This window comes from uncultured Shewanella sp., assembly GCF_947501665.1.
In the GTDB taxonomy this organism is placed as follows: Bacteria; Pseudomonadota; Gammaproteobacteria; order Enterobacterales; family Shewanellaceae; genus Shewanella.
On the sequence record NZ_CANMWS010000016.1, the window covers coordinates 57,672 to 142,456 of the forward strand.

An 84,785-nucleotide genomic window follows, 5' to 3' on the forward strand; every position below is an offset into this window, starting at 1 on the left:
ATGCTGCCGTGTTTGCTCGCCATCACTGACTATATCAATACCGGCGTGTTGTTGATCTTGCAGTGCTAAACGTAACGCATCATGTTTACCGGCCACTAATTCTTCATTTTGCAATTTCCAAGGTGACCAAAGTGTCTCAGGTTGTGCCAGCCAAGTGGGTTTCGGTAAGCTGCCTGCCGTTGATGTCGGTAATAGTGTTTTCATAATAGATAATGCCGTTTATTTGGATTGATGATTGAACGTGACGATTAAGCTTGGTTAGCTGACCATTGCTCAAGAACAGTTTGGTAAGGCTTGATGAAGTGCTCCTGGGCAAACTTCCCTTGTTCATTGGCTAATCGGCTGCGCTCTTCTCGGTCATACACTATTTGTGTTAATGAATGATCCAGATTCTTCAAATTGGGTTGGTAGGATGTGCCTGCAACCGCATTGGCATTATAAATCTCAGGTCGATAGATTTTTTGAAACGTTTCCATGGTGCTGATGGTTCCGATAAGCTCAAGGCTGGTGTAATCATTGAGCAAATCACCAAAGAAATAGAACGCCAAGGGAGCAACACTGTTTTGAGGCATAAAATAACGCACCTGTAAGCCCATTTTTTTAAAATATTGCTCAGTCAGTGAGGTGTCATTGGGCTGGTATTCAATGCCTAATACAGGGTGGTGATTGTCAGTACGCTGATAGATTTTGTTATCCGATACACTCAGACAGATCACCGGTGGCTTAGTAAAGTTTTGTTGGTAACTATCTGAATTTACAAAGTGCTGAAACAGTTTACCGTGCAGCTCGCCAAAGTTATTTGGAATACTAAATTGAGGCTTATCTTTATTGTGCTCCGACAGTAATACACTAAAATCGTAATCTCGTACATACGAGGAAAAATTATTACCGACAATGCCTTCAATACGCTGGTTTGTTTTATGATCGACAATATGGGTTTTCAATACTTCAATGGATGGAAAGGGCGCTGCGTCGCCTCCGACTTTCATATCAATGGAAATAATGTCAAGTTCGACAGAATAGCGATCGCCTTTGGGGTTATCCCAATGGGCTAATGCATTAAAGCGATTATCAATCATGGTTAACGCGTTGCGTAAGTTAGCTTGGCGGTAGTCCCCTCTCGCTAAATTGGCAAAGTTGGTCGTGATCCGCGTATTATCAGCTGGGTGATAGTTTTCATCGAGAGAAATGCGTTTAATGGTAAAGGTAAAATCTGTATTCATGGTGATCCGGTATCCTATTTCTGAGGTAAAGAACCTGAGATAAAACGCAATGTCTGGCTTGCTCTCTTGGCCTGTTTAATTTGCTGATGACTCTCAACCCATCCATCAGCTGTACAGCCCTAGTGTTAATGGCTTAGTGAGTTTTATACTGGGTTCGCGTCAAGATGAAAAGCGCATTTATTTCACCTTCAACATGAGAAATATTCATCAGCTATTTATTTGAATGTTAGCGCGGGTGTCAGCTATATTGATTGGCGTTTATTAACCCTCGATGAAATAAGAAGTGAGCTGAATGAGTGAATTAGTGTTATTGATAATATTTTGCGCGTTATTGGGCAGTGGCGTTGGTTTTTTAGCGGGCCTGTTAGGCATTGGCGGCGGATTAATTATTGTACCCGTGCTGAGCAGTATTTTACTTCACTTTGATGTTTTACCCTCTGAGCAGGTGGTTATCGTTGCCATTGCAACGTCATTGGCGTCAATATTATTCACATCCACTTCTTCGGCCATTGCCCATCATAAAAAGGGCAATGTGCCTTGGGAGCTTGCGCCTTGGATCATGACTGGCGTGGCGCTGGGTGCGCTGATCAGCGGCTTTATGGCTGCACTCTTACCCGAACAAACGGTTCGTTTAGTGTTTGTTATCAGTGTGGTACTCATCGCGTGCAAAATGCTGTATAGCAGCACCAAAAGTGACACGGCGACTGAGCGACAAATGCCGAATAAAGGACTGTTAACCTTTTTTACCACCATCACGGGTGGTTTATCTGCCATGATAGGCATCGGCGGTGGTGCTCTATTAGTGCCTTTGCTGACGTTTTTCTCACTGGACATGAAAAAAGCCATTGGGTGTGCATCTGCTTGCGGGATTGTTATCGCTTTATTTGGTTCAATCGGTTACATCAGCTCAGGCAGTGCGCATTTTGCGTTAGCAGATGGGTTTGCTGGATTCGTTTATTTACCGGCTTTATTGGGGATTGTGTGCACGTCTTGGTTTACCGCGCCTTTAGGCGCTAAAGCGACACATTACTTACCAGTATCAACCATTAAGAAAATCTTTGCCGTGTTATTGTTGGTGATGGCCGCCAACATGATGATGCATTAATGCCACTAAGATTTGAATTTGATATTGCGTTAATTTACAGATTTTATTGACTATTTATGTTGCATCATTTACTTAATGATGCAACATACGAAATGAATTTCCATGGAGTGGCAAGAGTGATGATAGAAAAACTGGAACATAAAAATGAAGCAGTATCGAGGCAGATTTTTAGGGTTTTTCAGCGTGCCTATCAACAAGAAGCGCAATTGATTGGTGTGGCTGATTTCCCGCCTTTACGGCGCTGGGTGAAAGATATTGAGCGGACGAACAGTGAGTTTTATGGGATAAAACGCCATGAAGTGCTTGCGGCGGTGATTGAAATTGAAGTGACCAAGCAGCAACTGGATATTCACAGCTTAACGGTTGACCCTGAATACGTTAGAAGGGGGCTTGCTGATCAGTTAATTCGTTATGTATTGGCCCAAATGGATTGCTCACAAGCCATTGTTGAAACGGCAGTAGCGAATAGTCCTGCCATTAATTTATATAAAAAGCATGGTTTTGTGGAATATAAAAGATGGGTGCCATCCCATGGTATTCCTAAACTAGCCTTGTCAGTCAAATGGGCTGTTGACACTGTTAATTGATAAGTTATTTTTTGCTATTGCTCAACGAGCGGCTTCACTGTGGCTTCTTTGGAGGGGATGAATAAAATAAAAAATGCGGCCTTGAAAAAGGTCGCATTTTTCATTGATATAACGGCATGACTGTTAAGTATTGAACACTTACATTTTGAACATGGGGCGATGAGGTGTATTTACATTTTTCATTAGGGCTGGAATGATGAATATGACTAAAGCAATGCAGTAGGCACTGAAAATGCCTATCATCCATTGACTCATAGACAACCCGCCAAAAATCCAGGGCGTGTCTGTACACATGCCTGATGGCATGAAAACACTGGGGAACCATTCATGTAAGGGCATCCAGCTTGGGAATTCGGGTAAAAACGCACAAGTGGCAAAAGGGGAAGGGTTGGTTTGTAGATTGACCAAGTCGATGGCAAATTTAAGCCCCCAAATACTGCTTACTCCCCAAAGGATTATGGCCAAAAAGCGGATGAAGCGAGAGCGATAACCCAATGTGCCGATAATACCCGCCACAATCAAGCCGACCACAGCAAGTCGCTGGTAGATACACATTACACAAGGGCTAAGATAGAGGCCATATTGAAAAAACAGGGCGATGATAAGCAGTAAGGCTGACCCCATTGTCAGCGTTAACCAAGCTAGGCGGGATTGTGCAAAATGAATCAAAGTGTTCAAAAGAGTTCTCCTAAATAAAACGCACTGTGAGAAGTGCGTTTCAATTAAAGCCTAAATTCTACCTAAGTGTATCATTCTTAGTGATTAGATGTTGCTTTGTTTACGATGCCCGAGGCTTCAGAAATCAGTTGATTATCATAGAGCATTTGGGTGAAATGCTCTAGCGTGCCTAGCTGGATCATCAAGATACCAATAATCGATAACACAATAGTGTAAGGCAGTGCCATCCAGACCATACGACCATAAGATAAGCGGACGAGGGGGGCGATAGCCGAAGTCAGTAAGAATAAGAATGCCGCTTGACCATTGGGGGTGGCGACAGAAGGTAAATTGGTTCCTGTATTAATGGCAACAGCTAATAAATCAAATTGATCGCGGCTAATTCGGCCATCCAGTAGGGCGGTTTTAACTTCGTTAATATAAACCGTGCCGACGAAGACATTGTCACTCACCATTGATAATAAGCCATTGGCGATATAAAAAATCACTAATTGCGTGTTACCTTCAAAACTCAGCGCCCATTGGATCACCGGAGCAAAAAGTTGTTGGTCGATAATCACTGCAACAATAGCAAAAAAGACGGCCAAAAGAGCAGTAAAAGGCAAGGCTTCTTCAAAGGCTTTACCCAGAGAGTGCTCATTGGTGATGCCATTAAATGCAGTGGCTAAAATAATAACCGATAAACCAATTAAACCGACAGAGGCTAAATGAAGCGCAAGGCCTGCGATAAGCCAAACGCCGACAAGGGCTTGAATAATCAGTTTCATTTTATCATGGGGGGTACGGTGCGCGTCTTCATAAGCCGCAAATTCGGATAAAATTTTATGCACGGCATCAGGTAATTGCTGACCGTAACCAAATATTTTGAATTTCTCAACGAAAAAGCAAGTGATCACACCCGCCACCAGGACAGGCATAGTAATGGGGGCCATACGTAAGAAAAACTCCCCAAAACTCCAATTAGCTTGTGCGGCGATAATCAGGTTTTGAGGTTCACCCACCATAGTGGCGACGCCGCCTAAAGCCGTACCAACCCCCGCATGCATCAATAAATTACGTAAGAAACCTCTGAAAGACTCTAATTCTTCTTCGCACAATTGTTCGTGGCTGTCACTGGTATGGTCATGATTATCAGTAAAATTTTTACCTGAAGCCACCTTGTGATAGACGCTATAAAATCCGACCGCAACAGTAATAATGACGGCAATGACAGTCAGTGCATCAAGAAAAGCTGATAAAAATGCTGAAGCAATACAAAACATTAAAGAGACAGCTATTTTTGAGCGAATTTGCGTAATGATTTTGGTGAAAATAAACAGCAATAGCTGTTTCATGAAATAAATCCCTGCCACCATGAAAATAAGTAGCAGTAATACTTCTAAGTTAGCTTCAATTTCATAGAGCACTTGGCTAGGGGAGGTCATGCCAATTGCAATGGCTTCAATGGCCAATAAGCCGCCGGGTTGAAGTGGATAGCATTTGAGGGCCATGGCGAGTGTAAAAATAAATTCGATGACTAACAACCAGCCAGCAGTAAAGGGATCGATATAAAAAATAATGGGGTTGATGATGAGGAAAGTTAAGATTGTCAGCTTAAACCATTTAGGCGATTGGCCTAAGAAGTTATGAATAAAGGCTTGACTCATAGTCGTCGTCATAAATTTTTCTCAGATAATAATTACTTTGATTTACATTGGAGAACATTTTAACAACATTTTTAACGTTGAAATAGCTAAAATCAAAGTAAGGGCCCAATAAATTTGTTGGTTGTAAAATACAGGGAAGTTTTAGATTAAGGAATCTTAATTGGTGAATTTTTCAAAAAAACATGACTTTTTGTCAAATACGTTCATTTAAACGTCAATATGTTGATTTGGGTGAGAGAAATGTGAGAGATAAGGTTTCCATTTTTTATGGCTCTGGTATGATCAGTAGACAAGTTAATGCTAATAATGGGATGACAAGGGCTGATGATAATCAATGCCAAAGGTCCTGCAAGCTTTGCAGAAAAGTATATTGTACGGTCCATTTGGGACAATAAGTTCCCCCCAGGTTCCATTTTACCCGCCGAAAGAGAGTTGTCTGAGTTAATTGGCGTCACACGAACGACCTTACGGGAAGTGCTTCAGCGTCTTGCACGTGATGGATGGTTGACGATTCAGCATGGTAAACCCACTCGAGTTAATAATTTTTGGGAAACGTCGGGGCTGAATATTTTAGAGACCATCGCAGAATTAAATCCAGATGGTTTTCCTGAACTCGTGGATCAATTGCTGTCAGCAAGAAGCAATGTCAGCGCGATTTATTTTAAAGGCGCTATTCGCAATAATCCTGATAAAGCCGTGGATATTTTGGCGCAAATCCACACTTTAGAAGATACAGCGCAAGCTTATGCTGATTTTGATTATCAATTACAGCACACCTTGGCTTTTTCTTCAGGTAATCCTTTATATGTGCTTATTTTAAATGGATTTAAAGGTCTTTATAGCCGTGTCGGTCGTTATTATTTTTCCAGCAGTGATGCCAGAGCGTTAGCACTGGATTTTTATAAACAGCTCGAAGTGTTAGCACAAAGTGGTCATTATCATGAAGTGACTTCATTAATGCGTAATTATGGCATTAATAGTGGTGTGATGTGGCAAAGTTTGCGCGATGATATGCCTGTTGAGCTTGGGCAAAGTAACACTTAAATAGTGTGATGGAAAGTCACTTATGTTTTGTGATTAAGCCGCCTTTAACGGGGGGCTTTTTTGTTATGCACTATGGTTGTTAGTAACGTATTAGATACATAACGCACTCATCGGATGATTAATATTTGTTGATAACGAATTACTTTCAGTCTTTGGTCTGTGTTAACATTACGCCTTGCTGTGTGGAAAGAAAGGCGATTCAATAGCGTTTGGCTGAAATACCTGCGCGGATCACTGGGGCTGGGTAAGCCACGTTATCGAATATCCTTTATTGAGTTGAATCGGTATTCACTCCAATATTTTGATTTTAACTTATTGATAGTATTTTTATTTTAAAAAAGAGAGCATCCTTGCTATTTTGATGCTTTTGTTTGAAATAAACAATGCTGTTTTTTTCATGTGTTATCACTCTGGAGTTGAAGATCCATTTTAGCATAACCGTGTGTTATGTGGAGCGTAATGGTTCATTCTGAGAGGTTAAAATGATCAAGTCGAGCATCAATGCTCCTGTGTTTTTTTCATCTGTATTACTTATTTTTTTACTGGTATCAATTGGGGCATTTTGGCCCGAACAATCTCAAGTTATCTTTAAATCATTACAACAATGGCTGGAAGCTAAAACTGGATGGTTGTATATTCTTGGTGTTGCCGTTTTTCTTATTTTCATTATTTTTCTTATGGTCAGTCGGTTTGGAGACATCAAACTGGGCCCTGATCATGCTGAGCCGGACTATAGCTACAAAAGCTGGATTGCGATGCTTTTTTCTGCGGGAATGGGCATTGGCTTGATGTTTTTTGGTGTGGCTGAGCCTGTTATGCATTTCTTAGCGCCACCTGATGCGACGCCAGAAACCATTGCGGCGGCAAAAGAGGCCATGAAAATCACCTTTTTCCATTGGGGGATCCATGCATGGGCTATTTATGCTGTTGTTGCCCTCAGCTTAGCCTATTTTTCTTATCGTCATAAATTACCGCTATTACCTCGCAGTGCCCTGTATCCTCTCATTGGCGAGCGTATCTATGGACCAATCGGTCATGCTGTGGATACTTTCGCGGTATTGGGCACCATGTTTGGTGTGGCGACGTCTTTAGGCTTTGGCGTATTACAGCTAAATTCTGGGCTGAATTATTTATTAGATGTGCCGATTTCGACGACTGTGCAAGTGGTCTTAATTATTGCCATTACTCTGATTGCGACTTTATCTGTTTTTTCTGGATTGGATAAAGGTGTTAAACGACTCAGTGAGCTTAATTTAGGGCTGGCCTTTTTATTATTGGTGTTTGTCCTGTTGTTTGGGCCAACCGTGGATTTATTGCGCGCTTTTGTTCAAAATACGGGCGGCTACTTAAGTGATCTGGTGGGTAAAACGTTTAACTTATATGCTTATGAGCAAAAAAATGACTGGCTAGGAGGCTGGACACTCCTTTACTGGGGCTGGTGGATTTCTTGGTCACCTTTTGTGGGCACTTTCATTGCACGTATTTCACGGGGCCGTACGATTAGAGAGTTTCTTGTCGGGGTATTGTTTGTACCCACAGCGTTTACTTTTTTGTGGATGACCGTGTTTGGAAATACGGCGATTGATGCCATTAGTCATCATGGGGCTTTATACCTGAAAGAAGCGGTATCATCGGATGTATCGGTAGCATTATTTAAGTTTTTCGAATACTTACCTATGCCCACATTATTATCAAGTATTGGCTTGTGTCTCGTGGTGACCTTTTTTGTGACATCATCGGATTCAGGCTCTTTAGTGATTGATAATTTGACCTCAGGTGGGGACACTGAAGCGCCAGTTTGGCAGCGAATTTTTTGGGCATTGTTACAAGGTGTCGTGGCATCGGTACTCTTGCTTGCGGGTGGATTACAAGCACTACAAACGATAACGATTGCCAGCGCATTACCTTTTTTATTGGTGATGCTACTCATGTGTTTAGGTCTGTTTAAAGCCCTTAAAGATGATTGGCTTAAGCTTAATAGCGTACAATCTCATAATACCAGTGTGCAATACGCAGAAACTAATATGAGTTGGGAAGAGCGCATTGATGTACTTGTGTGCCATCCTAGCCATGAAGAGGCGCAAACTTTTTTAAAAGACATTGCTGCCCCAGCCATTTCTAAAGCGTGCCGTAGTTTTGTCAAACGTAACATTCAAGCTGAAATGCGTTATATTGGCGATCGCGTGCGCTTTGTGATTAAAGAAGATGAACAACATGATTTCGTTTACGGTTTACGTATTCGTGAGCATACCATTCCTAACCCCATTGAAAGTGAAATTAAAGAAGGTGAGGAAAGCTATTATCGTGTTGAAGTATTCTTGGAGCATGGTGGTCAACATTATGATGTCATGGGTTATACCCAAGAGCAGTTGCTGGCTGATGTGGTGACGCAATATGAGCGTTATTTACATTATTTACATCTGTCTAGCTCTGAGTATTTAGGCGAAGAAGCTTAATTTCTTTTTCGCGCTTTAATTATAATAATGCCCTGATTCTCAGGGCATTTATTCTTATTCTTCGTTTTCCAGAGTGTGTCTCTTGCTGTCTTATCTTGATTTAGCGATCGCTATACATGGGATTAACGGCGCACATTAAAATTGGGAAAACAGCCTAATTCATTAATAGTTTGGTTGATTTGATGGGTTAGTGCATTACGTTTTTCGACTAACGCATTGATGTTGTTGGCTTGTTTATTCACTTCTTCAGTTATTTCAGTTGCCTGACGGTATTGGCTTTCAGTTAAACTTTTATTGTTGTAATACTGGTATTGCTGATAATAATCATTATAACGTATTTTTTCTTGGCTAATATCTAAATCCAGCGAGTCCATGTCTGCTTTCAAGCTTGCCTCTTGACTGAGCAGGTCTTCTTGTCCGAGATACAGTGCGTTTAATTGGCTGGGGATGGTATAGCCTTTTCGGTTAAAACGCCCATCAGGTTTACTATCAGCTAGGGGAGAGTACATCAAATGATTGGAGTCAGTATGGTGGCCGAGTCCTAAAGCATGTCCTATTTCATGCATAATAATGTTGATCACCATATTTTCATCACTTTGCACAAATTGTCCTTGGCAATTACGGGCACCTAAAGAAATGTCTAACACGCAATGTTTAGGCTTGTTTTCACCGGTAGAGAGGCAAGTGGCTAGCCCTAAGTGTGTACTTGAAGCATATTTTTGCCACTTTATTTCAATACTGGGATCCTTTGAGGGTAAAAAAGTGAGATTAGGGTTGGACTGTTGCCAGTAAGATATGGCTTTAGATAAGGCTTTTACTGGGAGTTGTGGGGCTGGAAGATTAGCGACATTGTTGATATCTTCAACGGAATAATAAACATACTGTTTTTGATTTTCCTTACCTTGTACTGGAAATAAGTAAAATAAGGCAAGTAGGCCACTCAGTTGCAAATATGTGAGATATGCCATTAGGTTGATACTCCCGTTCTTGTGACGTTTGAGCTCATTTCTGCTTATCTACTTCTCGAGTATATTGATTTAGCTATATTATAAGTTAAAATTGTAATATAAGTCGAGAGACTGTTCCAACGCGCCCGATACGGTTTCGAGATAAAGCTGAGACAGTAAATAATAGCGAACCGTCATCTCATACCCAGTATCAAAAACACCCATGCCATATTTCACCATGAGTTTGTCGCCAATATAGCCACTGATCGCGACTTTTCCATCATCATTGGTATCGAGTTGGACATTAGAAAAGCCCAGCTTTTCAATCAAGCCTGTCGCGGTGTTCGTTAAATTGCTGATGGTGCCTGTGCCAACACCGGCCTGCTGACTTAAGGTAAAAGCGGCGGTGAGCATCAGGGAGTCGTTACCGTCTTCAAGGCCTGTTCCTTTGAGAATATAAGAGAGAATTTCTGCTTGTTCCATTGCGGGAGAAGAGAACAGGGTAACAATGGGTTTTTTAGGGGTGCCAGTTATGCGTACACCTGCGGTAATATCATCGGTTTTAATTTCTCGAACGGCTTCAATATTCAAACTAGGTTCATCCATGGGGCCTATAAATTGCAATTCTCCGGTATTAATGATCAACGTTTGTCCCATAAATTTGTAAGTGCCATCAATGATTTTTATTTCGCCGAATAGCTGAGTTTGGTTTTGCTCGGTTTGCTTTAAATTTAATTTTCCCGTTAACCGACCTGTTAATCCCATTCCTTCTATGCTTAATTGTTCCCCGACTTTCATTGTTAAATTCGCTGTCATGATCATAGGGTTGGCAGCTTTTTCTTGAGTTGCGATACTATCTTGAAAGATCACATCTTTTGAAACGGCGACGCCTCCCTCGGGTAACTCAACGATGGTTATTTCACCACTTGGTGCATCGAGCTCCCCGGTGACATTCATTGTATTGTCAGCGATATCAATAACAAGATCCGGGGCTAATTTTAAAATAGCTAGAGGAGGTTGAATAATGGATAATTGACTCCCTTTTAGTGTGAATCGGGCTTTGGGACGGTTTTGAGACCAGTCAATTTCCCCTTGAGAACTTGCGGTGCCATCCCCCATTTTCCACTGACCGTTAATATTTGCTTTTTGCCCTGCTAATGTGACTTTGAGGTTTAAATCATCAATTAAAGTTGGGTTAGCTGCTGTTAATATACTGGCTTCTTTTAAGGTGACATGACCTGATAATGTAGGCGAGCTGAGTGTACCCGCAATGGTAAAGTCACTGGTGAGATCACCTGTGAGGGTATCTAATTGAGGGAAAAAATTGGCAATGAGACTGAGCTTGACTTGGTTGAGTTTGACATAACCTGATAACTGTCTATCATCAGGGGCAATATTGATACTCAGTCGGCTATTAATACTGGCGATATTATCTGACGTTAGCGTTAAAGTGGTCTGTATTTTTTTAGGATCCAATAAGGCATCAAAATTGGCTGACTCATATTTTATTTCCACAGGGGTATGTTGTCTATTATTTAATTGTGTAAGAGTTAAACTGCCAGGCGATAGCGATAATGATAAGCGGCCTATTGGTGAAGTATCTTTAGTCCATTTAAGTTGCGTTGTCAGTTGAGCTAAGCCATCCCATGATACTTGATTAGGCAATAAGGGGGTGATTAAAGTCCCTAAATTTCCTTGATAATTCATTGCAAACTGCCCTTGAATGCCGAAAGCCGCTTTGTCTGTGACACAGAGTTTTCCCTGCGCATCTTGTAAACAAAAAGGGGTGACAGTACCTTGCTGCTGTGTGCCATCCCAAGAGATGGCAATGGGAGTAATGAGTTTGGTTTCAGAGAGTATAGAATTGAGAGATAACTGATTGATATTAGCATTAAATTGTTTTTTTTCTAGATTCGAATCACTGCTGATTTGACTCTTAAGTGCGAGATCCCCTAAAGTTGTGATTTTGGTTTCTTGATGTTGAGAGTTACCTTTAACCTGAACATTGGCCGTTGTTAAAGATAGGGCATTGAGATCGATATTATCGGCTGATAGCTTGAGGTCAAAGGCATGGTTGTCAAATAAGTTAATGGTGCCAGATAAGTTTGCTTTATCAAGAGTGTAATCTAAATAGCTGATATTATTTATAGCAAATTCGGTATTTGCTTGTGGTTGAGATGCTTCCCCTGTAATCCTTATATTGGCGTTAATGGCGCCAGCGGCATTTGGATCCCAAAGCTGTAACTCAGGTATCGATAACTTACCGTTAAGTGACCAATTGTTGGTCACATCTCCATTGAGGGTTAATTGACTTTGCAATGCGGTTAAATTGAGCTTATTTGCACTGAGTTGAAAATCATTATTGATAGAGAGATCCCCTGTCAGTGTCAAAGGGTAGCTATCGATAGTGCCGTGTAAGTCGGTATTATTGATTGAGACTTGCCATGTTTTATGATTAAGGTTGACTTTGCCTGCAGTGGAAAATGACCCTGTTATTTGGCTCATGGGAATAAGATAATTTGTATCTTTATCTTTATCTTTATCTGTATCTAAAGATGCTAATTCTATTTGACTGGCATCGAGCTTTTCTGTCGTGACATTGGCTTGCCATTGAATATCATCAGCATAGGATAAAAAACCATTGAGTGTGATGTTACCCATAGGACTTTTGGCATCAAACGTTTTAATGGTTAAGGTATTATCTTTATGGCTAATATCAGATTCAATGAAGGCCTCGGGTTGAAAAGGGGTGATGATATTGCCCGTGAGGCTTGCCGTTTGTTGAGTCAGAGTGCCTTCACTTTTAAAATGAAGATCATGAGCTTGATAAAGTGCAGTATCTAATGGCCAGATAATGCTCAGTGCTTTGAGATCAACTTGATAATCGAGTGTGGGTTGAGTGAGGTTAATTTGTCCTTTTAAGCTTAAATTGGTTTGTCCTTTGGCGGTTAAATCGACCTGCAGATCACTAAAGTCCTGAGAAGCATTGATATTAAATGATTGATTATTCAGTGCTGGAATGGCTTTGAATTGGTTTATCTCACCCTTTGCTTGAATATCGATAGGGTAATTTTCTCTTAATTGTATATCGCCTTTTAGGTTGATTTTACCGTCTGTATGTTGTGCAAAAAACGAATCGATATGGATCAGATAACTCTGGTAACTTCCCGTTAATGTAACTTTTTTAAAATCATCTTGGCGTTCACCTAATATTAAACTGCCTTGATTGAGGCTCAGGTTCTCAACAAATACAGGAATGGGCATAAAGACTTGAGGCAGGTGAGCCATAGCCCACTCATTGGCCGTTGTATGAGTTGAGCTCGATTGGGTGTTTTTAGTTTGAGTATGATCCAATGCACTTGTTGATACTTTATTGGTTAAAGGGCGTGCACTTGATGGACTGGGGGAGGGATTCCCTAGCGGTATATTCACTTTCCAGTCTGTTGCGTTAATGTCGTTGACGCGAATACCTGTTGTTGTCCACTGTGCTTGAGTCTTGAGGCGTTTAATATCAAAAGCCATATCATTGACTGTGACCTGTATATTCCGCAGATCAGATTGGGCTAATTGAATCGCCAATGGCAATGTGATGATTGCCTCATCATTTGTATTGTGTGTTTTATTATCGAGAGTGTCGGGTGAATTGGGGAGCTTAGCAGTATCAATATTGACACTGACTTTTTGGCTGCTTAGTTGTTTTACACACAGTTGATTTTGTAATAAGCATAAGGGTTGCCAATCGATCTTTAGTTTGATGATGTCGACTTTGATCCCTGGCATTTTCCAATGGACGGAAGATAAGCTTAATCCTTTATTGATAGTGCCATTGCCATAAACCATGTTGAGATCAGGGATCAGCTTGTTGGCCATATAAACAGCGAAACGACTGCCCAGTTGAGTGCCAACAATGGTGGCACAACATAATAAAATAAACAGGGGAACATAAATGGCACTACGAGTAAAAAATTTGAAAGCGCGCCAACACCCGCGTTTTATTCGGCTAAATAAAGAGAGGGACTGGGCAGACTTATCAGAGGCTGAAGTGTCTTTTTTTTCTGTGGACTTGTTCATCATAGTTCCGATCCCATCATGATGTGGATCCGCCAAGGGCGATTTAAGGTATCGTTTTTTTGTAAGCCTATGCCTAAATCCAGTCGAATGGGTCCGATAGGAGAAATCCAAGCAATACCAGGGCCGACGGAGACAACAGGATCAAATTGGCCAGTATCATACGCATTACCCGCATCGATAAAAGCGGCTGCTCGCCATGAGGGAGTGAAGTAATATTGGTATTCCAAACTACCAACAATCAGGTAACGCCCCCCAACAACTTCTCGAATTTGATTACCGTCTGAGTCGGTATAATCAATATATGGACCCAGTTCATTATAGCTGTAGCCTCGAATACTCTGATCGCCGCCTGCAAAATAACGCAGTGAGGGAGAAATTTCGGCTAAATTGTTGTCATCGGTAACATTGATCCCTAAGTCTAATCGAGACACAAATCGATGTTTGGTAAAAAAAGTTTCAATCCATTTGAATTTAGCTTCCATTTTTAGCAGTCGAATGGTTGAACCCAGATCGGGATCGCCATAAGCAATAGAGTACGCTTGCATTGTGCCAGATTTAGGATCCAGAGTGTTATCTCCACGTACTGTTTTTGATAGGCTAGCGCCAAATAAGAGAAACTGGGGATCATAATTCACATCGGATTGATTGTATTTTTCCTTCAAGGCTTCAACAGAATAAGAAAATACCCATTTATCTTTTAATCGGTGTTGGCGGGCCACACCCACTAGATATTGTGTCGAGTCGAGCTGACCGGTATTGTAATATTTTTCACTGCTGGTGCTGTATTCTTGCGTGAGTCCATAATAATCACGAATAATGCCAAACCGAATTTTGAGTAAATCATTCAGTGGATCGGTTAACGGAATGCTGTAAGTGGTAAGCAGTCTAGGCCGATTTAAAGACCATAGGGCTGTGGTTGTTTGTGAATGCCCGTAGCGATTAATTTGTGGCGTTTGCCAAGTCACACTGACTCTGGGCTCAATGTTATTATCTGTGGTGTTACCAATATCAGCGCCAAGGCCTAATTTAATGGAATGATCCGGTCGAGGAGAGAGATTCACATTAATGGGGATCACATCATTCTTGGCTTGATCCATTAAAGGTAATACTTGAATATTAGAGAAGTATCCCGTATTCAGTAATTTTTGGTTAAATTGATTAAGATCGCTACTGCTATATGGGGCACCTGTTTTGAATGGAATGAGCTTGTTGAGTAGGTAAGGCTCTAAGGTTGAGCCTTCAAAAGTAACATCGCCCAAGCGGTATCGGTCGCCAGATTGATAATACAAATTAATTTTGGCTAAGTTTAAGTCTCGGTTAACAATAATTTGTGATTGGGTATATTGACCATCAAAATAACCTCGAGCCAGTGCCATAGAGATCAATTGAGATTTCATTTGCTCGTATATGCCTTGGTTTAGTATGTCACCAGGCCGTATTTTTAACTGATTAAGCCACTGATTAAAAACCGGATCATCTAATAACTCTCCTTGTATACGAATATCTATCCATTGTAATCGTGTTGGTTTACCTAAGGTGATATCAATGGTGAAGGCCCATGCAGCGTTTTTATGTGGAGTGGTTTCTTGCTTGATAATGCTATGGTAGTACCCCATAGATTGTAATGCAGCATTGATATTATCTTTTGCATTAAAAAGGAAAGCACGGCGTTGTACGCTTGATTTAGGCAACTTGCCAAGATGAGCCAAAATATTTTTTTCTAATGTTTTATTGACCCCACTAATATTGACTTTAAGCCAGTCATTAGCTTGAACGGGCAAAGCCATTAACAGACAGCTTAAAAATAACAGGCGAGCGAGAATATTTTTATGAAAAAGTGTGAACAAAAAAGATCCTTTTATCACATTAAGAGTCAATAATGGTTTAAGATTGGCATCAATACCCACAATGAGCATTTTTCTTGTTTAATGTATATAGAACGTTATGGGCCAGACACGCTTTAAGGCTAAAATGCGGTCAACTTCGCTGTTTGAGTCACAGTAACCAATGCCGTATTTTTGATTAAGGGTAATGCCCATTTTCCTTGTTTATCTATAGCATACACTATCTTTATCATTTTATAAGTCCAAGACGCTTAATGGTCGTGTTTAATTAATAATAATATAAACTTATAAGATTTAAAAATCGACTCACCTCATTCGTGCAGGGCTCTTTTTCCTCCATTTGTCAGTGCTGATTCAGATTTTTAGCTTACCTTTGATTGATTAGCGGTAAATCCATCCGCTTAAGTGAAAATCTTAACTAGACTTAGAGAGAGTCTGAATTTAAGGGGAAGTAATATGGATTCAATTAAAGTGAAAGATTATATGGATAGGCGGCCTGTGCTATTAAGGCCTGAAATGAACTTGGCGACAGCGGTTGATCAGTTACTGGATAATCATAAGCTGGGGGCGGCAGTCGTTAATGAAAATGAACATATTATTGGTTTCTTAACACAACAAGATTGTTTAGATGTCATGCTAAAAAGCAGTTATCATTGCGATCTTACAGCGACAGTCGCTGATTGTATGCTCACTGATGTGGTTATTATGACGCCAGAAACCAGTATTTTAGAAGTGGCAGGTCAAATGACAGGAATGAAACCTAAGGTGTATCCAGTTGTTGATAATAACTGTGTGCTTGGCACTATTAATCGAACCCATGTGTTAAAGGCCATTAATCTATACATGCAACAGAGCTATTTGGCTCCTGTTTAGGTTATATCAAGTGTTAAAACCAATGGGGAATGTTAACTAAGCCTTGATGCAAGAGACTTAAGTTTCAGGTTAGGGTTTAGTCTTTGGTGTTAATTTAACTAAAGTTTGAATAAGCAAAGTGGCGTAATTCCCCAGTTTTGCCCCTATCTAAGTTGTGCTTTTTACTCATTAGGTATCGGGGTTGTGAATACCGTGATAGATAGCTATCTTGCTTGAATCCCATAAAATAGCACTTACATACCGTTAAAATACCGAGATGTTATCAAGGCACAATATATTGTTGTGCATTATAGGCTTTTATCTAAACGGATTTGGATTAAAGATAAGATTTCGGTGAATTTTTTTCATCAATTTTATTCTTTAGAATATTGAATAGATATTACTTTTAACGATAAATTACACTAATTAATTGACTTGTAAGTTTAAATTGTATACTAATTATAAGTGAAATATATTGATTAAATAATTTAAAATAGCCTGAAACGAGACTGTTATGAGAGAACCCCACACCGATACGACATTGGCGATCAACATTAGACAATATTGTGTTGCAGATGCAATCCATACTTGGGCATTATTTTTCCATACTATCCGTCATGTGAATATTCGGGATTATTCACATGAGCAAGTGATGGCTTGGGCGCCTGATGATTTTGATTTGAGCGTTTGGCAGCAAAAAATGGACAAAATCGCTCCTTTTATTGCAGAAATAAATGGAGTAATAGTCGGTTATGCTGATTTACAAGCGGATGGTTATATTGATCATTTTTTCTGTCATCATCAATATCAGGGAGTCGGTGTGGGAAAAGCTTTAATGCAGCATATTTTTATGCAAGGTCAGCTTGCTGGGATTATGCGTTTTTATTCTGATGTTAGTCTCACTGCTAAGCATTTTTATCAACATTTTGGCTTTGAAGTGGATAAGCAACAAGAAGTGCTTATTCATGATGAAAAATTAATTAATTTTAGAATGATTAAAGTGGTTTAGTTCATTCTATTTTTAAGTCAGTTAGGGTTTGTTGAAGGTATCGCGATATCAAAAGATCATTTGGATACATCAGTAAATTAAGGTTAATAAGGAGCGTTAATCATGACAATACAAAAGTGGGGAGGCTTAGCAGCGTTAACAGAGGCATGTATTTATCTATTCGGTTTTGTTTTGTTTTTTTCTATTTTAGATCCGAGTAATGTTGAAATGACTTCTTGCGCGGCAGCGCCGTGTATTGAGGATGTGGCAGTCGATAAATCACAACGTAATGTTGAGTTTATGCTGGACAATCAAGATAGTTATTTTTTAGGCTATTTTGTATGTGGCATCGTGTTTAGTTTTGTTTTACTTATTTTAGTTCAGGCTATATACCGGCGCTTCAAACCACTCGCACCTGAGTTGATGTGTTTTGCTACCACGGTAGGCTACTTATGGGCTGCCATTGTGCTGGCGAGTAGCCTCATTTTTTTGACCAGTTTAGATGTGCTGACCAATGATAATCATCATAGTATTGAACAAACGATGATGATTTATCAAAGTGTATCGATAGTGATTGATGCTTTGGGCGGGGGCATTGAACTGGTGGGCGCAATATGGGTACTCATTGTCAGTTATGTGGGGTTAAAAAAGTCAATTTTTCATCCTTGGGTTCATTTTTGGGGGATAGTGGTTGGCATATCAGGAGTGTTAACCCTTTTTTCTGGATTATCATTTTTATCGACATTATTTTTATTTGAAATGATGACTGCTATTTTTGGTCTGGGGCAAATTGTGTGGTTTATTGGTTTGGGATTTGGCATGTTGAGGGAGAATAACCCCATTTAATTCTCAATGGATGTTGTTTAATTTGGCTAAATACCGCGATTAAACGGCGCTGCTTATCCCGAGTTTAGGTTATTTATTGTAATTTATAGAACAGGTGCTGACAGACAATAGGCATTAATGAGTGAGATTGGGAGCCTTCTGTCATGGAGATATTCCAAAGCGCTTAGATGAATGCATAGTATGGAGAGAGAAAATGAAGTTAGCAGTTCAATTTGTTGATGCGTTTACCGATAAGGCTTTTCAAGGTAATACCGCTGCAGTTGTGATCACAACATCTTGGTTGCCTGATAGGGTAATGCAATCGATTGCAACTGAAAATAATTTATCAGAAACAGCATTTGTGGTTAAAAATAAGCGAGATCATTATCATATTCGATGGTTTTCTCCGATAAAGGAAATTGACTTTTGTGGACATGCGACATTGGCCACCGCTTTTGTTATTTTTAACCGTTCGATGAATGAAGGTTCACCTCTAACAAGAATAAGTTTCATTGCTGATGCCGTAGGTGAAATGACGGTGGACTATACTGCCTCAGGAGAAATTCAAATGAGCTTTCCTGAGCAGCCCCCTCAAAAAATAGAAGCGTATCCCGAGGCCTTATTAAGAGGATTATCGATTCCGCCACAAGAGGTATATGTTAATCAGCAGGCTTATTTTGTTATTTTTGAAAATGAAAAAGATGTGATAGAGGTGAAACAAAAGAAAGAGCATTTGATGCAGTTGGCGCCATTAGATGTGGTGGTAACCGCAAAATCGAAACAATATGATTTTATATCACGTTATTTTTGGCCTGCTAATGGTGGCGATGAAGATCCTGTCACCGGTTCTATTCATGCTGGCTTAGCCCCTTTATGGGCTGAAAGATTCAAACAAAGTGGCGTGGAGCAGTCGGTCTTTAATGCTTATCAAGCATCAAAGAGAGGAGGCAAGTTAACTTGTCATATTAAGGCAGGCCGAGTTCTTGTTTCAGGTCGGGCGGTATTATATTTAGAAGGCATGATTCATTTACCCAATGAAGTGATTGAAGGCTGAATTAAGGTGAGCCTGAACGTTGTTAGCGGATAAAGGCAGCGCTATTTTTTGTCAAAAGGTGACATTGACTAGATCATAAAAGATCGTTAACAACCTCGAGGCAAATTTCATCATATTGGAGTAAGTCTTGATTACTTTTTTTGATCTGCTGCATGTGTTCAATTGCCCTGCAAATGTCTACGGGTAAAGTGTCACTGGGTGACTCAGTGCCCGGCCAAGCCTTATCCCGAGTGGCTTTATTAGGCCCGCGGGAATAGGCGACCCACAAATCATCTTCCCCTTTATGGAGACTGGAACCAATGGCGCAGCACTGTTCAATAAAATAATGTGCGACTTTTGCCCAACATTCTTGGTAAATGGCTTCTTGTTCGGGTCGTAAACTAAAACGATAAATAACAGCAAACATGTATTTTCCTATTTGAACTGCTGATAATGAATGGTGAAGTCTGCATATTGAGATAGTTTATTTGGCATAAAAGTTAGAATAGCATTTTATTGAGTATTTTGTTTTGATTGATATATTGATGTTTTACCACTGCTAAGATATGAATAATAACCATAAAAAATAATAGATAACATGAAAATCGGTGTAATAAGAAAAAGAGTTCACAGATATTGTTATGTTCGATAAACGGGTTAGTATATTGAATTTTTGCAAATAAAGTAACGGGTTTAGTTAACATAAAAAAGCCTGTGATATAGACAAAGAACATTAAAAAGTACATTAGGGAATGGACCATATTAGCCACACTTTTTTGTATTGTGGGTAGGCTAACTTGTTGAGGTTCTGTTCGAAAAAAGCTCCAAATCCATCTTGGAATAAAAATAAGCGAGGATACAAAAGCTAATGATATATTCAACTGTGAAATGAAGTGCCACAGCGGCGTGTCTTCTTTAATAATATGTAAGCTAAAACCTGCTAACATAGTGTAAATAATAATGCAGGCCATTAACCAATGAAATAACTTTGTCCAAAAATCATATTGTTGTGGTTTACAGGTATGTTTTAGCATGAATGACTCCCTTAGTGATTGAAAACAGTTTTACCTGTTTAGGTGATATCTTGTTTTATTTGTATAGGGAGATTTAACATATTGAGCTTGTATGAGAGCTTGCTTGCTATAAGAATGATCCAGTAATAGGCTAAAAGTGTGGTTTAACACCTTATTGTTTAGGCAAGGTTAAGTTTTCTGTTGGAAAAATATCACGCCATGAAGGAGTGATTGTTTTTACGAGCGACGTAATAATAAGAGAGAGAACCTATGGATGTTTCGCAGACATTGAATGAACTACTTCAGCGAGCAGGTCAGTACCACCCCATTTATCGAGGAGGATTAGCCACACACTTACCTATGGTATTAATGGCATTACAAGGTTTACAGGCGTCGAAAGCAACTTTAATGCATACTTTTCAAACGAGCACTGATGAATTAGCGTTAATTGGCAGTTTGGAGTCCATTAATGCTGTTGAAGATGTCATGTTTCACTTAGGAGATCGAAGTCAATTTAAGCCTTATTTGAAGTATTTCAAACATCAACTGGCGATGGATGGCGCTGATGCTGTATTAAAAAGAGTGTTACCGTTATTAATGCCTGGACTTGCCGCGTCAGCCTTTCATGCATTAATTCGTTTGGCATATGCGATTGAGGCAAGTCATGACAATGAAATCGCTATTGCTTTGGCTTATTGGTGTAGTGAGTTTCAATCATTTACATTAATCGAACAGCCTACTAATGAGTCATTAGACGGTATCTTTGAAAGGTTAGCACCATTGGGAGAAAAGTATGTTTTCTCGCCAGGGATCATTGTAGACCGTATGAGTGAAATGGCGGTAGTGTTAAACAAAGGTGGGCATCGATGGCAGCCTGAAACGCTGACGTTTTCAGGTGTGAGGCAGTTTTGTGCTGAAACCTTTCATAACCAAAATAATTTTACACTATTGCATACTGTCACGGGATGCCATGCTTTTTCGGTGATCGTGCCTTATTTAAAGGATGTTGAACATGCCGTGAAAATGCTTTGGCAAGCGATTGTTATAGCATACTTAAGTACAGGACTTGGTTATTCTGCGGGAATAAAGTTTATGCCAAAGGGTGGCGAAGAAAACATAAAGGCTAATTTTGAGACCGTCATCGCGGCGGCAAGATTATCTCGTGAACCGCATGTCATTAAATTGGTTTATACCTGTTTGCAAGAATATAACCGATATCATGAACCGCTTTACTTGCAGCTTGCTCAAAGGGCTATTTTAGGTGGCTATGATTAGCTCCTTATATTGGTTTAGTTTAACTGTAGTCAAGGTTGTTAATACCTCCTGCTTTAACAGACATTCCCACCATCTGATGTTTACGGATGAACAAATGTCATTCATATATAGGTGAATGAATGATCATGAAATCGGTTATTGAAAACATCTAACCTACCATAAAATATGTTGAAAATCGGGTTGGGTGAGCCTTTGGGCTCCCCACTTCAGTGTTGCATTCATTGTAAAGGGAGTCTCCATTCATCAATCAATGTGTCTTGAATTGAAAAACCTGAAAGGCTCTGAATTGATCATCGACATAATGGAATGGGTATTACTCATCGTTTATTGGCTCTTTTGCTACTTTTGTTTGAATTTCCCGCCATAATTAAGTGACGTTAAGCAATAACAGCAACGGAAATAATCATTGATGGGATCTGACAGCTATATGTATGAAGTTGGTGAACTGGGGCAAAGCCGACTGGCGTTACTACATCAGCTTTATGCACCTTATAGTTGTGCATTTATTAAAACGCATATCCAATTTAAAAATATTAATCGTATTGTTGATATAGGGTGTGGGGCGGGTTACATGTCGTTTTGGCTTGCGCGTCAGATGGCTGGAATGGGCACAGTCACAGGGGTTGATATCAGCTCTGAGCAAGTTACAACATCAAGAGAGGGGAGCGTAGTGCGCGGATTGCAGAACATTCATTACTTACAGGAAGATGCCCATACTATAGCGAAAACAAGTGCACAATACGATTTTACTTATACGCGTTTTATGATGGAGCATTTAAGGGAGCCCTTGGCTTTTTTAAAACAAATAAAGGCAAGTAAACCAGCCCAAGATAAAGGCAAGAAGTATTTGATTATTGATGAGGCGATGCATCAAAGCTGGGATAGTTCCAATCACAGAGACACCTTGGGTGTTTTTCGCCAGTCTTTATTGGCTTTAGGGGATAAGCTGGGTGTTGATTTTAATATTGGCTTGAACTTATATCATTTATTGCATGATGCGGGCTTTAAAAATATCAAAGTGAATTGTGCTCAACCCGTATTAAGTGGTGCGAATAATACGCAGATGATCCTTGCTGTGCTAGAAGAGTCTAGAGGCAAATTCATCTCGCATCAAATTGTTTCAAATGAGCAATTAAATGCATTAATTAATCAAATTACTCAGATCCCCAGTCATACGCTCATTTTTTTGGCGAGCATAGTGCAATATTACTGTGAATATTAATGCTGACATGCTTAAGTTGTGTTTAAGAATAAGGAATTAAAAATGCAGCAGATGATTAAGTCGACCCTATGGGTGTTTTTTGTGTTATTTCCTTGCGTGACCTTCGGATTTCATCCTGATAAACATGAGCAACATACTCAAGCGGCATTTGAAATGTATTCAGTTTGTCAGCAATATTTTCCCCATGTATTGCCGTTACAATTTGATAGCCAAGCCATTGATCAAGTGGTAAAGGCTAATACTGATCTTGATGCTCCTTCTTTTTCACGGGCATGGAATTGGCACTTTTATGATGCTGCTTATGATTACCAACAAAATCAACCGGGTTATATTGAGAATAATGTATGGGGAATGAAGCGTTCACTGCATCCTTATTTTATCAAGCAAGTTGTAAAGCTTGAAAATGGGCAGAGTAACAAAACACGTTATATCGCTTTAGGGGAATTGATGCATCTGATACAAGATATGGTGGTACCAGCCCATGTTGCCCCTATTTATCATGTAGCATGGCAACCGGATCCTTTTGACGATTATGAGCCTTCATTGCCCACAGTGCTGAGTATGAGTAGAATAAAGTGTGGAGAATTGCTAAAGCATAATGCTTCACCTGTTTTCTTACTCACTCAATTAGCCAACAGAACACGCAAAGCAATATTAAGCCCAAATGAACAGGGTAGAACCTGGCGTGATTATTGGCTTATTTATCCCGATCAAGTGGCTCCATTGCAGTCAGGTTTTACTCAATATGGCATGTGCGGTAGAGCAGGTTTTGGATTAGAAAGTGACGCTGTAAGCATTCAGCACTGCCAACAGACAAAGAGCCAGTATGATGCTTTTTATCATGCAAGAGTCACTGACAGTATAGAAACATCGTTAATGTTATTGTTTTTTATTAATCTGTATCCATGAGTGAATGATGCTATTGAGTATCAAAAGGGGGAGCTCTATGTTAAAGGTGTATTAAGACTGGCAAAAGCTTGCTTATCTTACTCGTTTTATCAGTTATTGTGTTTTCCAGTGTTTTCAAAAAATCCAGAGTTTATGCTAATCATTTTAGAGTAATAGGTTGATTCTATATATAATATAGCATTTGTTATAACTGCAAATGCATTAATAAATAGGATGCAACATAGTAAATTAGTATTACATGTAGAGTTAATTCAATCCATTAGATCAGTGATATTTCCTACTTACGACCCATGAAAGCTGCTTATTAAGTTGTTAATATTTTGTTGCCAGTTGCCAGTTGCCAGTTGCCAGTTGCCAGTTGCCAGTTGCCAGTTAATAACTCAATTGATAGCTATATATTTATTAACCATTTGATTTTATATGGAAATCGATCTGGAGTTGAATATGCGTAATATTAAAATCGCTAAATCACATACAAGCCTTTCTTCTTATTTTTCTTTTAATACTACAGCATTATTGCTGGTACTTATTTTAGTGGGGTGTGGAGGAGATGATAGTGGCTCTTCTACGTCATCAAATACGGCCTCTGATACAACCACCACAAGTGCCTCTGACGATGCTAGCAGTGATAACACATCAACAGCGAGTGATGATACATCATCAAGTGATTCAAGTACGAGTAACGATAGTGAGGTGAGTGACACATTATTATCGCCAAGTGTATTTACAGTACAGCAAGGGGATACTATCTCCATTGACTTAGACGGCCTTTTTGAGAGTGACTATGTCATCAGCATTGCAGCAAATGAGGCTGTAAAGGGTACCATTGCAAATGTCTCAGATACGTCACTTGATTATACCGCTAAGACCCTTGGTGTAGAGGTAATTCCATACACACTGACAACAGATGAAATGAGTTATCAATCTCATCTGGTACTCTCAGTTGTTGCTGCGGGCAGTATTAATAATGCCCCTGTCGCTCACAATATTACGTTAGAAACTGCCAGTGATAAAGCAATCAATATTTCACTCGTGGATTATATAACCGATCTTGACGGGGATGAGTTATTGCTGAGTCAATTAGTGCCAGCATCCGACCGCTTTATGGTTAATGGGGCGTTAGGGGTGAGCTTTAGTCCTAATGGTTTTGTTGGCGTGGATCAAGCCGTTTATGTTGTCGAAGATGGCCATGGCGGCCAAAGCTTAGCTTATATTGTAGTCAATTCTACCGACGCTAATCCAGCGATGGAAAATATGTCTCCCACTGCCAAAGACTATAGTTTTGTCCTAGATTTAGATTTTAACAAAGAGCTGAATATTGATTTGAATCAATTGAATTTAATTGATGATGTTGATGGTGACACTTTAAAATTAACGGAAATTTATACTATTAATAACCGTGCAGTAATCCTTGATGATGTCAATGTTCGTTATACACCAGATACTGTCGGAGTGGATCACTTTAGTTATATGGTGTCTGATGAAAATGGAGGTTATGCCATTGGCACTGTGACTGTTGTCATAAACGATAGTCGTGCTGATAATACCGCGCCAACAGCGAAGTATGTTCGAGTGGATATGTTTGATAATTCTCCTGTGCAGACATTTTCAATTGAAAATTATGTTGATGATATCGATGGCGATGCACTTTATTTGGTGAGCTTGTCAAGCGGCTCTGGGCGTGCATCATTAAATCGTGATGACCCCTTAACGATCAATTATGATGCTAATGGCTTTATTGGTACTGAGAGTCTGATATATACAGTAACAGATAATAATGGTGGTTATCAGATGGCGACATTTGAAGTGACGGTTCTTGACAGTAATCCACATGCACCAGTGACGCTAATCGCTGAGCTGAATACAACATCAGGGACGGATTTAACGGTTAATTTAGCCGATTATATTGCAGATGTTGATTCTCTTCAGGCAGATTTAGTGATTTCTAAAGTCAGTGGTGTAACATCACCTGCTCAGGTTTCATTATCTGGACAACAACTGATTTACTCTTCCAATGCGTTTAAGGGCGTTGATGTGGTCAGTTACCAGGTGAGTGATGGTAGGCATGTGTCTACTGGGTATGTGGTCATTACCGTTAATTCAGACACTACTGTAGTGACAGCCAATAATGTGGAGTTAGAAACTTTAGCCGAAACCCCTATTACGGTCGATATGAATGATTTTATTACCGTGACCGATCCCACTATTAGCGTTGATATTATTGGTATCGTTGGTGCTCAGTTAGGTCAAGTCAAGATAGTAGGAAACACTGTGACCTATATGCCTTATGAGGGGGTTTATGGTACTGAGACATTGGTTTATTCAGTGAAGAACAGTCGAGATGCGGCTTATTTTCATGAAGGCCTGATTGAGATTAGTATTATACCGCCAGCATCACCTGTGATTACCGCACTTGACTTTGAGCGTACACTCGCAGGTGAATTAATTGCAAGTGTAGGATGTGAGTCCTGTGTTGAACAAGCTTATGAATATCAGTGGACAGTAAATGATGTTGTTCAAGCTGACGCTAAAGTGTTTAAGCCTGAATTCAATGGGGCCAAACAAACTGTACGCTTAACGGTATCGGGTAAAGATAAATTTGGACAAACAGCCTTAGCACAACATGTGATTTATGATATTGATAATTATGTTGTTGATATTGTTTCACATCCAGATGGAACGGCTTTTGCGGCCCTGATGAGTGATAAAACCGTGAGGACTTGGGGAGATCCTGCTAAGGGAGGAGACTCATCAGCTGTGGCAGATGAATTGATTAATGTGAAAGCCATTTATGCTACCTCCGGTGCTTTTGCGGCAGTCACTGAGGATAAAAAGGTTGTTGCATGGGGAGAGGCTTGGAGCGGAGGTGATCCTTATGCGTTTGCACCTGGGTTTTATAATGGAATTGATGGTATTTTAGGTGAGCTAACGGATGTCGAGCATATTTATAGCACTGTTGGGGCATTTTTAGCCCAAAAAAGTGATGGCAGCTTGGTTGCATGGGGGGTAAATACTTATGGGGGGGATCCTCAAAATATTATTGCTGAGGTTGGCCAAGATGCCGCGGTAATAGTAGCATCGCAATCTGAGTTTGTTGTAGCGACGGATGACGGTCGTGTTTATCTATGGGGAATATTTTCTCCTAGGCAATTATCGAATCGCATACTGGATATTGATAATATTTATACTACTGAACAGTATGGATTTGCTGTTGTCAAAATGGATGGCACAGTGGAAACATTGCGAGGAGGACTTAACCGAACAGAAGAAGTTAAATTATTAAAAGATATAGATAGAGTATTCTCTAATAAATACATGTTTGCAGGGATCACTTATGATGGCGCCGTTGAATATTGGGGGGCAGATTTCATTGTCGAGAGGTATTTTAATCCCGTAGCGGATAGATTGACGCAAGGGGTTGAAGTAATAGTGGGTACGGGTGAAGCATTCGCTGCATTAAAAAACAACGGAGAGGTAGTTGTTTGGGGCGTCCCGTCATTTGGCGGTGATGCCAGCGCTGTGCAAGATGAGTTAAATGACATCGCTAACGTGTATGCGAATGATAGCGCCTTTGTCGCGGTGAAGCAGGATCCCACCGAGCCTGTTATTGCTTGGGGAAATGATAATTTTGGGGCTGATGTAAGCGCTATTTCTGCTTCGTTGACTCATGTAAAACATGTCTATACAACACCTAATGCATTCGCAGCATTGAAAACATCAGGTGAGGTGATGTGTTGGGGGAACATTAATAAAGGAGGAGATTGTACTCAGGTGTCAGATGAGTTGGTGCATATTGATCGTATTTATTCAAATGGGTATGCTTTTGCCGCGGTGAGGGACGATGGTAAAATTATTCTCTGGGGAGACGTGAATGCTGGTGGTGATAATGCGAATCTTAATGCGGCATTGGCACCTTCTTTCGTGTTTGTATCATCATCATTTGAGAATGACGCGGATGCAATAGTGACACCAATACCGCCAGTGAGACCGAACTTATGATAAAGGCGCTTTAAGGAGGAGTTGACACTAGACTTAGCTTGAAGACAATCCTCAAGTTGTTGAAGTTATGGCTAGTGTCGAAGTAGTGGATAAAGTTATAGGATTAGGTTTGCCTGGTTTTTATAACATTGAATCATCACCTCTTTGAGTTAGGATTATTGTGTTTCAAGCTATTATCTGTATGAGTTTTGACTTGATCTTTCATCAATAATGATATTAGTAATTTTTATAATAATGAACGGCCACTCTTATCCTTTAACGTGCTGTTTAATGATTTATCCCATTTTCTATATTACCTACTATTGTCTTTAGTAACCTGATTTGAAAACTGAACCCTTTAGATAAGCCAAAGTCAGTGATTGAATATCAACTGGATGATTTTTGGTCATTTTCAAGTGTCATAATGACGATATTATTATTGTTAGCTCGTTTTTTATAGTGGTTGCTAGTATATTAAAGAGGTAGATTTTTCAATGTATCAATTAATAGGCGATTATGAAAAAAATATCGATGTTAGTGGTTTTGTTTTTACTGAGTGGCTGTTTAGGCATGCCAAAAAATATGACCCCAGTGAAAGATTTTGATGTTAATCGATATGTTGGCACATGGTATGAAATTGCAAGGTTAGATCATTCATTTGAGCGAGGATTAACCCAAGTCACGGCGCAGTATATTTTGCGTGATGATGGTGGTGTGAATGTGATTAATTGCGGTTTCTCGCCTAAAAATGATGAATGGAAAGAAGCGCAGGGGAAGGCTTATTTTGTACAAGAAAGAGATAAAGGCTATTTAAAAGTCTCTTTCTTTGGCCCTTTTTATGGCTCTTACGTGATTTTTAATTTATTTCCCGAAAAAGTGAGTCAGCAAAATTATCAGTATGCTTTTGTATCAGGGCCAGATCTTTCCTATTTATGGTTACTTTCTCGCACGCCAACTGTGCCTTCAAAGGTGTTAACGGATTTTATTGCTCAATCAAAGGCCTTGGGTTTTGATACGGATGCACTTATTCTTGTTGAGCAAGCCAAACGATAAATATTGAGAGGGTGTTTTTGATTGTGCTGAACAATACAAACTCAATGATATCATATAGTCAATTATTTTAAGTAAGGCTAACGTTATATTATTAAGGTTTTAAAAAAATCATTTTACTCATTTGAAGCTAATATTAAACCTTATCAATATTAGAATATGATTTTATTCTATTTTATGTTTAGAGTGTTTTTTTATATTTATATTCTAGTATATTAAATATAATCTTTATAAGGTGTTGAGCAATGAGATGTATTAAATTTGGTGATGGTTATCTGTTTTTTTTCTGAATGAAAAATTAAAATAAGTTCATTTATTTTACCTTTGTTTATAATAAGAATCGATTTTAATCTTTATTTAAGGTCAATAAAATGAGAATACTAATGAATATTGTAAGGGTATTGATATTTTCAATGCCCTTAGTCGTGTGGGCCGATGATTCAGATTTAACCTGTGAGGCCAATACTACAGAGAGCATATATTATGTAAGTTGCCATTTAGGTATCAACAGTACGCCAAGTAAACTGACGATTCAATCGATTCTTGATGGGGCAAACAGTGTCAATGAAGGCAGTACTATTGCATTGACAACGCTATCTTATTGGCAAGCTTGGGGAGCAAAAGGAGGTCGAAGTAAAGGTGATGGTAAGGGGAATAATGAAAAAGGTGGACATCGTGGTTACAGTGAATTTTTTTCAAGTTTAGAAAGTTTAGGTAGTAAAGGCTCTGCGTTAGCAGTAAAACAGGAAGTTAATATGTTGTGGGGAAAAAATGGAAGAAAAACGGAGTCATGCGGCTTATGTACGGTGGGTCGTGGTACAGGAGGTTCTTCGACATTGTTTTGGGTCGATAATACTCAATATAATGATGATGGGAGCGTTAAAGATGACTCGCCTCGAAAACAAGATATTATATTGATTGCAGGTGGAGGCGGGGGAGCAGGTAAAAGTGACAAAGGTTACGCAGGTGGCCAAGTGTGCCAAATTTTATTATCAGATAAGGATGATACTTTTTGTGGGAAAAAGGAAATTCTCGCAAAAAATACTGATAGTACATATGTGATAGGTGTGTATGGAAAAGGAAAGGGGGATGGAGGTGGTGGTGGAGCATTAGCTGAAGGGGGAAGTCTAAGTGGTAATAAAGGAGAAGATGGTATGGGAGGAAAGGGAGGTCAGTCTGGAGGGGCAAGCAGCACAACTTGGTATGGTGCAGATAACTTTGAATTTACTGATGACTATAAAGAAGGTAAAGGAGGCCATTCTCGTGCTGGGGGGGGAGGTGGCTTTGGAGGAGGAGCAAATAGCGGAAATGGTGGGGGCGGTGGCGGTAGCTTTGCGATTAAAAGTGTGGAAGTGAGTGAAGATCTTCAAGCTATTATACCCTATTTAAGAGAAAAAAATCACACTCATGGGCGTTCAGGATCTGAAGCGGCAATGACATTTTTTCCTGAGTATGTCACTCAAGAAGTGTCACTTTTAGTTGTGGAACAGGATAAATAGAGAGGAACTGAGTTAATAAAGCAGCTGTGAAGCACAGCTACTTTATTATTTATCATCGGCTTAGCTTCTCTGCTGAGAAAGGGTGTTTAGAAATTAGCCGATTTTGCTGCGCGAGGGAAAGGGATCACGTCGCGAATATTCGCGACACCTGTGACATATGACACAAGACGCTCAAACCCTAAACCAAAGCCTGCGTGAGGTACTGTGCCATAACGGCGAAGATCTCGGTACCACCAATAATCTTCTTGATCCAGCTCCATTTCAGCAAGGCGAGCATCCAGTACGTCTAAACGCTCTTCACGTTGCGCGCCGCCGATGATTTCACCAATGCCGGGAGCGAGAACATCCATCGCGGCAACGGTTTTACCATCATCATTTAAGCGCATATAAAATGCTTTGATGTCTTTCGGGTAGTTTTTAACCACAACGGGCGCTTTAAAGTGCTCTTCGGCTAAGTAACGTTCATGCTCTGATTGCAGATCGATACCCCACTCAACATCAAACTCAAACTTTTTACCGCAGTTTTTCAAGATCTCTACCGCATCGGTATAATCCACTTGAGCAAAATCACTGCTGACAAATGACTCGAGACGCTCAAGTACGGTTTTGTCGACACGTTGGGTAAAGAATTCAAGATCGTCACGGCGCTCTTCTAATACAGCCTTAAAGCAATATTTCAACATGGCTTCAGCAAGGGCGGCGGCATCTTCCAGATCGGCAAAGGCCACTTCAGGTTCCACCATCCAAAATTCAGCTAAGTGACGGCTCGTATTTGAGTTTTCAGCGCGGAAAGTGGGACCAAAAGTATAAATTTTAGACAAAGCACTGGCATAGGTTTCACCATTGAGTTGGCCAGATACGGTCAAGAAAGATTCTTTACCGAAAAAGTCTTCACTATAGTCCACTTTACCTTGTTCATCACGAGGCAAGTTTTCAAAGTCTAAGGTAGAGACTTTAAACATTTCACCAGCGCCTTCGCAATCGGATGCGGTGATAAGTGGGGTGGAGACCCAAATAAAGCCTTGTTCATTGTAAAAACGGTGAATGGCTTGTGATAAACAGTTACGCACGCGTGCGACGGCGCCAATGATATTGGTTCTTGGGCGCAGGTGAGCCAGCTCACGCAGATGTTCTATCGAGTGACGTTTGGCGGCCATGGGGTAAGTGTCTGGATCGTCAACCCAACCAGCGACTTCTACTTTTGTGACTTGTAATTCAAAAGACTGCCCTTTACCTGGAGAGTCAACCACTTCACCCGTCATAACAACAGAGCAACCAGCCGTTAATTTTAAAATTTCGTCATTATAATTGTCTAAATTATTAGGCACTACACCCTGAATAGGGTCAAAGCAGGAACCGTCATAAACGGCTAAAAACGAAATTCCAGCTTTAGAATCACGACGGGTTCTTACCCATCCGCGTACCGTGATTTGCGATCCAATCGCAAAGTCACCCTTAAATACAGAAGCGACAGATGTAATGCTCATTGTTGCTTAGCTCTCCAACGAAATGTGTTAATCAAAATGTGATTGTCCATCTTACCCTGATGACGGCTTTTCTCAAGTGTAAACTGAGGTAAGTTGCAATAAGAGGACAGATATTATGTTTATAGCGGTGATCTAATGAAAAAACTGCAGTGAAAGGGGATAAATATTATATTTTTAGCATTCATTACCTTTCATTTGCTGTTTTGGCTTATTGAGAAGTAAACCAGAATACAATAAATATAAAGAGTGATTCGATTAATGAGTATCTACATGCTGGCAGAGTAATTCAATAATCGCTGCTGTCGCGCCCCAAATGAGGTGATGTCGATAAGGAATAAAGTAGATTGGGTAGGTTTGACCTTTTCGAGAAAACGGCTGAACTTGCCTGTGGGCTTTATTGAGTAAATACGATAACGGAACAGTAAAATACTCTGCCACTTCTGCTGCATCGAGTTTAGGTGTAAAAGGGGCTTTGACAACCCCTAATATTGGCGTGATTTCAAAACCTGTGAGTGTTTTTTGAGCGGGGAATTGACCAAATACCTCAATATTCGTCGAGCAAAGGCCTATTTCTTCCTCGGCTTCTCGAAGCGCGGTGGCAATAAGATTGGCATCACCTTGTTCCACTTTTCCGCCAGGAAAGCTAATTTGCCCTGGGTGGGCTCTTAAATGCGTGGGCCTGCGTGTTAAAATGAGATGTAATTCATTATTAATGGATTGAAGTGCCAGTAACACGGCTGCAGGAATTAATGGCTTTGTTACCATTAAAGGTGGATGCAAGGGGAGTTGATGAACATGATAACGGAGCTTAAATTCATTTAACGTCATTATAATCCTATTAGTGGGCTTTTTTAATCGATGGGTTAACGTTAAATCGGCAATGTTAATAAACAGCATAACATTCGTTTTATACCGTGGGTAGCTTTCAGCCACCCAGAATGATGTTAATCACAGATTAAGAGGAGCATGGGAGAGTACGGGTAAGATTTGACTGACTTTATCATAACTTTCTTGGTATTCTGCCGCGGCAATAGAATCCGCCACAATACCGCCGCCAGCCCAGCAATATAATGTATTATTTTCTGCAACTAAAGTGCGGATTGTAATGCTGGTGTCCATTTTACCATCTTGGCTGAGATAACCCATTGAGCCACAATAAAGGCTACGTCTTGAAGGTTCTAATTCTTCAATGATTTCCATGGCCCTAATTTTAGGGGCCCCAGTGATGGAGCCGCCGGGAAAAGCGGCGCGTAGTAATTGTGCTGAACTGGCATTATCATCGAGCTTTGCGGTGACGGTACTGACTAAATGGTGCACGGCAGGAAAGCTTTCTATATCGAATAATGTCGGCACATGAACGCTGCCCGCTTGCGCCACTTTACCTAAGTCGTTACGTAATAAATCAACAATCATAACATTTTCGGCCCTGTCTTTTGTGGATTGACGTAAGGTGTTTGCCGATTGTGCATCTTTAAGGGGATCGTTAAAACGAGGCATTGTACCTTTAATGGGCTTAGTTTGAATATGCTGATCACGAAGTTGAATAAATCGCTCTGGTGAAATGGATAATATGGCTTGTTCGGGTAAACGCATAAAAGCTGAGAATGGCGCAGCATTGGTTGTGCGTAGCTTTTTATAGGCGAGATATTCATCTCCCTGATAGCAGGCATTAAAGCGTTGAGTTAAATTGATTTGATAGCAATCGCCACTGTGCAAATACGCTTGTACTTGGTTAAACTTTTCTTTGTACTCTTTGGCTGTGATCTGACTTTGCCAAGCCGAAGTTAAGTTAAATGTCGTCGCTTTTTTAGCTGGAAAAGCCAAGCGTGTTTGTAATTGATCATATAACGTATTGGCTGCTTGCTCGCCATCATAATGCAATAAATACCAAGCTTTTTCTTGATAATTGAACATCAGTGCCCAAGCATAAAAGCCCACATTCATCTCAGGTAAGGCGATATCCTGTGCGGCAATTTGTGGGATCTGTTCAATATGACGTCCTAAATCATAGCTAAAACTGCCCATGGCTCCACCGCAAAAAGGGAAGGGGGCGGTTTTTTGTATAGGGAACAGTTCGGCTAACGTTTTTTCCAGCAATGTAAAAGGATCGTCTTGTGAATGTTGTACCCTTTTAGGGGTTCGGTTATCGCTTTGAAGCTGATTAAGGGGATTTGATTCAAAATACGTTAACTTACTGATCTGATCTTTTGTTGTTAGTGTCGCAATAGGGGCGGCGCAAATGATATCGACATGGGCATCACAATGCTTGGCATTGGCTGAATCGAGTAAGATTGCCCAAGGTAAGTCTGAAAAATAATCAAAAAGGGCTTCTGTGCTTAAATTACAATCAATACGTTGAAAGAATAGGGCATTGTTTGCCGTTTCGCTCATCGATTAGTCCTATCTAAAAAGTGATGTTTAACTCAAAGTCGCGAAAGAGTATCATAATGTCTATAAATAAAATACGTATGCCAATCTGGATACGAGAACGCGCCCCTATGAATGTGAACGAGGAAGTGTCTGTGAGTAAAGAAACACCTGTCATTAAACAAAGTGACTTAATTGAAAGCGTTGCGGATGCCTTGCAATATATTTCGTATTATCACCCAAAAGATTTTGTCGACGCGATGGCAGACGCCTATGAGCGTGAGCAAAGTACTGCAGCAAAAGATGCGATTGCTCAAATATTGATTAATTCACGTATGTCTGCAGAAGGAAAACGTCCTTTATGTCAAGATACCGGCATTGTGACGACATTTGTCAAAATCGGTATGGGCGTGCAATGGGATAAATCGGATTTAACCGTGCAAGAAATGGTCGATGAAGGGGTGCGCCGAGCGTATACCAATCCTGATAATCCACTTCGTGCATCGATTGTGGCCGATCCGGCTGGCGCACGTAAGAATACGCGTGATAATACACCGTCAGTTGTGCATGTTGAAATGGTACCTGGGGCTCAAGTTGAGGTGATGATTGCTGCCAAAGGCGGCGGATCGGAAAATAAAGCCAAAATGGCCATGCTCAACCCCAGTGATGATATAGCCGCTTGGGTTGAGAAAGTATTACCCACCATGGGCGCTGGCTGGTGTCCACCGGGCATGTTAGGAATAGGCATTGGGGGCACAGCAGAAAAAGCGGCTGTGATGGCGAAAGAAGCATTAATGGAGTCCATTGATATTCAAGAATTACAAGCTCGAGGTGCTGAGACAACTGATGAAAAACTCAGGCTGGAGATTTTTGATAGAGCGAATAAATTAGGGATTGGGGCACAAGGCTTAGGCGGTGTGACGACAGTATTGGATGTGAAAATTAAATCTGCTGCGACCCACGCTGCGTCAAAACCTGTCGTGATGATCCCAAATTGTGCGGCAACCCGTCATGTACATTTTCATCTCGATGGTACGGGACCTGCGGATCTTGAGCCGCCTTCATTGAGTGATTGGCCTGAAATCACTTGGGAAGTGGGCGAGAGTGTGCGTCGTGTGGATTTAAATACGGTTACACAAGCAGAAATGCAAGAGTGGAAGAGCGGCGAAACAGTCCTATTGAGTGGAAAAATGCTAACCGGGCGTGATGCAGCCCATAAGCGTATTCAAAGCTTAATTGAAAGCGGCGAAGGTTTACCTGAAGGGGTCGATTTTAAAGGTAAATTTATTTATTACGTGGGGCCAGTCGATCCCGTTGGGGATGAAGTGGTGGGGCCAGCTGGGCCAACCACGGCGACGCGTATGGATAAATTTACTGACTTGATGCTCGATAAAACAGGCCTAATGGGCATGATCGGCAAGGCAGAGCGCGGTCCGGCGACGGTTGAGTCCATTAAGCAGCATAAGTCAGTTTATTTGATGGCAGTGGGCGGCGCGGCTTATTTGGTTTCAAAAGCCATTAAAAAGTCACGCGTGGTTGCTTTTGAAGACTTAGGCATGGAAGCTATTTATGAATTCGATGTGAAAGATATGCCTGTGACTGTTGCGGTTGATTCACAAGGCGTCAATGCCCATGAAACCGGTCCCGCTATTTGGAAAGTGAAGCTAAACGATTAAAATAATTAGGTTTTTTGAATGTAAAAAAGCGAACAATTTCATTGTGATATTGTTCGCTTTTTTATGAGTAATATTTTCATCAATAACGAGAATGGATATTATTGACGATACTTTATTCTAAAAGTATGTAATGCCAGTTGAGAGAGAATGAATAAACCAAAAGTGAGCATTAAGCCGCGGAGCATAATAGGGTCGTACTGTTCATTAAAAAGGGATATGACTCTCGCTGAACCATTGAAAAGAAAATACAGAGACGCTGGTAGCAGTAGAATCCAGTCTTTGCGGAGCAGAGCAAGAGAAGTCACAACGGCCAAACTGAGTAAGGGGGCGCCTAAGGTACGAATATTGGTGAGTCCATAGTCTGAGATAGGGTTAAACCCACTTGCTTGACCAATCGTTTCAGGGAAAAACAAGCTCGCGGAGGCGGCAATAAGAAAAATAAGGGTAAAACAGAGAGACAATAATTGTGCAATACGGATCATAATATTTCCTTTTGTAACGTGAATTGATGATTGACAGTGAGAATAAGCAGGATTAACTTTTGACATTCTTTAATGCATATTGCTGGAGATCTCTCAATATTGCGGCAAAATTTTTTGACAACCCACGTTTAATCAAAGGAAAAATAAGCAGCCCAAAAGAAGTCAATGTGACGTTTGCATTCCAAGTGATTTGAGCACTGTTTTTGCCTACAGGACTCACGATCATTGTGACAATATTTTTTCTGACAGGAAAAATTAATGGGGTATTGAGTGGAACGACATCGAATATTATTTCCATTCTATCCTTTGAATAAGACAGGATTTCTTCTTTGGCTTTTAGTCCATCAGCTTTATCCGTAAATTCACAAACCCGGCCAAACATGGGAGCATTGGTTATTGGGGCGGAGTCTTTTAATTGATAAGAGTGGGTCACGAACCCCATCCATTTATGGGCTTGATCAAACTCTTCAGCAACAATTTTCCACATAATTTCAGGATTGCGTTCAATGATAATTTGCTGGGTAATATTCATTTTACTGCTCGATTTAGTTGATATTTGTCAATTAAACTATTTTGATTGATAAATGTCAACTATATTTTAATGATAAGTGCATGTTATACTTGGATCAAGCATAGGAAATAAAAATAAGTGTATGTTATATGAAGAATAACCGAACAGTTCACGAAGTTGCTTTTCGATTGAATTATGATTTGATCACGCAAATGGAGCCACAACTTAAGCAGCTTGATCGTAAATTAGCGCCATTACAGTTACGCGCGATGAGACAAATATGGTTCAATACTGAGACCACACTGTTAGATATTGTAATGACCTTAAAACGAGATAAAGGACAAGTGACTCGATTGGTTGATGAGTTATGTACTTTGGAGATGGTTAAAAAAATAAAAAATCCAAACGATGGACGCAGTAAACTATTAAAGTTAACCCAACAAGGTAGGGCATTTTTCGAATCAATAGAAAAAATTGAACTCTCTTTTTCTGATCAATTAAAGAAAGGCATATCCGAAAAAGAATTGAACATGTTTTTTTCTGTATCGGATAAATTGTCTGAAAATATTCGAAATATGGCAGTACTGACAGAGTGACGCCATTACAGATCTTTTGTGAAAGTGGCGATTAAACATAATCAATCAGTTAGGTTAAAAGTGACATGCTTCTTTTGAATTATACTGAATACATCTTTTGTTATAACCGATGAGGAAATCGATTAATGAGAAGTGCTATTATCACATTAGATCTAATCAATGAAATTTGTCATAAAAAGGGTAAATTAGCTCAGTATGCTGATCGTATAGAAAATAAAGCCATTCTCAATAAAGTCAATCAGCTAACTGCATGGGGGCGAGCCAGAGATATGCTCATTTGCCATGTAAGAGTCGGCTTTAGTGCAGATCACAAAGAAGTCTCATCGGCATCTCCATTGTTTAGCGGAGCAAAGGTAAATAATGCACTGGTATTAAACAGCTGGGGAGGCGCATTTTGTGAGGCACTTAATCGAGAAATGGGAGATGTCGAAATTGTAAAGCACAGAGTGAGTGCTTTTTATGGAACAGATTTGGATTTGATTTTACGGGCAAACCATATCGAACAGCTGATATTAACGGGCGTATCGACTAATAATGCCGTCGAATTGACCGCGCGCGAAGCTCATGACAGAGATTACCGAGTGACAGTGGCGACTGATCTTTGTGAAGCCCTGACTGATGAAGAACAAGAAGCCAGTTTAACATTTTTATCTCGTATCACTAAATTGGTTGCGTTAAAGGAGATAATGGAATGACAACCCAGCGTATTTCAAATCATGACTTTTTAATCAGTGTTGTTTTGATGTTATTTGCCGCTTTTTCTTTGTCAATAGTAGCATTGTTAGGTAAAGAGTTAACAACTTTAATTGATTTTCCTGTTTTGATTTTTTTGCGTTTTTTTATTCCTTTTCTCATTTTGCTGTGGATAGCGATTATATTAATTGGGGATAAATGGGACTTGAGTCAGTGGCGACTGCTTTTGTTTCGCGCATTACTGACTGTGTCTTCTCAATATTGTTTATTTTATTATTTATTACATGGTTCGTTATTAAATGCCACCTTACTTTTTACAACGTCAGGGCTCTTTTTACCTTTTATCAGCTTTTTGTGCTTTAGAGCTGAAATAAAAATAAAAACCTTAGTGGCAACAATAATCAGTTTTATTGGAGTGAGTCTCATTTTACAGGCTTCAGGAGAGATGGATGGGTTGATGCTGATAGGGTTATTATCAGGTTTTTTAAATGCATGTTCACAAGTGACTATGCATTATTCATCAAAAAGGGGATCGGCTTTTGATGTGACTTTAATGATGTTTGCTTTTTCAAGTTTTTATACCTTTATTCTCGTCCTTGTTTTTGGTCATTTCACTTCATTATCGCATATTCTAGTTGTGTCTCAGTTTGAGTCACAATGGCTGATTTTGCTTGGGCTTGCTGTGTTTACGATTAGTAACCAATCTTTACGGACTAAGGCTTACAGTTACGTTAATAAACCTGCAAGCCTAACGCCATTTTATTATATTGCGATTGTATTTTCGGCTTTGTTAGACTGGTTTTATTATGGCAGAACGCTGCAATTACATACGTATGCCGGTTTTCTATTGATTTTCATGGCGGCTGTGGCTTTATCATGGCGTGGAAAAAATCCAGAGTTAAAATCTTAATTGATGGATTAACTGACTGACCCCCTTCATTTTGATGAAGTGAACAAGCGAAAGCATATAAAAGCTATTGTTTTATATGGTTCTTATTTGGTATAACTGTGTTTCCATCAGATGTTTAACAAGGATGTGTCAATGCTTGCACTCATGATTGTGATTGCACTGATCTTGGTTGGATTTTATGTTTATTTTGCTGAGTGGATGCAAAGACGTGTATTCGCTGCTATTGGACTAATAACATTATATTTCGTCATGTATTGGTTATTTGCACCTGATGATAGGGCGACTCAGCGATTAATGCCCTTATTGGGTATGATCCCAATGTTTTCTTTTGCCGCAATTTTATTTCCACAGCTTAATCAACATCATCTAGAAGAAGTGACAGAAGGATTAGGTTGGTTTGGCTTGATTTCAGTGTCTCTTATTTTATTGTTTTTTACGATTTATGTATGGTAAAAAAATAAATTCTGAAGCACTAAGGGTAGAGAGTAAAAACGGCTTACTTCATAAGCCGTTTTATGCTTAATTTTGAGCTGATAATGACTAGCTTTGTGGGTTTAATGCTTCTTCCATTGCGCGATCGGCGGTGGCTTCGAGCCATGCAAGATCAATATTTTTATGGGCTTCACAAATAAACCAAGGTTCACGAGAATCGGGCTCTAACATGACACCATACTTGATTAAGTTATGGGCGAACTGGGTGTATAAATCACTGTTGGTTTTTTTCCAGTCTCGGTAATTTTGTGGCACTTCTTTACCAAAATGAACACCAAACATTGCATTGGGGCCAGCAAATTTATGTGCGATACCATGTTTGGTAAAGACGCGTGATAGTAATGCTTGTATATTACTACCAGCTTGATCAATATGAGTATATGCATCGGTTTCATTGAGTAAAGTTAACGTGGCTTTTGCTGCACTTAAGGCAATCATATTCGCCGTATAGGTACCGCCATGGGTCACGCCTTTTTGACTGAAGCTGATGACATCCATGACATCGGCGCGCCCACCGAAAGCAGCGACAGGGTAACCATTTCCCATGGCTTTAGCATAAGTGGTGAGATCGGCATGAATGCCATAGAGTGATTGTGCGCCGCCTTTGGCCACGCGAAAGCCGGTTTTGACTTCGTCCATGATTAACAAACTGCCATGGGTATCACACATGTCACGTAGCTTTTGCATGTAAGCTTGCGATGAAGCGATACTGCCACAGTTGCCTAATATTGGTTCAATGACAATGGCGGCAATATCATCACCGACCCGTTGAAATACCGCATCAATGGCGTCAAAATTGTTTAAAGGAACTGTTTCTAGATGTTCTCGGCTAGCCTCTGGGATCCCACTACCAAATGAAGCGATTTCTGGCGCTGCTTGGTTTTCTACATCCCAATTATCAACATCTGATTTCCACATCATCTCATCATAGAGACCGTGGAACCCGCCTTCAACGACAACAATTTTATTACGATTGGTAAAACCTCGCGCAGTACGAACGGCACCGATCACCGCTTCAGTGCCTGAATTGGCAAAACGCATTTTTTCGATATTGGGGCACATTTGTTTAATTAAAGCGATAACTTCTGAGTCTAATTTCGTTGAGAAACCTGAGATGGTGCCACACTCAGTAATGGTTTTAATCACCGCTTCATCCACTCGAGTGTCGCGATAACCTAAAATAATGGGACCATAAGCTAAGCGAAAATCAACAAATTCTTGCCCATCTTCATCGGTAATAGTACAGCCTTGGGTGTGTTTGACAAAAACAGTATTGTTTTCTCCCCAATAGCGGTAACTATCAGCCACACCTAACGGCATGTGGTTTTGTGCATGTTCTAATAAAGCGTTACCTAATGGTTTAGTTGATTGACTCATAACATCTTTGTCTTCGTGATTCATTTGAGGGCGCATAATACAGGGCTAGTAGGCAATTGACTATAATATTGCATCGTTTTTTTAGGGTTTTTTATGGAATAAAGTAAAGCGTTTTATTTGTTTTCACTATGCTATTTATCCATCAAAGGTACCAACCAAGGTAAAATATTTTGTCTTGATTAGAAGCAAAATGCTGTTTATTCTGGTTTTAAAAGGGTTTATTATTTTTTGGGAGAACGACATATGGAATTTGGCCTGACTGCTTATCCAACAGTATCTGCAGCTGCAGTCTTGGATTTGTACGATGTATTGTCTTGTCATGAAGTAATAACACCAAAGAATGCCTGCCAACTGAATTTTAAACGTCAAGATCTCATGGGGGTTGAAAAGCGTGTTCCCCTCGCGTTTGAAAGGCAGTTGTGGGCTTTGGGAAGCAAATCACCCCGTTTGAGCAATATTGGTTTTGCTGTTGGTACGCAAATAAACCGAAATGCTCAAGGAGTATTATCTCATTTATTGTCGGTAGCCGATGACTTAAGAGAAGCGCTTTATTTATATAAGAAATATATTGTATTGATGAATCAATGCGAAAAAATTGATGTGGTCGAATATGGTTGGGGAATACGGATCCTTTACCTTACCGATTATGATTATGAATTTACACAGGTTTCCACTGAGCGGAGTTTGAGTGCAATGGTGACTTGGGCTAAGTATTTAACGCAAAATAAGTTAACATTACGAAAAGCCAGTTTTAAACACAATAATGTCGCTAATTTACCTGATTATTTAACAATATTTGGTGATAAAGTGTGTTTTAATCAAAAGGAGACATTCCTTGATATTTCCAACAGTGTGGCCAGTTTAAAAATTAAATCGGCAAATGCTTATATTAAGAATATGCTGGTTAAACGTATAGAACAAGAAATGAAAGTACTCTATATTGATGCTTCCTTAAGAGATAAAGTGATATTAATTATTCGGCAATATTTACACTCTCAAACTTGTTCCTCGGATTTTGTCGCACATAAATTAAATATGAGTCGACAAACGTTACATCGAAAACTGACAAAGGAAGGCTTGAATTTTAAGATTATTTTAAGTGAAGTCAGGCAAGAAAAAGTCATTGGGTATTTATTAAATAAAAGTCATAGTGTTGAAAGTATTGGGAGTATGTTAGGGTTTAAAGATGCCAGTTCCTTTTATCGAGCGTTTAAATCATGGTTTAACATGACGCCAAAAATGTATCGTCTGGCATTGTTGTCATCAGAAGAGCCTGAAATGATCACAACTTCAGCCCCGCTTGCACAAGAGCAAGGTTAATCATTTCACGCCTGCGCAGAGATAATATTTCTACGCAGGCCCTTGTGTTACTTTTTATCAATAACGGTATTTCCCCTCGATAATACGATGCTGCAGTTTAGCGCATAAGGGTTGATAGGTATCTGTGTTGGGGAGTAATACAAAAATAGGGTTATCTGAGTTCTCAATATTAAACCCCAATTCTTTCAGTCTATGTTTTTTATATTTGAAGGTGCCGGTCATATCCATCCCTTTACTTAAACTGATGAAAATGGGAATAGCGTATTGAGGAAGAGTTTGTTTTAACTTTCGATAAAATGTCGAAAAATTAAAATCGGCGATATCACAATTGAGTTTGAGCTGGGCCATGCCCGCTTTACCATTCGTATTAGGAATGGTCACACCATAAACGACGGACTCACTAATATCATCAATTTCATCAATGAGCATTTCAACTTCAGTCGTAGAGACATTTTCACCTTTCCAACGGAATGTATCTCCTACGCGATCAACAAATTGGGTATGTTTAAAGCCAATATCTCGCATCAAATCACCGGTATTAAACCAAGCGTCGCCTGTTTCAAAAACATTTCTTAATACAGTGTGCTGTGTCTTTTTAATATCGGTGTAGCCATGAAAGGGGGATTTAGGGCTGATTTCACCAAGTAATAGTCCTGTTTGTCCTTTGGAGACTTTGTTGAAAAAGCCTTGCTTATTTCTAATGGGGCGGTCATTTTCTTTATCATATTCTATTAGTGCATATTTAGCCGGAGAAAAGCCAACAGTATGATCAAAGTTAAAGATATTACTAAAGCCAATATTGCCTTCGCTGGAAGCATAAAATTCATAGATACGCTCAATATTGAATCGTTGTTTAAACGTTTGCCAAATCGAAGGACGTAGACCATTACCTAAAATCATTCTTATTTGATGTTGGTTATCATGTTCTGTTGGCGCTTGATCGATTAAATAGCGGCATAATTCACCAATATAACCAAATGCCGTTGCGTTATAGTAACGAATATCAGACCAAAAACGAGAAATACTGAATTTTCTGGTCATGATCAAAGTGGCATTACCAGCCAGAATGGATCCCCAACAGATAGCCATAGCAGTTGAATGATAAAAGGGCAGAGGAACATACATAGCATCGCTTGCTTTTAAGTGCACTGTTGCATGACCAAAAGACCCATAAGCTTTCATGAAACGACCGTGATTAAAGATCACCGCTTTGGGTAAACCCGTTGTGCCTGAAGTGTATACATAGAAGCATGGATCTTCTCCAGTAATATGCTTGACTTGAGGCAGCGATTTTCCTGATTGTGCTCGAATAATGAGTGCTAAATTTTGCCAGTGAACAGGGGCATGTCCCATTTTGGTGAGTGTATCAGTATCGGCTAAATAAAAGTGATGGGTACAGGGAATATGAACATCATCGCGAATGGCTTCGTAAGCTTCGTAGCATTCCTCACCAACAACAATGAGTTTTGGTTGGACGATACTGAGGCTATGGGTAAGTACCTTTCCCTGTTGGCTGGTATTGATCATTGCGCTAATGACACCGATCTTAGCACATGCTGTGACTACTGCTAAGAGCTCTGGTCTATTTTCAACCATAATGGCAACACAATCACCTTTTTTGAGTCCATAATTGAGCAAAGTACGAGCAATTTTATTACTCCACTCATTGAATACTTGATAAGTAATATTGCGTTCTTGATAACGAATGGCCAACCCTAGAGGATTTTTCTTCGCCGCTTTTTCAACACAGAGCCCGAGGCCGACAGCTTTTGTTTTATTTCTCGCGTCGGCAATTTTGAGGCCTTTAATAATGCGGGGTAATTTAAAGAGTATTTCTGGTACTTTGAGTACCATTTTTTTTGCTGTGATGATTTCATTGTGTTTCATTCTATCAACTCTAGCGGTAATGATAATATTATTTAAATATTATTTAAGAAATGAATGGAATAAAACGACAATTTGAATCAAGTTATTAGCAATTTGTCTCATTGGAGCCATCTTTTATATTGAGTGACAGTTTTTTTGCCCAAGTGAGTGTTTTTTTATTAATGATATAATTGAATGGGTTAATATACCGCGTGAACATATTAATTAAAAAATAAAGTGTATCGCACCGATACCTTGGAATAAGGTGTAAGTGTACATGAGGAATATGTTGGTAAGCACTGGGACCATCATTAATTAAAAAATGCACATCCTTAATGCTATGATCCATTCTTTTCATTGCTAAAGTGATATTTGAGGCAACGTTGATAAGCTGTGAACGTTCTTTATCAGTTAATTGAGTAATAGATTGCTTATGCCTTTTACTGAGTATTAAAAGGTGACCTCTGCTCAATTTGAATTTATCTAATATGACATGACAATCATTACTTTCATAAATACTAATACAAGGAAGAACACCATTGTTTATTTTGCAAAAGATGCATGTCATAAGAATACCAGTTGTTTATATTTTATTTTAATAATTTACATTATTAGATTTATAACGCAATTTAAAATAATAAATTTACAATTTATTTTAATTAAATTTAATTAACCAAAGTTAAACGATTAAGTGTTCTAGTATTTTATAATAAAAATAAGGGAGACATGATGGTTAGGCTTGTCTCTTCGTTGTTGATTATATGTTTAACATTGATTTTATAGTGTTTTTTGTTATTTTTGTCCTGTGTTATATGATTAGCGCTAGAGTGTAAAATGTGACAAATAGCCATATGGATAAGACAAAATGCAATTGTATTATGTCAAATACTTAGTTAACTTTTCTGTGGTATTGATATTTAATCAATCAGGAAATAAGTATGAGTATAGCCGTAAAAAAAGTAAATGATGATAAGGTTAATGATGAATTCAATTTGAATTTAATTAACCCGAATGTTGACCGTTTATATCGATATACAGATAATCTGACTCAAAAAATAATAGGAAGGAAAGACTTAATTATTCGTCAAGTAACAAATGGTAGTGATTTATATTTATTGTCTGAAGCAAGAAAAAAAATCTATGCAAAGCATGCCAGTTATTTTAGTCAATTTTATAACAATGATTTTTTTATTGATGATAAAGATTATTCCTCTTATTTATTTGCTTGTTTTTTTAAAGGAGAGATAGTAGGGACTCAACGTATTGCCACTTATCCATTTGAAGTGTGTCAATATATTAATAATAAAGCATTAAGTGCGTTTTTAGGCTGTGACTTTCAAAATAATTATATTGAATTTTCAAGATTGGCTGTTAATCAAGATTATGGTCTGGGACATGGACTTGCTCATGCATTAAATGTGGTTGCCGGTATTTTAGTCACAATGAGTATCAAAAAAAGTCAATATATTACATATTCAAAACCCAAGTTAAAACGAAAAGCGGCTAATTTTGATGATGATGTGATTGCTTTTACTATATCAGAGCGTGAAAACGAGAAATATGAATTATATAAAGCGAATACTTTGATTAGCATGTCCCAGTTATTAGGGATTGCCAAACAGCCGGGCTTATCGCTTTATGAGAGTATCAATAATGTCATGATGGACGAGAAGCGGGGGTAAATACTATGCTCGAAGTGGTAAAAGAAAAAGCGCAGATTGACAATGAATATGCGACTGAGGAGGGAGCAGGACTAAAGACAGTTAAGCATGGCGAATCGATTTCACAAAAAAATATAGACATAGTATTGGCTTTTTATGATGGTGTTTTTAGCCAAAGAAAGGTCGAATGTTGTCACGATTTAATGAAGGCTGATTATATTAATCATAGTCAATTTGTTGAAAATGGTAGAGAAAACTTTAAAGCTTACTTTAATACTTTCTATCAAAAATTTAAGCATTCAGGCACAAAAGTCGAACTTGTTTTTGCGGATAAAGACTGGGTTTGCTTACATGCAACGCATTGGGCATCGAATCGACTTTTTACCGTTAAATTAAAATGTGTCGATATTTATCGATTAGAGCAAGGGCAATTAGCAGAGCACTGGGACTCAGTTGAAGGGTTGACTGTTTTTTCTCGTTTAGTTTTCTTTCTGAAATCTTTTTTAAGACTGTAATAATATAGCGGATATTTAAGGATAAAACATGTCATTTATTAATGAATTAGCAGTAATTTGCGACAAAGAATGGGAAAAAATAAAGTCGGGGACTTTTTTTCGCTTAGCCACTGAAGCGATCACCAAAGAACTGTATATCGATGCGATGGTGCAAGTGTTCCATTATACCAAGAATAATGCGATTAATCAGGCTGCGGCCACGTTTCCCGAAGATCATAAAAAATTAGGTTTACTGCGGTTTGCTATGCGTCACGCCCTAGAAGAGCTTGGGCATGAAAACATGGTCGTGAGAGATTTGGAGTCCATGGGCGTTGATTCAAGTGTGTTTGATACACCGCCTTTACCAGCTACCGAAGCATTGAATGGTTATTTACACAGTGTGGCCATTCGAGGCGGGGTGATCCCAAGGCTAGGGTACAGCTATTGGGCTGAAGACAGTTATGAGCATTTAGGAGGGTTACTGGATGCGTGTCGTCATGTGTTAAAATTAACGGATAAACAATTGAGCTTTTTTATCGCTCATGCAGTGATTGATGTTAAGCATGCGCAAGATGTCAATGATGCCATTGAAGAGTGGGTTGTGACGGAAGAAGAACAGCAAGCTGTGATCCAAGTGGCGAAAACCACATTATTTTTAACTGGACAAATTTTGGAATCAGTGGCTCAAGCTTATCTTGCTAAACAAGAGAAGCTAGCGCTAACCGCATAAAAACGAATGCAAAAATAGCAGGAAAAATGCCTGCTATTTTTGAATTAATTAGCCAATGAAGACTTAGTGCTTCGTTTAGCCTTTGGCGTCTAGATAACGCTCAGCATCCAGTGCAGCCATACAACCTGTTCCTGCAGAGGTGATAGCTTGACGATAATGCTGATCCATTACGTCTCCAGCGGCAAATACGCCTTCAATACTGGTTTGCGTCGCATTGCCTTGTAATCCGCTTTGTACTTTCAAATAGCCATGGCTCATATCTAATTGGCCCTCAAACATTTGAGTGTTAGGGCTATGGCCGATAGCAACAAATACACCAGCAACAGCTAAATCAGTAATACTGTCATCTTTAGTGCTTTTCATCTTAAGGCCGGTTACACCCATATCATCACCCACCACTTCATTGAGTGTTTGATCCAGATGCAAAATAATGTTGCCATTAGCGACTTTATCCATTAATCGATCAATGAGGATCTTTTCTGATCGAAAGGTGTCACGACGATGAATTAAGTGCACTTCAGAAGCGATATTGCTTAAATATAATGCTTCTTCTACCGCAGTATTGCCTCCGCCTATAACAGCGACTTTTTGGTTTCGATAAAAGAATCCATCACAGGTAGCACAGGCGGATACACCGCGGCCTTTGAAGGCTTCTTCAGAAGGTAAGCCTAAATATTTTGCTGATGCACCCGTGGTGATAATCAATGCATCACAAGTGAACTCACCATTATCACCTTTCAGTCTGAAAGGACGCACATTTAAATCAACTTCATTGATGTGATCGAAAATAATTTCGGTATCAAATTTTTCGGCATGAGCTTGCATACGTTCCATTAATGCAGGGCCCGTTAAATCATTAGCGTCACCAGGCCAATTTTCCACTTCAGTGGTGGTGGTCAGTTGCCCACCTTGTTGCATGCCTGTGATCATAACAGGCTTTAGGTTTGCACGTGCTGCGTATACAGCAGCTGTGTAGCCTGCGGGGCCTGAACCCAATATCAGTAAATTGCAGTGTCTAGCTTGGGTCATTGCTCTCTCCATTCCTTAACGCGTGGGGGGATTGTAGGGAATTTGGCTCTCAGGGTAAAGCCATGAAAGCAGATTATTCTAGATTGCTTTAATCGAAAAACTCAATGATCGATAAAAAAGGAAACCTTAAGTTTCCTTTTTATGCTGCCAATGGGTTTATCATTGAACAAAAAGAGAGTTAAGCAAGCAATAACATAGGATCGACATAAGCTAAATCAAGGGCTTCAGCGACTTCAACACAGGTAATTTTACCGTGCATTACATTTAGGCCATTACGCAAATGTTTATCTTGTTGCAATGCTTTCTTATAGCCTAAATCAGCCAATTTAATGATGTAAGGTAAGGTGGCATTATTTAAGGCAAAAGTTGAAGTCCGTGCGACGGCGCCAGGCATATTGGCGACGCAATAATGTACAATATCATCAACGATGTAAGTGGGGTCTTCATGGGTTGTCGCATGAGAGGTTTCAATACAGCCGCCCTGATCGATAGCAACATCAACAATAGCTGAACCGGTTTTCATGCGTTTAATGTGATCTCTCGTGACCAATTTGGGGGCGGCGGCACCTGGTACCAGTACGCCACCAATCACAAGATCGGCCTCTAGTACATATTTTTCAATGGCACTTGCTGTCGAATAAATGGCTTTAATTTTATTATCAAACTGCACATTTAAACGACGTAGCGTATCGATATTTCGATCCAGTACCACGACATCCGCGCCCAGTCCAACCGCCATTTGTGCGGCATTTGTACCCACCATACCGCCGCCAATAATGACAACTTTAGCAGGTTCAACACCAGGGACGCCACCTAACAACATGCCACGTCCACCACGAGATTTCTCAAGTGCCATTGCTCCAGCTTGTATCGACATACGTCCAGCAACTTCTGACATTGGGGCGAGTAAGGGAAGGGTGCCGCGATCGTCGGTGACGGTCTCATAAGCAATACAAACAGCTTGGCTGTCAATTAAGTCCTTGGTTTGAGGTAAGTCAGGGGCAAGGTGGAGATAAGTAAACAGTAATTGATCGGGTTTTAACATGGCCCGCTCAATTGCCTGAGGCTCTTTCACTTTAACTATCATGTCTGCTGTGTCAAAAATTTCTTTTGCAGTGCTGAGAATGATTGCACCCACATCTAGATAATCTTGATCGGAAAAACCGACGCCAACACCCGCATTTGTTTCGATAAATACATCATGTCCTTTTAGTTTTAGTTCATGGACACTGGATGGAACCATACCAACACGGTATTCATGGTTTTTGATTTCTTTAGGAACACCAATTATCATCATTAAGCCTCAAATTGCATAAACACCCATTTACATCGGGCGTGATAGTGATTGAAGGGAAGTCTGAATTGTTATATTTTCAGTAAAGTAAGTATATTACTCCTTTGGAAGTTTATGCTACTAAAGATGGGCCATTTGCAGTGTGTTGTATCGTTTTACTGCTAATTTAAGGTTAATAATATGGTAAATAATAAAAAAAGTCCGATAAAAGACTTAGATAGAATCGATAGAAATATACTCAATGAACTACAAATTGATGGACGTATTTCTAATGTGGAGCTTTCAAAACGAGTGGGTTTAAGTCCAACTCCTTGTCTTGAAAGAGTAAAAAGGCTAGAAAAACAAGGCTATATTAACGGTTATACAGCGCTAATCAATCCGCATTATATTGGTGCATCTCTATTGGTTTTTGTTGAAATTACACTAAACAGAGATACTTCAGAGGTCTTTGATAAGTTTAATCGTGCGGTACAACTCCTTGATGATATTCAAGAATGTCATTTAGTGTCAGGAGATTTTGATTACTTATTGAAAACCCGTGTGTCTGATATGTCTGCGTATAGACGGCTACTCGGAGAAACATTGCTACACCTTCCTTCGGTTTCGGATACTCGAACCTATGTTGTGATGGAAGAAGTGAAGCAAACAAATCGTGTGGCTATTAATACGGTCAGTGGAAGCTAACGCTAAAATATGCTGCAAAAAGAGCCGAAAGGCTCTTTTTTTGTGCATAAAACAAAATGATACAAAGTGTTACTAATTTTTTGTTAAAAATGACTGATTAGTCAAAAAAACAGAATGATTAAAAAGCGAAACCTGACACTGCACATTCAGCTTATTTCTGGTATTGTTAGTATTATTATGGTTTGAATTTTTAGCAAAGGTTTTAGTTTGTTTAAGGAAAAAAGTGTTAAAACGCTCTCTGGTGTACAACGACTTCTAGAAGGGAGTCTGATCCTTTGTTGCATGGTTGCCACTTTTGTATTGCTGGCGCTGAGCAGTTTTCATTCATCTGATCCTGGCTGGAGCCAATCAAATTTTAATGGTGAGATTGAAAATGTTACCGGTGCTGTTGGCGCGTGGGTGGCAGATGTCTTGCTGTATTTTTTTGGCTATAGCGCCTATGTTATTCCGATTATTATTGCAGCTACAGGGTGGCTGCTTTTTAAACGTACCCATAAATTACTGGAAATAGATTATTTTTCAGTAGGATTAAGGTTAGTGGGCTTTTTATTAGTTGTACTCAGTTTGGGGGCGCTTGAAAGTATGAATGCCACCAATATTTATGATTATTCTGCTGGCGGTGTGATTGGTGATGTGATTGCCGCAGCCATGTTGCCTTATTTTAATCAATTGGGCACAACCTTGCTCTTATTGTGTTTTGTTTGTGCAGGTTTAACTTTACTGACTGGCATTAGCTGGCTGAACTTGATTGATATACTCGGGTCATTCACGATCCGTTTTTGTGTTTATCTGTTTCGTTTACCCACCAGACTGAAAGAGAATCGCTTGCAAACTGGAATCGTTGGCGGGAGCAAAGATACGGCCGATACCCAAGGTTTTATGTCTTTGGTTGAAAAATTTAAAGAAAAGCGACAACTCGACCGCGAAGATAAGCTAAGTTGTAGACAAGAAGAAAATGAATCTGAGCAGCCAAATGAGGCTGTTGAAACGGCAGATGGTCGAATAGAGCCTCAGTTGTCAACTTATACCAATGTCAGGGATTTTCAATCCACATCAGTCGCTGATGTCGAGCATTTTGAAGATGATATTATTGATTTTGACACTAAAATGTCAGAAGGTGCAGTGACAGCTAGTGCAAGACGAGTCAACGAGAAAGTGACGGCTAAAGCTAAGCCTGTTAAGAAAAACACGTCTGATAAGGCGAAAATTGTTGATGGTGTGGTGATTTTACCTGGACAGAGTGAAACCGCTGAAGTTGTCGACATGGCGCCGCTACCTTGTATTAGTTTGTTGGATATTCCTAATCGAAAAGCGAATTCCATTAGCCAAGAAGAACTTGACCAAGTCGGTAAGCTTGTTGAGCTAAAGTTGGCGGATTTCAACATCGCAGCTAAAGTTGTTGGCGTGTACCCAGGACCGGTGATCACCCGTTTTGAGTTGGATTTAGCGCCTGGCGTTAAAGCCTCTAAAATCACTAATTTGTCCACTGATCTTGCGCGCTCTTTACTTGCAGAAAGTGTACGTGTAGTGGAAGTTATTCCCGGTAAAGCGTTTGTTGGGCTTGAATTGCCAAATAAATACCGTGAAACCGTGTTTATGCGGGATGTACTCGATTGCCATGCCTTTAGAGATAATGACTCTCATCTGAGTATGGTGCTTGGTCAAGATATTGCCGGTGAGCCGGTCGTTGTTGATTTAGGTAAAATGCCGCATTTATTAGTGGCGGGTACCACGGGTTCAGGTAAATCTGTTGGGGTCAATGTGATGATCACCAGTTTATTGTATAAATCAGGCCCTGATGATGTTCGCTTTATCATGATTGATCCTAAAATGCTTGAGTTATCGGTTTATGAAGGTATTCCTCATTTACTGTGTGAAGTGGTGACTGACATGAAAGAAGCCGCCAACTCTTTGCGTTGGTGTGTGGGGGAAATGGAGCGCCGTTATAAATTGATGTCAGCGTTAGGGGTGAGAAATTTAAAGGGCTATAACGCCAAAATTAAACAAGCGGAAGAAAAAGGAGAGGCTATAGTCGATCCTTTATGGAAGTCTTCCGATAGCATGGAGCCTGAAGCGCCAGAATTAGATAAATTACCGTCTATTGTGGTTGTCGTGGATGAATTTGCTGACATGATGATGATTGTCGGTAAAAAAGTGGAGGAGTTAATTGCTCGGATTGCGCAAAAAGCAAGGGCGGCGGGGATACATTTAATTTTAGCCACTCAGCGTCCATCAGTGGATGTCATCACCGGGTTAATTAAAGCCAATATTCCCACTCGAATGGCTTTCCAGGTGTCTTCAAGAATCGATTCAAGAACAATTTTAGATCAGCAAGGCGCTGAAACCTTATTGGGCATGGGAGACATGCTTTATCTTCCGCCAGGCACTAGCGTACCTATTCGTGTTCATGGTGCTTTTATTGACGATCATGAAGTGCATAAAGTGGTGGCTGATTGGCATGCAAGAGGTAAACCTCAGTATATTGATGCCATTATTCAAGGAGGCGGAGAGGGCGAGTCGGTGTTATTACCGGGAGAAACACCTGAAAATGCTGATGATACTGATGCCCTTTATGATGAAGCGGTGGCATTTGTTACCCAGTCAAGACGGGGTTCCATTTCCAGTGTTCAGAGAAAATTTAAGATAGGTTACAATCGCGCCGCACGTATTATTGAGCAAATGGAAGCACAAGGCGTGGTGAGCGCACAAGGGCATAATGGTAATCGAGAAGTGCTGGCGCCGCCACCACCCAGTGACTTTTAATAGACAATGAAAGTCAGTGATAAGTGCAGTGTGTAGGCAAGTCGCCAAATGCGGTTCAGTGAGCGCTAAAGGGTAATGGCAAGTAAAAGTAAAAGGGGGAGCATGTGAGCTAACGCATTATCCGTCAGGACTCTGTTCAAGGGCTCTTGAACAAAGAGAGTGATAACGCATTCACATGACTGCCGTTCAATGGTTTTTAATGTATTGCGTGATAGAGACACGTATTTTGTTAGGGATGGTTATGAGAAAGACAGTTTTAATCTCGGGAGTGCTGCTGCTCTCCAGTATGGCAGCACAAGCCGATGATGCAAGCACACTGAAAAATAAATTAACACAAATCAATAATGTTAAAGCTGATTTTAGTCAAACTGTCACCGATTTGAATCAAAAAGTGATCCAAACGGGCAAAGGGGTAATGGCGTTGGCCTTTCCCAATCGTTTTTATTGGCATTTAACGGAGCCTGATGAGTCATTAATCGTGGCTGATGGCACTGATGTGTGGATTTATAATCCTTTTGCAGAAGAAGTAACGGTGATGGATGTGGATCAAGCCATAAAAGCGTCCCCGATAGCATTATTAGTCCATCGTGATGAAAAAACATGGGCACAATATCAAGTTAAACAAGAGGGGGATTGCTTTCGCATTAAACCGCTGAATATCGATGCGGCCATGAGTGCAGTGGAAGTGTGCTTTAAAGGAAAGCTGTTAACTGAAATGGTGTTAAACGATAAACAAGGTAATGTCAGTCAGTTCCGTTTATCGAATCAACAAACGTTAACCAAAGCTGAGTCCCGTTTGTTTACTTTTATGTTGCCTGAAGGCGTGGACGTGGACGATCAACGTTTACATGCTTCGGAGTAAGCTGTCATTGTGTCAAATTTAGATCTTGATTTTTCACCTGACTTTAGGCCATTAGCGGCAAAAATGCGCCCACAAACCCTTGCTCAGTATGTTGGCCAAGCTCACTTGCTCGGTGAGGGTAAGCCATTACGTTTGGCGTTGGAAGCGGGGCGGGCACATTCTATGTTGTTTTGGGGGCCGCCGGGCACGGGTAAAACAACCTTAGCAGAGTTAGTGGCTCAGTATGCCAATGCCCATGTAGAGCGTATTTCTGCTGTCACATCGGGCGTGAAAGACATTCGAAATGCCATTGAACTGGCGAAAAATGTGGCTCAGTCTCGTGGTCAGCGTACTTTGTTGTTTGTTGATGAAGTGCATCGTTTCAACAAAAGTCAGCAAGATGCTTTTTTGCCTTTCATTGAAGATGGTACGGTGATTTTTGTGGGCGCGACCACAGAAAACCCGTCATTTGAAATTAATAACGCCTTACTTTCTCGTGCGCGTGTGTATGTGATAAAACCGCTGACACAGAGCGAAATCATCAGCATTATCACTCAAGCCCTTCACGATCCAGAAAAAGGTTTAGGCAAACGTCAATTAGTCATGCCAAATGATGTGATGGAAAAATTGGCCAATGTCAGTGATGGCGACGCGCGTAAAGCATTGAACCTGATTGAACTGATGAGCGATATGCTCAGTGATGGCCAGTCATTTACAACCGAGATGGTCGTGCAAGTGGCTGGGCAGCAGTTGGCGGGGTTTGATAAAAATGGTGATAAATTTTATGACTTGATTTCTGCGGTGCATAAATCCATTCGTGGCTCGTCTCCCGATGCGGCCCTTTATTGGTATTGCCGCATGTTGGAAGGCGGCTGCAATCCACTTTATGTGGCCCGTCGTTTGTTGGCGATTGCCTCTGAAGATGTGGGTAATGCCGATCCTATGGCCATGTCTGTGGCGGTTAATGCTTGGGAATGCTTTCATCGAGTGGGACCTGCCGAAGGAGAGCGTGCTATTGCTCAGGCGGTGATTTATCTTGCTTGCGCGCCTAAAAGTAATGCCGTTTATACCGCGTTTAGCGCCGCAAGAGCATTAGCAAAAACATCAGGCCATGAACCTGTGCCTGATCATTTACGTAATGCGCCAACCCATTTAATGAAAGACTTAGGCTTTGGGGCTGAATACCGTTACGCCCATAATGAACCCAATGCTTATGCGAGTGGAGAATGCTATTTTCCTGAATCGTTAGCAAACAGTCAGTTTTATTATCCCACATCCCGTGGGTTTGAAAAACGCATTCAAGATAAATTAGCCTCTTTGGCAGAGCTGGATAAACACAGTCAGGTAAAGCGCTATGAATAATTTGTTACTCGTGGCTTTAGGCGGCTCTATTGGAGCGGTTTTACGCTATAGTTTGTCATTATTTATGCTTCAGCTATTTGGTAGTGCTTTTCCTTTTGGTACACTACTGGTCAATATCATAGGCTCATTTGCCATGGGCGTGGTGTATGCCTTAGGACAAGTGGCCCATGTGAGTCCAGAAATGAAGGCCTTGGTCGGAGTGGGGTTGCTGGGCGCACTGACCACGTTTTCAACATTTTCTAACGAAACCTTATTGTTATTACAAGAAGGGTTAGTGATCAAAGCCATTTTAAATGTGATTTTGAATATCGGTCTTTGTTTATTTGTTGTATATTTAGGGCAACAATTTGTTTTTTCTCGTTTTTAACTAATAAGATAATAACACATGCTAGATCCAAAATTTTTGCGAAATGAATTAGAAGTTACCGCTGAGCGTTTAGCGACTCGCGGATTTATTTTAGATGTTGATCGCTTAAGCAAGCTTGAAGAAAAGCGTAAAGTACTGCAAGTGGCCACCGAAGAGTTACAAGCTTCCCGTAATGCAATGTCAAAATCCATTGGCCAAGCAAAGGCCAAAGGCGAAGATGTCGCCCCTATTATGGCAAAAGTGGGCAGCTTAGGTGATGAGCTTGATGCTAAAAAGCATGAGTTAGCGGCGTTATTAGAAGAGCTGCACGCCATTGCGATGAGTGTGCCTAATTTACCCGATGAGTCTGTGCCTGTGGGCGCGGATGAAAATGAAAACGTGGAAGTACGTCGCTGGGGAACCCCACGTGAATTTGATTTTGACATTAAAGATCATGTGGATTTAGGTGAAGCAGCAGGTGGGCTTGATTTTAAGAGCGCAGTGAAAATCAGTGGTTCGCGTTTTATTATCATGCAAGGGCAAATTGCCCGTATGAATCGTGCATTGGCGCAATTTATGCTGGACTTGCACACCACTGAGCACGGTTATACTGAAACCTATGTGCCTTTATTGGTTAACAGTGATAGTTTACATGGAACGGGTCAGTTGCCTAAATTTGGTGAAGACTTGTTCCACACTCAGCCTGCCACCGAAGAAGGTCAAGGCCTGAGCTTAATTCCTACCGCCGAAGTGCCGTTAACCAACTTAGCTCGCGATACCATTATTGATGAAGCGGACTTGCCAGTGAAGCTTACCGCACACACACCGTGTTTTAGAAGTGAAGCGGGATCCTATGGCCGTGATACACGGGGTCTTATTCGCCAGCATCAATTTGATAAAGTGGAATTAGTGCAGTTAGTTAAACCTGAAGAGTCAATGCAAGCCCTTGAAGGCTTGACTCGCGATGCGGAAACCGTGCTGGAAAAACTAGGTCTACCTTATCGCACGGTTGTGCTGTGCACTGGTGACATGGGCTTTACCGCCAGCAAAACGTTTGATATCGAAGTGTGGTTACCGGCGCAAAATACTTACCGTGAGATTTCATCTTGCAGTAATACTCAAGACTTCCAAGCCAGACGCATGCAAGCGCGTTTCAAAGCCAAAGGGGCGAAGAAACCGTCATTATTGCATACGTTAAATGGCTCTGCCTTAGCGGTAGGCAGAACCTTAGTGGCGATTTTAGAAAACTACCAAAATGCCGACGGCAGCATTACTGTACCAGACGTGTTGCGCCCTTATATGGGTGGGCTGGAGAAAATCGGTTAATGGGTTAACCGATTTACAGTAAGGTTTCACACATAAAAAACCGTGCAAAGCAGCACGGTTTTTTATGGTTGTGTTAGCCATAATGTTAATTGGGTTTGAGTCCTTCTTGTAATAAAGAGTGGGATTAGGAGGACTGCTCGTCCTTAACGAGATCCATATCTAAAGGCCAGCTCGATAAAATATGTCCGTATAAAAAAGCCAGTTCAGCATCAATATAAACGGATTTATGAATGCCGTGCCCCTTATTGGTAAAAGAAGAGGGATGCTATGGAACGGCCATGCTTCTCGTTTATGTACTTATGGCATTGCCATATACACCCTATTTCTCGCTCAAAGCGGTCATTGTTATGACCTTCGCCCTCTAATGAACACCATAACGCCCAACGGAGTGTTTCTAGATTTCACCTGCGGTGAGGCTTAAAGTCGTGAGTTCCCACTCACACTGGGGCAAGAAGGACTGCTCGTCCTTATCCTCCTTGCATTCTCCATAACGCCCCGACGAAGTTAAGCTCCTTATTCTTTTATTAAAAGTCATCGTTATCGCCTCAGATTCATCATCCCTGATTCAACTAAGGCTATCTCGGCATCCGTGCCTCGTTCACGCGATGACTGATAAAATATCTTCGGCAACTTCAATGGGTTCATTAACATCAAAAGCGCAAAAGAAGTGGCTTTCTTCAAATGGGATGTCGAATCGTGTGCCATAGTCTATATCACTACCTACATTCTAATGTTGTTTAAGTCTAAACAAAGATAAAAGCGTCATTCAATCAGTTGTGAGGCAGTTCATGGATTGACGCATTTTTTTCCGTTTCTTTCATTAGTTTAAAGCAATTTGTTTACAAAAGTAACGTTTGAGGGTATTTTGCTGACTGGAGTGTGGAATCGTTAGTAGTGAAGTTATTGGTTTCCATACTTAATAGAGTCAATGGTGCAATATCATATGTTAGTAGTATGCCGAATGTTTGATCAAGATTGCGGATGTTTGATCAAGATTGCGGATGTTTGATCAAGAGTTCTGGTCTGCTTCTGACTGAGAAGATGTGATAAACGTGAATGCGCAGTATGCAAAGGTGAGCTTTAAAAAGTGAGTCAATTCAACATCGTATTTTTCGGTCTATACGCAACACTTTTTGCTACTCCCATAGTTGCTTATGTGTTGCGGGAAAGGTTGGAACCAAATAGCCGTTTTTTGTTTGCATTTGCTTGCATAACTCTCATTGTGGTTTGTGTAGTTACCTGGTTAGGAATTTCGTTTTCAGGAATAGCCTCAGATTTCGTTGTTTTGTATACAGTCTATCTACTGCTTGGCCTTTGTGTGCTTCAATTGTTCATGCTAAAAAACTACGCCTTTAAAGTTATAGGGGCATTATGCACAGTGCCTTTTATAATTTTTCCTTTGCTATCGGTGCCAGCCGTATTAGGAGTGGCATTGGTCGTTGGAGATTATGAGCCCCGGTATTCAGTGGCTGAAGGCAGCCGCTTATGTCGAGTTACCTCCTATGGCAATACAACCACATCAATTGGTGGTTATGAGGCAACTGTTTATAAATTATTCGGTTTTATTGAGTACGAGATTGATTTTGTTACTGTTGATAATACACGGAAGCTAGAAGTAACACCTGAGAGAATTTGCAATGTAGCATTATCCGAATTCAAAAGTTAATAAGATGCTGTTGTCGGTCAAATTTTCCGTAGAGCGCGGCGTTAGCAAGAAAGGAAAGCTATGAGAAACAATTATAAAATAATCGACTATCGAGAAATTGGTATTCCTAGTGTTGAAGTTTCTGGTGCTGCATTCCACTATCAAGATCTCTATGAAATAGTTGGCAAAAGCCAATTTATGACGACCTTTGAGCTGCGAGTAGGGAGTCTGTCACATGGCGAGTTTGGACACTCATTATTGGGTGTTGTCTTTTATGATAGGGGAGCCTTAGATTCTCTTGTGGCCTCTTTTCATACAGGGCAAGAGGTTTCGAAGAAAAGAATACGGGTTGATAGTCCAAATCGAGAGCTAAGTGATGCAAAGAGAGGCGATCTAAAATACCGGGGAATTAATGTCGAAGATATTGAATCCATATCATTTTTGCCATATAGGGAAGAGTCGAAAAAGTATGATACGGGTGAGAAAAAAGTCCCTAATGTTATTGAAGTTAAAGTGGACTGTAGTGATCTGGATACTGATATACTAAATCAAAATTACCTAGTCTCAAAACATAATTCAGGGGTCAAACTTGTCTGTTATGAGAAAGAACAATTGATTGGTATAACTTTGGCCTTTAATAATGGAAGTATTGATTCTAGAATTATTTCAGAGTTTGGCGTTACTGAAGAAGATCTCAAAACTAATCTAAATATCTGGTTAAGCTTTTATAAGGTCAAGGAAAGACGCGGTTCATTAACTGAACTCGATAAAACTAATTTTTCTGAAATTAAAAGTATTTTGGCAATGGATAGATTCAATAAGATCGTAAAAGAATTGAATCATGTTGGAATAACAAATGATATTGAAGATTCAGATAAACCAGTCTTTAAAAGTATATTTGAGGCTGTTGAGAAATTTTCGCCGTCAATAATTTTGCATGGTAAAAAGCAAGTATATTGGGATGTTGATTCCTATATTCACCTAGCGCTACGCCATTTAAAAGACTATCAGCTTGGTAATTTTAAGCAAAAAACACCATTTCCTTATAAGTCGACTGATTTAAAGTCACTAATAGAGAAAGTTTTATATAGGATTAAGCCTGAAATCGAAGTATACCTTGCGTCAAACCCAACTGCTGATTTTACAAGGCATGGAAAAATGGCGGTTGTATATAATAAAGACCACTATCATCTAAGAATAAACCCAGAGGGTAGATTGGTTCAACTTCATACGGTAGAGCCTGCATTTAACAAATCAATACAGTCGACCGCTAACGCGTCGGCTGATTCAGGCGTTAATTCGGACACCCAGAATTAAGGTGATGATTCTTAAAAAGAGAGCGTTGGAACTCGTAAGCACTGCTGCATGTTTTTCCTTGGTTACTTGTTAGTAAAGGGGTTGTTTGTTGTTGAAGAGAGTTGATTGATAATGATTGTACAACAATGGGTTAGCAGTATATCCTAGCTTCATTATTTGTTTTAAAAAATTGGCAGTCTGGAAGATTATCCTGCAGCTGAATAAGTTGTTATGTTTGAGGCGTAGAAAATGAATTTCAATCCATATAATGATTTTGTATTCTTTGATTCATGCGCCTTTGATGGTGGAAGAACTGATGACCAGGAGGCCTCTAAAAGGGCTAGAGAGATCTTAGAGAAGAACAAAAAGAAAGTTATGTTAATGCACTCCATAGTTAGTGAGATTCGTAACCCCAATACACCGGATTGGATTCAGGAGATAGAGCCAAAATCACGTCAAACGGTACGATTGAATCTCACAGATGAGGAGAAAGGGACTCTCAGAGAAATTGAAACAATTATCGCTGGTAATGGCGGTCTAATAAAGCGAGAAGCAGACTGTTTCCATGTGTTCGAGGCTCAGAAATATGGCGGCTACTTTGTAACGTCAGATATTGGAATATATAAGCATTCGCGGATAATAAAGCAAAAGTTCGGTCTAAATATAGTTAAGCCAACTGCCTTCTTAGAATTGGTAGTCAAACACAGTGAAGAAACATAATAAGGCGTTGTTGTTCGCTGCGGCTAAGCCTCTGCCGGGCTGTAAGTACTGCGCAAAACTTGACGTTAAATTTCATAGGGCATAAATGACGATCCCCATAACTTTAATCATAATACCTTCAATTATTGCCTTACTACCTGCCTTGATAATTGTCATTAAATGCAAACGGTCAATATGTAAAGCTAAAAAGGGAATGGCTGTAATTTTATTAAGCATCCTTTTACTGTTAATTTCTTATTACAATATTTGGAGTTTAATATATGGCCCTATGTCGCTAGAGGATTGGGGGCCTGGAATTGTATATGCTGGAGCTATAATTATATTTCAAATTCTCCCGCTAATTATTACTATTCCAGCCGCATACTGGGCGGTAAGATGTACAAAAATATAACAAAGCCAGCGAGTATCGCCAGTAAGGAGGCTGGATTTGTTTCACTAGCCTCTGCTGGCAGGTTTTAGTAGTGATTAAGTATTGATTAATGAAAATTACTGAAATATTGGAAGAGTTAAAGCAAGTTGATATAACCCTTCCAATGAAATGTCACATCACTACTGACAACATAGACTCAAATATATATGTTGTTTTCCTGGTTAGACCATCTTTTTCCAGGGTGACTCTGGGGGATAGAGAGCAATAATCGAGACACCCAAAGTTACCCTATAAAATAAGTTATTAAAAAATAAAATAAAATAAAAAAACAGTATTGTAGGTTGATAGTATATTGAAAGTAAAGGGAGTGGCAAAATGGAGGGTATAGAGGCTGAGTACAATAATCCCTTACTGTTGAGAAGCTGACTATTATTTATTTTTTTATTTCAGTATGAGCTGAGTATTTAGTGGGTGTTTCGCGTGTTTTGTTAATTTAATGTATATTATTTATTTACAATAATGAATATGAAATGTATCCTATATTCATAAAGTTAATCATATTTGGGATATTCTGCTGCTGTTGAATAAGTTGTTAGGTTTTAGTCAGCCTTTTGAGCGACATAAATTTATTATTTCGATTTGGATATAAAATGAAAAAAATAATCTCACTTCTTTTGTGTATTTCTCTTTGTTCTTGCGCATACAATTATAGAGTTGGTGTTCCGCTTTCAGCGTCTAATGAAGAGGTCTCTGTTTTAGAAGCATCTTTCAATTTTGATATTGAGTGGATAGATGAAATACCTTTTAAAGAAAAATTAAATATATCTGCAATAGGAACAAATACAATAGTCCTATCACCAGGGGAACACACTATTTTATTTAAATACTGCCAATGCAGTATGAATCAGTCTTTATATCTTGAAGAACCTGTATTAATGAAATTTACAGCTGAAGCGGGGAAAAAATACGAGCTTAAAGAAACAAAGGAGTCTACAGGTTTCTTTTCAGCGCCTAAGATTTCATTTGAGATTTCTGAAGTATCTAATACCTAATTAAGCTTCAAAATATAAGTTTCTCTGAGATTAATTAATGAGCTTAATAATCACTATATTGCGGCGTTATGGAGTCAAAGGATTATAGATGATCAAACGAATCATATTTTTATTTGCAGTGCTCACTTGTATAGGAGGCTGTGCCGTTAGCAATACGAAGAGTAATGAGACAGAAGGCGTTGGAGAGATTTTTATTGTTCCTGAAATGGGTACGTATGCTGTTATTACGAGTGTTGATGCTGGGATAAACAGTGTTGTGCAAGCCTCAGAAGGTAAAAAGGGAATATCTTTCAATCTATCAACAATGGGCGAAACGGGAATGATGCTATCCGTGAAAAGCTCCCTGCAATTTGCAGTAAAATATGACATTGAAATGATAGATAGAAATGGTAAAAGGTATTATACAAGTAGTTGTCCACTAATGCCTGAAAGTGGTGTGTTTGAAAGTTGGGGGCACTTCATTTCAAAGCTAAGGATTTTCAATTTCCGAGAAATAGACATCACAGATACTATGGCTTGCGAGTAAATGTATAACAAGTTTATGTTGTCGCCACTGCGTGGCTGGGATGCCTTACGCTATGCTTTAGCGCCCCCCAAATAAAGGCGTTAAGTTTATGGGTGATTTTAATGATTATTAGGGAAATGGAAGAGAAGGATCTTGATGCTGTAAGTGCAATCTGTATGCATTCATTTTTGGCATCTGTTGCAGACACATTGTCTGATGAAGGGGTGTTAACTTTCACTAATATTGCTACAAGTAATGCTTTTTTTGACAGGATGAAAGGGGACAACTTGATGCTTGTTGCTGAAAAAGGTGAAAAAATTGAAGGCGTAATTGAACTCAAAGAAGGTCGTCATATTGCAATGCTTTTTATTAGTCCTAAGCATCAGAAGGAAGGTATTGGTAGGAAACTGCTTTCATCAGTAATGCATTATGCGAAGGTAAAAACAGTCACTGTCAGTGCATCCCTGTCTTCAGTTCCCGTTTATGAGAAATACGGATTTCAGTGCAAAGGCGATGCCAGTGAGTCTGCAGGCCTCGCTTATCAACCTATGGAAATGAAACTTAAGCAAGGGACAAACTTGTGATTGCGCCATGAGTTGTTAAGTGAATACTGCTGCATATGGAAGGATTATAATGATGGTGTTAATCATCCTGCTGACAAAACCTAACTAACATATTCAATGATATTGCCCTTGAGCCAAGACATTGGTTTCTCAGCTAAGGTATTTTGTCTTGGTAAGTTGATGGTCAACTTACTTGATTTTGGCCTCTTTGTTTGATGCTAACTGACACACTTTTTAAATGGCAATGTGTTAGTTAATAGTGTGATACAACAATATCGACAAAAAATAATAGCATCACATTCATCCATGTTTAAACAGTAGCCCTAAAACCTGCAGGGGTTCTTAGTATAGCGTTAAGTGTATTGCTAAGAAGATCATCAGTGTCCATGTACTGCTGGCTACTTGTTTTTGAAATCATTCCCGGTTGATGAGAGGCGATATAATCTACCCTTATCTGCTGTGTTTTCTCTATGATGCTTCTAACATGAACTCGGCCTGCGACATCTTCTTTGGTATAGGAATAACCTAACCACTCTAGATTAATGATTAACAAGGTAAGAGTATCAATGACCATGGCTATCGGCTGTCTTGAAGGAGTCAGTTTATGTCATTGAGGCGTTGTTGAAGAGGCTTTATTCTCTATAGAATGTCATGTTACTATTTGAAAATAATTATAATAATGAAAAAAGAATAAGGATATCAAGATGCAATGCCCAAGAACTCATACAGAGCTGAGTCAAGTTAATGTTGGTGGAATTAATATTGACTACTCAACGCACTGTGGTGGTGTGTTTTTTGATCATAATGAATAACAGCATTTTGATGAGGCCCATGAACGTCGAGGTGAAGTGCTGGTGGCGCACTTACAGGCTTTTTATAACTCGAATATTGATGTAACCCCGCGTATTAGCTGTCCAAAATGTGCCGATATTGTCATGGCTCGACATTTCTATAGCCCTAAAAATCAAATAGAAATTGATAGTTGCCCCGGCTGCGGGGGGATTTGGCTCGATTATGGTGAGCTGCAAAAGATCAGACAACTTTTTCCCACTCAGGCCCATAGAGCTCAAGCCGCTCAAGATTTTAATCAGGCTTTTTCTCAACGTCCTGAATACCGTGCTCACATCGGTCAAATTGACCATAAACAGGCCATCGGTGGGCGGTTAAGGCAGTTTAATGAATGTCAGTCATTATTAGATTTTCTGGTTTAGGTAAGGTCATTAATTATTCTTGCACCAATAGCCTCTTCATCATTGTTGAGCCAATGGCGTTGATTATTTCACTATGCTAACGTGATATTTTATTACGTTACATAACGGTGTTTCCCTTTTTTGATAGGTGTGAGCAAAAGAGAGCCTGTAATAAGGCTCACTTTAGTGTCGCCTCATCTTATAAGGTATTATCTTTATTTATCATTTTCTCTTCCTATCCTTTATTTACTTCTATACTTGGTAGCGATGGTTATTAATCAACCTATTGGGAAGGCATGCCTATGGATTGGATGGAAATACTCTCGCGTACTCAATTTGCTTTCACTGTTAGTTTTCACATACTTTTTCCTGCTTTTAGTATTGGGTTGTCGACTTTCTTGATGATCTTTGAAGCGACTTGGTTGATCACAAAAAATGATAAATACCTTGCTATAGTCAAATTTTGGACAAAAGTGTTTGCGTTAACGTTTGGTATGGGAGTGGTGTCTGGCATCGTCATGGAGTTTCAATTTGGTACGAATTGGTCAGGGTTTGCTGAGCAAGTTGGACCTGTGCTGGGGGCATTATTCACATATGAAGTGTTAACGGCATTCTTTATTGAAGCAGGAGCCCTAGGCATTATGATCTTTGGCTGGGGGAGAGTCAGTAAATCATTGCATTTTTTTTCTAACCTCGTCATTTTCTTAGGGGTCACGATATCCGCTTTTTGGATTTTATCGGCTAATTCATGGATGCAAATCCCACATGGCGTGATTTACAGTGAGGGGAAATTTATTATTACCAGTTGGTTTGACGTTATTTTTAACCCTTCTGTTATTCCTAGGTATATTCACATGTTAATTGCAGCGTACTTAAGTACGTCATTTGTAATACTAGGCGTGAGTGCCTATTACTTGATTAACAACAAAAACCATGATTTTTCTATTCCTTGTATTCGGTTTTCTGTGGTGAGTATTTTACTGCTCAGTACTGCACAGTTTTTTGTGGGGGATGACGTGGGCATTAAAGTGCATGAGCATCAACCTATTAAAACTGCGGCGATTGAAGCGGTTTGGAATACACAAAAAGGTGCCCCTTTGGTGTTATTTGCTTATCCAGATGAAGAGGCTGAAGAAAATCGCTTTGCGATTGAAATACCTAAATTAGCCTCATTAATCAATACCCATGAATGGGAGGGTGAGCTGATTGGATTAAAGAGTGTTGACAAAAAAGACAGGCCTTTAGTCGCGGTTGTTTTTTATAGTTTTAGGGTGATGGTAGGAATAGGCTTATTAATGCTGTTAATGGGGATCATTGGTACGTTTTTACTTGTTAGCAATCGACTTCATGTTGCAAAAACCTTTTTACGAGTTGGCGTACTTTGTTCGCCTATTGGCTTTATTGCCATAATCGCCGGCTGGTTTACGGCTGAATTCGGGCGTCAGCCTTGGGTTGTATACAATCTTATTCGCACAGAGAATGTGGTGAGTGATTTGACTGTGCTTCAGGTGAGTATTTCATTGGCATTGATTATTGTGATTTATTTTATTGTTTTTGGCTTTTTTTACTTTCGATATTTTAGCCGAATTATACAGCAGGGTCCGTTTACTGCCGGAACCGAAAGAATGCCTTATGCGTATTTTCAATCTGTTGAAGAAAATATTTCTAAAAAGGATGAATGATATGGATTATCTGGGTTTAAGTTGGCTATTGATTATTGGTTTTGGATTATTGATGTACGTTATTCTTGATGGGTTTACGTTAGGAGTCGGAGTGTTATTTCCTTTTTTTAATCCAGAACAAAAAGATATTGCAATTAGTGTCTTGTTACCCACATGGGACGGTAATCAAACCTGGTTGGTGTTTTCGTTAGCGGCATTTTATGGCATGTTTCCTATTGGTTTTGCATTTCTTTTTCCTAAAATTTACCTTCCCGCGATTATTTTGGCTTTAATGTTGTTATTTAGAGGGATTTGCTTTGAATTTAGGCTTAAATCTCAGCAGGGTGTTCGTAATTGGGACCGTCTCTTTTTTATGTCTTCATTAATGATAGCGTTAATACATGGTTATTTAGTGGGGCAATTGGTGGTGGGGTATGCCAATGCGCATTATTTGGATGGATTAGTATTCAAGGCTACAACGGCCATCACTCTCGCAATAGGCTATATGTTGTTAGGTGCTTGTCGATTAATTTTAAAAACCGAAGGGGAGTTATTGAAAAAATCTCAAGATCTGGCCATGATATTTGCCGTCATGTTATTAGTCATGATGCTAGTATTAGGTTTGCAAACAGAGCTTCATAAAAGTGTGGCATTATTATCAGTCAAAATGATCTTACTGATCCTATTGCTATCATTGACACTGGTTAATTTTATTATCTTGTTTTTTATTATTAAAGGGCCTCGGCATTATTTACCTTATTTATTCAGCGTCATTATCTTTATACTGACTTATATCAGTATGTTTATTTATATTTTCCCGTATATTGTGCCTTACGAGTTGACTTACGAACAAGCCAAGGCATCAGATATGACCTTGTCTTTCACCCTTATTCCTGCTGCATTCATGATCCCCTTATTGCTCATTTATACGAGTTATGCCTATTATATTTTTAGAGGAAAAACAAAAGAAAAATTAAAGTATTAAATCTATATGTCTGATACTTGAAGATACAGAACTCACCGGAATGAAAAGATATTGGAGGCTATATGGAACAACAAAAACCCTATTGCGCTATTGCTAATCGTTTGTATGATGCTTTTTTGGCCGGAGATATTGAAGGTATTTTTATCCTGTTACATCCTGATATTGTTTGGGAGTTGGTGGGCTCTGATGAGGTGCCGCACTTTGGTCGATATCAAGGTGTTGAAGCAGTCAGAGCGTTTTTTGACACTATAGGCCGAATTAATCGTGTTAAGGCATTTGAGGTGTTGAGTTTAACGGAGACTGAAAAGGGGGCGTATGCTGAGTGTCGAGAACAAGGTCATTTTCAAGATCACCCTAAAGAATTTGATTTACGATCTTGTCAAATTTTAGAAATACAGGCGGGCTTAATTACACGCTTTACGATTTACCAAGATACATCACAAATGGTCGATGCTTGGCGTTCTTAATGGATGAGAATGAAAAGTGTGTGCCTAATAGGCTAATGCCGCCTCAGTGATAATGAAGCGGCCACATGTTATTCGGTTTTCTTTTTCTTTTTCTTTTTCTTTTTAAGGCCTAACCCTAACTCTCTTCCTCGCATTCTTGCGTAAAAAGGGAAGCCGATTAATAGGGCACTGATGAGTAAGACTTCACCTAATGCAAAGATGAATTGATCTTGTGTGACGTAGACTAGTGTGAGTCCGTGCAGCATATACAGGCATAAAATAAAGCTGCCCCAAGCGTACGTATAAGGATTGCCCGTTAAAACGCCTTTAAGGGGGAAGAGTAGGGGGATAATCCACAATAAACTGAACAGTAGAGAGTACTCGCCACTGATCCCTTGATGAATAAACTGCGCACTTAAAAGCACTAATAGCAAACAATAGCCTGCGCGGCACAGTATAAAAAGGGTTTGGGTATTCATTATTACTTATCCTGATCCAGCAAGGTTAAGACATTTTCGGGAGGGCGGCCAATGGCGGCATGCTGATTGGTTAGCACAATAGGGCGTTCAATCAGTTTTGGGTTGGCCACCATTGCCTGAATAAGTTCAGCTGTGCTGAGTGTGTCGTCTTGTAAATTAAGTGCTTTATATTCAGTTTCTTTTTTACGCATTAATTCCCTTGGCGTTAGCTTTAATAAATCAAGAATATGGCGTAAAGTCTGCTCGCTGGGGGGCGTTTTTAAATACTCGATAATGGTAATTTGACAGTCATTTTCTTCTAATAATGCTAAGGTTTGTCTGCTTTTTGAGCATCTTGGGTTATGGTATATGCTAACTTGTGTCATAACAAGGTTAATCCTATGGGTAATATTCGGCTTATGATACTGTAATTGGCCATATTGGCCAATTAAACTTAGTGCCTTTTTTATTTAAACGCTGAGATTATTTCAAGCTTTCGAGGGTTTTCTCTGCTTGTTTAAATTGCTGTATTCGAGCATTGATTCGAGCAAGTTGCAACGGCTGGCCTTTGGAATAACGATACGCATAATTGAGTTGATCGATAGCATTTTTATAATCAGCCATCAGTGCCAGAGATTCGGCTTTTACAAAATATGCCATGCCTTTATTATTGAGTTTTTGGTAAGCGGTTTCTAATAAACTGTAGGCAATTTGATCGTCTTTATTGAGAAAGAGTAAATCTTCTAATAACGGAATGGCTTTTGCGGGTTCCCCTGCTTCAATGTAGGCATTGGCCAAATTAGTATTAATCACAGTGGAGGTTGGTTTGAGTTGCTGGCGCTCTTTGAGCATTGTGATGGCTTTTTTATATTGCTGCTTTTCAAGTAACAAATCCGTTTCTGTGTCTATATAAAACACATTATATTTATCTTTGGCTAGTAATTTGTCGATAATAGCTTTAGATTCATCATACTTTTTTAAGCGAAATAAGGCGAGGGCTTTGCCATAGAGAGCGGCGCTCCTAAAGGTATAGCTTTTTTCTTTTAACTGTTGATTAAATAAGCTCAATGCTGCTTCTGGGCTATAGCTGGAAAAGCGAACTTGTATACGGGCTTTGGCCAACTGGAAATTTAAATTATCTGGTACATATCGATTTGGATATTGTAATGCTCTGTTGCGAGCATCGGTGATCCGCGATTCTGGTAAGGGGTGAGTGAGCAGCATTTGTGGTGGGGTTGTGGTGTAGCGATAGCGGGCTGCCAATTTGGCGAAAAAGTCAGCAGTGGCTTTAGGGTCAAATCCTGCATCCACCATGACTTGTGTGCCAATTCTATCGGCTTCTTTTTCATTGGAGCGGGTATAGTTAATTTTAGCTTGGGTTGACAGTGCTTGTGTGGTGGCAAGTGCGGCCATGCCTGCTTGAGGCGCAGCTATGGTGAGTAAAATAGCGCCAAGCATACTGGCCATGGTTGCCGTCGATGTTTTCTCCTGGGCTTCTAAAGAACGGGCTAAATGGCGTTGAGTCACATGGGTAATTTCATGACTGAGCACTGAAGCTAATTGACTTTCATTATCGGCATTTAAAAAGAGCCCTGTATGCACACCGACGTGACCACCGAAAAAAGCAAAAGCATTGATTTCATCATTTCGAATGAGAAAAAAGTAAAAAGGGGTTTTAACATCATGAGCATGGGCGACTAATTTATTCCCCAGCTCTGTGATGTATTGATTTAATACAGGATCATTTAGCACTGGGCTGGATGAGCGGATCACCCGCATATAGGCGTCACCGTAGATAGCTTCTTTTTCTAAACTAAATGTATTGACAGCAGCCGTCCCTAAATCAGGTAATTCAGTGCTGTTCTTACCTATTGCTGGGCTTAAGGATAAGAATAGTGATACTGCACTGGCCAAGATTTTTTTGGAAAAGGTATAGTTACTCAAGTGGATCCTTATTAACATCTACAAGTTACAGCGACATCTCTACAAGCGACTTAATCTTGCTGCGGCTCATTTGCGCCATTGGCCGCCTAACATCGTTTTAAACAGGCCCGAAATGACAGGCTTGTGATCTTCGTTACTTACTAGGATAATAGGCAAAGTTTGTTTATAGCAAGTTGATTATGAATATTATTGATTTAACAAATGATGTTTGTCCGTTAGCACTGGTAAAATTTAAGCTGGCATTAAAACAACAACAAAATGGAAATTTATGTGTGTTATTGTCTGACACTGGATCTAAGCAAGATGTTCCTGCATTTTTAAAAAAAAAGGGCTATTGTTACGAAAGCGTATCGATTAAAGGGGTTTTACGGTTGACGATATTCCTTTAACGCTATGTTTTGTCAAAAATGAACGGATCTTTTTTTCGTTCTGTCATCACGAATTTTTCAAAATGAGAACGTCAATTATTTTAGCGCATAATGGCGTCGGTTTGCTGTATTTTCACCTATTATTTGAGTGTAAATTCTTTTAGGAAGTAACATGTTTTCTATTCTTCGTCATTGGTATACCACGCGATTTAGCGATCCTCAAGCGGTCACATTAGTACTGATTTTACTGGGCGGGGCTTGTCTTTTGTACTTTGCCGCCGATATATTAGCCCCCTTGCTGGTTGCGCTTGTCTTGGCTTTTTTGTTGGAATGGCCTGTTGAAAAAATGGGGCAATTGGGCATTAAAAGAACGGCTGCCACCTCTATTGTATTACTGCTTTTTTTAGGTTTGTGTGTGTTGACGGTGTTTGGGTTAGTGCCCAGTATTTGGCGTCAGGGAGTGGCGTTAACCACAGATTTACCTTCAATGTTAGATCAAGGCCTTAAAACCGTACAAGGCTTCATTAATCAATATCCTCAGTGGATCAATACTGAGCAGCTTGACAGTATGATCCTTGAAATTAAAAAATTGTTAGATACCCAACATTTACTGAATTTTGGCAAGCATTTATTAGGCTACTCAGCTTCCGTATTAGTCCTTATGGTTTACGCTATTTTAGTGCCTTTATTGGTATTTTTCTTTTTGAAAGATAAGCAGAGTTTGATTCAAAGCAGCACGCGTTTTTTCCCTCAAAATAGAGAATTATCACAACGGGTCTGGCGTGAAATGCATCAGCAGATTTTAAATTATATTCGCGGAAAAGTGATTGAAATCGTGATAGTCGGCGTAGTGAGTTATGTGTTCTTTGCATTGATGGGGTTACGTTATTCTGCGTTATTGGGTGTACTAACAGGTTTGTCGGTGTTGATCCCTTATGTGGGGGCGACACTCGTGACGCTGCCTATTGCTTTAGTGGCGTTTTTTCAATGGGGAATTACACCTGAATTTGGTTATTTAATGTTAGGTTATGGCATTATTCAAGCCCTTGATGGCAACGTATTAGTGCCATTAGTGTTTTCGGATGCGGTGGATTTACATCCTGTTTTCATTATCGCCGCCGTACTGATTTTTGGTGGATTATGGGGGGTATGGGGCGTCTTTTTTGCGATACCGTTAGCCTCTTTAATTAAAGCCGTGGTGAATGCTTGGCCTGTGCCTGAGTCGTCAGGTTCACTTGATAGTCAATAGTTATTTGAAGTGAAATTCATAGTCTTATTTCACTTCAGAATATTGAAAAATGTCATGTAGCGAGTTGCCTTTAATGTCATTTTGGAGGAATAGAGCATATGGAAATGGCATTTCTGCAAGGTTTAGGGTTAGGCGGAAGCCTTGTTGTGGCCGTGGGGGCACAAAATGCCTTTATTTTAAAGCAAGGGTTAAGGCAATCTTATCCCTTGCTTATCGCAGTATTGTGTTCAGGAATAGATGGGATAATGATAGCCTTTGGTGTGTTAGGCTTTGGCCAAATTGTCGTTGCTTTTCCTGTCATTGTTAATGTTGCCCGTATTGGTGGCGCTGTTTTTTTGTTTGCCTATGGTGCACACGCACTGTATACGTCCTTTTTCCATAGTCGTCAATTATCGACTGATGTTAAACAAGTGGATTCACTGCCTCGTGTGTTATTACTGACGTTGGGCGTGAGTTTGTTAAACCCAAGCTTGTATTTAGATACTGTGTTATTGCTTGGCAGTATTAGTGTTCAGTTTCAAGGTATTGAGCGAATTTTATTTGCAATAGGGGCCATTGTGGCTTCATTAGGTTGGTTTTTCAGCCTAAGTTTTGGGGCTAAATATTTAAGTCCTGCTTTTAATCAACCACAAGCTTGGGTATATCTTGATAGAGCGATTTGTTTGATCATGTGGACCATTGCTGTGATTCTGATACTGCCTTATCTAACCTAAACGTATTGAAATCGTTCGTAAAAATGAAAGGTTTCAAGTGAACGCGAGGGTGAGCACTTGAAACCACTTTGGCACAGGTCTTATTGTGCTGCTAAATGAGCCAGCACGACATCATGATGATCTTTCGTTTTGAATTTATTAAACACATGACTGACTTTACCGTCTTGTCCAATTAAAAAGCTCAATCTGTGGATACCGTCATAGACTTTGCCCATAAATTTTTTCTCGCCCCATACGCCAAATGCATCGGCAATGGCGTGATCTTCATCACTTAGTAGCGAAAAGTTGAGTGCGTGTTTATCGGCAAATTTTCCCAATTTAGCCACAGGATCGGGACTTATTCCCAATACGGTGACATTTTTATCGTCTAAGGGGGATTGACTATCTCTTAAGCCACAGGCTTGTACTGTGCATCCAGGGGTCATGGCTTTGGGATAAAAGTAAACCAAAACGGGGCCTTTTTTTAAACAGGCATCCAATGATATGGCCTGTTGATTTTGATTAGTGAGAGTAAAGTTTGGGGCATTATCGCCTACTGTTAACGTATTCATGATGAAATGAGCTCCTGATTATCCTGTGCCGAAATATCTTGCATTTGTTGAATACTGCATGCAAGAGACAGTTCATGGGCAAGCTGGTTGATATCAATTTCGAGTTGATCGAGTGCGGTTGCCTCGGGGACATTGATACTTAAAAAAACATGTTGTATTGAGCCTGTGGTCTTATCGTCTTCTGAATAAGAGCGGACAGCGGCAAGATCAAGAGATTGATCCGCTAAAAATTGAGTGATTTTTTGCATGGTACCTCGTTGATCAACGCCATTAAATGTCACTTCTAAGCGAGCAGGGTAGTGAGGGGCTGTATGTTTTGAGGTGCGCTTCATAACAGTCATCATTTCAAGTGAGACGCTTAATTCGGGCAATTGGGCTTCCATTTGAGAAATCGCACTCCAAGAGCCTGACAGCATCATGATAAGGGTAAATTCATTCCCAAATAATGCCATTCGACTGTCGACAATATCACAGTCACAGTCGCTGGCTAATCGAGCAAATTTACTGACAATGCCTGGACGATCTGCACCCATTGATGTGACAACCAAGTGATTGGACATTCCAATTCCTCATTATTGATTAAAATAGTAGCCGCTTTGGGGCTTGCATTTATTTTCAGTGCTTAATGCTATCACAACTTATTCTTTTTGTGGCAAGCCGCTTTTATCCTAAAGACAATAAAGCGAAAGAGCCCTGTGGTATCAAGATAGTCATTTCGTTGTGGTTGATTTTACACCGTTGCCTTTGTTTTGAGAGAAGCCTTCTTAGTCATCAATGAATGGCTGTGTAAATATACCGCAACATGCTGTAAAAAACAGCGTAAAAAGACCGCCATTTGGCATAAAATGACGTCATTCATTTATCTGCCCTAATGAGAATTGCGGTTACTGGGTTGAGAGAGTAGACTAGGGCTTGTTTTTAAACCTTGTCATCAGTACCATAGCCAATCCTAAATCCTTGGGGAAGACACATGATAACCGGAAGCATTGTAGCCTTAATCACACCAATGAATAGTGATGGCTCAGTAGATTTTGTAAGCTTAGAACACCTCGTCGAATACCATATTGCCCAAGGGACTGATGCTATCGTGGCAGTAGGAACCACGGGAGAATCAGCGACCTTACCCACCTCAGAGCATATTAATGTTGTGGCTCAAGTGGTTAAATTTGCCGCAGGGCGTATTCCCATCATTGGTGGTAATGGTGCTAATTCTACAGCAGAAGCCATTGAATTAACGATTGGACAAGCCAAAGTGGGCGTAGCTGCAATGTTAGGTGTGACACCTTATTACAATAAGCCGTCACCAAAGGGATTAATCGCACATTTTAAAGCAATTGCCGCCAGTACTGATATTCCTCAAATTTTATATAATGTACCAGGGCGTACGGCCGTGGATATGTTGCCAGAAACCGTGGCAGAGTTAGTGAGCGTATCCAATATTATTGGTATTAAAGAAGCCACGGGTGATGTATCTCGCGTGGCGCGATTACGTGAACTCTGTGGGCCGGATTTTCTGCTTTACAGTGGCGATGATGACACGGGACGTGAATTTATTGAATTAGGCGGTAACGGTATTATTTCTGTTGCTAACAATATTGTGCCTAAACAATTTAAAGCCATGTGTGATGCACAATTGGCGGGTGATACGCAAAAAGCCAAAATCATTGAAACGCCTATGAAAGGGATATTTTCAGCGCTGTTTTGTGAAGCGAACCCTATTCCTGTCAAATGGGCAGCCCATCGCATGGGATTGATCTCTAATGGTAAAATTCGTCTTCCTTTGACGGAACTTTCTGATGAGAACCATGGTCTGTTATTAGATGAAATGAAAAATGCCCGAATAGAGGTTAATTAATATAATGCTAAAGCAAGTCACACCACTGATCCTTATTGTAGCTGTTTCAGCTTGCAGTACGTCCATGGAAAGAAGACAAGCCAATGGTGCTGAGAAATATGCCAATGCACAGGTGACGCCTGATCTGATTATTCCTGAAGGACTGCTAACGCCTAAATACAGTTTGGAATACGATATTCCAACCATAGGCAGTAAAGCAGATCCTAAACTCATTGGCCCTGCATTAGATATACGTCCACCTTTACAGGTTTTGCCAATGGCTGAGGGCACTCGTGTTGAAGAAGGCAATGATAATATTAAAGTCATTGTTGAAACCATTGGTATTGATGTCGATCTTAAACAAGAGCTGTTTGGCGATGTTAAAGAGTACTTATCAAAAGCGGGGATTAAGATCCTTAAAGAGGATTTTCAGGCCGGTACCATAGAAACGGATTGGATCACCACTAAAGAAGTGGTTGATTCAAGCATGTGGGGTGAAGATAAGGTCTTTGTTTTACGTCAGCGTTACTTATTTGATATCAATGTTAGCCCCCATGGGCGAACGGGAGACTTAACCATTAATTTGGCTGAGCATGAACAAAGTTACAATGGTGAATCTCAAGATATTTTGTTGACTGGGGATGACAAGCGTCGTTATACCATTGATATGCTCAATGAAGTGGTGAGTTATATTGGTGTTAAACGTGATCATGCTCTTAAAAACAAGCGCTTAGAAGAGAGCAAAGGCATTGAGGTGAGTTTCATTAATGATGGTGAAAAAAGCCCTTATTGGATAGCGAGTGCAAATTATCAACGCACTTGGGAGCGTTTAGGTATTGTCTTGCCTGAAATGGGCTTTGATATTACCGATACTGATCCTAATCTTGGTGTGTATTTTGTCAAAGTGGTGGATGATTCCGGCTTTTGGAGTTCCATTTGGAGTGACAGTGATATGGCAATCCCTGAAGGCGAATACCGGATCACTTTAAAGGATGTGTCTGGTGAGCCAAACAAAACGGCGATTTATTTAACAGACACAGACGATAAGCCAGTGTCAGATACTGTTGTTAAGCAAATGTCTTCAACCTTCACTGATTTAATGAACGAGAAACGCAAAGTACGATAAGCACATTGTTTATTATTGCTAAAATGCCAATCATTTTATTGATTGGCATTTTTTATGTCCGCGTTTTTTCATTCCCGCTGAATGATCCTCTATTTAACCTGATTTCAGGTTACTTAGATTGATATAAAGTGAATATTGAGCAGATTAATTGCCCCATAAACGTATTTAAATCCCCAAACGTCATAAAACTCACGTAGAATGCGCCTCCATGACAGATGAAATTATATTAACTGACTTACACAGTCATACGACAGCATCCGATGGACAATTAACCCCATCTGAATTAATTGAGCGGGCCATTGAAAAAGGCGTCAAGGTTTTTGCTATTACCGATCATGATACTACTGACGGATTGGCTGAGGCCCATGCTTATAATCAAGCCCATGAGACGCCGTTGACTTTGATTGATGGCGTTGAAATTTCAACCCGTTGGAATAGCTTCGACATTCATATTGTGGCGTTAAAAGTCGCTGTGGATCATCCTGCATTAGTGAGTTTTCTTGAAAACCAGCGCTCTTTGCGCAGCGAGCGCGCCAAGGAAATTGGTGAGCGTTTGCATAAAGCGGGTATTGAAGGTGCTTATGAAGGGGCGAAAGAATATGCCGGAGATGCCGCCATCAGTCGCGGACATTACGCTCGTTGGTTAGCCGAAAAAGGTTATGCAACCCACACTGCTAATGTTTTTAAACGTTATTTGGCTCGAGGTAAAACCGGTTATGTGCCCAATAACTGGGGAAGCATGGCTAATGCCATTGATGTGATTCATCAAGCAGGCGGAGTCGCTGTGCTTGCGCACCCAAATGGGTATAAGCTTTCGGCAAAATGGGTGAAACGTTTAGTGAGAGAATTTAAGGAAGCCGGTGGTGATGCCATGGAAGTGGTATTGGGGCAACAAACCATAGATGATCGTTCGCAGTTAATTGCGCTCAGTGTATTAAATAACCTATCTTGTTCATTGGGGAGTGATTTTCATTTTCCCAGTAGCTGGATAGAATTAGGCCGAAACTTGTTCCAGCCCCAAGGCGTTCATTGGGTGTGGCAATCAAAACGTTGGATGGAAGCTAAATGAGTCAATTTTTTTATGTACATGAAGATAACCCTCAAACACGATTAATTAATCAAACCATTAATGCATTAAAAAATGGCGGCGTTATTGTTTATCCAACGGATTCGGGGTATGCACTGGGGTGTTTAATTGGCGATAAAAATGCCATGAGCCGCATTGCAAAAATCAGGCAGATTGAAAATGATCATGACTTTTCTTTGATGTGCCGAGATCAATCAGAGTTATCCACCTATGCAAGAGTCGATAATCAAGCTTATCGTTTATTAAAACATCACACGCCAGGGGCCTATACCTTTATTTTTAAAGCCACCAAAGAGGTGCCTAAACGTTTACAGAGCCCAAAAAAGAAAACGATCGGTATAAGAGTCCCTGATAATGTGATTGCATTGGCGATACTTGAAGCTCTGGGCGAGCCATTGATGTCAACGAGTTTAATTTTGCCTGGGCAAGATTTTACCGAGTCGGATCCTGAGCACATTCGCGATTTGCTAGAACATCAAGTGGATGTGATTGTTCATGGTGGGTATTTAGGAGAAAAACCCACCACTGTGATTGATTTATCCGAAGGTGATATTGAGGTCTTACGTGAAGGGGCCGGTGATGTGGCGCCTTTTCTTTAATTGTGATGCGGTTACAGGTATAATCGCGCACTTTGTGCAAGCAGGCTTGTTGAGTTGGATGAATAGACACAGACTTTTATTTGCATTAATTGGATCCCTCGTGCATGTTTAAAGTGGGTATACGTGGATAATGGTCCGTTTAATTGGGTCTTCCCGTGTACGCTATGTGTTATCAACCCTGTGGATATTAATAGAAATATATCGATTAAAATGAAGAGGATAAACGGATGGAAGGGCATCAAGAACTAATTCCCTTAGCCGTGATCCAGGGGGAGCCAATGAAGGCTTTCCCAAAAGATCTTTTTATTCCTCCAGAAGCCTTGGAAGTGTTTTTAGAGTCTTTTGAAGGCCCATTGGATTTATTGCTTTATTTGATCCGTAAGCAAAAACTGGATGTGGTGGATTTACCTATCCATGCCATTACGCAGCAATATCTAGAATATGTGGCTTTTTTACAAGGCAGTAAGGTTGAGTTAGCCGCCGATTATTTGGTGATGGCAGCTACATTGGCAGAAATTAAATCGCGCCTCTTATTGCCCAAGCCTGAGCTGGGAATGGAGGAAGAAGAGGATCCTCGATTACAGCTCATCAAGCAGCTAAAAGCTTACGAGGTGATTAAAGACGCGCAAATGCAACTGGATAATTTGCCGCGCTTAGAGCGAGATTTTTTTCAGGCAAAGGCCACACCCAGTGACAGTATTCAGCCTGAGTTATTGCCGCCTGAAGTGTCGTTAACGGATTTGGCCAGCGCCTTTGCACGTATTCTCAAGCGAGTTGAAGCGCATGTCCATCATCATGTTGAACGAGAAGTGTTGTCGACTCGTGAACGCATGAGTCAAATTTTGGCGCGGTTAAAAGGGCAAGGCTATGTCCCTTTTGAGGCATTATTTGAACTGAAAGAAGGCCGCAGCGGGGTGGTCGTGAGCTTTTTAGCCCTAATGGAACTCATTAAGGAATTGCTGGTGGAATTGATCCAAACCGATCCTTTTTCAAACATACATGTAAAGGCGTATTAATTGTCAGACATCAGTGCAGAAAAGCTTAAACAGCTTATTGAAGCCAGTTTGTTTGTATTGGCAAAACCCATGACGGTGAGTGCGTTAAAATCAGGGGTGTTAGCTAATTTAACGGTATCGCGGGCTGAAATTGAAGCGGCGATTGAACAATTGCAACAAGATTACCAAGGTAGAGGCGTACAATTAGTCAAAGTGGCGGGGGGCTATCGTTTTCAAACATTAACGGCACTCAGTCCATTGTTACAGCCGCTTTGGCAAGAAAAGTCGCCGAAATATTCCCGTGCAACTTTAGAAACATTAGCGGTAGTGGCTTATCGTCAGCCGGTGACTCGGGGTGATATTGAACGGGTCAGAGGCGTGGCGGTCAGTAGCCAGATCATTAAAACGTTACAAGACAGAAATTGGATTAAAACCGTGGGACATAAGGAAGTGGCTGGCAGGCCGGCTTTATATGCCACTACACCCGATTTCTTGGGGTATTTTGGCTTAGAGAGCCTAACAGCATTACCGCTGTTAACGGATCCTGAGTCATTAGCGGGCCTATTTTCCAGCGAGGAAGTAGTGCCAGAACATTTAGAAGAAAAAATAGAAGAGTCTACTAATGAGTGAAAAATTGCAGAAAGTCTTGGCCCGTGCAGGCCATGGCTCCCGTCGTGAGATGGAGGCATGGATTGCTGCAGGTCGAGTTAGTATTGACGGTGAAATTGCGAAATTAGGCGATCGCGTCGAATCCGATGTGAAAGTGCGCATTGATGGCCGTGCGGTGTCGATTAAATCACAAGAAGAAGTGGTGTGCCGTGTTATTGCTTATCATAAACCGGAAGGTGAGATCTGTAGCCGTAAAGATCCAGAAGGCAGGCCGACGGTATTTGATCGTTTGCCGCGCACCAAAGATTCACGTTGGGTGGCGGTGGGGCGATTAGACATTAATACCTCAGGTTTATTGTTATTTACCTCAGACGGTGAATTGGCAAACCGTTTAATGCACCCTTCTAATGAAGTGGAGCGTGAGTATGCGGTGCGCACTTTTGGTGAAGTGACCGATGCCTGTATTCAGCGCCTGCGTAAAGGAGTGACATTAGAAGATGGCCCTGCCAGCTTTGATAAAGTCAAACCTGCGGGTGGCGAAGGCATGAACAAGTGGTGGCATGTGTCGCTTGCCGAAGGCCGTAATCGTGAAGTGCGCCGTTTGTGGGAATCTCAAGAAGTGCAGGTGAGCCGCTTGATCCGTATTCGTTACGGTGACATTGAGCTGCCGAAATCATTGCCGCGAGGTGGCTGGATTGAACTGCCTATTGAGCAAGTCAATTACTTACGTCAAACTGCAGGCATGGACCCAGAGACCCGCAGTATTTTGGGCACTGACAAGCACAGTGTGGCTCGTAATAAAGTGCGCGGCGCGAAAATTCGCCGTGCAGTGCGTAAGCATAAAGCCATTGCAGGTAAACCTGCACGCCAACGCAGTTGATACAAAATCAATAGAATTGATTTTGTATGATCGAACCGAAAGACCACATTAAGTGGTCTTTTTTATGAGGTTTATTTTTTCACGATTATTTATATTGATTTTCTCTCAAGTATTTTGCAAGTAAACTCAATGATAACGTCATTCAGCTTGTGTAGTCTTGGATCTTTCATTGAAAATCATCGTTATATTCGAGTTTATTGCCTACCGCAGGCTGTTGTGCAGATACTCCTGCTAGACATTGTGAAGCCATCTGATCTGCATGGATAGCAGGGAATGCCTTAAATTGTCGGGAACATTTTTGGCCATGAGTGCTCTGCGACTTCAAATGACATCCTTGTCTAACAGCCAGCCAAATATCCATATTTGTCGCTCATAGCAGCCATTTTATGGCTTTCGCCTTGAAGTCAAAGGCCACAAATGCATCTACACGGCGTGTAAAGAGAAAAAGCAAAAATCACAAGCTAAAGAAAAGTGTTTCTTCGAGTTGGTGTGTTGATATGGCTGAATATAACACTAGAACAGTATTGTGCGCGCTTTGCATGTTGAGTGTATCAATATATAACGAATAACATCATATGATTACAGTGTGACTATTAATAACTCATTAGAATGACTCATAGTAAAAGTGCGCATGCGCATTTATTCAAATAAGATATAAAATATTTAGCGACTTTTCAATTAATTAAGTGAGCCACAGTCGTCAATAATATGTCTTCTATGGATTACCATGCGCGCTTTGTATGTAATGAATATGTTGTTTATTGGTAACTAAATCAGTGGTTAACCGTTTGGTTTGATGGTAACCTATTGATCATTAATAAAAGAAAAACGCGCATGCGTACTATACAAAGGTTAGGGCAATCACAAGGAATCAGCAATGAGTGATGAAATCGAAGATGTAGAAGAGAGTAAGCTCCCGGAAAGCGGAAAAGTATCAAAAGTAACTCGTGGTGCATTGTCGGCTGTCGGTGGGGCTGTACCCTTCGCGGGTGGTATTTTTTCAGCAATTGTAGGTGCTTGGTCTGAACATGAGCAGGATAAGGTAAATCGTTTCTTCGAGCATTGGGTTCGAATGCTTGAAGACGAGCTAAAGGAGAAGGAAGAAACCATTATCGAAATAATGGGAAGACTCAACCTTCAAGATCAAGCTATTTCAGAACGAGTAGAAAGCCGTTCTTACCAATCACTCGTAAAGAAAACATTTAGGGAGTGGTCTTGCGCTGAAAGTGAAGAAAAACGCGAATACATACGCAATATCCTCGCCAATGCAGCTAGCTGCCAGATTTCTAGTGACGATGTGGTTCGAATGTTTATCGACTGGATTAATATCTATTCAGAAATGCACTTTCAAGTTATTGGTGCAATCTATAACAGTGATGGAATCACTAGAGGCCAAATCTGGAGAAAAATTGGTAAGGGGCAAGTCCGCGAGGATTCGGCAGATGCAGATCTATATAAACTTCTGTTCAGGGATCTAAGCACCGGTAGCATCATTCGTCAGTATAAAGAGCGAGATTATATGGGTAATGTAATATCCAAAACTCCGCAAAGGCGACCTAAAGGTAGTGGCCCTAAGCCACCAGTGTCAGCCTTTGATGAAAATGAAGGCTATGAGCTTACAGCGCTAGGTCAGCAGTTCATACATTACGCAATGACTGATCTGCCAATGAGAATCGAGTTTAATGCCTCGCCAGAATAAAAGCCCTAACAAAGCCAGCCAGAGGGACCAAAAAACCGGCGCTTCGCTCTGGTTTTTCGGCCCCTGCTGGCGGCGTTAAATATCAATCCAAGAGGAAGCATCGATGGAAGAAAAAGAAAAGAAGAAAGGGATGTTCGCTAAAATCGAATCACGCGAAGATGCTCTTAAAACAATTAAAGACTGCGCAATGGGATTTTTTGTTGTTGCAGCCATTCAGGCCGGCCTCGGTTATTTCATAGCACCAAGCCTAATCATAGACGCAGTTCTCTACGCAGTATTAGCTGGCGTTATGTTCAAATGGAATTCACGCGTTGCGGCAGTGTTTCTATTGGTAATCGCATGTTTTGCTGCCTATATGACGATTCTTAATCGCTTAGGTATGGCAGCAGAAGGCGGTAACAATATATTTTTGGCTGCTATTATTCTTTGGGCTGCCATACGTTCAGTCGAGGCAACATTCAAGGTTAATGGCAAGTATGCTGAAGAAAACATTTAACAAGCAAAGGCAGCAACGCCCTACGGGCTGGACGCGCTAACGCGCGCCGCTGCTTTGGGCGTTAAATGTATTTATTGAAGTATGAAGAAGAAAGTTAAATTCTCTATCACAGCAGTTTTAGTGTTTATCTTTCTAGTTGGAGGCACTCTACTTTGGTGGCGGCTATGGATGTATCAAGGATTTATCGGCCCAGTACCGTTTTTACACTGGATTACTGAATCAGATGGTGAGTTCTCGTACGATCTCACGGAATACGAAATGTTTGCGCATTTATTATTGCTAGTTATTGCAATGTGCAGCGTCAAACATTTAACAAATTTAGGCAGGCGACGCGCATAAAGCCGCACGCTCCTGCTAAAGGCGTTATGTTTATAAAGGATTAAAATGAGCGATAAAGTTTTTACTAAGGATTTACAGGGTATTATTACTCATGGCTTCGACTCAATTGATCCCAATGAGAAAGTTGAAATTAACCTAAAAGACTTGATGTATGTATACACTACGCTTCAAGAATATATGCGTTTTTTCCACCAGCCTTCACACTACCAAACATTAGATGATATAGAAGATTTTCTAGGCTCAGTAAATGACCAAGCTGGATTTAAAATACTACATGCAGCAGTTTATGAAAAAATGAGGGGAATGTTCCCTGAACATATTAGTGAGAAATTTGGTGAAGGCATTTTTGATTCAGATGAGCTACCTTTCTATTTCGATGAAAATAGGCGAAAAACATAACAATACGCTTAAATTCGTTCCGGCCCAAAAGACGGCCTCCATTGGACTGCCTTCGGCAGCCGTTTAGCTAAAGCGTTAATTTGAATACCCAGAATTAAGGTGATGATCCTTAAAAAGAGCGCGTTGGAACTCGTAAACACTGCTGCATTTTTTTCTTGTTCTCTTGTTAGTAAAGGGGTTGTTTGTTGTTGAAGAGAGTTGATTGATAATGATTGTACAACAATGGGTTAGCAGTGTACTCTAGCTTAATGATTTGTTTTAAAAAACTGTTTTAAAACATTGGCAGTTTGGACGATTATCCTGCTGCTGTTGAATAAGCTGTTAAACTCATACAATGAAAAAGATCATCATACTAATAATGTTATTTGCAGTGGTGTCATGTGCGAATAACGACTTTAAAATAGGGCAGCGATTTTCAGAGGATAGCCCAGAGTTCTATTTGTCAATTGCCCCTTCATTTTCGCAGCCTTACGAATATGAGTTAAGTGGTGAAAGCTTGGTGGTGCGGGAATACAGCGGCCTTGGCGGCTACGACTGGGGGAAGAGCATTGAAGTATCTAGAGCACAGGTGACACGAGAGCAAAGTGAAAAAATTAGAGAGTTGTCAGTTTCTGCAATAAAAGAAGCACTTCTTGAAGAACAGTCTGGAATCGATGTTGTAGTAATGGATGGCGTTTCTTGGTATTTGCTATCAGATTATGGGTTTGGCTCTTTTTTATCTGCTAAAACAAATAATCCATCTAAATTATTTTACGATCTACAAGAGTACCTAAATGAAATTCTGCCACATGAATAGGCCAAAGATTAACAAGCGCATGTTGTCGGACTGTTTTTCCGCTGCGCTTCAAACCAGCCGCAAAGAGCGGCGTTAGGTACACAAGGAGTTTTGGTGAATTTAAATCAAATTACATTACCCGTTCATGATATGAGTGAATGCACTAAGTTTTATCGTAACCTTGGTTTTACGCAAATAGTCGATACGCCACACTATGCTCGCTTTGAGTGCCCAGAGGGAGACTCTACGTTTTCATTATCTCTAGAAAACGCTGATTTTAAGAGTCACACGGTTATTTATTTCGAACACGAAGAGTTAGATCATTGGGTTAATCAATTAAAACTTAAAGGTATTCAATTCGATCAGGAACCAACGGATGAGAGGTATTTATGGCGAGAAGCTGTTTTACATGATCCGTCTGGTAATAAAATTAAGCTTTATTGGGCAGGTGAAAATCGTCTTAATCCACCTTGGCGTGTCGAAATACGTACTTAACAGCAGTGTTCAAGTCGGACTCGTAACAGCTTGCTCGGTTCCGCTTCGCTTCATATTTCAGCAAGACATTATTCGTTCTTTAGTGAGGTGTTATGTTTTTGAAGAAGCTTCTAGTGCTAGAATTTTGCTTTTTATTGCTTCAGCTTCGGCAGTTATCATTGCGTAGGATCTGATATCGCCGTTGCGCTGGGCATGCATAGCTTGTTCAAGTTTACTGGCATAAAGTTTGTCCAACTTTTTAATGGGATCTTTCTTAAATATCGAAAACATATTCATCAACCTTTAGTTTAATAGCTAAAGTATATACGTTGTGTAGCGTGTTTCGGTTTAAAAAATAATTAACATTAATTAGGACATATATGATGTCCATGCTGGGGTTGGAGTACTGCCTTGCCCCGTGGGTGGCGTTAGGTTATAGAGGGGAATATGGAAGTAAATTTACGTGCTGCAAGGGAAGAAGACGTTCAGTTTCTACTGGATTTGAGAATGATGACGATGGGAGCTTACCTTGAGAATGCAGGTGTCCCATGCACTGAAGAGGAAAATTTGTTTCGAATTAGATACCACTTCGAAGATGCTCAAATAATCGAGATAGGAAATAAAAAGGCAGGCTTATTTAAAACGAGCTACCTAGCAGACAAAAAGCAGTGGTATCTTTTTCAGATCCAAGTACATCCAGAGTTTCAAAATTTAAAAATTGGAAGTGACTTGATTAACAAATTGATATACAGAGCGAAGCAGCAAGATGAGAGTGTAGGGCTGAGCGTGTTAAAGAGTAATCCGGCCTTTAATCTTTATAGAAAACTCGGGTTCAAAGTAGTTGAAGAAAATGAGCATGAGTTTGAATTATTGTTAGAAGCTTAGTACATGGGCCCCCATGTCTGACAAAGCAAAAGATTAACTTAGACGAGGATTAACTTAGACACCCATGATTATTTGCCTAGTTTGCGATTGTAAATTAGGCTTTGAATAGTTGAACAGTCACTGGTGGGTATGTTATGCCAATACCAAGAAAAGCCATTGTTAGTATCGAGGACACTCCTTATTATCACTGTATATCGCGCTGCGTCAGGCGAGCCTTTTTATGTGGTGTTGATGACTATACAGGGCAGTCTTATGAGCATCGACGGGGTTGGGTTGAAGAGCGAATCCTTGAGCTTGGGCAGGTATTTGCTATTGATATT

The 84,785-nt window shown here is 40.2% G+C and carries 82 protein-coding genes and 1 pseudogene (1 of these 83 only partly in view); 57 read left to right on the forward strand and 26 right to left on the reverse strand.

The genetic code is table 11. The features are described from left to right. Positions 1-204, reverse strand: partial view of a methionine synthase gene (locus tag Q0976_RS13520; RefSeq protein ID WP_299494365.1) — the beginning only. It extends 834 nt beyond the left edge of the window; the window shows 204 of its 1,038 coding nt (coding positions 1-204); its start codon is at positions 202-204; the stop codon falls past the left edge of the window. Positions 205-248: 44 nt separating this feature from the next. Continuing rightward, a complete protein-coding gene (locus Q0976_RS13525; RefSeq protein WP_299494366.1) occupies positions 249-1,223 on the reverse strand; it encodes a DUF1852 domain-containing protein in 975 nt (324 codons plus the stop codon). Between the two features lie 292 nt (positions 1,224-1,515). Between Q0976_RS13525 and Q0976_RS13530 the strand changes: the two genes are divergently transcribed. Both Q0976_RS13530 and Q0976_RS13535 read left to right on the forward strand, forming a co-directional pair. Next, entirely contained in the window at positions 1,516-2,328 is an 813-nt protein-coding gene (locus Q0976_RS13530; RefSeq protein ID WP_299494367.1) for a sulfite exporter TauE/SafE family protein, read from the forward strand. Positions 2,329-2,384: 56 nt separating this feature from the next. Then, entirely contained in the window at positions 2,385-2,915 is a 531-nt protein-coding gene (locus Q0976_RS13535) for a GNAT family N-acetyltransferase (protein WP_366525077.1), read from the forward strand. A gap of 138 nt (positions 2,916-3,053) precedes the next feature. On the opposite strand, the gene dsbB is transcribed toward Q0976_RS13535, so the two are convergent. Beyond that, entirely contained in the window at positions 3,054-3,593 is a 540-nt protein-coding gene (gene dsbB, locus Q0976_RS13540) for a disulfide bond formation protein DsbB (RefSeq protein ID WP_299494368.1), read from the reverse strand. A 77-nt stretch (positions 3,594-3,670) separates the two neighbouring features. After that, positions 3,671-5,251, reverse strand: a complete 1,581-nt coding sequence (nhaB, locus tag Q0976_RS13545) for a sodium/proton antiporter NhaB (RefSeq protein ID WP_299494370.1) — start codon at positions 5,249-5,251, stop codon at positions 3,671-3,673. A 312-nt stretch (positions 5,252-5,563) separates the two neighbouring features. Here nhaB and fadR point away from each other — a divergent pair, with 312 nt between their 5' ends. Both fadR and Q0976_RS13555 read left to right on the forward strand, forming a co-directional pair. After that, complete coding sequence (gene fadR / locus Q0976_RS13550; protein ID WP_299494371.1) at positions 5,564-6,283, forward strand: fatty acid metabolism transcriptional regulator FadR; 720 nt, start codon at positions 5,564-5,566, stop codon at positions 6,281-6,283. A 482-nt stretch (positions 6,284-6,765) separates the two neighbouring features. Beyond that, on the forward strand, positions 6,766-8,739 hold the full coding sequence (locus Q0976_RS13555; protein WP_299494372.1) for a BCCT family transporter: 1,974 nt from the start codon (positions 6,766-6,768) through the stop codon (positions 8,737-8,739). Positions 8,740-8,861: 122 nt separating this feature from the next. On the opposite strand, the gene Q0976_RS13560 is transcribed toward Q0976_RS13555, so the two are convergent. The 3 genes from Q0976_RS13560 to Q0976_RS13570 all read right to left on the reverse strand — a co-directional run bounded on the left by Q0976_RS13560 (position 8,862) and on the right by Q0976_RS13570 (position 15,604). Next, positions 8,862-9,707: a matrixin family metalloprotease gene (locus Q0976_RS13560; protein ID WP_299494373.1), complete on the reverse strand. Its 846-nt coding sequence runs from the start codon at positions 9,705-9,707 to the stop codon at positions 8,862-8,864. 78 nt (positions 9,708-9,785) lie between these two features. Next, positions 9,786-13,760 carry a translocation/assembly module TamB domain-containing protein gene (locus Q0976_RS13565; protein WP_299494374.1) on the reverse strand — a complete coding sequence of 1,325 codons (3,975 nt, stop codon included), beginning with the start codon at positions 13,758-13,760 and terminating at the stop codon, positions 9,786-9,788. Further along, positions 13,757-15,604 (reverse strand): autotransporter assembly complex family protein, encoded by a 1,848-nt coding sequence (locus Q0976_RS13570; protein WP_366525078.1) that lies wholly within the window; start codon positions 15,602-15,604, stop codon positions 13,757-13,759. Before Q0976_RS13570 ends, Q0976_RS13565 begins: the two co-directional genes overlap by 4 nt. 453 nt (positions 15,605-16,057) lie before the next feature. On the opposite strand from Q0976_RS13570, the gene Q0976_RS13575 reads away from it, so the two are divergent. The 4 genes from Q0976_RS13575 (at position 16,058) to Q0976_RS13590 (ending at position 19,320) form a co-directional block, all read left to right on the forward strand. Then, complete coding sequence (locus Q0976_RS13575) at positions 16,058-16,474, forward strand: CBS domain-containing protein (RefSeq protein WP_299494375.1); 417 nt, start codon at positions 16,058-16,060, stop codon at positions 16,472-16,474. 493 nt (positions 16,475-16,967) lie between these two features. Beyond that, positions 16,968-17,462 carry a GNAT family N-acetyltransferase gene (locus tag Q0976_RS13580; protein ID WP_299494376.1) on the forward strand — a complete coding sequence of 165 codons (495 nt, stop codon included), beginning with the start codon at positions 16,968-16,970 and terminating at the stop codon, positions 17,460-17,462. Positions 17,463-17,564: 102 nt separating this feature from the next. Next, positions 17,565-18,287 (forward strand): DUF4386 family protein, encoded by a 723-nt coding sequence (locus Q0976_RS13585; protein WP_299494377.1) that lies wholly within the window; start codon positions 17,565-17,567, stop codon positions 18,285-18,287. 193 nt (positions 18,288-18,480) lie between these two features. Continuing rightward, positions 18,481-19,320 carry a PhzF family phenazine biosynthesis protein gene (locus Q0976_RS13590; protein ID WP_299494378.1) on the forward strand — a complete coding sequence of 280 codons (840 nt, stop codon included), beginning with the start codon at positions 18,481-18,483 and terminating at the stop codon, positions 19,318-19,320. A 73-nt stretch (positions 19,321-19,393) separates the two neighbouring features. Here the strand turns inward: Q0976_RS13590 and Q0976_RS13595 are convergent, their stop codons facing one another. Both Q0976_RS13595 and Q0976_RS13600 read right to left on the reverse strand, forming a co-directional pair. Next, a complete protein-coding gene (locus Q0976_RS13595) occupies positions 19,394-19,726 on the reverse strand; it encodes a hypothetical protein (RefSeq protein WP_299494379.1) in 333 nt (110 codons plus the stop codon). Positions 19,727-19,799: 73 nt separating this feature from the next. Then, complete coding sequence (locus Q0976_RS13600) at positions 19,800-20,333, reverse strand: cytochrome b/b6 domain-containing protein (protein WP_299494380.1); 534 nt, start codon at positions 20,331-20,333, stop codon at positions 19,800-19,802. A 249-nt stretch (positions 20,334-20,582) separates the two neighbouring features. Here Q0976_RS13600 and Q0976_RS13605 point away from each other — a divergent pair, with 249 nt between their 5' ends. From Q0976_RS13605 to Q0976_RS13630, 6 genes are all read left to right on the forward strand, one after another. Then, positions 20,583-21,587 (forward strand): questin oxidase family protein, encoded by a 1,005-nt coding sequence (locus tag Q0976_RS13605; protein ID WP_299494381.1) that lies wholly within the window; start codon positions 20,583-20,585, stop codon positions 21,585-21,587. A gap of 409 nt (positions 21,588-21,996) precedes the next feature. Then, positions 21,997-22,809 (forward strand): class I SAM-dependent methyltransferase, encoded by an 813-nt coding sequence (locus tag Q0976_RS13610; protein ID WP_299494382.1) that lies wholly within the window; start codon positions 21,997-21,999, stop codon positions 22,807-22,809. Positions 22,810-22,851: 42 nt separating this feature from the next. Beyond that, complete coding sequence (locus Q0976_RS13615) at positions 22,852-23,718, forward strand: hypothetical protein (protein ID WP_299494383.1); 867 nt, start codon at positions 22,852-22,854, stop codon at positions 23,716-23,718. Positions 23,719-24,162: 444 nt separating this feature from the next. Continuing rightward, entirely contained in the window at positions 24,163-27,717 is a 3,555-nt protein-coding gene (locus Q0976_RS13620; RefSeq protein WP_299494384.1) for an Ig-like domain-containing protein, read from the forward strand. A 495-nt stretch (positions 27,718-28,212) separates the two neighbouring features. Beyond that, the gene (locus tag Q0976_RS13625; protein WP_299494385.1) at positions 28,213-28,749 is read left to right on the forward strand and encodes a lipocalin family protein; all 537 of its coding nucleotides are present in this window, start codon (positions 28,213-28,215) and stop codon (positions 28,747-28,749) included. A 380-nt stretch (positions 28,750-29,129) separates the two neighbouring features. Next, a complete protein-coding gene (locus Q0976_RS13630) occupies positions 29,130-30,245 on the forward strand; it encodes a hypothetical protein (protein ID WP_299494386.1) in 1,116 nt (371 codons plus the stop codon). Positions 30,246-30,331: 86 nt separating this feature from the next. Here the strand turns inward: Q0976_RS13630 and asnS are convergent, their stop codons facing one another. From asnS to pabB, 3 genes are all read right to left on the reverse strand, one after another. Next, positions 30,332-31,732 (reverse strand): asparagine--tRNA ligase, encoded by a 1,401-nt coding sequence (asnS, locus tag Q0976_RS13635; protein WP_299494387.1) that lies wholly within the window; start codon positions 31,730-31,732, stop codon positions 30,332-30,334. A gap of 255 nt (positions 31,733-31,987) precedes the next feature. Then, the gene (locus Q0976_RS13640; protein ID WP_299494388.1) at positions 31,988-32,560 is read right to left on the reverse strand and encodes a CoA pyrophosphatase; all 573 of its coding nucleotides are present in this window, start codon (positions 32,558-32,560) and stop codon (positions 31,988-31,990) included. A 120-nt stretch (positions 32,561-32,680) separates the two neighbouring features. After that, positions 32,681-34,123 (reverse strand): aminodeoxychorismate synthase component I, encoded by a 1,443-nt coding sequence (gene pabB, locus Q0976_RS13645; protein ID WP_299494389.1) that lies wholly within the window; start codon positions 34,121-34,123, stop codon positions 32,681-32,683. Between the two features lie 107 nt (positions 34,124-34,230). Here pabB and Q0976_RS13650 point away from each other — a divergent pair, with 107 nt between their 5' ends. Continuing rightward, positions 34,231-35,775, forward strand: coding sequence for a fumarate hydratase (locus Q0976_RS13650; protein WP_299494448.1), 1,545 nt, complete (start codon positions 34,231-34,233; stop codon positions 35,773-35,775). A gap of 98 nt (positions 35,776-35,873) precedes the next feature. On the opposite strand, the gene Q0976_RS13655 is transcribed toward Q0976_RS13650, so the two are convergent. Beyond that, entirely contained in the window at positions 35,874-36,257 is a 384-nt protein-coding gene (locus tag Q0976_RS13655) for a hypothetical protein (protein WP_299494390.1), read from the reverse strand. A gap of 52 nt (positions 36,258-36,309) precedes the next feature. Further along, on the reverse strand, positions 36,310-36,789 hold the full coding sequence (locus tag Q0976_RS13660) for an SRPBCC family protein (protein WP_299494391.1): 480 nt from the start codon (positions 36,787-36,789) through the stop codon (positions 36,310-36,312). 128 nt (positions 36,790-36,917) lie between these two features. Between Q0976_RS13660 and Q0976_RS13665 the strand changes: the two genes are divergently transcribed. The 4 genes from Q0976_RS13665 to Q0976_RS13680 all read left to right on the forward strand — a co-directional run bounded on the left by Q0976_RS13665 (position 36,918) and on the right by Q0976_RS13680 (position 39,420). Beyond that, positions 36,918-37,364 carry a MarR family transcriptional regulator gene (locus tag Q0976_RS13665; RefSeq protein WP_299494392.1) on the forward strand — a complete coding sequence of 149 codons (447 nt, stop codon included), beginning with the start codon at positions 36,918-36,920 and terminating at the stop codon, positions 37,362-37,364. Positions 37,365-37,489: 125 nt separating this feature from the next. Then, complete coding sequence (locus Q0976_RS13670) at positions 37,490-38,059, forward strand: isochorismatase family cysteine hydrolase (protein WP_299494393.1); 570 nt, start codon at positions 37,490-37,492, stop codon at positions 38,057-38,059. Further along, entirely contained in the window at positions 38,056-38,967 is a 912-nt protein-coding gene (locus Q0976_RS13675; protein WP_299494394.1) for a DMT family transporter, read from the forward strand. Before Q0976_RS13670 ends, Q0976_RS13675 begins: the two co-directional genes overlap by 4 nt. A 132-nt stretch (positions 38,968-39,099) precedes the next feature. Continuing rightward, positions 39,100-39,420 (forward strand): hypothetical protein, encoded by a 321-nt coding sequence (locus Q0976_RS13680; RefSeq protein ID WP_299494395.1) that lies wholly within the window; start codon positions 39,100-39,102, stop codon positions 39,418-39,420. 87 nt (positions 39,421-39,507) lie between these two features. Here Q0976_RS13680 and Q0976_RS13685 read toward each other — a convergent pair whose 3' ends face one another. After that, positions 39,508-40,860, reverse strand: coding sequence for an aminotransferase class III-fold pyridoxal phosphate-dependent enzyme (locus tag Q0976_RS13685; protein ID WP_299494396.1), 1,353 nt, complete (start codon positions 40,858-40,860; stop codon positions 39,508-39,510). A gap of 219 nt (positions 40,861-41,079) precedes the next feature. Here Q0976_RS13685 and Q0976_RS13690 point away from each other — a divergent pair, with 219 nt between their 5' ends. Continuing rightward, positions 41,080-42,156 carry an AraC family transcriptional regulator gene (locus tag Q0976_RS13690; protein WP_299494397.1) on the forward strand — a complete coding sequence of 359 codons (1,077 nt, stop codon included), beginning with the start codon at positions 41,080-41,082 and terminating at the stop codon, positions 42,154-42,156. 57 nt (positions 42,157-42,213) lie between these two features. Here Q0976_RS13690 and Q0976_RS13695 read toward each other — a convergent pair whose 3' ends face one another. Further along, positions 42,214-44,043, reverse strand: a complete 1,830-nt coding sequence (locus tag Q0976_RS13695) for a long-chain-acyl-CoA synthetase (protein ID WP_299494398.1) — start codon at positions 44,041-44,043, stop codon at positions 42,214-42,216. 85 nt (positions 44,044-44,128) lie between these two features. Continuing rightward, positions 44,129-44,590, reverse strand: a complete 462-nt coding sequence (locus Q0976_RS13700) for an HIT domain-containing protein (RefSeq protein ID WP_299494399.1) — start codon at positions 44,588-44,590, stop codon at positions 44,129-44,131. Between the two features lie 370 nt (positions 44,591-44,960). Here Q0976_RS13700 and Q0976_RS13705 point away from each other — a divergent pair, with 370 nt between their 5' ends. Genes Q0976_RS13705 through Q0976_RS13715 form a run of 3 tightly spaced genes read left to right on the forward strand, consistent with a single transcriptional unit; the run spans position 44,961 to position 46,907 of the window. Then, on the forward strand, positions 44,961-45,704 hold the full coding sequence (locus Q0976_RS13705) for a hypothetical protein (RefSeq protein WP_299494400.1): 744 nt from the start codon (positions 44,961-44,963) through the stop codon (positions 45,702-45,704). A gap of 5 nt (positions 45,705-45,709) precedes the next feature. Next, complete coding sequence (locus Q0976_RS13710; protein WP_299494401.1) at positions 45,710-46,198, forward strand: ester cyclase; 489 nt, start codon at positions 45,710-45,712, stop codon at positions 46,196-46,198. Positions 46,199-46,226: 28 nt separating this feature from the next. Next, entirely contained in the window at positions 46,227-46,907 is a 681-nt protein-coding gene (locus tag Q0976_RS13715) for an iron-containing redox enzyme family protein (protein WP_299494402.1), read from the forward strand. A gap of 75 nt (positions 46,908-46,982) precedes the next feature. Here Q0976_RS13715 and trxB read toward each other — a convergent pair whose 3' ends face one another. Both trxB and ald read right to left on the reverse strand, forming a co-directional pair. Continuing rightward, on the reverse strand, positions 46,983-47,936 hold the full coding sequence (gene trxB / locus Q0976_RS13720) for a thioredoxin-disulfide reductase (protein WP_299494403.1): 954 nt from the start codon (positions 47,934-47,936) through the stop codon (positions 46,983-46,985). A gap of 178 nt (positions 47,937-48,114) precedes the next feature. After that, positions 48,115-49,230: an alanine dehydrogenase gene (gene ald / locus Q0976_RS13725; protein ID WP_299494450.1), complete on the reverse strand. Its 1,116-nt coding sequence runs from the start codon at positions 49,228-49,230 to the stop codon at positions 48,115-48,117. Positions 49,231-49,410: 180 nt separating this feature from the next. On the opposite strand from ald, the gene lrp reads away from it, so the two are divergent. The 17 genes from lrp (at position 49,411) to Q0976_RS13815 (ending at position 67,006) form a co-directional block, all read left to right on the forward strand. Next, positions 49,411-49,914: a leucine-responsive transcriptional regulator Lrp gene (lrp, locus tag Q0976_RS13730; protein ID WP_299494404.1), complete on the forward strand. Its 504-nt coding sequence runs from the start codon at positions 49,411-49,413 to the stop codon at positions 49,912-49,914. 207 nt (positions 49,915-50,121) lie between these two features. After that, the gene (locus tag Q0976_RS24200; RefSeq protein WP_366525079.1) at positions 50,122-52,677 is read left to right on the forward strand and encodes a DNA translocase FtsK 4TM domain-containing protein; all 2,556 of its coding nucleotides are present in this window, start codon (positions 50,122-50,124) and stop codon (positions 52,675-52,677) included. A gap of 241 nt (positions 52,678-52,918) precedes the next feature. Then, positions 52,919-53,539: an outer membrane lipoprotein chaperone LolA gene (gene lolA / locus Q0976_RS13745; protein ID WP_299494405.1), complete on the forward strand. Its 621-nt coding sequence runs from the start codon at positions 52,919-52,921 to the stop codon at positions 53,537-53,539. Between the two features lie 9 nt (positions 53,540-53,548). Continuing rightward, positions 53,549-54,880, forward strand: coding sequence for a replication-associated recombination protein A (locus Q0976_RS13750; protein WP_299494406.1), 1,332 nt, complete (start codon positions 53,549-53,551; stop codon positions 54,878-54,880). Beyond that, on the forward strand, positions 54,873-55,247 hold the full coding sequence (gene crcB, locus Q0976_RS13755) for a fluoride efflux transporter CrcB (RefSeq protein WP_299494407.1): 375 nt from the start codon (positions 54,873-54,875) through the stop codon (positions 55,245-55,247). The genes Q0976_RS13750 and crcB overlap by 8 nt, the downstream gene beginning before the upstream one ends. A gap of 18 nt (positions 55,248-55,265) precedes the next feature. Next, positions 55,266-56,552: a serine--tRNA ligase gene (gene serS, locus Q0976_RS13760; protein ID WP_299494408.1), complete on the forward strand. Its 1,287-nt coding sequence runs from the start codon at positions 55,266-55,268 to the stop codon at positions 56,550-56,552. Between the two features lie 1,087 nt (positions 56,553-57,639). Further along, complete coding sequence (locus Q0976_RS13765) at positions 57,640-58,218, forward strand: hypothetical protein (protein WP_299494409.1); 579 nt, start codon at positions 57,640-57,642, stop codon at positions 58,216-58,218. Between the two features lie 60 nt (positions 58,219-58,278). Continuing rightward, positions 58,279-59,514 carry a hypothetical protein gene (locus Q0976_RS13770; protein ID WP_299494410.1) on the forward strand — a complete coding sequence of 412 codons (1,236 nt, stop codon included), beginning with the start codon at positions 58,279-58,281 and terminating at the stop codon, positions 59,512-59,514. A 228-nt stretch (positions 59,515-59,742) separates the two neighbouring features. Next, entirely contained in the window at positions 59,743-60,213 is a 471-nt protein-coding gene (locus Q0976_RS13775; RefSeq protein ID WP_299494411.1) for a hypothetical protein, read from the forward strand. A gap of 1,020 nt (positions 60,214-61,233) precedes the next feature. Further along, positions 61,234-61,635, forward strand: a complete 402-nt coding sequence (locus tag Q0976_RS13780; RefSeq protein ID WP_299494412.1) for a hypothetical protein — start codon at positions 61,234-61,236, stop codon at positions 61,633-61,635. Between the two features lie 88 nt (positions 61,636-61,723). Further along, positions 61,724-62,161 (forward strand): hypothetical protein, encoded by a 438-nt coding sequence (locus Q0976_RS13785; RefSeq protein WP_299494413.1) that lies wholly within the window; start codon positions 61,724-61,726, stop codon positions 62,159-62,161. A gap of 101 nt (positions 62,162-62,262) precedes the next feature. Continuing rightward, positions 62,263-62,724: a GNAT family N-acetyltransferase gene (locus Q0976_RS13790; protein WP_299494414.1), complete on the forward strand. Its 462-nt coding sequence runs from the start codon at positions 62,263-62,265 to the stop codon at positions 62,722-62,724. Positions 62,725-63,407: 683 nt separating this feature from the next. Beyond that, entirely contained in the window at positions 63,408-63,515 is a 108-nt protein-coding gene (locus Q0976_RS13795; protein WP_299494415.1) for a zf-TFIIB domain-containing protein, read from the forward strand. A 42-nt stretch (positions 63,516-63,557) separates the two neighbouring features. Further along, a complete protein-coding gene (locus Q0976_RS13800) occupies positions 63,558-63,914 on the forward strand; it encodes a zf-TFIIB domain-containing protein (protein WP_299494416.1) in 357 nt (118 codons plus the stop codon). Positions 63,915-64,195: 281 nt separating this feature from the next. Next, entirely contained in the window at positions 64,196-65,575 is a 1,380-nt protein-coding gene (locus Q0976_RS13805; RefSeq protein WP_299494418.1) for a cytochrome ubiquinol oxidase subunit I, read from the forward strand. 1 nt (position 65,576) lies between these two features. After that, complete coding sequence (locus Q0976_RS13810; RefSeq protein WP_299494420.1) at positions 65,577-66,539, forward strand: cytochrome d ubiquinol oxidase subunit II; 963 nt, start codon at positions 65,577-65,579, stop codon at positions 66,537-66,539. A 62-nt stretch (positions 66,540-66,601) separates the two neighbouring features. Next, positions 66,602-67,006 (forward strand): nuclear transport factor 2 family protein, encoded by a 405-nt coding sequence (locus tag Q0976_RS13815; protein ID WP_299494422.1) that lies wholly within the window; start codon positions 66,602-66,604, stop codon positions 67,004-67,006. Positions 67,007-67,074: 68 nt separating this feature from the next. On the opposite strand, the gene Q0976_RS13820 is transcribed toward Q0976_RS13815, so the two are convergent. The 3 genes from Q0976_RS13820 to Q0976_RS13830 all read right to left on the reverse strand — a co-directional run bounded on the left by Q0976_RS13820 (position 67,075) and on the right by Q0976_RS13830 (position 69,357). Then, a complete protein-coding gene (locus Q0976_RS13820) occupies positions 67,075-67,464 on the reverse strand; it encodes a DUF2069 domain-containing protein (RefSeq protein ID WP_299494423.1) in 390 nt (129 codons plus the stop codon). Positions 67,465-67,466: 2 nt separating this feature from the next. Continuing rightward, positions 67,467-67,829: an arsenate reductase (glutaredoxin) gene (gene arsC / locus Q0976_RS13825; protein WP_299494424.1), complete on the reverse strand. Its 363-nt coding sequence runs from the start codon at positions 67,827-67,829 to the stop codon at positions 67,467-67,469. A gap of 97 nt (positions 67,830-67,926) precedes the next feature. Beyond that, on the reverse strand, positions 67,927-69,357 hold the full coding sequence (locus Q0976_RS13830; RefSeq protein ID WP_299494452.1) for a M48 family metalloprotease: 1,431 nt from the start codon (positions 69,355-69,357) through the stop codon (positions 67,927-67,929). 209 nt (positions 69,358-69,566) lie between these two features. Between Q0976_RS13830 and Q0976_RS13835 the strand changes: the two genes are divergently transcribed. The 3 genes from Q0976_RS13835 to Q0976_RS13845 all read left to right on the forward strand — a co-directional run bounded on the left by Q0976_RS13835 (position 69,567) and on the right by Q0976_RS13845 (position 71,717). Then, entirely contained in the window at positions 69,567-69,776 is a 210-nt protein-coding gene (locus Q0976_RS13835) for a sulfurtransferase TusA family protein (RefSeq protein WP_299494425.1), read from the forward strand. A 151-nt stretch (positions 69,777-69,927) separates the two neighbouring features. Then, positions 69,928-71,004, forward strand: coding sequence for an AI-2E family transporter (locus tag Q0976_RS13840; RefSeq protein ID WP_299494426.1), 1,077 nt, complete (start codon positions 69,928-69,930; stop codon positions 71,002-71,004). 98 nt (positions 71,005-71,102) lie between these two features. After that, positions 71,103-71,717, forward strand: coding sequence for a LysE family transporter (locus Q0976_RS13845; protein WP_299494427.1), 615 nt, complete (start codon positions 71,103-71,105; stop codon positions 71,715-71,717). An 80-nt stretch (positions 71,718-71,797) separates the two neighbouring features. On the opposite strand, the gene bcp is transcribed toward Q0976_RS13845, so the two are convergent. The 3 genes from bcp to Q0976_RS13860 form a co-directional block, all read right to left on the reverse strand. Further along, positions 71,798-72,268, reverse strand: coding sequence for a thioredoxin-dependent thiol peroxidase (gene bcp / locus Q0976_RS13850; protein ID WP_299494428.1), 471 nt, complete (start codon positions 72,266-72,268; stop codon positions 71,798-71,800). Next, the gene (locus Q0976_RS13855; RefSeq protein WP_299494429.1) at positions 72,265-72,828 is read right to left on the reverse strand and encodes an ACT domain-containing protein; all 564 of its coding nucleotides are present in this window, start codon (positions 72,826-72,828) and stop codon (positions 72,265-72,267) included. Before Q0976_RS13855 ends, bcp begins: the two co-directional genes overlap by 4 nt. A 170-nt stretch (positions 72,829-72,998) precedes the next feature. Further along, positions 72,999-73,127: a hypothetical protein gene (locus tag Q0976_RS13860; RefSeq protein WP_299494430.1), complete on the reverse strand. Its 129-nt coding sequence runs from the start codon at positions 73,125-73,127 to the stop codon at positions 72,999-73,001. A gap of 111 nt (positions 73,128-73,238) precedes the next feature. Between Q0976_RS13860 and dapA the strand changes: the two genes are divergently transcribed. The 12 genes from dapA to Q0976_RS13920 all read left to right on the forward strand — a co-directional run bounded on the left by dapA (position 73,239) and on the right by Q0976_RS13920 (position 83,601). Next, on the forward strand, positions 73,239-74,123 hold the full coding sequence (gene dapA / locus Q0976_RS13865) for a 4-hydroxy-tetrahydrodipicolinate synthase (protein WP_299494431.1): 885 nt from the start codon (positions 73,239-73,241) through the stop codon (positions 74,121-74,123). Positions 74,124-74,127: 4 nt separating this feature from the next. After that, positions 74,128-75,228 (forward strand): outer membrane protein assembly factor BamC, encoded by a 1,101-nt coding sequence (bamC, locus tag Q0976_RS13870; RefSeq protein WP_299494432.1) that lies wholly within the window; start codon positions 74,128-74,130, stop codon positions 75,226-75,228. A 208-nt stretch (positions 75,229-75,436) separates the two neighbouring features. Continuing rightward, the gene (locus tag Q0976_RS13875) at positions 75,437-76,297 is read left to right on the forward strand and encodes a PHP domain-containing protein (RefSeq protein WP_299494433.1); all 861 of its coding nucleotides are present in this window, start codon (positions 75,437-75,439) and stop codon (positions 76,295-76,297) included. Next, positions 76,294-76,914 (forward strand): L-threonylcarbamoyladenylate synthase, encoded by a 621-nt coding sequence (locus Q0976_RS13880; RefSeq protein ID WP_299494434.1) that lies wholly within the window; start codon positions 76,294-76,296, stop codon positions 76,912-76,914. The genes Q0976_RS13875 and Q0976_RS13880 overlap by 4 nt, the downstream gene beginning before the upstream one ends. A 227-nt stretch (positions 76,915-77,141) precedes the next feature. After that, the gene (locus tag Q0976_RS13885) at positions 77,142-77,930 is read left to right on the forward strand and encodes a ScpA family protein (protein ID WP_299494435.1); all 789 of its coding nucleotides are present in this window, start codon (positions 77,142-77,144) and stop codon (positions 77,928-77,930) included. Then, positions 77,931-78,539 (forward strand): SMC-Scp complex subunit ScpB, encoded by a 609-nt coding sequence (gene scpB, locus Q0976_RS13890; protein WP_299494436.1) that lies wholly within the window; start codon positions 77,931-77,933, stop codon positions 78,537-78,539. Next, the gene (gene rluB / locus Q0976_RS13895) at positions 78,532-79,398 is read left to right on the forward strand and encodes a 23S rRNA pseudouridine(2605) synthase RluB (RefSeq protein ID WP_299494437.1); all 867 of its coding nucleotides are present in this window, start codon (positions 78,532-78,534) and stop codon (positions 79,396-79,398) included. Before scpB ends, rluB begins: the two co-directional genes overlap by 8 nt. Before the next feature lie 877 nt (positions 79,399-80,275). Further along, complete coding sequence (locus tag Q0976_RS13900) at positions 80,276-81,097, forward strand: hypothetical protein (RefSeq protein ID WP_299494438.1); 822 nt, start codon at positions 80,276-80,278, stop codon at positions 81,095-81,097. A 103-nt stretch (positions 81,098-81,200) separates the two neighbouring features. Further along, positions 81,201-81,593, forward strand: a complete 393-nt coding sequence (locus Q0976_RS13905) for a hypothetical protein (protein WP_299494439.1) — start codon at positions 81,201-81,203, stop codon at positions 81,591-81,593. Positions 81,594-81,977: 384 nt separating this feature from the next. Further along, a complete protein-coding gene (locus Q0976_RS13910) occupies positions 81,978-82,331 on the forward strand; it encodes a hypothetical protein (protein WP_299494440.1) in 354 nt (117 codons plus the stop codon). 334 nt (positions 82,332-82,665) lie between these two features. Then, positions 82,666-83,127 (forward strand): hypothetical protein, encoded by a 462-nt coding sequence (locus tag Q0976_RS13915; RefSeq protein ID WP_299494441.1) that lies wholly within the window; start codon positions 82,666-82,668, stop codon positions 83,125-83,127. A gap of 93 nt (positions 83,128-83,220) precedes the next feature. Then, positions 83,221-83,601: a VOC family protein gene (locus Q0976_RS13920; protein ID WP_299494442.1), complete on the forward strand. Its 381-nt coding sequence runs from the start codon at positions 83,221-83,223 to the stop codon at positions 83,599-83,601. Positions 83,602-83,691: 90 nt separating this feature from the next. On the opposite strand, the gene Q0976_RS13925 is transcribed toward Q0976_RS13920, so the two are convergent. Continuing rightward, positions 83,692-83,871, reverse strand: a complete 180-nt coding sequence (locus Q0976_RS13925) for a DUF6435 family protein (protein WP_299494443.1) — start codon at positions 83,869-83,871, stop codon at positions 83,692-83,694. 156 nt (positions 83,872-84,027) lie between these two features. Between Q0976_RS13925 and Q0976_RS13930 the strand changes: the two genes are divergently transcribed. Continuing rightward, positions 84,028-84,465, forward strand: a complete 438-nt coding sequence (locus Q0976_RS13930; RefSeq protein WP_299494444.1) for a GNAT family N-acetyltransferase — start codon at positions 84,028-84,030, stop codon at positions 84,463-84,465. Between the two features lie 134 nt (positions 84,466-84,599). After that, a pseudogene (locus Q0976_RS13935) lies at positions 84,600-84,785 on the forward strand (transposase); the annotation flags it as partial.

Excerpts from the sequence above, each read along its gene's own strand:
- Q0976_RS13860 (WP_299494430.1), bottom strand. The coding sequence starts at position 73,127 with ATGAATGACGTCATTTTATGCCAAATGGCGGTCTTTTTACGCTGTTTT.
- Q0976_RS13885 (WP_299494435.1), top strand. The coding sequence starts at position 77,142 with ATGGAAGGGCATCAAGAACTAATTCCCTTAGCCGTGATCCAGGGGGAG.
- Q0976_RS13900 (WP_299494438.1), top strand. The coding sequence starts at position 80,276 with ATGAGTGATGAAATCGAAGATGTAGAAGAGAGTAAGCTCCCGGAAAGC.
- Q0976_RS13575 (WP_299494375.1), top strand. The coding sequence starts at position 16,058 with ATGGATTCAATTAAAGTGAAAGATTATATGGATAGGCGGCCTGTGCTA.
- Q0976_RS13535 (WP_366525077.1), top strand. The coding sequence starts at position 2,385 with ATGTTGCATCATTTACTTAATGATGCAACATACGAAATGAATTTCCAT.
- Q0976_RS13840 (WP_299494426.1), top strand. The coding sequence starts at position 69,928 with ATGTTTTCTATTCTTCGTCATTGGTATACCACGCGATTTAGCGATCCT.
- serS (WP_299494408.1), top strand. The coding sequence starts at position 55,266 with ATGCTAGATCCAAAATTTTTGCGAAATGAATTAGAAGTTACCGCTGAG.
- Q0976_RS13820 (WP_299494423.1), bottom strand. The coding sequence starts at position 67,464 with ATGAATACCCAAACCCTTTTTATACTGTGCCGCGCAGGCTATTGTTTG.
- Q0976_RS13615 (WP_299494383.1), top strand. The coding sequence starts at position 22,852 with ATGCAGCAGATGATTAAGTCGACCCTATGGGTGTTTTTTGTGTTATTT.
- Q0976_RS13695 (WP_299494398.1), bottom strand. The coding sequence starts at position 44,043 with ATGAAACACAATGAAATCATCACAGCAAAAAAAATGGTACTCAAAGTA.
- Q0976_RS13775 (WP_299494411.1), top strand. The coding sequence starts at position 59,743 with ATGAATTTCAATCCATATAATGATTTTGTATTCTTTGATTCATGCGCC.
- Q0976_RS13600 (WP_299494380.1), bottom strand. The coding sequence starts at position 20,333 with ATGCTAAAACATACCTGTAAACCACAACAATATGATTTTTGGACAAAG.
- Q0976_RS13700 (WP_299494399.1), bottom strand. The coding sequence starts at position 44,590 with ATGACATGCATCTTTTGCAAAATAAACAATGGTGTTCTTCCTTGTATT.
- Q0976_RS13780 (WP_299494412.1), top strand. The coding sequence starts at position 61,234 with ATGAAAAAAATAATCTCACTTCTTTTGTGTATTTCTCTTTGTTCTTGC.
- Q0976_RS13905 (WP_299494439.1), top strand. The coding sequence starts at position 81,201 with ATGGAAGAAAAAGAAAAGAAGAAAGGGATGTTCGCTAAAATCGAATCA.
- Q0976_RS13910 (WP_299494440.1), top strand. The coding sequence starts at position 81,978 with ATGAGCGATAAAGTTTTTACTAAGGATTTACAGGGTATTATTACTCAT.
- Q0976_RS13585 (WP_299494377.1), top strand. The coding sequence starts at position 17,565 with ATGACAATACAAAAGTGGGGAGGCTTAGCAGCGTTAACAGAGGCATGT.
- Q0976_RS13805 (WP_299494418.1), top strand. The coding sequence starts at position 64,196 with ATGGATTGGATGGAAATACTCTCGCGTACTCAATTTGCTTTCACTGTT.
- Q0976_RS13595 (WP_299494379.1), bottom strand. The coding sequence starts at position 19,726 with ATGTTTGCTGTTATTTATCGTTTTAGTTTACGACCCGAACAAGAAGCC.
- lolA (WP_299494405.1), top strand. The coding sequence starts at position 52,919 with ATGAGAAAGACAGTTTTAATCTCGGGAGTGCTGCTGCTCTCCAGTATG.
- Q0976_RS13790 (WP_299494414.1), top strand. The coding sequence starts at position 62,263 with ATGATTATTAGGGAAATGGAAGAGAAGGATCTTGATGCTGTAAGTGCA.
- Q0976_RS13565 (WP_299494374.1), bottom strand. The coding sequence starts at position 13,760 with ATGATGAACAAGTCCACAGAAAAAAAAGACACTTCAGCCTCTGATAAG.
- ald (WP_299494450.1), bottom strand. The coding sequence starts at position 49,230 with ATGATAATTGGTGTTCCTAAAGAAATCAAAAACCATGAATACCGTGTT.
- Q0976_RS13710 (WP_299494401.1), top strand. The coding sequence starts at position 45,710 with ATGCTCGAAGTGGTAAAAGAAAAAGCGCAGATTGACAATGAATATGCG.
- bamC (WP_299494432.1), top strand. The coding sequence starts at position 74,128 with ATGCTAAAGCAAGTCACACCACTGATCCTTATTGTAGCTGTTTCAGCT.
- Q0976_RS13640 (WP_299494388.1), bottom strand. The coding sequence starts at position 32,560 with ATGACGTTAAATGAATTTAAGCTCCGTTATCATGTTCATCAACTCCCC.
- Q0976_RS13815 (WP_299494422.1), top strand. The coding sequence starts at position 66,602 with ATGGAACAACAAAAACCCTATTGCGCTATTGCTAATCGTTTGTATGAT.
- Q0976_RS13665 (WP_299494392.1), top strand. The coding sequence starts at position 36,918 with ATGAAGAATAACCGAACAGTTCACGAAGTTGCTTTTCGATTGAATTAT.
- Q0976_RS13925 (WP_299494443.1), bottom strand. The coding sequence starts at position 83,871 with ATGTTTTCGATATTTAAGAAAGATCCCATTAAAAAGTTGGACAAACTT.
- Q0976_RS13785 (WP_299494413.1), top strand. The coding sequence starts at position 61,724 with ATGATCAAACGAATCATATTTTTATTTGCAGTGCTCACTTGTATAGGA.
- Q0976_RS13675 (WP_299494394.1), top strand. The coding sequence starts at position 38,056 with ATGACAACCCAGCGTATTTCAAATCATGACTTTTTAATCAGTGTTGTT.
- rluB (WP_299494437.1), top strand. The coding sequence starts at position 78,532 with ATGAGTGAAAAATTGCAGAAAGTCTTGGCCCGTGCAGGCCATGGCTCC.
- asnS (WP_299494387.1), bottom strand. The coding sequence starts at position 31,732 with ATGAGCATTACATCTGTCGCTTCTGTATTTAAGGGTGACTTTGCGATT.
- Q0976_RS13590 (WP_299494378.1), top strand. The coding sequence starts at position 18,481 with ATGAAGTTAGCAGTTCAATTTGTTGATGCGTTTACCGATAAGGCTTTT.
- Q0976_RS13580 (WP_299494376.1), top strand. The coding sequence starts at position 16,968 with ATGAGAGAACCCCACACCGATACGACATTGGCGATCAACATTAGACAA.
- pabB (WP_299494389.1), bottom strand. The coding sequence starts at position 34,123 with ATGAGCGAAACGGCAAACAATGCCCTATTCTTTCAACGTATTGATTGT.
- Q0976_RS13650 (WP_299494448.1), top strand. The coding sequence starts at position 34,231 with ATGAATGTGAACGAGGAAGTGTCTGTGAGTAAAGAAACACCTGTCATT.
- Q0976_RS13835 (WP_299494425.1), top strand. The coding sequence starts at position 69,567 with ATGAATATTATTGATTTAACAAATGATGTTTGTCCGTTAGCACTGGTA.
- Q0976_RS13715 (WP_299494402.1), top strand. The coding sequence starts at position 46,227 with ATGTCATTTATTAATGAATTAGCAGTAATTTGCGACAAAGAATGGGAA.
- Q0976_RS13610 (WP_299494382.1), top strand. The coding sequence starts at position 21,997 with ATGGGATCTGACAGCTATATGTATGAAGTTGGTGAACTGGGGCAAAGC.
- Q0976_RS13670 (WP_299494393.1), top strand. The coding sequence starts at position 37,490 with ATGAGAAGTGCTATTATCACATTAGATCTAATCAATGAAATTTGTCAT.
- Q0976_RS13655 (WP_299494390.1), bottom strand. The coding sequence starts at position 36,257 with ATGATCCGTATTGCACAATTATTGTCTCTCTGTTTTACCCTTATTTTT.
- Q0976_RS13795 (WP_299494415.1), top strand. The coding sequence starts at position 63,408 with ATGCAATGCCCAAGAACTCATACAGAGCTGAGTCAAGTTAATGTTGGT.
- Q0976_RS13930 (WP_299494444.1), top strand. The coding sequence starts at position 84,028 with ATGGAAGTAAATTTACGTGCTGCAAGGGAAGAAGACGTTCAGTTTCTA.
- arsC (WP_299494424.1), bottom strand. The coding sequence starts at position 67,829 with ATGACACAAGTTAGCATATACCATAACCCAAGATGCTCAAAAAGCAGA.
- lrp (WP_299494404.1), top strand. The coding sequence starts at position 49,411 with ATGGTAAATAATAAAAAAAGTCCGATAAAAGACTTAGATAGAATCGAT.
- Q0976_RS13705 (WP_299494400.1), top strand. The coding sequence starts at position 44,961 with ATGAGTATAGCCGTAAAAAAAGTAAATGATGATAAGGTTAATGATGAA.
- dapA (WP_299494431.1), top strand. The coding sequence starts at position 73,239 with ATGATAACCGGAAGCATTGTAGCCTTAATCACACCAATGAATAGTGAT.
- Q0976_RS13625 (WP_299494385.1), top strand. The coding sequence starts at position 28,213 with ATGAAAAAAATATCGATGTTAGTGGTTTTGTTTTTACTGAGTGGCTGT.
- fadR (WP_299494371.1), top strand. The coding sequence starts at position 5,564 with ATGATAATCAATGCCAAAGGTCCTGCAAGCTTTGCAGAAAAGTATATT.
- Q0976_RS13530 (WP_299494367.1), top strand. The coding sequence starts at position 1,516 with ATGAGTGAATTAGTGTTATTGATAATATTTTGCGCGTTATTGGGCAGT.
- Q0976_RS13630 (WP_299494386.1), top strand. The coding sequence starts at position 29,130 with ATGAATATTGTAAGGGTATTGATATTTTCAATGCCCTTAGTCGTGTGG.
- Q0976_RS13845 (WP_299494427.1), top strand. The coding sequence starts at position 71,103 with ATGGAAATGGCATTTCTGCAAGGTTTAGGGTTAGGCGGAAGCCTTGTT.
- Q0976_RS13875 (WP_299494433.1), top strand. The coding sequence starts at position 75,437 with ATGACAGATGAAATTATATTAACTGACTTACACAGTCATACGACAGCA.
- Q0976_RS13660 (WP_299494391.1), bottom strand. The coding sequence starts at position 36,789 with ATGAATATTACCCAGCAAATTATCATTGAACGCAATCCTGAAATTATG.
- Q0976_RS13605 (WP_299494381.1), top strand. The coding sequence starts at position 20,583 with ATGGATGTTTCGCAGACATTGAATGAACTACTTCAGCGAGCAGGTCAG.
- Q0976_RS13680 (WP_299494395.1), top strand. The coding sequence starts at position 39,100 with ATGCTTGCACTCATGATTGTGATTGCACTGATCTTGGTTGGATTTTAT.
- Q0976_RS13525 (WP_299494366.1), bottom strand. The coding sequence starts at position 1,223 with ATGAATACAGATTTTACCTTTACCATTAAACGCATTTCTCTCGATGAA.
- Q0976_RS13560 (WP_299494373.1), bottom strand. The coding sequence starts at position 9,707 with ATGGCATATCTCACATATTTGCAACTGAGTGGCCTACTTGCCTTATTT.
- Q0976_RS13555 (WP_299494372.1), top strand. The coding sequence starts at position 6,766 with ATGATCAAGTCGAGCATCAATGCTCCTGTGTTTTTTTCATCTGTATTA.
- crcB (WP_299494407.1), top strand. The coding sequence starts at position 54,873 with ATGAATAATTTGTTACTCGTGGCTTTAGGCGGCTCTATTGGAGCGGTT.
- nhaB (WP_299494370.1), bottom strand. The coding sequence starts at position 5,251 with ATGACGACGACTATGAGTCAAGCCTTTATTCATAACTTCTTAGGCCAA.
- Q0976_RS13620 (WP_299494384.1), top strand. The coding sequence starts at position 24,163 with ATGCGTAATATTAAAATCGCTAAATCACATACAAGCCTTTCTTCTTAT.
- Q0976_RS13915 (WP_299494441.1), top strand. The coding sequence starts at position 82,666 with ATGAAAAAGATCATCATACTAATAATGTTATTTGCAGTGGTGTCATGT.
- trxB (WP_299494403.1), bottom strand. The coding sequence starts at position 47,936 with ATGACCCAAGCTAGACACTGCAATTTACTGATATTGGGTTCAGGCCCC.
- Q0976_RS13810 (WP_299494420.1), top strand. The coding sequence starts at position 65,577 with ATGGATTATCTGGGTTTAAGTTGGCTATTGATTATTGGTTTTGGATTA.
- Q0976_RS13880 (WP_299494434.1), top strand. The coding sequence starts at position 76,294 with ATGAGTCAATTTTTTTATGTACATGAAGATAACCCTCAAACACGATTA.
- Q0976_RS13770 (WP_299494410.1), top strand. The coding sequence starts at position 58,279 with ATGAGAAACAATTATAAAATAATCGACTATCGAGAAATTGGTATTCCT.
- bcp (WP_299494428.1), bottom strand. The coding sequence starts at position 72,268 with ATGAATACGTTAACAGTAGGCGATAATGCCCCAAACTTTACTCTCACT.
- Q0976_RS13685 (WP_299494396.1), bottom strand. The coding sequence starts at position 40,860 with ATGAATCACGAAGACAAAGATGTTATGAGTCAATCAACTAAACCATTA.
- Q0976_RS13855 (WP_299494429.1), bottom strand. The coding sequence starts at position 72,828 with ATGTCCAATCACTTGGTTGTCACATCAATGGGTGCAGATCGTCCAGGC.
- Q0976_RS13690 (WP_299494397.1), top strand. The coding sequence starts at position 41,080 with ATGGAATTTGGCCTGACTGCTTATCCAACAGTATCTGCAGCTGCAGTC.